Source organism: Xenorhabdus santafensis (assembly GCF_033949405.1).
Taxonomy (GTDB): domain Bacteria; phylum Pseudomonadota; class Gammaproteobacteria; order Enterobacterales; family Enterobacteriaceae; genus Xenorhabdus; species Xenorhabdus santafensis.
This window is the reverse complement of the sequence record NZ_VCDN01000014.1, coordinates 57672-173014: the sequence shown is the minus strand read 5'-3', so window position 1 is coordinate 173014 and position 115343 is coordinate 57672. Positions and strand designations below refer to the sequence as shown.

Here is a 115343-nt window from a genome sequence, read left to right as displayed (position 1 = left end):
ATGCTCAATATATCGATTCAAAAATTGCTTTCCTCCATCAAAATGGAATTTTTGCTCGTTCAGCAAACAGGGATTGACCGAGTCGATCATACCCAGAAATGCAACTTCTTCCGCATCATTGATTAACTGCTGGGCAATTTCATAGGCAATAACACCTCCCATAGACCACCCCGCCAAATGATAAGGCCCGTGGGGCTGAACACGACGAATTGCCTTAATATGATAAGCGGCCAGCGCTTCAATGGAGGCAGGCGGCTTGGGAAGAGCATGAAGGCCAAGCGCCTGTAAGGCGTAAACAGGCAGCTCAGAAGGAAGCAAAGTCGCCAAAGAAGAGTAAACCAGCGGATCACCGGAAGGTTCATGGACGAGAAACAGCGGCGGTAAGTCCCCGGACGGGCTTAATGGCACGAGGCTAGTATCAAGAAGCGCGGAAGGTGAAAATGACGCTTTACTCACGGCGAGAGCCAGCTCATGCAGAGTGGGATGAGCTAACAAGGTTGCCAGTGGAATTTCCATGTTCTGTTCACGCATACGTGCCAGTAATTGCATGGCTACCAACGAATGCCCGCCAAGTTCAAAGAAATTGTCATAGCGCCCCACACTGTCCATCTTCAGCAGTTTTTGCCAGATCCGCGCCAATGCCGTTTCGGTTTTTCCGCTGGGTGCTTCATAGGGCTGTATCACGCTGGCGGATTTATCCGGCATGGGCAATGCTTGGCGATCCAGTTTGCCATGCGGCGTCAGGGGAAAGGCATCAAGTACGACGAAAGCACTGGGGATCATGTAGTCAGCAAGCTGTTTGGCGAGCTGTCGACGTAAATCAGCGGGATTTAATTGAGCATTCTGTTCGGCGATTATGTAGGCGACCAGATGTTTCTGTAGCCCTTCGTTTATGCGAGCCAGCACAACTGCTTCATGCACCCCGTCGCACCGATTAAGGTAGGCTTCAATCTCTCCGGGTTCGATCCGGAAGCCACGTAGCTTAATTTGAAAATCATTGCGGCCGGCATACTCGATATTGCCGTCAGGTAGCCAGCACCCTAGATCACCCGTTTTATACATACGGACTCCGGGTTCAGAAGAGAAGGGATCGGCAATAAAGCGTTCTACCGTCAATTCAGGATGATTCAGATAGCCACGGGCAACACCGATACCGGCAATATAGATCTCGCCGGTCACCCCTATGGGTACAGGCTGTCCGTACGAATCAAGGATATAAATCCGGGTATTGGCAATGGGGCGGCCAATGGGGATCGATCGTTTAACATCAATGGGATCATTAATGGTGTAAGTGGTGGCAAATGTCGTGGTTTCCGTCGGGCCATAGCCGTTAATCAGGTGTGCAGGCTGGGAGGGCAGAGACTGCATATGCCGGATTTTGCTTGGATCAAGGGTGTCACCGCCAATAATCAAATAGCGTAATTGCGGATACAGAGGTTCGAGGTAATCAAGATATTCATTGAACAACCCAACCGTTAACCAAAGTGCGGTTGTTCCCTCTCCTCGCAGGGATTCGCAGAGACGGGCCGGATCAAGCAAAACAGATTGAGGAACCACATGCAGGTGCCCGCCGTTGAGCAGGGTTGACCAAATTTCCCAAGTCGATGCATCAAAAGCAATATTGGCACAATGTGCCACACAGTCATCCGGGCCAATATCCGCAAACCCATTATTGATAGCCAGACGAAGGACACTGCGGTGTTCAACCATCACGCCTTTGGGCTGCCCGGTTGAGCCGGAGGTGTAGATCACACAGGCGAGATTGCATGAAGTCAGTTCTGATGCATGAGGGGCAGGGTTATGGGTGGGCTGGGTTGCCAGAAACTCTGCGTCTGTATCGATATATACCACTTGAGTGGTACTTTTTATTCTACAGGCATGGATTGATTGCATCAGTATGGCAACGGGAGCGGCATCTTCTAGCATGTAGGCGAGCCGCTCGGCCGGATATGTGGGGTCGAGCGGCACATAGGCACCGCCTGCCTTGAGAATGGCGAGCAGGCCTATTATCCATTCTGGACTGCGTTCGGCGCAGATGACAACGCGGTTATCAGGGCGTACCCCCAGCGCTATCAGATGGTGAGCCAGACGGTTGGCACGGCGGTTCAGCTCAGCATAACTTAACGCGTAATCATTGAATGAGTCATCTCTAAAGCAAATGGCTGTGGCATCTGGTGTACGTTGTACCTGAGATTCGAATTGTGTGTGGATTAAATCCGCCTGTGGAATTTCACTGGGTGTGTCATTGAATGCCGTGCTGAACTCTTCCACTAATTGCTGATATTCCGCAGCAGGCAGGATAGGAATACTCATAATGGCTCTTTGTGGCGCAGTTTCCAGCGCTTCAACCAATCCAGTCAAGGCCGTGATGGCGTAAGCGTGCAGTCTCGCCGGATCAATATCTTGTACAGTCTGCATCACCAGTTGAAATGCTTCACCGAAATCATCCACGGTGAAAGTAAGAGGATAATTTGTTCTTTCCTTTGCTGCCGTTTTTATCAGGCGCATGCCTTCCCACGTCAGACGGATATTTTCCGGCTGGCTATGGCGATAGTTGAGGAGCGCACTGAAAAGCGGCAGCGGTGGAATGATGCCACTGCAACGTTGCGCCAAGACGAGCGGAGCCTGTTCGTGTTCAAGCAAGGCCGTCAAATTGCGATGGGTTGCCTGAACCGCACTGTGGACATCAAGCCCGGTCAGTGAAATCCGCAAAGGCAGGGTATTGAGAAACAAACCCAATGTGCGCCCAGTACCGACATCTCCCTGCATGCGCCCCAACAAAACAGTGCCGAAAACCACATCATCCTGTCCGCTGAGTTTGGCCAGCACTTGTGCCCAAGCAACATGAAACAGGATGCTGGGGCTGACTCCCTGACGGCGGGCTTGTGTACGGATAGCTTGTGCTAACGTTGCATCAAGTGGCTGCCTGACTTCTGATACGGCTCTTCCTTCAGTATGGATATCCACAATGCCGAAAGGTGCGGTAGGTGTTTCGACATCACTGAGTATCTGATTAAAGTAAGTTTCGTGAACGGCAGCCGGCACACTCAGGGATTGAGCAACAAAATTCCGATAGGGCAGCGCGGGAGGCAGGCGTTTTGTGGGGTGAGATTTGCAGTGATAGGGTAAAAGCGCATGAATTTCAGCCAATAGCCGTTCCATCGCCATGTGATCATTGATTAAGTGATGGAAAGATAAGGACAGCAGCCATTCTTGCTGGTGGGGATCGTGGGCAATCTCTGCCGCAAAAAGTGGAGCCTGGTTCAGATCGAGGCGGCGTTGTTGCGGATCCGTGTGAGCCAGAAGCTGTGAGCGTATATCGTTGCCGCCACTTGTTACAGTGAGGTTAGTCGGCATAAAGGTATTGATGTGCAACGGAGCCTGCCGCCAGACAACCTGTACGGGTTGGGATAATCCTTGCCAATAGAAAGCGGTACGCAAGATATCGTGGCGGTCAATCACGCACTGTAACGCGACCAGAAAAGCATCAAGGCGTTGACGGGAATCAAAAGCAAGTAAATGGCGCAGCAAATAAATATCGCCTTGTGTTTGCAATTGATGATGGAACAACATGCCTTCCTGCAACGGGGCAAGCGGGTAGATATCCTGAATATTGGCGGCTCCTTTGGGGATGGCAGCAGCAATAGTATCAATTTCATCTTGGGACAGATTTATCAGGGGCAGCATCTCGGGAGTGATCGCGGTGCAATCCTCGGGGATAAGGTTCGGGGGAACCGTGAATGATGCTGTGTCCCTTTGTTCTGTCAGGATCATTCTCGCGATGTCTGCCAACACTGGAGTAGTAAACACATCGCGGAGAGCAATGTGCCAACCGCGGGCGCGTAACTGTTCGATCAAACTCATGACCATCAAGGAGTGTCCGCCAAGTTCAAAGAAATGATCATGTCGCCCCACTTGTTCCACTCCCAGAAGTTCCCGCCAGATTTGCGCTAATGTGGCTTCTATCTCTCCGTTAGGCGCTTCATAGCCGTGTGTCACAATCGCGGCTTGATCTGGGGCCGGGAGGGCTTGCCTGTCGAGTTTGCCATTGGGTGTGAGAGGAAAGCTATCAAGGATGACAAAAGCACTGGGGATCATATAGTCAGCAAGCTGATGTGAGAGCTGTTGGCGCAATGTAGCGGGTATCGAACCTTTCTCCGGTTCTGCCGATAGATTCGTTTCCATCAGCAAATAGGCAACCAATTGTTTCTGGCCATTTTCATCGTCGCGGGCAATCACCCGCGCTTCACGCACACCGTGGCATCGGGTAAGGCAAACCTCGATTTCCCCGGGTTCAATGCGAAAACCACGCAATTTGACCTGAAAATCATTGCGTCCGGCATATTCAATATTACCGTCAGCCAGCCAGCAGCCGAGATCGCCGCTTTTGTACATGCGCGCCTCGCCGTCTTTGGAGAACGGATCAGGCAAGAAACGTTCTGCTGTCAGTTCAGGTTGATTCAAATAACCACGGGAAACTCCGCTGCCTGCAATGTGTATTTCGCCAACGACACCGAGCGGGGTTGGATGCCCTTGCGAGTCAAGGATATAAATCTGCGTGTTGGCAATCGGGCGGCCAATAGGAATTGAACGCGTCATATCAATCGGAAAGGTAATTTCATACATGGCAGCAAAAGTTGTAGTTTCTGTTGGGCCATAAGCATTAATTACATGTGTCGTTGGTGAGCCTGCGGATCGTAGTTGCTGAATTTTTCTGGGCTCAAGGACTTCGCCACCGACAATCAGGTAACGCAATTGACTAAACAGGGGCGTCAGGGTTTCAAGGTACTCATTGAACAAGCCAGTCGTCAACCAGAGCGCGCTGACTTGTCCCTTGACCAGCGATTCACAAAAATGAATCGGATCGAGCAGCACATCTTGTGGAACGATATGCAAACGTGCGCCATGAAGCAGGGCTGCCCATATTTCCCATGTGGTTGCATCGAACGAAACGTTGGCACAATGGGCAATGCAATCATTGTTACCGATGGAGGAAAAACCATTATTGGTAATGAGGCTGAGTATATTCCGGTGCTCGACCATCACCCCTTTAGGTCGTCCCGTAGAGCCAGAGGTATAAACCACATAGGCAAGATGATGGGAAGACAGGCTTACGGCCTGCGGATCGGGATTATGTTCAGGATACTGATATTCAGCAGGATGGTGATCGGAGTCATGTCCGGAGACTGATTCAGGGATATCGAGAACCAGTGTTGGAATATCAGCTATTGTGCTTGCCAGCGTGTCTGGCAAGGCTGTTTGGATCAGTATGGCAACGGGCTGTGCATCGGTAAGCATATAGGCCAGTCGTTCGACCGGATAGTTTGGCGAAAGCGGAACATAGGCACCACCGGCTTTCAGAATAGCCAGCAATCCCACGACCATTTCTGGGCTGCGTTCCGCACAGATAGCCACGCGATCATCAGGACGTACACCCAGCGCCATCAGATGGTGGGCCAGTCGATTGGCGCGGCGATTGAGTTTGTCATAGCTTATGGATTGCGTTTCAAAAACTAAGGCAATGGCATCCGGCGTGCGTTGCACTTGATCTTCAAACAGTTGGTGCACCAAGGCGTGTAGGGGATAATCGGTTTGTGTGGCATTGAAATCGACGGTTAATTGCTGATATTCCGCTGGTGGCAAAATAGAAATATCGCTGATCCATTGCTGAGGATTATTTTTCAATGCATCAACAAGTCTGGTCAGCGCCGTGATCATGTAGGTGCTCAGGCGAATCGGATCAATGTCCGGGACGGCCTGAACAACCAAACCGAAATCATCATCAAAATCATCAATGGATAAAGCGATGGGATAGTTAGTTCTCTCTTGTATCTGCAAGAGCCGTATGCCTTCCCATACTTCATGGATTTCTTTCGTCTGGCTGTGGCGATAGTTGAGCAATGTGCTGAATAGCGGCAAAGGTGGTTCCACACCGCTACAGCCCTGTGCCAGAGAGAGCGGGGCTTGCTCGTGCTCCATCAACGTTGGCAGAGTATGATAGGTCGCTTGCACAACGGTGTGTACACTATGGTTTGCCAATGAAATTCGGATAGGAAGTGTATTGATGAACAAACCCATCACATGTTCCATGTTGATATTGCCTTTCATCCGCCCCAGCAAAACGGTGCCGAAGACGACATCGTCTTGCCCGCTGGTTTTTGCCAACACTTGAGCCCATGCAACATGGAACAGCACACTGGGATTGACACCTTGACGGCGTGCCTGAGTGCGGATAGCCCGGGAAAGTGCCGCATCGAGTCGCTGCCTGTGCTCTTTCACCTGATTGTCATTGCGCACATCCATGATCCCAAAGGGAGCTGTGGGGGTCTCAACATCGGCAAGCATTTCGCGGAAATAAGCCTCATGCTCAGAAGCAGGCACGTTGAGCGTCTGGGCAATAAATTGGCGGTAGGGAAGAGGGGTAGACAATTCGGGTAAGTGGTCAGAATGCCTGTTTTTGTCATGATGTTGCAGTATTTTTCTGATTTCATGAATGAGAACTCTCAGCGTCATGTTATCGCTGATCAGGTGGTGGAAACTCAGCGCCAACAGCCATTCATTTTTCTGTGTGTCATGAGCTATGTCGGCAGCAAAAAGCGGCGCTTGGGTGATATCAAGCCGACGTTGCTGTGGGTCAGTATATGCCAGCAGTTGAGAGGGGATATCCTGCGTGCCGACTGGCTTAAAAGTATCAACCCGCAACAGGGCATGACGCCAGACAACCTGCACTGGCTGCGGCAGTTGTTGCCAGCAGAAGGCCGTACGCAAGATATCATGGCGATCAATCACCTGCTGCAAGGCGGCGAGAAAGGCTTCAAGGCGTGATTGAGAATCGAAGGCAAACAGATTGCGCAGTAAATATATATCCCCTTGTGTTTGCAGCAGATGATGGAACAAGATGCCTTCCTGCAAGGGCGCGAGCGGGTAGATATCCTGAATATTGGCGGCGTCATCAGAAAGGGTGCTGGTGATGGTATCAATTTCACTCTGGGATAAGGTGACTAAAGTCAACATCTCCGGCGTGATCTTGTTACAACGGTCAGGGATGCGATTCGGAGGTGTCGTGAATGCCCCATTCTCATGCTGTATCGCCAATAACTGCGTTGCCATATCAGCCAAGATCGGTGCCGTGAACACCGTGCGTAGATCCAGTGTCCAGCCTCTCATGCGCAATTGCTCGATCATGCTGACGATCATCAGTGAATGGCCTCCAAGCTCAAAAAAGTGATCATGGCGGCTGATTCGGGGCAATCCCAGTAAAGTTTGCCAAACTTCTGCCAGCATCGTTTCCACTTCGCCCAATGGCGCGGCGTAATCTCGTGTCGCAAAAGCAGATTGATCCGGTACTGGTAACGCCTGCCGATCGAGTTTTCCGTTGGGGGTCAAAGGGAAATGATCGAGAATGACAAAGGCGCTGGGGATCATATAATCAGCAAGCTGCTGGGACAGCCTCTGACGCACTTCGGCCGGATCGGGTTTTGTTTCTGATTCAGTGAGCAGATAAGCGATCAGGCGTTTTTGGCCGATAGAATTCTGATGTGAAATATTATCATCGGGTTTGGAAAACGTTTCGTGAACAACCACTACCGCCTTACGTACACCGGGATATTGCTGTAATCTGGCTTCGATTTCACCCAGCTCAATCCGGAAACCGCGTAGCTTGACTTGAAAATCATTGCGTCCGAGGTATTCGATCGTACCGTCAGGCAACCAACGCCCCAAATCTCCGGTTTTATACATGCGGGCAGCGGGGTTATCGGCAAAAGGATCGGGCAAGAAGCGTTCTGCCGTCAGCTCTGGTTGTTTTAAATACCCACGGGCAACACCGGCACCGCCAATGTGCAACTCGCCTGCAACCCCTAATGGCGTCGGTTCTCCATTTGCATCAAGAACATAGATTTGAGTGTTGGCGATAGGGTGACCAATCGGTATGTTATCGACAAAACGACTCGGTTGATGGGTATCAAATATCGTACAGCCAACGACTGTCTCGGTTGGCCCATATTCGTTGATAATCTGTGATTCAGGTGAAAGTTCCCGCCAAAGCGCCACCGTTGAACTGGATAATGTTTCTCCCGCCACAACAAAACAGTGTCTGGGAAGATCGTAGTCAGGAGACTTTTGTTTTATCGCTTTGAATTCCTGCCCTATTGCGGCGAGATGGCTGGGGGTGATTTTAATCAGTGCACCGGCTTTCATTGCCAGCATGGCAGGGAGCAGATCAACCAGCTCCTGCCCATCGCGGAGCAGATGTACTTTGCCGCCACTCAATAGAGGCAGATACAGGCTGGTTACGGTGGCATCAAAAGCTATCGGTGATGAAACAATGCCATCTTGTTGTTGGTCGGTCAGGCCATAATCCAGTGCCCATAATAGGTAATTGCAGACACTGTGGTGTTCCACCATCACCCCTTTGGGCTGTCCGGTTGAACCGGACGTATAAATAACATAAGCCAAATGATGTGGCGTCAGTCCCAGAGCCTGAACATCTGGATTATGAAATGCGTGTCCGAGTTCAGAGGCGGGTAACGTTTCAATCAAGTCATCCAGCAAGATGGTGGGAATGGGGGTATCCCACGTTTCAATCAGTGAACTTTGAGTCAGCAACACGATCGGTTCAGCATCATTGAGCATATAAGCCAAACGTTCTTTGGGGTAGCTTGGATCAAGTGGAACATAGGCACTTCCGGCCTTGAGGATCGCTAATAATCCCACCATCATGATTAAACTGCGTTCAACACAAATAGCTACGCAATCATCAGGGCGTATTCCCAATCCGATTAAATGGTGAGCCAGATAATTGGCGCGGCGGTTAAGCTCGCTATAGCTTATTGATTGATCTTCAAAAGTGGCGGCAATGGCATCGGGGGTGCGCTGTACCTGTTCTTCAAAAAGTCGGTTAATCAGTAAGTGTTGCTGTAAACCAGCTTGTTGAAAATCATGCTGCTCGAAATAATGGGATGAAAAATCGGTCTGGTTGGCATTGAAATCGACCAATAATTGCTGGCGCTCAGTTGCGGGCAAGATCGGCAAATGAGCGATAAGCTGCATTTCATCGCGGGTCATTGCTGTCAGCACTTGCGTGAAATAACCCGCGATACGCTCAACCGTTGCCCGTTCAAACAGATCCAATGCATATTCCAGCGTACCGTGAAGCCCGTCTGCACTTTCTGTCAGTGATAGTTTTAAATCAAAGTGAATACTGTGATATGTCTGCTCAACTAATGAAACCGATAAATCCGGCAATTCAGGAGGTTGAATGGAGATATTGCCCAAATCCAGCATGACCTGAAAAATAGGGCTATAACTCAAACTGCGCTCAGGTTGCAATGCATCAACGAGCTGTTCAAAGGGCAAGTCCTGATGTGCAAACGCTGACAATACCCGTTCACGGACGTGGGTAAGCAATTCGGCTACCGTTTTGCCATGTTCCAGTTCAACACGCAGTGGCAAGGTATTGATGAAAAAGCCAATCAATTCTTCCAATTCACGCCGCGGGCGGTTGGCGACAGGCGTGCCAATAACAATATCGTTCTGACCACTGAGGCGAGCCAGCACGATGCTCCAAGCGGCCAGCAAGGTCATAAATAACGTCGCCTTTTGGCGCTGACCAAGTGTTTTGAGGGCAGCCAATGTGTTGGCATTGATGAAGATGGGGACATGGCTGCCGATATAGTGCTGTTCCGGCGAACGCGGTCGATCAGTTGTCAATGTCAGTAATGCAGGAGCACCCTGAAGCTGTTTTTGCCAAAAATCCCGCTGTGCCATCAGGATGTCATCCTGCAACCATTCACGTTGCCAGATAGCGTAGTGGGCGTACTGAACGGGCAAAGGTGACAGGGGATCAGCGTGTCCGGCAAGTTCAGCCCGATAGAGTGTACTTAGATCGCGGAGCAGTACCCTGACTGACCAGCCATCAGCGATAATATGGTGCTGAGTCAGGTTCAAGATATACTCTTCATCCGCCAATCTCAGCAATTGACCTCGGATTAGGGGCGCTTGGGCAAAATCAAACGGGGTTTGTGCATCGCGTTTTAGCTGTTCATTGAGGCGGTTCAGACGGGAAACATCGTCCAATTCCCTTAAGTCATGGTAAAGCAGGGGAAAATTGCTACATTCTGGGTCAATGTGCAGACAAGGCTGAGATCCATCCAGCACAAAATGGGTACGCAGACTTTCCTGTCGGGCGACAAGACGGTTCAGGGCGCAGGAAAGCGCAGGGAGATTTAATTTCCCATTGAGGCGCAGCACAAGCGGTATATGGTAAGCCAGACTGGCTGCGGGATTGAATTGCGCGAGGAACCACAGGCGCTGCTGGGCAAATGAGAGCGGCAAGGGTGGATGGTAGTCGGCAGTGGGAATAGCAATGGGGGGAACTATCGCTTCATCGGCCAGTATGCTGGCTAAACCTGCCAGAACCGGATGATCAAAAACCTGTTGTAAGGTTAGTTTCCGTGCCAACCTTTGGTTGACACGTGCCGCAAGCTGGACGGCTGATAAGGAATGACCACCTAATTCAAAGAAATGGTCATTGCGGCCCACTTTCTCTATGCCGAATAAGGTTTGCCAGATTTCCGCCAAAATAACTTCTATTTCATTGACTGGTGCGGCATAACTGCGTGTTACGGTGGCGCTTTGATCCGGTGCTGGCAGCGCCTGACGGTTAAGCTTGCCATTGGGAGTTAAAGGAAAGCGCTCAAGAATGACAAAAGCGCTCGGCAGCATGTATTCAACTAAATTCTGTGCGAGTTGTTGGTGTAATTCTATGGGATTCAGTGTTGCATGGGGTTGGGCGATCACATAAGCGACCAAGCGTTTTTGACCTGATATTCCTTCATCCGTGCTATCTTCTCGGGCAATAACTACGGCTTCATTGACACCGGAACACTGTACTAATCTCGCTTCAATTTCCCCCAATTCAATCCGGAATCCCCGCAATTTGACCTGAAAATCATCCCGGCCAAGGTATTCGATAGTACCATTTGGCAACCAGCGCCCCAAATCACCGGTTTTGTACATGCGCACTTCTGGCTTATCGGAGAATGGATCAGGCAGAAAGCGCAATGATGTGAGTTCGGGGCGGTTCAGGTAACCGCGACCGACACTCTCGCCGGCAAGATAAATTTCGCCGATGACGCCAATTGGGACAGGTTGATTTTGGCCGTGAAGAGGATCGCGGCGGTCAAGAATGTAGATTTGTGTATTGTCCAGTGGGTGACCAATATTGGGGATCGTCTGCGAGTTATCAATTAGGCAGGCACTGGAATTGACCGCACATTCAGTCAAGCCGTACATATTGATAAAACGGGGACGTTCTGAGCGTTGCAAGAGAGCCCAGATTGCCGGCGGGATGGCTTCTCCCCCGATCAGCGCCAGTCGGGGTTGATAGTCAGGATCAGAGATTAACCCCTCTCGCAGCAATCCGGTTAGCTGAGCTGGCGTGGAATCAAAAATATCAACAGCATGGTGAGCAAAATAGTGCCAGAGTGCTTTGCTGTCCTTACGCACAAACTCCGGCACAATGACCAAGGTATGGCCCGACAGCAATTGCAGCCAACATTCCACCGAGGCATCAAACACGATGCTGGCATTCAGGGTAATGCGGCAGGGATGTGCAGTGGCAAGGAGAGTTTTTAATGCCGTATGTAAGTTCATAGCATGGCGATGTTCAACCATGGCTCCTTTGGGCTGACCCGTAGAGCCTGACGTGTAGATGACATAGCATAAATGGTGTGAATTCAGACCTAAAACCTGAGGGGATGGATTGCTCTCAACACGGCTGTCATCAGCTTGGAAGGCGGGAGATGTAAGCACGTTTTCAATCTCTATAACCGCGAGGTGACAGGCTATGGGGATTTCACGGAACAAGTGATTGTGCAAATGTGTTTGAGTGAGCAATATCACGGGTGAGGCATCATCAAGAATATAGGCCAATCGTTCGGCCGGATAGTTCGGATCAAGCGGAACATAGGCACCGCCGGCTTTTAATATCCCAAATAACCCTGTGATCATATCCAGACTGCGCTCAACGCAAATTGCCACACGATCGTCAGGGTGTACTCCCTTGGCTATCAGCTCATGGGCCAGCCGATTGGCTCGCTGGTTGAGTTCACGATAACTGATAGTTTGCTCTTCAAAGATAAGCGCAGTGGCATCAGGGGTGCGTTGTACCTGCGCTTCAAACAATGAATGAATTAACGTGTCGTGCGGCAATTTCTGGTGTGTTGCTTTCAAATCACGGTGTGTTGTATTGAAACCCCACTGTGCCGCATTGAAATCGACCAGAATTCGTTGGCGTTCTTCTTGCGGTAAAATAGGCAGTTTGGCAACTGGCGTCTCCAGATCGAGCATGGCGGAATCTATCAGAACAGCAAATCGGGATTGGATAGCCCTGATTTCATCTTCGCTAAAGTAATCGGTGGAAAAACTGAACTCGACTGTTACAGGCTGATTGTCGGTATCACCATAGACTGTGTATTGGTTGATAATGACCGACAAAGGATAGGTAACCCCATGATGCACCTTGAATTCGTTGACGTATGTACCTTCTTTGTCCAGATGTAGATTAGGTTTGAATGGCTCAAATGACAGTACAACGTCAAATAATTGAGAGCGCCCTGTTTTTTGCTGAACACAAGTTTGTTGATTAATTTCAGCGATGGACACACGTTGGTGTTTATAACACTGGTGCAACTCTTCCGCCGCTTTGTGCATAACATCAAGGAATGTGTCTTCTGATGAAAGGGTTACGCCAATAGGAATAACAGACGCAAACATTCCCATGGTTATTTTTTGTCGCGCATTTTTACGGTTGTGTATCGGAGTGCCGATAACGATGTCATTCAGCCCTGTTGTCTTGCTGAAATAACAAGCTATTACCGCATACATAAAATGCAGAGTGGATAATCCCCGCTGAGCGACTGTTTTTTCGATAAGTTGAAAATATTGTTGATCTACTTGCCATATAATCGGTTTGGCTTGTATTGAATCTTTTGTTTTGTTGGATTTTATGGGCGTAAGTAAAGGAGGAGGAAGGATTTCATAACGTTTTAGCCAGAATTGTAAATCCTGTAGATAACGTTGGGATGTCAGGTAAGTTTGGTTATCCGCAATAAAATCAAGATAGGCAGGGGCAGTTTTATCCGGTTTTTCTTCCCTCAGCAAATGATTATAAGTATCTAATACTTCCTCTATAAGTTGCGACAGACTTGTACCATCCAGAATGATATGGTGGCAATAAAATAGCCAATAGTGGCGTTCGGGGTTCACATGTAATAATTCAGAGCACCACAAATTCTTATATAAGTTGAATTGGCGAATGAAACTGGCTTCAATATATTGTTTTGCTTGATATTCTGCATCGACATACTGTGAAAAATCATGAATATTAATGGTTGCAGGAAGTGAATGACTTACTGCCTGAACAGGGAAAGGTTGAGAATGCGTTAAATATAAACGCAGAGCCTCATGGCGATAAGCGACAATTTCAAAGGCTTGTATAAATAGAGATTGATTAAATTCACCATCAATACCGATAAAAAAACCAAGATTGTAATTGATGGCATCTGGATGGATGATTTGATCAAGCCAAATGATTTGCTGGGGTGAACTAAGCAAATGAGAATTCAAGGGAGATAGATTGTTGTCATTATCAATAATTGATGAAGTCTTTAGAGGGTGGTTATTGCTGCTATTGTATAACATTACCTATTATTCCTGTGTTTTCTGCATAGTATTTCAAAGGCGTATAGTATTTCAAAGTCAATCCATTAATTAATATTAATGAGTTGTCGACGACTTTCTTTGATTTTTATTTTTGATTTAAACTAAAAATAAATACCTGCGGTGTGTGTGGATTTATATGTAAATAAACATGGCGATGGTTATGAATTATCTTAATCAGGTTGCTTTATTATGTCGTATAATAAATTTTCATTAAAATGGCAGGATGAAATAATGTTTCATTTTGAGTGAAATATATCTTCCTGATTGTAGGTTGTAATTATGAAAGTAAATTTTTGTTATTCTTTTTGGTTATAATCGTTTTGTTTTTCACTGGTTGAATTAATTCAATATTGGCTATTTTATTTTGAATTGTAAATATTCCTATGTAATCAGAAATTTTAAGGAAAGAAATATTCATTAATTCGGAAAGTTAGATAAAGGCATGTTTAGACAACGAGAGTAAAGGGAATAATCGCAGCCAACAAGACTGCGATTTGAATGGTGGCAATAATAATTATAACGAAAACCTTTATCTAATAATTGGTTATTTTTTAATTAAATGAATACTCCCTTTTTTCACCGCACTGCGGGGTTATTTTTCTGGTGTATTCAAAAAATATTCATTCAGATCAAATGTGCTAAATGCATCATCTTGAGGTGAATAACCCAATACTTTTCGGGTTTGAGTGAGATCGAAACGTTTGAACCGATTGTTAGAAATACCGTGGGCGATAAAAAACGTAATTCCTTCCGCCTCAATGGCACAAGTGATCAAGTGAACCGCGTCTTCATAGCTTAGCCAGGCACTCAGGTCACGGGTGCTTTTCAACTCGTGATTTTCTTTGGGTTCGAAAGGCCCTATACGCAACGCTACGGAAGATAATCCTTGTTGAGTCGCTAAGTAAGAACACAGGGCTTCGCCATAACACTTTGTCACACCATACAGATTGGCAGGTGAAACAGCTATCCCATCGGGGATCTGTTTATCGACAGGATATCCTTCAATTGTTTGTGCGCTGCTGGCAAAGACAACGCGGCGGCATTGCGATTTGGCGGCGGCTTGCAGAAGGTAAGTTGTCGTTAAGATATTGGCTGGCAATAACTGCTCAAATTCTGCGTCCTGATGCGGAATACCCGCGAGATGAACAATATTCTCCATGCCAATGACGAGTTGCTCTGAAACAGACGGATCGGATAAATCAGCAGGGATAAAACGGTGGGGAGGCAAAACCGGATAATCAGGCGTCCTTTGATCGACAAGCGTAAAAACATAATGCTCTTGCATAGCGAGAAAAAAAACTCGCCCTATACGCCCGCTTGCACCGGTCAACAAAATAGTACGTTTTGACATTATTTTTCCCCAATTCTCTTTATGAACAAGGTTGAAGGTTGGATGTAATGCGCTCGATTAATCTTATGGGATTAAAAGATATTTTGATAGAGGAATTATTTATTATAAATTAAGTCAACGAACTGAATTAGAGGGTAGTATCTTGAATCTTCTCGTCTTATGCTTAGTTTTTATTACCGCAGCGTTATTACATGGAATTAGTGGCATAGGCTTCCCAATTGCCAGTACAACTTCATTAAGTCTGTTTATGCCATTGAAAGAGGCTGTGGTATTAGCCTTGTGGCCGACGTTATTAGTCAACGTTTTGAGTGTAATATCAGGCGGAAAGATAGGTAACATACTCTATAAATATGGTTTGTTGGCGTTATTCTCATTAATTGGCAGTTTTATCGGTGCCAAACTTTTATTTTTAATAAATCCCGCCTACTTACAGATCTTGCTGAGTGGTGTTATTGCATTTTACATTTTCACCAATATTCGCAGCAGCAATTTCCGCTTACCAGAAAATCCGATTGTTTTAGCATTTTTCGGTTTGGCGGCTGGTGTGATTGGTGGTGCAACCAATGCGATGTCACCTATCCTGATTATGTGTTTATTGACAATGAGCAATGATCGCCATGAAATTGCCCGCGCGGCAAATTTGTGTTTTTTGCTCGGGAAAATCAGTCAATTAATTGTATTGCGCAATGAAGCCTTCGAACTGTTCTCCTCGGATTATTTATGGCCGGTATTGATATTAACGGTGTTATCCCTGTTCTCTCTCTTTATTGGCACTCGCCTGAGAAAGCGCATCAGCCCACAACATTTCCGCTGGCTGGTGCTGATCCTGCTTGGGGTATTGGCTGTGATGTCGGCGGTTCAGGCGTTACGGGCTTTGGTGTGAGTTGTTTTCCAGACGTCGCGGATAGCCCGGTTACGGCGTCTGGAAAGATAAGGATTATCTCAGTTTTTCGAAGCGATGTGCTGCGGCTTCAACAGTACGATGGGTATTTTCATTAGCGTGAGTGATGGATATAAAATTCGTCCCAAACGTTAAATATCATGCTTTATACCATTTTGATAGCAGATAGCATATTTCTGCTGCGCTACAATCCATCATCTGTTGCATATGAAATTATGATAGATGAGAAATTAGTTATTTTTATTTAACTGAACTTTGATGGAATTGTTTTTTATTTTATTTTGTCATTTTTTATATTAAACCCGAGAGGGTTTACTATGTTATTCATTGTAATGAAACCTGCTTTCAAAGTGAAAATGATAACTGATGGATTCAAAATAGAGCACTATTTTGAATGGATTATAATTCATTTTCTTGAAGGCAAAATATCAAGCCTGACTGATAATGTTACGTTTTTATATATTATCGTAGCTTTAATGACGTTATGGTCAATTAAAAAGAATAGATGTTAAGGATTTCATTATGCTCTATGAAAAAAAAGGCTCTGGCCACCCCATTATATTTCTTCCTGGTTTGTTTGCTGGAGGATGGATATGGGATTTAATTATTGAAAGTGTGAATGAAAGAGGGTATTCAGCCATTGTATTTAAAGAACCTATTCCAGTTACTTTTGAAAAAAATCAAAAAACAATAATAAATGTGCTAGATGAAGTTATTGATACATGTGATGAACAGCCTTATTTAGTCGGCAATTCTCTTGGTGCACTTATTGCATTGCATTATTCTTCATTGAATATCTCTCGGGTAAAAGGGATCGTTATGAGCGGAGCACCTGGCCAGATTGAAAGTGAGGCAGGTGTATCTTTGAGTGAGCTGCGCACAGGGAATATTAAATATGCAAGCATGTTAATGGGAAATGTTTATTTTGATAAGAGTAAAGTTCCACAACGTGGAATAGATGAAATCTCACGTATTTTTAGCGATGACGAAATATTTAAAAGCATTGTGCGCTGGTTATCATTCAGTAGAAAATATGATGTGCCAAAAATACTCAGCGAAACAACCATTCCTATCCATTTTATCTGGGGTAAAGAAGATATCATCACACCTGTTGCACCTTGGCAGGGGCTGGCAAGCCAATTAAATCATGTTTCAATGTCTATTATTGATAATTGCGGGCATAGTCCAATGCTGGAAATGCCACAAGTCTTTGTGGAAACACTTTTCTCCCATATTGAACCCAACATTATGGGGGAGGAAAATTATCCATTATCTCAGAGTGCTTAACCCTAGCTTGGGAACATCAGCCAATTAATTGCATTGCGCAATGAAGCCTTCGAACTGTTCTCCTCAGACTATTTATGGCCGGTATTGATATTAACGGTGTTATCCCTGTTCTCTCTCTTTATCGGCACTCGCCTGAGAAAGCGCATCAGCCCACAACATTTCTGCTAGCTGGTGCTGATCCTGCTTAGAATCATTGGCTGTGATGCCGATTGTTCAGGCGCTACGGGCTTTGGTGTGAATGGTTTTCCAGACGTCGCGGGTAACCCGGTGGGACGTCTGGAAAAGTCAGGCCGGTTATTTCAGTTTTGCGAAGCTGCGTGCTGCGGCATCAACGGTACGCTGGATATCTTCATCAGTATGGGCGATGGACATAAAACCAGCTTCAAATGCGGAAGGTGCCAGATAAACACCTTCTTCCAGCATCAAATGGAAGAATTGCTTGAAACGTTCCACGTCGCATTGCATGACATCCTGATAACAGGTAACGCTTTCTGAATCAGTGAAGAAAATACCAAACATACCGCCAACATGATTGACAACCAGCGGAATGTCCGCGTTTGAAGCGGCATTTTTCAGGCCAGCGGCCAGCTTGTCTGTCAGTTCAGTCAGACGCTGATGGACACCAACTTGGGCAACTTCGTTCAGGCAAGCCAGACCCGCCGCCATGGCGATTGGGTTACCGGAAAGGGTTCCGGCCTGATACACCGGGCCGGTTGGTGCCAGTTTTTCCATGATTTCCAGACGGCCGCCGAAGGCACCGACAGGCATACCGCCACCAATGATTTTGCCCAGGGAAGTGAGGTCTGGTTCAACACCGTAATATTCTTGTGCGCCACCCAGAGCAACACGGAAGCCAGTCATGACTTCATCAATAATCAACAGGGCACCGAATTCATCACACAGCTTGCGCAGACCCGGCAAGAATTCTGGCAGTGGCGGAATGCAGTTCATGTTACCCGCGACAGGTTCGACGATGATACACGCAATCTCTTCCGGATATTTTTCGAACGCTTCACGGACGGAATTCAGGTCATTGTAAATGCACGTCAGGGTATGTTTGGCAAAATCCGCAGGAACTCCCGGAGAATTGGGCTGACCAATGGTTAATGCACCTGAGCCGGCTTTGACCAGCAAGCAATCTGCGTGACCGTGATAGCAGCCTTCAAATTTAATGATTTTGTCGCGTTGGGTATAACCACGAGCCAGACGAATGGCACTCATGGTAGCTTCTGTGCCGGAATTCACCATACGAACCATATCCATGGACGGCACCAAATCGGTGACCAGCTTTGCCATTTCCACTTCAGCAGCCGTCGGCGCGCCAAAACTCAGGCCACGTTCCGCTGCTTCAATGACGGCATTGCGGATGGCAGGATGATTGTGCCCAAGAACCATTGGCCCCCATGAACCGACATAATCAATATAAGCATTGCCATCAACATCATAAAGATAGGCACCATCGGCACGCTGGATAAAGACCGGCGTTCCGCCTACGCCATTAAAAGCACGTACAGGGGAGTTAACACCGCCCGGGATCACATGTTTTGCCTGAGAGTAAAGCGTTTCGGACTGGCTCATTGATAAAAGCTCCTGAAAGATATAAAGACTGGTAGAGATACAATGGTGCCATTCTATACCCAATGGATTTCAAGTTACATCGTGGCGGCAAGGGAATGATAGATAACCGTATGTTTATAAAAACGGTGGCTGGGGTGAATGCGTGCAGCCAACAAAGAGGCAACTTGAAAGACGAAGGGGATAAAGCCCCCCCAATAGCTAAGCCAAATAATCAAGAAAGGTGATATTGTTGCATTCGTGTGGCAAAACTTGAACGAATTAGTCAGGTATTGGATAATCCCGATAACTGATCAGAAAGCGTAAAATAACCTTTCGAGAATTCTTACCGGAAAACCGGACTGGAGTAAAAATATGAGCGATGATGCTGCACTGCCTTTGCAGTTTACTGATGCCGCAGCCAATAAAGTCAAAGTACTGGTTGCTGATGAAGATAACCCGAATCTGCGCCTGCGGGTTTATATTACAGGTGGTGGTTGTAGCGGATTCCAGTATGGTTTCACTTTCGACGATCAAATTAACGAAGGTGACATGACTATTCAGAAGCAAGGGGTTGAGCTGGTTGTTGACCCAATGAGCCTGCAATATCTGGTTGGTGGATGTGTGGATTACACGGAAGGGCTGGAAGGTTCCCGTTTTATTGTCACCAATCCGAATGCAAAAACGACCTGCGGCTGTGGTTCCTCTTTTAGCGTCTAATTGGCATAGGGACAGTGATTGCAAATAACGCCCTTTTCCAAAAAGTTCGCATACTGACAAACCCCGTTTAAAATAACGGGGTTTTTTCTAATAATAAGCACTGCTAAAAATCAACAAACTCTCCGGGCACAAGGCGTGTGATTAGAATAGGTCATTTCAGACAAATTTTTGCCTTTTTATCGCAGCACCTTTTTTATTGGAGTGTCGTTCGTGCATCAAAATAATACTGCGGCTGTTCGTATTTCAGCAAAAGCCATCATTATTTACAAAGACCAGATTTTACTTGTCAGATATCAATCGGATTCAGACGAATGGTATACCCTTCCCGGTGGAGGGCAGCTATTTGGAGAAACATTGGCTCAAACATTGATGAGAGAATGCCTTGAAGAGACGTTATACAAGATTGAACCTGAGCGTCTGGTATTTGTCAGGGAATATATAGGGCGTAACCATGAATTTGCTGAATTTGATAAAGATGTCCATCAAATTGAATTGATGTTTCTTGCTTCGCTTGCCGATAAGAATCCCGATATTCACAATCTGGATATTAACGCGGACAGGGATCAAATAACGGCTCAATGGGTCAATTTGAGCGATGTGATAAACCTGCCTTTATTTCCTGCGGTATTGCGCCCCTTAATTGCAGAAAAACGTTTTTCATTTGATTTTCCTGCCTATTTAGGCGATGTGAATTGAGACTGCGCGGAGAGAATTTGAATCCTCGATCCATTGGGGAGAAAGACGAAAGCGAACAAACGTCATTTTGCCCGCTTTCGCCCAGCCTTATTTAAAAGCGGTAGCCTACGCCAACATTGAAGCCGTTAATCGAATGTTTGCCATGAATGCTCGCCCTGCTGCCTTCATAGCCAACATTAACCGATAGGTTTTCCATTGGATTGATGATAAGCCCGGTGGCATAGGCAAAATTAGTCGATTTTCCGGACACACTGCCGCGTTCATGCCCGCTGGGTTTATCTGCACCAACGCTGTTTCGCCATTCATATCCACCGTCAGCTTTCGTGTGAGAAATACCCATTAAACCATAGAGGCTGACATAGTCATTAATGCGGTAGGCCGGGCCAGCCAGAAATGAATAATACTTCACATCGGCATGCTGTTTATAAAAATCGCCCGCTTCATCATGATAGCTTTTTGCGTGATCGCCCTTCATATAGCTGAATGAACCGATAACACTGATCGGGGAATCCCATTCATAACGATATTGAGCATTCACGCCGCGGATATCTTTAAGACCCTGCACCTTGCTCTGCGCGTACCCCACGGATACGGTATGGTTATCTGCCAACGCATAGGTGTTTCCCAAAAGACCGCCGAACGCAATGATTACTGTCGCTATTCTTTTCATGTCAACCCTCATCATGTTATCTATTGAATGTGTTAAAAATACTTTTTAAATGACGCCATGATTACCATTCTTTGTTCCCAGCCTGCATGCCACGGTCAATCTCCGCCAGTGCTGAACCGACCTGTTATGCAATAGCTTGAAGAGAAAAGGGAACCGCATCACTTAGCACTCTTATTTGGAATGCATATATACACTTCGTCTTTCAAACTGCCTTTTAAGCGATATCTTTTTATTTAAGATAGGAAAAAGGCTTCATTCGTAATTAGAGAATTGCCGCTAAACAAAACATCAAAACCTGAATGAAGCCCGCGATAATTATTGCTATAAAAGGTTGTCTAAAGCAAATTATTAATTATTTTCTTCTGTTAAATTATTTTTGTTTATTATTTTATAAGTTAATTTGTTGTTGGTTTATTAATCTCTGAGAAGAAATCAATTGAGGTAGATGTTGGCGGGATTTTTTCAACATGATGATAACTCAACCTGACATAATGACAAACGAGCTCAGTGTTTCCATCGATTGCTGCTCTTTTTTCTGTTTAAGTTTGCCGATAATTGCCATAAAAGCCTCCTTTTAGGCGGTTGTTTCACAAGGGAAATTTGGGGCCAGGCAATTAGCAGAAATAGCTAAGACGAAATGAGTTGTTGTTGATGAGGTTTTTTAAGAATGCTGATCACCAAGCCTGACATAATGAAAAACGCGCCCAGTGTTCCCATCCATCCTAACGTTTCCCCGATAAAGATAAATGCGAATAACGTTGAAAACAGAGGTTCACTGGTTTCGGTGATTTGCACGCTGCTTGCTTCGCCTTTTTCCACGGCCTTGGTTGTAAAGTAAAATCCACCAATTGACGGGAGCAGCACCAGCCCCAAAATCATCAACAATGCGATGCCGGAAGGCAGTTGCAATCCTTCATATATTGCCGGTACAGCAAGAAAAATAGTGCCGAAGCCAAATAGCCAGAGCAATACGGATATTCCGCTGCCGATATTCATCAGTTTTGAAAGAAAGATGAAGAGGGCATATCCCAACCCGCCCAGCAATGCCAGTACGATGCCTTTATAGCTGCCGGAAGTTTGCCCGGCAAAATTAAACAGGCAGTAAACACCAATGAGAATGAGCCCGAACGATAACCACTTATTGATACCCATTTTTTCACCCAAAAACAGAGAGGAAAGAATGAGCGTAATGCCACCAGCGGCATAAACCAGAAACGAGACGAGAGGAATTGGCGCTTCATTGAATGCCCAAGTTTCGAAGAAATACAGGCAAAAGATCCCGAAGAAGGCAAGCAAGGCAAATTGCCGGCTTTTATGCCGCAATTGCAAAAATGTCCGGCGCTCAGCAGGTTTTGACAAGCAATATACCAGCAGTATCAGAAAGGCAATAAAACACTTCCAGAATGCAACCTGATGATGGCTGATCCCTGAATTAAGCCCGAAATGGGTTAACACGCCAATGGTGCCGTTGAGAGCGGCGGCCGTGAGAGCGTAAAATTCAGCTCTCTGGTAAAAAGCATTATTCATATTCTGTGGTTATCCAAATAAAAATTGAGCGCAATAAAGAATTAAAACAAAACATTATTATTTTAAATTTAATCTGTGTCAGTAATGTTATTTGATAATTGCAGTCTATTAAGAATAAGAACACACGATTATTTTCACTATAATTTCATGTTGATCAGTCTGTTAAATTCAGTTTAAACCCTGACCAATGTGAACGGGGAAATATAACGGGAATTATTCAGGGACTTTCTGTGTTTCAATTGTTACCCGCTTGCACTACAGGCGAAATAGGTGTGTGAATAGTCACTTATGAGGATAGTGAATAAGGTTATGGAGAACGACAACGTCATCTCCTGAATTAGTATAGGCATGATGGCAATCAGCATGAAAACGTATGGATTCACCGGCTGAAATTTTATGCCAAGTCTCATTGATACGCAGATCTAATACTCCACTAAGCACGACAATATGCTCGATCACCCCAAATTCATGTGGAGAAGATTCACTTGAGGCGCCTGGTATCAACTCTATTTTCAATAAATCGATGAAGAGTTCATCATCAAAGGGGACGAGTGGTATTACCCGCATACCTGAATCGTTTTGTTCAAAGGTAGGTAATTCATTGAATCGGTGTAATACAGGTTGAGGCTGAGGGGTGGCACCTTCTAAAAAAGTTGAAAAAGCAATATTAAAGCCGGTTGCTATTTTCCATAGTGTCGAAACTGTTGGGCATGATTGGCCTCGTTCAATTTGCCCAAGCATGGCTTTGCTGACGCCTGTCAGTTTAGCCACTTGGCTGAGGCTTAATTCACGAGAGGTTCTTAATGATTTAAATGTTTCAGCAATTTTCGATGTGATATCACTCATTGGTGCTGTCTCAAAAGTCAATGCATGATTGAGCGTTATAATGCGCGATGATACTATCGTCCGTTATAACGTCCAATAGGTCATGCAAGATGTTTAATTTATCATTTTTTAAGGATTTTTCACCGGCAGCTTTTATTACAGGATTTGTTGCCGTATTAGTTTCATATGCTAGTTCAATTGCGATAATTCTCCAAGCGATGACCGCCATCGGTGTTGAACCTTCACAAATAGGTGCTTGGTTAAGTATGCTTGGCTTCGGAATGGGGATCACGACAATTGCATTATCGCTTTATTATCGCACTCCTATTTTGACGGCTTGGTCAACACCGGGAATTGCATTGCTGGCGACAAATGTTTCGGGTATTTCCGTTAATGAAGCCATTGGTGTTTTTATTTTTGCTTCGGCATTAATGTTGATATGCGGTATCACTGGGTTATTTGCCAGATTGATGAATTATATTCCACACTCCATAGCCGCAGCGATGTTGGCCGGAATATTACTCCGTTTCTGCTTGGATGCATTTGTAGTATTACCAATCAATTTTTGGCTGTGCGGTGCAATGCTATTTGTTTACTTAATTGCCCGTCGCTATTTCCCGTTATATGCAGTCATCTCGACACTGATGGTTGGATTGATTGTTTGTATTATAAGTGGTGATTTAAACTTGGCGGGTGAAAGCATCGCGTTTTCCATGCCGGAACTGGTTATGCCACAATTTAATGCAACCGCACTCATTAGTATTGGGATTCCATTTTTTATCGTCACCATGGTTTCACAAAATGCCCCGGGAACCGCGACATTACAAGCAGCGGGATATCCTCCCCGTGCATCTAAATTACTGACTTGGACATCGTTAACTGCCATCATTCTGGCTCCTCTGGGAGGGTTCAGTATTTGTATTTCTGCAATTACCGCTGCAATTTGTATGGGAAGTGATGTCCATCCAGATAAGCAGAAACGGTATGTTGCTGCTGTCAGCGCGGGTTTTTGCTATTTATTGGCGGGTGTTTTGGGTGGGGCAATTTTCTATTTGTTCAGCGCTTTTCCAAGCACGTTAATAAAAAGTTTGGCCGGATTAGCGCTGATTGGCACTTTTGCCAATAGTTTGAATCTGGCCATCAAAGATGAAAGAACCAGAGATGCTGCCATAATCTGTTTTCTGACCACCGCTTCCGGCGCAAATTTACTGGGCGTCAGTTCAGTATTCTGGGGCTTAGTCGTTGGCATTGTCGCGCACAGCCTGCTAAAAAAACGCACGAAGATAAAATAGCGTTTGTTTTTATAGTTATTTTAATAGCGGACAAAGTTGTTCTGCGGCGAGAACTATTCTCGGCCCGGCCCGACTGAACCAGTCATCATTCAGGGCGATAATTTCAATATTCAACTGGGGTTTCCAAAAATCAGCGACTTGCTGTTTTTGTTCTTCCGTTCCGCCCATGACAATGACTTCCGGTTTACGGACAATGACCTGCTCACGATTAACTTGCGGCCAAGGAACAGGGCTGTCAGCAAAAATATTCCTGCCGCCACACAGGGAGACAATTTCACTTTGGATAGTGTGATCGGATGAGGTAAAAATAGGATTCATGCCAAACTGCAAAAATACAGGCTTGGGTTGTGGATTGGCATAGTCCTGTTTGAGCTGGTTCAACTTCTGGAGAAAATCTGCGGCCGATTTTTTAGCCACGTCAGGATTGGGGCTATAGTTGGCGAGTTTTTCCAGCTCTGTTGCCACATCTTCTATTTTTTTTACATCAGAATAAAAAATCGGAATGCCCAAGGCGGCAAGTTGTTCCAGAGGGCGTTGGGGGTTTCCGCCGCGCCATGCCAAAACCAAATCAGGTTTCAGTGCGATAATCCGCTCGACATTGATTCCTTGCCAATCTGCGACTTGCTCCAGTTTTTTTGCTGCCTCGGGATAATCGGAGTAAGCACTAACTGCGACAAGTTTATCTCCCAATCCCGCAGCGTAGGCCAATTCTGTTGTTGAGGGTGCCAGACTGATAACACGGGATGCAGCCGCATAAAGCGGAGCACTGAAAGTACATACAAAGCTATACACAAAACCATATAAAAGGAATGAGAATGCCAGCCAAACAGAACGATGAAGGGCAGTTTTCACACATGATTTCATTATCGGTGCTCCACTTTAAGAGGGGATTATTGTTTGCTTAGTTCGGTCAGCATGGCATTGACCATGCGTGTGGATTCACGGGCAGCAACAACTAAAAACTCATCAAAGCTGATATGGGATTCTTGATCGGCAATGTCAGAAATGGCACGAACAACAACAAACGGCACTTTATATTGATGGCAAACATGGCCAATGGCAGCCGCTTCCATTTCAACCGCCGCGACTTTCGGGAAGATGGCTCGAATGCGGGCCAATGGTTCAGAGCCATTGATAAAGGCATCACCGCTGCAAACTAGGCCACGTACTGCATTGAGGTCGAGGGATTGGATGCATTTTTCTGCCAAAGCTACCAATGCGGCATCAGCAATGAATGCTGCCGGGCACTGCGCCATCTGTCCGGCTTCATAGCCAAACGCAGTAAGATCAGCATCGTGGTAGCGAACTTCTTCGGAAACGACGATATCGCCCACTTTTAATTTAGGGTCAAGGCCGCCGGCGGAACCGGTATTAATCACGAAATCTGGCTGGCAATGTTCTATCAATAATGTGGTTCCAAGCGCGGCAGAAACTTTACCAATACCGGATTTCAGCAAAGCGATGTCAACGCCATTCAATTTTCCGGTATAAATCTCGCATCCGCCTCGTGACAATGTTTGCAGACCTTCAATCTGGTCACGCAAGAAAGTCACCTCTTGTTCCATTGCACCTATTACGCCTATTTTCATTGTGTCATACTCACTTTTTATTAACCGGTTGATTTAGTCGGAAAGTGTATCATTGAATGGGCATTTACCGGAGAGCTCAATTCTAAATCATCGTTTCATTTAGTATGGGGGACTGATGTCTAAGATTGATTTCAAACAGAAGTTGAATTACCAGCGTAAGTTCAGTAAATCTTCTATCCATTCTGATGATGAAGATTATGTGACACGCCAATTTGAGAGTGACCGTGGACGGATCATTAACTCGGCCGCCATTCGCCGATTGCAGCAGAAAACGCAGGTATTCCCTTTGGAACGCAATGCTGCTGTGCGCAGCCGATTGACACATTCGCTCGAAGTGCAGCAAATCGGTCGCTACATCTCAAAAACGATTATTTCGGAACTGACAAAGCAAGGTTTGCTACAGGAATATGGCCTAGGTGAGCGCTTACTCGCTTTTGAAAGCCTGATTGAAATGGCCTGTTTAATGCATGATATCGGCAATCCTCCGTTCGGTCATTTTGGGGAAGCCGCGATTAAAGATTGGTTTTCCCGCCGGCTGGATCCTGATTATTCGCTCACAACAGAAAACCGGCAGGATGGCTGTAATGTGCCAGCATTGCGGCTGACAGGGGAAGAAAAGAAAGATCTCTTCCGCCGACAATTGCGCAAGGATTTATGCCAGTTTGAAGGCAATGCCCAGGCTATCCGTCTGGCGCATAATTTACTGCGGTTGAATCTCACCTATGCCCAGATAGGCTGTATCTTGAAATATACCTGCCCGGCTTATCGCCTTGACCCGCCTCTTCCTGAATTCAGTTACTTGATGAAGAAAAAGGGTTATTACTGGTCAGAAAACAGTTTTATCCATGAGTTGAGAAAAGAGCTGCAAATGGGGGAGTTTTGCCGCTTTCCGCTGACATACATTATGGAAGCTGCCGACGATATTTCGTATTGCATTGCTGACTTGGACGATGCCGTTGAAAAAGGCATTTTTAATGTCGAACAATTGGTGGAATACCTAAAGGCAGAGTGGGAGAAAAATGGCGGTCACAGGAAAGGGGATTTATTTGAATCCACGGTGATACAAGCCCATAAGAAAACACTCCATAATGAAGTTCGCCGCAATATCCATGAACAGTTTTTTATGTATCTGCGGGTATTTATCACGGGAAAATTGGTGCCTTATACTTCCCGTTTGTTCATTGAGAATTTGCCGGAAATCTATGCAGGCACATATAACCATGCCTTGCTGGAAGGGGATAGCGAAGAGCATCGTTTATTGAAAACATTGAAGAGCGTGACGCGTACCCGTGTTTTCAATCATCCCGAAGTGGAAGAGCTGGAATTACAGGGCTACCGGATTATCAACGGATTGCTGGATGTTTATAGCCCTTTGCTGGAGATGTCCAGACAGGATTTCATGGAGCTGAACCAGAATAATTTTCACACTAAATTCTTTATTGAAACCCGTCTGTTGCACAAACTTTCCACCAAGCATCGTCTGGCGTATAACGAAGCCGTGGAGGGAATAGTTGCCACTGATGAAGCTGATAAAGATGTTATCGAATTTTATTATCGGGCACGTCTCATTCAGGATTATATCAGTGGCATGACTGACCATTATGCTTACGAGGAATACCGCAAGTTTATGGTGACGAAATAAGGGGCTTGGTTGCTCTGAGAATATCGGGGGCAGCCTCAATGACATGATTGATTTCATCTATGAATTCCAGTAGTTCCGGCTCCAAATCGAGTAAATCAATGTTTTGTTGCAGCTGTTTTTCGACCACTTCGCAAATCGCTTTCAGCTTTGGAACACCGTTATAGCAGCAACAGCCGTGCAATTGGTGGATATAATGCTGAAAGTGTTTGCGAGCCACCCCGCCATCAGGGAGCAAGGCAAGTTCAATCATGTTTTTCATTTCAGGCAATGTCTGGAGCAGCATTTCCAGCATCTCCCTTGCCAGTGGCTCTTTACCCGCAGTTTGCTTCAGAGCCATGTCCCAATCGATGGCTTGGTTTTTTTCCGACTGGCCTTTTTTTTCCGGCGGGCAAAATTGATTCAGCAATGTTTTCAGACGATTTTCATCCAAGGGCTTTGTAAGGCAATCGATAAATGGCGTGTTTTTGGCTTCATTGCAGGCAAAAGCCGTGACAGCCACAATCGGTGTTGTTTTATGGCGGGATAGTTGATGGATCTGCTTGGACGTCTGTATTCCGTCCATATCTGCCATCTGGATATCCATCAAAATCAGATCCAGAGCATGTTTTTCTGCCATCTCCAAGGCTTCCATGCCACTGCTACACAGCAAGGTGCTTTCAACTTGCTCACCCAACAATGTGCCGATTAATTTAAGGTTAGCGGGATTGTCGTCTACGGCCATGACAGTCATTGGCAAGCGTGCTGCCGCAGAAAAGGCAGGCAAGTGTTTTGATAGTGAATCCAGCAAAAACTCTTCTTTTTCCAGCCAGATGTCAAAATAGAACACGGTGCCTTTGGCCAGTTCGCTGGTGAAATCAATTTCACCTTTCATTTCATTGACTAATCTTTTGGTGATGCTCAAACCAAGCCCGGTTCCGCCGTAATGGCGGGTTATACTGGCATCAGCCTGATTGAAGGCCTGAAACAGTATCGGGCGATATTCGGGCTTAATGCCGATACCGGTATCGGTTACAGCAAAATCGATTTGCACAAGGTGATGTTGGTGCTGGCGTAATTTGATATCCAGCGTTACACACCCTTTATCCGTAAATTTAATTGCGTTGCCAATCAAGTTAGTGAGTATTTGCTGCAAACGAATGGGATCGCCAATCATCAGGTTCGGCAATTCTTCGTCAATATGGTGATACAGCGGCAGGTTTTTCACGCTGGCAGCAGGAGTAAGCAGCTCAATCACTTCATTGACGGTATCCCGCAGCAGAAAAGGGACTTGATCCAAAACCAACTTGTTGGATTCCAGCCGGGAGAAATCCAGAATGTCATTGATGATTTTAAGTAGATTATTGGCTGAACGATCAATGACATAAAGATATTCCATCTGTTGGGATGTGATGGGGGTTTTTAACATTTGGCGAGTAAAGCCAATAACGCCATTCAGCGGTGTGCGCAATTCGTGGGACATATTGGCGAGAAATTCCGTTTTGATCCTGACGGCTTCCTGCGCCCGCTTTTTGGCGAGGGTCAGCTCAACATTTTGAATTTCCAGCTGCTCCATAGTGATTTGTAAATCAGACGTGGCCTGATCAATGTGAAGCTGCATTTCATCCTTGTATTTAGAAAGCGAGCCTGCCACGGTATTAATGCCATTTTGGAGGGCAGCCAGTTCACCGGGCATGGCACCGGTTACGCGGCTATCCAGATGCCCCTGCCGGATACGATCCACCACTTCAACCATACAGTTCAGCGGCTGTGTCACTTTGCGCACCAATGCGTAGGCAAACAAAGCGGTTCCCCCCAAACACAGAATCAATAAGATAATTGAGGTGGCAATTTCTTTGTATTGCTGGAGTTGGGCGGCGCGCAAATCCAGATCAATCGCAATATAACCGATGGGCTGCGTACTGTTGGCAGCATTTTGCCATGATTGAGAAGAGGGGCTTTCTGAGATAATGGGCATCTTCAGGATAATGCTATTCCCATACTCAGTTTTAGTTAATGTGGTCGGAATAGGCTCGTCAGGCGTCAATCTCAGGCGATTGACATCATATTTATTGTTCGAAATATCGAATAATTGATGATGCTCATCGAAAATGGCAATTGCCCTGACAATTTCAGAGTTTCGTCGATGCAGGCTGTTTATCAATGACTTAACCCGCTTGCGGTTATCTAAGTTAATGCCCACTTCGCTGGCGATGGATAACGGCTCAATAATACTGATCCCACTGCGGACTATCAGGCTCTTCAACTCATAATAGCGGTATGAGATAAATGATATACTCACAAGCGTTCCGACCAGTAAAACAGGAACCAATATCAGGCTCATCATACGGGTGCGTAGGCTATATTTGGTCATAGGCGTCCATTGTGGGAAAATCAAAACTAAATTTCTTAAAGTCAGTCAGAATCATGGTGCAATTTTACTCCCCAAATCGTCGTTCCGTAAACCAAGGCATTATTTCAGTTACCGCAGATAACCTTGATGCCCAAGGGCAAGGCATTGCCCGCCATAAGGGAAAAACTATTTTTATTTCAGGGTTATTGCCGGGTGAGCAGGCCCAGATACAACTGACAGAAGAAAAACGCCAGTTCGCGAAGGCCAGGGTGGTGAAGCGGCTATCGGACAGCCCGCACCGTGTTACCCCCCGCTGCCCGCATTTCAAGGCATGTGGCGGATGCCAGCAACAACACGTTGTCATCGGGTTGCAGGCCGACACAAAAGCCAGTGTGTTGGAACATCTGATCCAGCGGGAGACAGGCGCTAACATCAGTGCACATCCCATTATTCATGGCCCGGAATATGGCTATCGGCGCCGGGCCAGACTCGGCCTGCAATATCATGCCAAGCAGCGCACCCTGCTGATGGGGTTTCGCCAGAGCCAGAGCAATGATTTGGTCAACATTAAGCAGTGTTCCGTCATGCATCCAGATCTGGAACGGTTATTGCAACCGTTGTCTCAGTGCCTGAACCAACTGAATGCCGCCAAACGGCTGGGGCATGTTGAATTGGTGCTGGCTGATAATGGCCCATTGCTGGTTTTGCGTCACCTTGATCTTTTAAAGCACGAAGACCGGGAGACGTTACGCACTTTCTCAGTGCAGAATAAGGTGAAGATTTATCTGGCAGGGGATGAGAAAACACTTGAGCCTTTAATTGAGGCACAAGAAGAGCCGTGGTATCAGGTAAATGGTTTAAAATTAGTATTCAGCCCGCAGGATTTTATTCAGGTTAATGATGAAGTTAACCAGCAAATGGTCGCTCAGGCGCTGTCATGGCTGGATTTGCAGCCAACAGACCGGGTATTGGATCTGTTTTGCGGGATGGGCAATTTTACGCTGCCGATTGCAACTAAAGTGCAGTCGGTGGTTGGCGTAGAAGGAGTTGCCGCGCTGGTCGCGAGTGGGCAATATAATGCGCAGCTAAATAAACTCCGGAATGTCGAATTTTTCCATGAAAATCTGGAATCGAATATTCATCAGCAGCCTTGGGCTGCGTTAGGATTCAATAAGGTGTTGTTGGATCCCGCCCGCGCAGGTGCTGCGGGTGTCATGTCACACTTAGTAAAACTGGCCCCTGAAAAAGTGGTTTACGTTTCCTGTAACCCCACAACTCTGGCACGGGACAGCAAAGTTATGCTGGAGGCTGGTTATCATCTTGTTAGTGTGCGGATGCTGGATATGTTTCCGCACACCGGCCATCTGGAGTCCATGGCGCTGTTTGTTCGTGAACCGTTTGTCAACGAAGCATTTGTTCATGAAACAAATAGCCGCAAATAATGGTCAGCCATGAGCCAATGGTTATCGAGTAGGGAGAAATTATGGTTGCGGTAAGAAGTGCGCACCTTACGCCAGCGGGGGAATTCGCTGTCGATAAGTGGATCGCGAGTTTAAATATCACCAATCCACAATCCAGTGAGAAATTGGTTGAAACCTGGCATTACTGTCACGAAAAAGTTCAAGATCACCCCAATGCGGAATTATTGCTGTGGCGCGGTGTGGAAATGGTGGAGATCTTGTCTACATTGAGCATGGACAATGACAGTATGCGTGCTGCGCTACTTTTCCCCATCCTTGATTCTAAACTGCTCGACAATGAAACAGTGACAGAAAAGTTTGGTAAGGAGATTACAAATCTGGTGACCGGCGTGCTGGAAATGGATGCCATTCGCCAGTTGAAAGCGACTCACACTGATTCAACTTGTTCTACGCAAGTCGATAATGTTCGCCGGATGCTATTGTCAATGGTGGAAGATTTCCGCTGCGTGATCATTAAGCTGGCAGAACGTATTGCCCATTTGCGGGAAGTGAAAGATGCTACTGAGGATGAGCGGGTACTGGCGGCCAAAGAGTGCTCCAATATCTATGCTCCCCTTGCCAACCGTTTGGGAATTGGGCAATTAAAATGGGAGCTGGAAGATTTCTGCTTCCGTTATCTGCATCCCGATGAGTATAAAAAAATTGCCAAGCTGCTGCATGAACGCCGAATTGATCGTGAGCAATATATCGAGAAATTCATTACCACGTTGCGTAAGTACATGCTGAAAGAAGGGATCAGTGGTGAAATATACGGGCGTCCCAAACATATTTACAGCATTTGGCGCAAAATGCAGAAAAAATCTTTGGCGTTTGATGAGTTGTTTGACGTGCGCGCTGTGCGAATTGTTGTCGATCGTTTGCAGGATTGCTACGCCGCATTAGGAATAGTGCATACTCACTATCGCCATCTGCCCGATGAATTTGACGATTATGTTGCAAACCCAAAACCGAACGGCTATCAATCCATTCATACCGTTGTCTTGGGGCCCAATGGCAAAACTCTTGAGATTCAGATCCGCACCCGCCAGATGCATGATGATGCGGAGCTTGGGGTTGCCGCACATTGGAAATATAAAGAAGGCACTGCTATTGGCGGCGGCAAATCCGGCAGTTATGAAAGCCGCATTGCATGGCTGCGCAAATTGATAGCATGGCAGGAAGAGATGGCGGATACCGGCGAAATGCTGGATGAAGTGCGCAGTCAGGTGTTTGATGATCGCGTTTATGTCTTTACGCCAAAAGGGGATGTCATTGACCTGCCAACGGGGTCTACACCGCTGGACTTTGCCTATCATATTCACAGTGATGTCGGGCATCGTTGCATTGGGGCAAAAATAGGCGGGCGAATCGTCCCTTTCAGCTACCAACTTCAAATGGGCGATCAGATTGAAATCATCACCCAGAAGCAGCCTAATCCAAGCCGGGACTGGTTGAATCCAAACCTTGGCTATGTCACCACCAGCCGTGGTCGGGCGAAAATCCATAACTGGTTCCGCAAGCAAGATCGTGACAAAAATATCATTGCTGGCCGCCAGATGCTGGATAACGAATTGGCACATTTGGGTATTACGCTTAAAGAGGCCGAAAAAGAACTGATTGCCCGTTATAACGTCCATTCATTGGAAGAAGTATTGGCGGGGATCGGTGTTGGTGACATTCGCATCCATCAGTTGGTGAATTTCCTGCAAAGTAAATTCAACAAAACCACGGCGGAAGAAGAAGATCGCAAAGCGCTTCGCACCTTGGAAAACAAAGCCCATACCGCTCGCAGTACCCCGAAAGATAATGGCCGTGTTGTTGTCGAAGGCGTTGGCAACCTGATGCATCACATTGCCCGTTGCTGCCAGCCAATTCCGGGCGATGAAATTATCGGGTTTATTACCCGTGGGCGGGGGATCTCCATTCACCGTGCTGACTGTGACCAATTGGTCGAACTGGAAGCCAGTTCACCGGAGCGGATTGTCGATGCCGTTTGGGGCGAAAGCTACTCTAGCGGCTACTCCCTTGTGGTGCGGGTACTTGCTAATGATCGCAGTGGATTATTGCGGGACATCACCACTATCCTTGCCAATGAAAAAGTCAACGTGCTCGGGGTCAGCAGCAGGAGCGATGTTAAGCAGCAACTTGCCACCATTGATATGAATATTGAGATCTACAACTTACAAGTGCTCGGGCGGGTATTGGCGAAACTCAATCAATTGCCTGATGTTATTGAAGCCAGACGTTTACACGGTAACTGACCAAAACATGGATAAAATGAAACCTATTTCTATTGAAAGACTGAAGGGGATTATGGCGCAGTTGCGCCATCCCCAGAATGGTTGTTCTTGGGACAAAGTACAGACTTCTGCCTCAATTGCCCCTTATACGCTGGAAGAAACCTATGAAGTCCTTGATGCGATTGAACGCAATGATGCCGATGCCTTGAAAGAAGAGTTGGGGGATTTGCTGTTTCATATCGTGTTTTACGCTCAAATGGCGCAAGAACAGCAACAATTTGATTTTGATGATATCTGTGAGGCGGTGTGTGATAAATTGGAGCGCCGCCATCCCCATATTTTCAACCAACAAGCCGGAACCCGCAGCGAAGAAGTGGCCGGGAGCTGGGAACAGCGCAAGGCCGCAGAAAGGGCAGAAAAAAACCAACATTCAGTCTTGGATGATATTCCCGCCAGCCTGCCCGCATTAATGAAAGCGTATAAAATTCAAAGGCGCTGTGCTGCTGTCGGTTTTGATTGGGATACCCTTGGCCCGGTGTTGGATAAAGTCTATGAAGAAATTGATGAAGTCATGGATGAAGCACAGCAGGCCGTTGTTGATGAAGCCCGATTGGAAGAAGAATTAGGTGATTTATTGTTTGCGGTTGTGAATTTGTCCCGTCATCTGGGGAATGATCCTGAAATGGCGCTGCAAAAAGGCTGCAATAAATTTGAAAATCGCTTCCGTAACGTCGAAAAACTGATCCTCGACAAAGGCCTGTCACTGGAAACTGCTACACTGGATGAGATGGAAGAAATGTGGCAGCGGGTTAAAAAGCAGCAGCCATAGCGTTGTCATCACGACAAATTGTCTAGAAATAGCCAAATGGAAGTTGCATGAAAGGCTGAATAACCTGAATCAGGTGAAAAATTTTTACACTAATAACTTGATGAATTTAAAAGGAAAGCAGAAGGTTTGTTTCGCTGTGTTACTGATTGTTGGGTAGGTTAACCTGCTCAGATGGTTTGTAGCGAAATTAAGGTTAGGGTATACTGCTTTCCCGTCCTGTTATATTCATCATTCTTTTAAACCTAAACTTTCAGGTTCAGCATGAAAACTAATTATATTTTTGTGACCGGCGGGGTCGTATCCTCTCTGGGTAAAGGCATTGCCGCAGCCTCTTTGGCGGCTATACTCGAAGCCCGTGGACTCAATGTCACTATTATGAAACTGGACCCGTACATCAACGTCGATCCAGGCACAATGAGCCCAACCCAACACGGGGAAGTTTTCGTTACCGAAGACGGCGCTGAAACTGATCTTGATTTAGGTCACTACGAACGTTTCATCCGAACCAAAATGACACGCCGCAATAACTTCACGACCGGCCGTGTTTACTCCGAAGTGTTGCGCAAAGAACGCCGTGGCGATTATTTGGGCGCAACCATTCAGGTTATTCCTCACATCACCAACGAAATTAAAGACCGCATTATTCGTGGCGCAGAAGGCCATGATGTTGTATTGGTAGAAATCGGCGGCACTGTTGGTGATATCGAATCCCTGCCATTCCTTGAAGCCATTCGTCAGATGGCGGTTGAAGTCGGTCGCGAAAATACCCTGTTCATGCATCTGACTTTGGTGCCTTACATGGCCGCAGCGGGCGAAGTGAAAACTAAGCCGACCCAACATTCCGTGAAAGAATTGCTCTCCATTGGTATCCAGCCGGACGTACTGATCTGCCGTTCAGATCGCATCATCCCAGCCAATGAGCGGGCAAAAATTGCGCTTTTCTGTAACGTTCCAGAGAAAGCGGTTATCTCTTTAAAAGATGTTGATTCCATTTATAAAATCCCAGCCCTCTTGAAATCTCAAGGCTTAGATGATTATATTTGTAAACGATTCAGCATCGAATGCCGGGAAGCTAATCTGTCCGAATGGGAGCAGGTCATTTATGAAGAAGCCAATCCATCAGGTGAAGTTACCATCGGGATGGTCGGTAAATACGTTGAGCTGCCAGATGCTTATAAATCAGTGATTGAAGCACTGAAGCACGGTGGGCTGAAAAATCGCCTGACGGTCAACATCAAGTTGATTGATTCACAGGACGTTGAAACCCGTGGCGTTGAAATACTGAAAGGCCTGGATGCGATTCTGGTGCCGGGTGGCTTTGGCGGCCGTGGTGTCGAAGGCAAGATTATGACTGCACGTTATGCCCGTGAGAACAAAGTCCCTTATTTGGGCATTTGTCTGGGTATGCAGGTAGCTCTGATTGAGTTTGCCCGTAACGTTGCAGGTCTGGAAGGTGCTAACTCCACTGAGTTTGAACCTGAATGTAAGTTACCGGTTGTTGGTCTGATCACCGAATGGCGTGATGAGAATGGCAACCTCGAAGTTCGCAGCGAAGAGAGCGATCTCGGTGGAACGATGCGTGTTGGTGGTCAACTGTGTCATCTGACCGAAGGTAGCTTGGTGCGTAAACTTTATGGTCAGGATGACATCACTGAGCGTCACCGCCACCGTTATGAAGTGAACAATTTGTTGTTGAAGCGCCTTGAAGATGCAGGTTTGTGTGTTGCAGGTCGTTCAATTGACAACAAACTGGTGGAAATTATTGAGAACCCGGCCCACCCTTGGTTTGTGGCATGCCAGTTCCACCCTGAATTCACTTCGACGCCTCGCGATGGTCATCCGCTATTTGCCGGCTTTGTTGAAGCAGCAGGCAAATATCAGAAAGGCCAGTTGAAATAAGATATGGGGCAATGGGTTGGTTTTAGTCTGATAACCTTAAAAGAAGTTATTTTTATTGTTGTTAGATTCGACCTGTTGTCCGAAATTTAACTTGTGATTTGAGGAAAACCGAATGTCCAAAATCGTTAAAGTACTTGGCCGTGAAATCATCGACTCCCGTGGTAATCCAACTGTAGAAGCAGAAGTGCATCTGGAAGGTGGCTTTGTTGGTTTAGCTGCTGCACCATCAGGCGCATCTACCGGTTCCCGTGAAGCACTGGAACTGCGTGATGGCGACAAATCTCGCTTCATGGGCAAAGGTGTACTGAAAGCAATTTCTGCGGTCAATGGCCCGATTGCACAGGCTCTGGTTGGTCAGGATGCGAAAGATCAGGCTAACATCGACAAAATCATGATCGAACTGGATGGCACTGAAAACAAATCTAACTTCGGTGCTAACGCGATTTTGGCTGTTTCCCTTGCGAATGCCAAAGCAGCGGCTGCAGCAAAAGGTATGCCTCTGTATGAGCACATCGCTGAGCTGAACGGTACTCCGGGTAAATTCTCCATGCCTCTGCCAATGATGAACATCATCAACGGTGGTGAGCACGCAGATAACAACGTAGATATTCAGGAATTCATGATCCAGCCAGTTGGCGCAAGCACTTTGAAAGAAGCTGTGCGCATCGGCTCTGAAGTATTCCATAATCTGGCAAAAGTACTGAAAGCAAAAGGCATGAGTACTGCGGTAGGTGATGAAGGTGGCTATGCGCCAAACCTGGAATCCAACGCAGCGGCACTGGCAGCAATCAAAGAAGCTGTTGAACAGGCAGGTTACGTACTGGGTAAAGATATTACTCTGGCTATGGACTGTGCCGCTTCTGAGTTCTATAACGAAGCCACCGGGAATTACGAACTGAAAGGCGAAGGCAAAACTTTCACTTCTCAGGAATTCACCCACTATCTGGAAGGCTTGACCAAAGAGTACCCAATCGTTTCCATCGAAGATGGCTTGAACGAATCTGACTGGGACGGTTTTGCTTATCAAACTAAAGTACTGGGCGACAAAATCCAGTTGGTTGGTGACGATCTGTTCGTAACCAACACCAAAATCCTGAAAGAAGGTATCGAAAAAGGCATCGCGAACTCCATCCTGATCAAGTTCAACCAGATCGGTTCTTTGACTGAAACTCTGGCTGCAATCAAGATGGCAAAAGACGCGGGTTATACTGCGGTTATCTCACACCGCTCTGGTGAAACTGAAGATGCAACCATTGCTGATCTGGCAGTAGGTACTGCGGCAGGCCAAATCAAAACGGGTTCCATGAGCCGTTCTGATCGTGTTGCTAAATATAACCAGCTGATCCGTATCGAAGAAGCACTGGGTAATCGTGCACCTTTCAACGGATTGAAAGAAGTAAAAGGTCAGGCGTAATCTGACTCATCTTTAATAAAAAATAAATATTTTTTATGTATTGGCGGAAGAGTTAACTCTTTTCCGCCTTTTTAATAAGAGAAAATTTTATTTTATTAGTATGATTATTTATCTTAATATTTAACTAATTTGTGAATTTATTGGAAATTTTTGGTTAATTTTAGAATAATTATTCACAAATAAAACAAATCCCGCGCGGTAGATCCCAAAATCATTCACCTAGTATTTTCTTTGTCGTTAAGACACCTTATTATTTCACATGTAATGTAATTCTTTAACATTTACGGCAATGATTCATTAATTATTCTTTTTACATTACAGGGTTATGTTTCATTGTTTTACGGAGTCTTCATGGACGCTTCTGAATCTTTAGCGCCAGCGGTTGGGCCGATGCCCTCAAGTAAAAGAGGTTTAATTATCCTCGCGCTGGACATCATCTTGCTTGTGGCTCTGCTTAAGTTTTTACCTTATGGGGAAAAAGCAAATGCAGGCTTGGCATTGATGGCATTTGTTGGTGTTTTATGGCTCACGGAAGCCATTCATGTCACAATTACCGCACTGTGTGTTCCAATTCTGGCTGTTTTGATGGGGTTGATGAATACAGGTGACGCGCTGAAATCTTTTGCAAATCCGATTATATTTTTATTCTTCGGTGGTTTTGCATTGGCTACAGCGCTACATATCCAAGGTCTGGACAGGTTGATTGCTAACCGTTTGCTGATGATTGCCCGTGGGCGTTTGTCGGTGGCGGTATTATTGATTTTTGGCATTACCGCAGTGCTTTCCATGTGGATAAGCAATACAGCAACTGCGGCAATGATGTTGCCATTGATCCTCGGCATTCTGGCTAATTTGGATGTGCGTACTGAACGCAACACATTCGTATTTGTTCTGTTGGGGGTTGCATACAGCGCCAGTATTGGTGGCTTGGGGACATTAGTTGGTAGTCCACCCAATGCCATTGCTGCTGCACAATTAGGTATGGATTTCGTCACATGGATGAAATATGGCGTACCGATGGTGCTTATTCTGTTGCCTGTTATGGTGGCATTGATGTATTTCATGCTGCGCCCGAACCTGAATCACAAATTTGATCTGGAGCTGGAACATCTGGAGTGGAATGGTAAGCGCTTAATTGCCATGGGCATTTTCTCGCTGACAGTTGTATGCTGGATTTTTAGTTCTGTTATTAGTGATGCTCTGGGCGGTGTAAAAGATCTGGATACCATCATTGCAGTCAGTGCGGCAATTTTGATTGGCGTGACTGGCGTATCATCATGGTCACAGATTCAAAACAACACTGAATGGGGCGTCCTGATGCTATTCGGTGGCGGTCTGACACTGAGCGCTGTTTTGAAAATTTCAGGCGCCAGCGAAGTCATGGCGAATGGTATGGCATCAACGTTTGGCACCAGCCCGTGGTTTGTCATCATCGTTGCGATAGCTGCCTTTATCATCTTCCTGACCGAATTTACCAGTAACACTGCAAGTGCGGCACTGCTTGTACCTATCTTCGCGACCGTTGCCGAAGCACTGGGTATGCCGGTTATCGTTCTGACCATGATTATTGGTATCGGTGCATCTTGTGCATTTATGTTGCCAGTAGCAACACCGCCTAATGCAATTGTTTATGGCTCCGGCTATATCAAACAATCGGAAATGGTGAGAGTGGGCATTGTATTGAATCTGGCATGTATAGCCATTATTTCCGTTGTTGCTTGGTTTTTCTGGATCTAATGACTAAATAGACTATGATGAAAAATGGCTGCCTTAAAGGTGGCCATTTTTTTATTGAAAAAATACTCAAAAGTATTCTCAATAAATCAATATTATTTATTGCATGGGTTTTATTCATTTAGAGAGAAATTATAACATGATTAAATATATTATTACTTTATCTATTATAATGAACTATACCATAGGAAACAGTATGGGTATTTTTCTTTCATTCTCTTTCCAGTAAGGCCGGTTAATTATCGGCTGTAAAATCTTGGAGACACTGTTAAGTCATGTGATAAAAATGAGTATTATTCCTGTGATATATTTTGATAATTGATAGATAGATCAAATTATCTATCAAATAATATTCTTAGCTATCTCAAATGATATTACACTCGCTTCAGTCTCTATTTCTATAAACATACGCTTATCTATTTTGAGTTCTTGGTTATATGGTCTTTTGTGTGCCGTTCTATCTCTTTAAATCCATTGTGCATCTGCCATTTTCTATATTTAAGATAATTATTTTTTGAATAATATTAACTTTAAGGAAATAACTATGTTTATTGCAATTTATCAATTTAAAATTTATCCCGGGATGGAAGAGGCTTTTGTTAAAGCTTGGAAAAAGAGAACGGAAGGGATCTATTTACTTTCGGGATCGTTAGGCTCCAGATTGCATAAAGATAAATCAGGCGATTATATTGGGTATGCCCAGTGGCCAACAAAAGAACAGTGGCAAAACACAGATCGAAAAGTCATTGATAGTGGGGCTTATCCTGAATATCAAGATGCCGGAAAAGAGATGAGAAAGTGCATCGAAAAATCAGAAACACTGTTTGAATTGGAAGTAGAAGCGGATTATTTGCATAGCCTTCCTTTTTCTTTTGAATAATATTTCCTTGCGATTATTAAAATCGCCATCTTTAGCGATGGCGATTTTTTATTGATTTATTATTCTTCTTTCATACTGATATAGATATTTTTCACTTCAGAATAAGCATCCAATATCATCTTGTGAGTTTCACGTCCAAGCCCTGATTTTTTATAACCGCCGAAAGGAGTATGAGCAGGTAGCTCGTGATAGGTATTAATCCACATACGGCCTGTTTTTACAGCTTTGGCTACGCGAATGGCCCGGTTAATATCCTGTGTCCATACCGCGCCAGCCAGCCCATATTCGGAGTCATTGGCCATTTCGATAACTTCGCTTTCGTTGTCGAATGGAATGACACACAACACAGGCCCGAAAATTTCTTCCTGTGCGACCTGCATATCATTGGTGACATTAGTAAGAATAGTTGGGTGAATAAAGAAACCATCATCATACCCTTCACCCGCCATACGTTTTCCGCCAGTCAGGACAGTGGCTCCTTCTCGTTTTCCCAGTTCAATGTAATCTAAAATGGAGTTCATCTGATCTTCACTAACCTGACAGCCCATTTCAGTTTCTGAGTCCATAGGATCACCAACCCGAACGGATTCAAAAACCACTTTCAGCTCTTTCAGGAATTCATCGTGGATATCTTTATGCAGGAACAGACGGGCACCTGATTCACATGCCTGACCTTGATTCAACAAAATAGCGTTGGCTGCATACTTGACGGCCTTTTTCATGTTGGCATCAGGGAAGACGATATTGGCAGATTTACCGCCCAATTCCAGAGTGGCAGGAATAAGCCTTTTTGCTGCGGCAGCGGCAACGTTGTAACCAACCTCTGTCGAACCGGTAAAAGCGACCTTGTTAATACCTTCATGATCGAGGATTGCTTGGCCGACAACAGAGCCACGCCCCGTGACAATATTGACAACGCCCGCTGGCAGAACCTGATTCAGGATGCGGCCCAATTCAAGCAGTGTTATTGGTGTCAGGCTCGCAGGGTTGATAACAATGGTATTGCCGGCTGCAAGGGCAGGGGCTATTTTCCAGGCTGCCATCAATAATGGGAAATTCCATGGAATAATCTGTCCGACCACGCCGATTGGCTCTCTGATCACCAAGCTCAATGTATCACTATCGATAACATCACTTGCATCAGAATGGGCACGGATAACACCGGCAAAATAGCGGAAATGATCAATGGAAAAAGGAATGTCAAAATGGCGGCACAGAGCTTGGGTTTTACCGCCATCCAATGTTTCGAGGACAATGAAACGTTCTGCTTCCGCTTCCAGTAGATCGGCGATTTTCAATAATAGAGATTGCCTTTCTGCGGCAGAAGTTTTGCTCCATGCCGGAAGAGCCTGCTGAGCGGCCTTGACGGCAAGTTCAACATCTTCGGCATTACCGGCTGCATATTCTGTCAGCAATTCCCCTGTTGCAGGGTTGTAGCTTTTCATTGTATTTTTTGAAACGCTATCGACCCATTCTCCATTAATCAACATCTTATAATATTTTGTGGGCAACAGTTCTTTGGCAATATCATGTAGCTTTTTCATTATATTCTCCGGGTACTGTGTTTGCTGTATATGCTAGGTCATATATTCAGGTGTGATTATCGGACAAAGTCTTAATTTTAATAAAGCATGCATTAAAATTTAAAAGATCTGCATCAATAAATAAAAAACAAAAAATCTGATTTATCATTGTGATAATAAAAAAAGAAATAAATTCTTACTTGTAAGAAACATTATTTATGATAATTGTTATGCAATATTTATTATGGGAATTGTCGATGGGATATATTGGCTAATAAAATTTGTATGAGAAATGATGCCCACTTGCGAAACAAGCGGGCATTAATCAATAAGGCATTATTTTGCTGTTATCCAGAAAACACCGCTGCCATCAAGGGCGGTAAATGTTTTATGGGCGTAAATATTATCGGCGTGGGGATCGATATCCCGGAACAGATCGGGATGCAGCCATTTTGCAATAGCTTCTACGGCAATAATATTAAATGGCGTATCATAGTATTGGTGATAAACAGCCATAACGTTTTTTTCACGATACGATTTCAATATGCTTAATTTCGGGCGAGCGAGTAATTTTTGGAAACGTTTCTCTGCTGTTGCCAATTCGCCAGTGTAGCCTAATGGAACAGATTGGCTATTATCATGAACAGTATCCCAATTAGCGACTGTCATCAGATAATAATCAGGATTGGTCGTTAATAGCTGTTCTTCATTAATTTTACCTCCCATACCAGAAAACCACTGGTTACCCATATTATTGGCACCAGCCGCTGCAACAAACTCCCCAAAACTATTGGTCGCAAAGGTATTGCAGCAATCTTCAGTTCCTCGCATGCCAGCATGGCGCTCAATAAAAATGGTGGGGAACTGTTTAGGGGATAAAGTCGCAATACGCTTATTGATCAAAGATAAGCGGCTTTCATAAAACTGGATAAATTTATCCGCGTTTTCTTCTTGCCCGAAAACTGTTCCCAGCAATTTCATGCTTGGCACAGTATTGGACAAAGGATGTTGGCGGAAATCAATGAAGATGACAGGGATACCGCTCTTTGCCAATAACTCAACGGTGTTGCTACTGTCTAGTTTCGATTTTAAACCGATATCGAAAATCACCAGATCGGGTTTATAGGTTAAGGCTTTTTCAATACTGAAATCACTGGTGTAGGGATTAGGAAATACAGGGATTTTCTTTAACTGAGGAAAGTCTTTTTCATAGGCGGTGGCAAGGTCAGGCGCTTTTTTTTCCAGCGCATTATCCCATGCGACAATTCCCTTTAGTGGCTCTGAGGGGTGCAAAATATTGAGTGCAATCAAAACACGGCTATCTGCCAGCATGGCCCGTTCAACGGGGGCGTTGATAGTCACTGTTCGGCCGGCAATATCTTTAACGGTGATTTTTTCTGCCTGAGCGTATATCGGTGATAAAACGAATACTGCTGACAGTACGTATTTCATTAGATAATGAATGACAGACATATTGATCCTTTTATCTTTCAGTTATATTCATAGAGAAAAAATATAACTTTATGATATTAAATAAAAATTAATTCATTAATCTGTAAAGCGGAACTCATCATGCCTTTTGTTCATATAGCGTTCAAACAAGCTATGCTATGTTTGGAAGTATTTTAAAAGTAATGGCGATGCTTTTAAAAGATCAAGGTTTTCAAAGGTAATACGAAGTTTAAAAAAATAACATTATGTTTCAAAAGGCATAATATATTTTGTGGACGTCATTTTCTTCCAAATGGAATGTTGCCAACGTATTTTAACCTATCTCAAAATAGATGATAACGGTTATTATTCAAACTAATCAATAAATTTTGCAATTTGATCAATTAAGTTTTCGTTACATCGGTATGATTCTGCCAAATCAGGAGCAAAAGGGCGTACATGCCAGCATGGCAAAGGTATAAATGATTTAGTCATAAATATTCAAAATTTAATAAGAAAAATAGTTATTAAGGCGACTCATTTATTTTTGTTCTGCTATTATTATCACCATCGGTAATGGATGGGGTGGATTATGAAAAAATTGTTAGTATTTTGTTTGCTTGGTTTTGCATTAACGGGGTGTGACAATCAACTTAAGATTGATGGCGCAAATGAAATAGCCCTGAAAACGTCCATTGAAAACATCAGGGATACCTTATCCGAAGATAAGAAATTGAAATTTGATGAATCATTGTATATTACGATGGTTAATAGTATTAATTTCGATGATTTATTCAAAGACAATAAGAATGGCAATATTAATCATAAAGATATAGAGCAATTGGAACAAAATTTTTTCCATTATCTTAATGGCAAAACGGCTGATCAAATCATTGCGGAAGCTGAGCAAATCAAAGCAACCAAGGTGGATACCCAATAAATGTTGTTAACTAATAAGTATTACCTGGGTGGATATTCGTTGAACTAAATTATCAAGTCGTTAATTTCCAGAAAGCCAGTTTTCAAACGTTAAATTTTCAAACAAGAAATTGCTAAACAAGATAACAAGATGTTTCTGGCATTGGAGCATCTTGTTGGTTCCTGTGTTATTTAGCTGGTTGCAACTTTTCCCCACATTGCCGACAAATGTAACAGCTTTTCCCCCTGAGAATTTTATTGTGTTGTCTGATTGTCAGCTCATGTTGCTGGCAGCGGCAGCAGTAATTGAATATTTGACTACGGACAGAATGAACCGCGAACTGATGCGTTCGATTCGCCGGCGTTTTAAGCACTGTCTCCATGATAAAACGCCACTCTTTTCCATGTGGCGCAACTTTGCCAAATTGATGATACGCCAGTAAATGAGCCAGTTCGTGCGGGATGACTTCATCAATGAATGCTTGCTGGTTTTCTATCAATAAAACAGGATTTAAACGAATTTCCCACGCCTGCAACCGGGCACTGCCCGCGATTGTACCTCGTTGCCGATAGCTGATCTCAGGTTCAGGAATGTTTATGTGCAGAAAGTTACTTGCTTGCTCCAGTTTTTGTCGCATTGTGCGCATAACTGCTTGCTGTAAGGAAAGCGGAACTCTGACGGATTTCATCACGGTTACATACTTTATTTAGGACGGGTTACTTTGATTAAAAAAGCCCGCAGTGCATAGGACAGTGCGGGCTACAGGATTTAGCAAAGGATTATTTTAATCCTGCTGCTGAACGCAGAATTTCAGCTTTGTCTGTTGCTTCCCAAGGGAATTGCTCACGACCGAAATGGCCGTATGCCGCAGTTTCACGATAGATTGGTTGCAGCAGGTTCAACATTTTAATCAGGCCGTAAGGGCGCAGGTCAAAGAACTCACGTACCAATTGAATCAGTGTTGAAGTGGATACTTTTTCAGTGCCAAAAGTTTCAACCATGATAGACGTTGGCTCTGCAACACCGATCGCGTAGGAAACCTGAATTTCGCAGCGATCTGCCAGGCCTGCCGCAACGATGTTTTTAGCAACGTAACGGGCAGCATAGGCAGCTGAACGGTCAACTTTAGAAGGATCTTTACCTGAGAATGCCCCGCCGCCGTGACGCGCCATACCGCCGTAGGTATCTACAATGATTTTACGGCCAGTCAGGCCACAGTCACCCATTGGGCCACCGATAACGAAACGGCCAGTTGGGTTGATGAAATATTTAGTCATCGGCGTCAGCCATTCTGTTGGCAGGACTGGCTTGATGATTTCATCCATTACCGCTTCTTGCAGCGCTTTTTGGTCAATGTCTTCTGAGTGCTGGGTTGAAAGCACAACGGCATCAATACCAACAATTTTGCCATTATCGTACTGGAATGTTACTTGGCTTTTTGCATCCGGGCGCAACCACGGTAATGTGCCGTTTTTACGGACTTCAGCCTGACGCTCAACCAAGCGGTGTGCATAAGTGATAGGTGCTGGCATCAACACATCAGTTTCATTGGTTGCATAGCCAAACATCAACCCCTGATCACCAGCCCCTTGTTCCAGAGGATCTAATCGGTCGACACCTTGATTGATATCAGGGGATTGTTTACCGATGGCACTGATAACAGCACATGAATTGGCATCAAAGCCCATATCTGAACTGGTATAGCCAATTTCACGCACTGTGCGGCGAGTGATCTCTTCAATATCAACCCAAGCACTGGTAGTGATTTCGCCACCAACCATGACCATGCCAGTTTTAACATAAGTTTCGCAGGCAACACGAGCCTTGGGGTCTTGTTCTAAGATCGCATCAAGAACAGCATCAGAAATCTGATCAGCAATTTTATCTGGATGTCCTTCTGAAACAGACTCAGAAGTGAAAAGGTGTGTAGTCATTATATTTCATTACCTTAAATATAATTTGGTTTAAGGGTGGATGGTAGTATAAGGGGGGATGTTTTACCATCTAGATGGCTAATTTTAATTGACTCTGACTAAGGATACCAGTTTTTTTCATTTTAAATATCTTTCTGTATATAAGCATTTTGGTTTTTCACCCTAAAACGGATAGAAAAATGACGCAATTTAGATAAATTTCATTTTGCATTTTTATTGGATTACAGGTATAAACTGCGCGCGTAACATTAAGTTAGTTTTGTACTTGAAGTTACGGCGCTTGCAGGAGATTTGCATATGTCCTGCTTCTCAAATGAGAAACGGCTTGCGTCAGGTAAGCCATGTGGGGGTGAATGGGGTTATGAACCATTATCTGCTGATTGCCAACGGCCAACAGCCACATTATGCTATTGATGTATCCACATCTTGTTCCTTCCTTTTAAACATGAATTCATTTCGATGTTACCCGTGTATATCTACCCTATGATGCAACTTGAAAGGCGATGGGTGTAAATACGCTGGCAATATCGAGTTGGCATCATACTGTCACACAGTAAATATATTGTTTAGTTCCCTCTAAACGTACCTATAATTTAAGAGCATGCTGTTCCCTGACATTTTTTAATGCGCAAGATACGCACGATAAAACAGTGCCTTGGGTTATTGACTTTACAGGTGAAGGCAAACCTCGACTCCATGAAGGAGACTGCCATGAATGATAATATCGCTCGCAAAATGCGACAGACTTACAATATCGCATACTGGGGCGGCAGCTATTACTATGTCAATGATCTGGGTAATGTCAGTGTTTGCCCAAACCCTGATTTACCGGGAGCTCAAATTGAACTCGCTGATTTGGTGAAAAGAGTTCAAGTAGAAAAGGAACAGTTACGTTTACCTGCTTTGTTTTGCTTTCCCCAGATTTTGCAACATCGCCTGCGTTCCATCAATGCGGCGTTTAAGCGTGCACGCGAATCTTATGGCTATAAAGGGGATTACTTTCTGGTTTATCCGATCAAGGTTAACCAGCAGCGCCGCGTGATTGAAACGCTGGCAAATGCTGATGAACCTGTCGGGCTGGAAGCAGGTTCCAAAGCGGAATTAATGGCAGTATTGGCTCATGCAGGTATGACCGGTACGGTCATTGTGTGTAATGGCTACAAAGATCGTGAATACATCCGTTTAGCATTGATCGGTGAGAAACTGGGGCACAAAGTGTATCTGGTCATCGAAAAAATGTCTGAAATTGAGATGGTATTGGAAGAAGCAGAACGCATCAATGTGATCCCGCGTCTGGGTGTTCGGGCACGTCTTGCATCTCAAGGCTCTGGCAAATGGCAAGCCAGTGGCGGTGAAAAATCCAAATTTGGTCTGGCGGCTGCACAGGTATTGCAACTGATTGAGACTCTGCGCTCTGCTGGGCGATTGGATAGCCTGCAACTGCTGCATTTCCATTTGGGTTCCCAGTTGGCAAATATTCGTGATGTGGCAACCGGGGTGCGCGAATCTGCCCGTTTTTATGTCGAATTAGCTAAATTGGGCGTTAAAATCCAGTGCTTTGACGTCGGTGGAGGATTGGGGGTTGATTATGAAGGTACTCGCTCCCAGTCAGAATGCTCAGTCAACTACGGTTTAAATGAGTATGCGAATAACGTGATTTGGGGCATCGGTGACGCATGTGAAGAACACGGTTTGCCTCATCCAACCGTCATCACTGAATCCGGCCGTGCACTGACCGCTCACCATACAGTATTGGTTTCCAATGTGATTGGGGTTGAGCGTAACGAATTCACTGAAACAAGCGCGCCGGCAGATGATGCAACACGCCCCCTGACCAGCTTGTGGGAGACTTGGCAGGAGATGCAATCTGACGGCAGCCGCCGTTCCCTGCGTGAATGGTTGCATGACAGTCAGTTTGATCTGCATGATGTACATACCCAATATGCCCACGGCATGTTGACTCTGACAGAGCGGGCATGGGCTGAAGAACTGTACCTGAACATTTGTCGTCATATCCAGCAGGATCTTGATCCAAGCAATCGTGCGCATCGTCCAATCATTGATGAACTGCAAGAACGCATGGCAGACAAATTCTATGTGAATTTCTCATTATTCCAGTCAATGCCAGATGCATGGGGGATTGATCAGTTATTCCCGGTTCTTCCGATTGAAGGGTTGGATAAGCCGCTGGATCGCCGTGCTGTCTTATTGGATATTACCTGCGATTCAGATGGCACCATTGATCATTATGTTGATGGTGACGGTGTGGCGACAACCATGCCAATGCCGGCTTATGATCCAAATAACCCGCCATTGATTGGTTTCTTTATGGTCGGCGCATATCAGGAAATCTTGGGCAATATGCATAACTTGTTCGGGGATACCGCTGCCATTGATGTTTATGTATCAGAAGATGGCGAAGCTACTTATCAGCAGAGCGAAGAAGGTGATTCCGTCGCCAATATGCTCCAATACGTCAAACTGGAGCCACAGGTACTGCTCACCCGCTTCCATGATCAGGTTAAATCAACGGATTTGGATCAAAGTTTACAGGAACAATTCCTGCAAGAATTTGAAAGCGGCCTATATGGTTACACCTATTTGGAAGATGAATAATCTTTTTGCATAAACAAGTCGCGTGCCACTGTTGTTACTCATAATTGGACAAAATTAACGTGTGGCACGGACTTTTGAGGATACATCATGAGTATTAGCTCCTTAGGAAACCAAATTGATAATTCTTTGGTTTCGAATGCCTTTGGTTTTCTGCGTTTTCCATTGAATTTTCAGCCTCATAGCAGTGATGCTGAATGGGTAATTACCGGTATCCCATTCGATATGGCGACGTCGGGGCGCGCGGGCAGCAGACACGGGCCAGCTGCAATTCGTCAGGTATCAACCAACTTGGCATGGGAAAGCAGCCGCTGGCCGTGGAATTTTAGCTTGCGCAAACGGCTGAATGTGGTGGATTGCGGTGATCTGGTATTTAACTTCGGCGATGCTCAGGACATGAGCGATAAGTTGCAGGCGCATGCTGAAAAAGTATTGGCATCGGGTAAACGGATGTTATCTTTCGGTGGCGATCATTTTGTCACTTTGCCGCTTCTGCGTGCCCATGCTAAGCATTTTGGCAAAATGGCGCTGATTCATTTTGATGCCCATACGGATACTTATCCCAATGGCAGTAAATTTGACCACGGTACAATGTTTTACCATGCACCAAATGAGGGGCTTATTGATCCCCATCATTCCGTGCAAATTGGTATTCGTACTGAACACGATACAGATAATGGCTTCACGGTGCTGGATGCCGGTCAGGTTAATGATCGCGGCGTTGATGATGTTGTGGAACAGATTAAATCCATCGTGGGTGATTTACCGATTTATCTGACATTCGATATTGATTGTCTCGATCCGGCATTTGCTCCGGGAACAGGAACGCCGGTCATTGGGGGATTGACATCCGATCGCGCATTGAAAATTTTGCGTGCTCTGCAACCGCTGAATATTGTCGGCATGGATGTCGTGGAAGTGGCGCCGGCTTATGACCAATCTGAAATTACTGCGTTGGCTGCGGCAACAATTGGCTTGGAATTGCTGTATTTGCAGGCGTCAAAGAAAATTGTTTAACACGCATGCAGTAAACAGATAGCTATTTTCGTTTGAGAATTAAAGGCCCACTTTTTAAGTGGGCCTTTATTGTTTTTAGAGTTTATTATTTCCATTTTTAATAATATTAAAAGATGGATTGTTCTTAATTGTAAACAAATAAAAAAAAGAATCATTTTTTATATTCAATAAAATCAAAGATATATAAAAACAGCAGTGCACGATTTTGATTTTGCAACTATATAAATATTGTAAAAAACATAAGTTCCAATATTGGTCAGTAAAAACTCAATGTTTTGTTTCAACAACAGCGTACTAAGGCATAAGACACATGAAACTAAAAAGAGTCTGTATGATAACCAGTTTTATATTTGGAATGAGTGTTTTTGGTTCTTTGGCGGATACTGCGCCGCCGATACAAGATCAAGTTACGATTAATTTTACAGGAGAAATTATTGCGCCACCCTGCACAGTTGACACAACTAAGGTAAAACAGCCAATTACTTTTGATATTGTCAGCCCTGAATTTTTAAATAATGGTTATTCTAAAGATAAACCAGTAGAAATTGATTTTACTTGTTCAACAAATGGCTATAAAAATATTACCTTACAATTTATGGGTAATACAGTTGCATCTAATAGTGAATTGCTTACGGATACTGGCACTAATGTCGTAGTCAAATTGAAGGAGAAGCAAGGTAAAGACATTACCTTCAATAAAGATATGGATTCTACGCAATTCACGAATGGTAAATTTAAATTAGAATTTATAGCGAGCATCCATAAATCGACTGATAGTAGTGTAGGCGCAGTTCAAGCTGGAACATTTAAGGGGATAACAAATGTAGTGATAAAATATAGTTAAATATTATTGTAAATAACAACGATAATTTCATTAAACCAAAAACTATACCCTATGGATTTCGAATTGCATCGCGGCGGCAAAGGAGAGAACCTCGGGAGAATAGATAACTATGTGACAGGGGTGAGCGAGTGCAGCCAACAAAGAGGCAACTCGAAAGACGACGGGTATAATTAGTTTAGCGCTAAACATATTTACGTACAATATTTGCTTTTATTATATAGCGCTCACAGCAATTAAAGCCTAATTAATGCTAAGGAAGGGTTATGGATAAAATAAATAAAAAAAGAATTCTTTATTTATTTTTGTTTTGTTTGCTGTTAGCTATAAATAATGGAAATTCAAGAGCAGAAGAGAGTATAGAGTTTTATACCGATCTGTTGGACACTGAAGATAAACAACATATCGATCTATCACGCTTCTCTCAAGCTGATTATGTTATGCCGGGAAGGTATCAATTAACTTTTAGGGTTAATGGGCAAAATATTTCGCAGGACACCGCGATTCCTTTCTACTCGCGACAAGTGGGGGAAAAAATAACATCAGAAGCCTGCATTTCTCCCTTGTTGCTGGATAAGGTGGGGCTAACGGAACGTATTCAGAATCGTATTAATTTATGGCATGACGGGCAGTGCGTCGATTTTTCTGCCTTGGGTGGTGTGAAAGCATTCGCGGACATGCCTGAACTGCAATTCAATCTTATTATTCCTCAAGCTTATTTAGAATATACCGATCCTTCCTGGACACCGCCATCACGCTGGGATAACGGCATTCCGGGCTTAATGTTGGACTATAGTGCGGATGCAACGCTAAGTAAGCTTGAACATGGAGGGCATTCTCAGTCTGCATGGGTTAATGGAACTGTGGGGGCAAATTATGGTGTCTGGCGTTTACGGAGTAATTATCGGGGGAATTACAGCTATACCGCAGGGCAATTCAGACAAAAGAGTACCTCGTTGGACTGGAATCAGATTTATCTGTACCGCGCATTACCTGCGTGGCGTGCAAAGCTGACGATTGGTGAGTCGTCTTTTAGTTCTGATTTATTGCAGAGTTGGAGTTATACAGGGCTGGCGCTTACCAGTGATGAACGCCAATTACCGCCTAAATTGCGAGAATATTCTCCTGAAATTAATGGCATTGCGGATACTAATGCCAGAGTGACGGTTTCACAGCAGGGGCGAATACTCTATGACAGCACAGTGCCAGCCGGGCCGTTTTCCATTAAGGAGCTCAGTAGCTCAGTGCGTGGGGAACTGGAGGTCACAGTCGCTGAACAAGACGGTCAGGTAAAAACGTTTCAGGTCAATGCGACCTATGTACCATTTTTATCTCGTCCTGGTCAATTTCGCTATAAATTTTTCTTGGGCCGCTCAAGGTATCAGTCTCATCAAACAGAAGGGCCAATATTCGGGGCTGGAGAAATAAGTTATGGCGTATCCAATTATTGGTCAGTTTATGGCGGAAGTATTATTGCGGGAAAATATAATGCGGCAGCGTTAGGGGTTGGGATTGATTTAATGCGATTGGGAACGTTATCTCTGGATGCGACTCAGTCAATGGTTAAAACTCTTCGGAATGAAGGAACTCAAACCGGGCGCTCATGGCGATTTAATTACTCTAAAAGTTTTGACGATATTGGTGCGAATATTTCTTTTACCGGATACCGTTTTAGTGAACGTGATTATATGACAATGCAACAATATCTTGATGAGCGCTATCGGAATTATACCTATAAAAATAATAATAAAGAGACATATACATTATCTTTAAGTCAGTATTTTTCTGAACATAAATTATCAATTGGCGGCTCTTATAATCGGCAATCTTATTGGAACAAAAGTGATACAACCAATTACAACCTGCGGGCTGATAAATATTTTTCAGCGTTTGGCGTAAATAATATTGCAGTGGGCATATCTGCAGCCCGAAACCGTTATTCTGATACCAATAAAGTTAATGATGAAATTTTTTTGCGTCTGTCAATCCCTTTATCATCGGGAAGTGTGAGTTATAACGGTTCTTATAATAACCAGCAATTTTCCCATACTGCCAGTTACTACAATCAAACAGAAAAAAATAATAGCTATAGCCTGACTGCGGGGGTAACCCATAGCAAAGAAGGGCAAACGGATGCCCAACTCAGTGGCTACTACAGTCATGAAGGTGGTATAGCAAATACATCAGTCAATATGTCGGCCACCCAAGGGCGTTATTTTTCTGTCGGTGGTTCGGTTTATGGTGGCGTGACGATAACCGCAAAAGGAGCTGCATTGCATTCAGGTGGATTTTATGGGGGAACCCGTTTGCTAGTGGATACAGAAGGTGTCGCCAATGTTCCTGTTGATGGTGGCCGTGTGATAACTAATAGTCAGGGAGTTGGGGTTGTCACAGATATCAATAGTTATTATCGGAATATCACCACCATTGATGTTGATGAGCTCACTGCTGATATGGAAGCTCGGAATGCTGTTGTGGAATCGTTCTTAACCGAAGGTGCTATTGGGTATCGTAAATTTGATGTCGTGAAAGGTAAGCGTTTATTCGTGGTATTGAAATTGCAAAATAATAGTTCTCCGCCGTTTGGTGCCAGTGTGCGTAATGAAAAAGGTCATGAACTGGGAATTGTCAGCGATGGAGGAGTGGCATGGATCAGTGGAGTTCAACCAAAAGAAAAATTGAAAGTGAATTGGAATAGGAAAATATGTACGGCGGAATTACCGGAGGATATTGACTCTCTGTCACAAATTTTATTGCCCTGTACTGAGCAAGAACAGTTGATAAATATAAATGGATAAGGAAAAACTGAAATGCTGAAAGCAAAATATTTGATAAATACAGTAATTAATCGTTTTATTGTGTGTATGTTTTCATTGTTCGTATGTACCTTTGCAGTACAGGCTTCAATTTCACTGGACAGAACGAGAATTGTATTCCCCGGAGATAAGCAGTCCATTGCATTGAATATTGTAAATGAGAATCAAGAGTTGCCTTATTTGGCTCAGGCTTGGTTAGAAGATGAAAATCAACAGAAAATAACCACAGGGCCACTGGTTGCTACTCCGCCGGTACAACGTTTACAGCCGGGAAAACGAGGATTGGTTAGGTTGGAAGCGACTTCTGCGGCCAATTTATTGGCACAGGATCGTGAATCATTGTTTTATTTCAATTTGCGGGAAATTCCCCCTAAAAGCGAGCAGGACAATGTATTGCAAATTGCTTTGCAAACTAAAATTAAACTGTTTTACCGTCCGAAAGCGATACAAAAAGAGCCTAATGCTGTTTGGCAGGATCAATTGATCTTACATAAAATATCTGGCGGATATCGCATCGAGAATCCAACACCTTATTACATCACGATGATTGGTATGGGAAATAATCAGGAGCAATCTGAGAAAGGGAAGTTTGATACGGTGATGTTGGCTCTGTTTGGCAGTGAAGGTGTGAAAAGAGGGCAATATATTACACCTCATCTGACTTTTATTAATGATTACGGCGGACAGACTATGCTGCAATTTCGGTGTGATGCAGAGAGATGCATTACGGATAAAAATAAAAAAGTAGATGAAAATAAAAAGTAGGATATAACATTATGAACCGTTATATATACATTACTTTATTTTTTCTTGTGTTCTGGAGCCGATGGGGGGATGCCAAAGATATTCATATTACGATACAAGGAACCTTACGGGCACCAGCGTGTACAGTAACGGGGACTGATGGAAAGAAGTCAATCACTGTTTCATTTGGAGCGGTGAAAATTTCAGAAATTGATTCAGCAGAAAAAGATATTCAATTGCAAGTCGATTGCGATAGCCCTTTACCGGAAAATAAATTATTGAAAATAAAAATCAATGCAGAACCTTATTATAAAAACAGCATGGATTATAAGAATTTGTTTAAAACTTCAATGGATGGTTTGGCTATTGGGTTTATGAAAGATGGTCAGCCTATTTCTTTGAATGCTTGGATTGATATTAATAATATTAATATCAAAGAAGATAAACCAAAAGGTACAGTAACGCTAACAACCAGATTATTTAACAGGGGGTCTAATACATTGAAAACGGGAGTATTTAATTCGTCAGCTAATATAGTTTTAAAATATGAATGATTAAATGTGATTAAACACAATTCGATATCAATTTTACTTTGTGGTAAAGGTGTCTTTCTAGGGGGGATTGTGAGTAAATTTAATTTTATATTTGTTTTTTGTTTTTTCATTATTGGCTGTGAATATGTTTATTGTCAGGAAGGAGATTGGGTTTATTATCTTGAGTCAGGTAATACTAATTCTAATGCTAATGCTAGTTATACAGGAGTGATGTCTAGAAATGGATTGTTAGAATTAAAAGTTAAACTCCCTACTAAGGTAACTGGTACTGTTGGTATAGTTAATGAAAATGCTTATGCTAACAGTTCTTATACAAATAATTTAACCTATTTGAACTTGCTTAATAAAATAAATTTTTCAATAAATGGTTCTATGTTTAATGCTGATTTGGAGTTTAGTGATGAATATAAGGAGATGTTGACGCATACTTATAATTATTTTATTTATGATAAACTAAATGGTTTTATTTCAATTTGGAGTGAGAATGATAGGTATGAGTTTAAGCGTTTGGAAAATAATAAAATTTATTCATTTGATAATAAAATTAAAACTGAAATGGTATTATACTATAAATTAAATGAAGATATTCCACATGGAAGCTATAATGGAAGTGTAAATATAGGGAAGTTTGGCGTCTATGGAGAACGCTCCAAACAATTCTATGTGGAAAGTTATGGGCTGAATATAAACTATGGTGCAAATTTAAACCTAAATTACATCATCAACATCACTAATTCATGTACTTCAAAACTACCTAATGAAGTAGTTTTAAAACATGAAGATTTAACAACGACGAATTTTTCTGGAAAAATTAAGAAACTCCCCTTGTATATTCAATGTGATAGTCCTGTGCCAGTTAATTTTTACCTATATGATAATAAAAATAAAAATAATTTTGGAAAGTTAGACGATGGTAAAATAAAGTTAACGATTCCGACAAATATACGAAGTGTTGAGAGTTCGTTAGTTTTAGAAGGGAATGAACCAATGTCGAAAGGCAAGGGCAATGAAGTCAGAATAAATGTGGGTTCAGGGGGCGAGATTTTAACCTTAAGTAGTAAGTTAATAAAAACATCGGATGATGTAATCCCCGGAAATTATTCAGCGAAAGCAACATTAGAAGTATGGATAGATTAACTGTATTCACAGCAAAATCAGCCAGTTATTCAATGGTGATTTTGCTGAACAGTTTACTCCACAATATACGTCAATACCTGCTGTTGCGGCATGAATACAAACGTTCCGTGAAGCAGAGAGCCAACCTGATACTGCTCGGATAGTGTTTTCAGCAATTTGATGCTTACAGTGTGGGAGCTGCAATCAATAGAAGTAATTTCAGCCGCGTGAAAATCAAAAAAGCATTTTACATGGGGATAAAGCGCTTTAAACAGACTTTCCTTAATGGAAAAGGCAAGCGTGAAGGCCTGCCCAAAAGGCAATGAACATGCTGCCAATAACGCTTTTTCGGTATCATTAATAATGCTGGCGGAAACATTTTCGATCGTATCGGTTTTGATTTCCTGCTCAATATCGATACCGATAATCCGGTAATGCTCACAAGAAGCGGCAAAGGCAATGGCACAATTGGTTGAATGTGAAATAGAACCGCAAATATTGTCAGGCCAGATGGGAGAGCGATCCTTGGCATTGGCTACCTGAAAATGCGGATAATTCAGGTGATTCAATACTTGTTGTGTACAGTAGCGAGCAGCCAGATATTCAGAACGCCGTTTGTTGACGGCGTTCTGTAAGTTGACTGGAAACGCAATGCCATGTTCATCAAATAATGTATCTCGATAGAAAGTCTGAGAAAAATAAGCCAGCATGACCTGAACGTCAGGATATTCAGGCAGTGAGCCTGTTTGTAGATCTGTGAAAAAAGGATCATTTGCAGAAGAAGTTTGAACAGAGGTAAAGGTAATTTTTTTCATCTCAGTTTCGATTGCCGGATAACAGATTGCTAAAAATGATTACCCACATTCTGCCACACTTTAATTTCGGTTCACTAATGTGCAGACTCTTTTTATACTCTTGTTGCTATCATTTTTAAAAAGGGCTTAATGTGGAAATATTAGTGACAGGCGGAATGGGGTATATCGGCAGCCATACCTGTGTTCAAATGATGGAAGCAGGCATTACGCCAATCATCATTGATAATCTGTGCAATGCCAATCGTGAAGTGCTGGCTCGCATTGAAGCGTTAACAGGGGCTAAGCCACTATTTTATGAAGGGGATATTCGTGATGAATCATTCCTTGATGCCATTTTTTCCCGCCATAACATTCAGTCAGTGATCCATTTTGCTGGTTTGAAAGCGGTTGGCGAATCGGTTGACAAGCCTATCGAATATTATGATAACAATGTCAACGGAACGCTGGTGCTGGTGCGCAGCATGCATAAAGCGGGTGTAAAAAGTATTATTTTCAGTTCATCTGCAACGGTATATGGCGATCCTGATGTCGTCCCCATTACGGAAAACTCCACAGTCGGCAATACCACCAATCCTTACGGCACCAGTAAATATATGGTCGAACGTTGCCTGTCTGATCTTTATCATGCAGAAAGTGATTGGTCTGTCGTGCTGTTGCGCTATTTTAATCCGGTTGGTGCGCATCCTTCAGGAACAATGGGCGAAGACCCACAAGGCATTCCCAATAATTTGATGCCTTATATTGCTCAAGTCGCGGTAGGTCGTCGGGAAAAACTGTCTGTCTATGGCAATGATTACCCGACATCCGATGGTACAGGGGTTCGCGATTATATCCATGTCATGGATTTGGCTGATGGGCATATCGCAGCATTGAATGCAGTCGGCAAGAAATCGGGCTTGCATATCTACAATTTGGGTACAGGAAAGGGCACCAGCGTGTTGGAAATGGTGGAAGCCTTCGGTCAGGCTTGTGGCAAACCTGTTCCGTATGAAATATGTCCCCGCCGTCCGGGAGATATTGCTGAATGTTGGTCAAGTCCGGAGAAAGCCGAACGTGAACTGGGTTGGAAGGCTCATCGCACCGTTGTTGAAATGACCGCAGATGCGTGGCGTTGGCAGTCCCAGAACCCGAATGGCTATAAGTTGAAGTAGTAAGTTGAAATAGAGACTTTTTAATCGTCTGTGGGGTGTGGTGCAAATAGAGAGGCTTCCATGATGCCAAAGATGCATTTCAATTCAGTTGATTACCCACATCGACGGTATAACCCTTTGACGGGTAAATGGGTTATTGTGTCACCACATCGAACCAAACGTCCGTGGAGCGGAATTGATGAAAAACCGCTCCACAATTCGTTGGAAAGTTACGATGAACACTGTTTTTTGTGCCCGGGAAATCCCCGCGCTTCCGGTGATATCAATCCAAACTATCCAGATGTCTATGTGTTCCAGAATGATTATTCAGCTTTGTTGCCTGAGCGTTTTGAGCTACTTCCGGCAGATAATCCGTTATTTAAAATTGAACCAGTAAGTGGAGTTTGCCGGGTGCTCTGTTTTTCTCCCGATCACAGTAAGACCTTGCCAGAGCTACCGTTGGTGCAGATCCGTCGGGTTATTGATGAATGGAATGCGCAGATTGAAGAACTGGGCCAGCGTTATATTTGGGTACAGGTTTTTGAGAATAAGGGGGAATTAATGGGATGCTCGCAGCCTCATCCTCACGGGCAGATTTGGGCCAGTGACTTCCTGCCTGATGAATTACTCCGTAAAGATGAATTATTGCGGCAATATTATCGCCAGCACGGCACGAATTTATTGCTGGATTATGTTGGGGCTGAGCGGAAAGATGGCTCACGAACGGTTGTGGAAACAGAACATTGGTTGGCTGTTGTCCCTTATTGGGCAATGTGGCCGTTTGAAACGATGTTACTGCCAAAGGCGCATATTCGTCGAATGAGTGAACTGACGGCAGCGCAGCGTGATGATCTGGCCGTCGCTCTGCAAAAATTGACCAGCCGATACGATAATCTTTTCCAGTGTGCATTTCCTTATTCAATGGGCTGGCATTTTGCCCCTTTCGCAAACCAAGAATGTAATATTGATCATTGGCAATTACACGCGCTGTTCTATCCGCCGCTATTGCGTTCAGCCACGGTGCGCAAGTTTATGGTGGGTTATGAAATGCTGGCAGAGGCGCAACGTGATTTGACGCCAGAACAAGCTGCCGAGCGGTTGCGTGAAGTCAGTGATATTCATTTTAAAATGCGTGATGCAGGATAAAGGTGTATTCATATAAAAAAGTGTGTAGAGAGAGGAAGGCACAGTAATGAATCGTTTAATCCAGAAAGTCACTGAATCATTTAATGCAGAATTTCTTTATTCACCGACGCATCTTTTTCAGGCTCCGGGACGAGTAAATTTGATTGGCGAACACACAGATTATAACGAAGGTTTCGTTTTGCCCTGTGCTATCAATTATCACACCGTCGTTGCCGCGGCCAAGCGCGACGATACCAAAATTCGGGTTATTGCGGTTGATTACCATCACGAGCGCGATGAGTTTGATCTGGCTGAGCCAATACTTTTTCAACAAAAGAAAATGTGGGCAAATTATATCCGGGGCGTGGTGAAGTTTCTGGCGGAACGTGGTTATGTATTTGGTGGCGCGGATATCGCAGTCAGTGGCAATATTCCGCAAGGTGCGGGCCTGAGTTCTTCTGCATCGCTGGAAGTCGTGATTGCGCAAACCATCAAATCGCTTTATCAGCTTGATATCAGCCCCGAAATAATCGCATTAAATGGGCAACAGGCGGAAAACCAGTTTGTCGGCTGCAAATCCGGCATCATGGATCAACTAATCTCGGCTTGTGGAATAGAGCGTCATGCTTTGCTGATTGACTGCCGCACATTGGAAACTCAAACGGTAACCATGCCGGATGAAATGGTGTTGATGATCATCAATTCGAATAAGCGGAGAGGGTTGGTAGGTAGCGAATACAATATCCGTCGGCAGCAATGTGAAGATGCTGCGCGTTTTTTCGGTGTAAAGGCATTACGTGATGTATCTCTTGAAGATTTCAATGCCAGACAAGCGCTGCTTAACCCATTACTCGCTAAACGTGCCCGTCATGTGATTACAGAAAATTTACGTACTCTGGCAGCAGCAGATGCTTTAAGGGCTGGGGACTTACCACGTCTGGGGCAACTTATGGCTGAATCACATATTTCTATGAGGGATGATTTTGACATTACTGTTGGTGAAATTAATGTATTGGTGACGATTGTAAAAAATGTGATTGGTGAGTATGGCGGGGTGCGGATGACAGGCGGTGGTTTTGGTGGTTGCGTTGTCGCATTGTTTGCCCCTGACTTAGTGGAAAGTGTGAAAAAGGCGATTGAGCTTCAATATGAAGCTAAAACAGGCCTGAGTGCGTCAATTTATTATTGCCGCGCAGTCAATGGAATGAGTCTTATCTCCCCTCCTCTTTTTTAAATTTTGTCTTTTCAATGTAACACCTGATCAATGTAATACCTGAAATTAAAAATAATGAAAGGAGTATGTTGTGAATACAGAGCTACAGCAAACAGCATTGCAGCAACAATGGACAAATGTTGATGATTATCTAAAGAAAGCACTGCTACATCCATCCCTTGATCTTGATAACACCCTTGAATACAGCAGAAGTCAGGGATTGCCTGCCATCGATGTTTCCCCATTGCAAGGGAAGTTTCTGCAAATGATGGTTCAAATTAGCGGAGCAAAACGCATTCTGGAATTCGGTACATTGGGCGGGTACAGCTCTCAATGTATGGCAATGGCATTGCCTGACGATGGCGCGTTAATCACTTTGGAAAAAAATCCCGATACGGCCAAGGTAGCCCAGCATAATATTGAAAGAGCACAACTTGGCCACAAGATCAAAATTATCGTAGGCGATGCGAGAGAAACGTTGCCAACACTGGTTAAAGAAGAACCTTTTGATTTGATTTTTATTGATGCGGATAAGCAAAGCAGCTTGCTCTATCTGGATTGGTCCATCAAGCTGGGACGTCCGGGAAGCATCATCATCATGGATAATGTGATCCGTGAAGGTGCTATTGTGCATGAGCAGCGCGACCTGCCTACTGACGGGGTGCGTCAGGCGTTGGACTCTATGCTTAATCGCCCTGAAATTACTGTGACGGCCATACAGACTGTAGGTGAAAAAGGGTGGGACGGTTTTGCTTTAATGCGGATAAATACAACTCAATAATCTGCAAATGAATGTTTAATTTCAGCAAAGAGTCGCTCGCAAACTGGATGGTTTATTTTTCATAAACCATCCTGAGATGAGCCAGGCAACGTCAGTATTATTATTTTTTGGCTTCGGTTTTGCTGGTGGGAGTCGCTTTTCGTGCGTTTTGGCACGCTTTGCGTTCATCCGGCTCACGCTTTTTGATGATCTTAGCGGTTTCATCCGTGGTAGAAAGAGGGAAGCCCATATCATCATAAGCGCCCATTCCAATTAAGCGATAACCGCTGAGCGGGCCATCGACCGGAATGCGAAACTCTTTTTTCTCCCCTGCCGCCAGTGAGTCAAATGGATGCACGACCAATTTACTCGGTTCACATGTACCATTCAGAGGCAAAACAGCGATATATCCTCCAGCCACAGGTTGATCACCTTTATTTTGCAGTGTGCCACCCACGAAAAATTGGCCATTGGCCCCGAGTCCCATGTGGAACAACAAATGTGCTTCTCCTTTTGCCCACAAAGCAGGTGTAAATAAGCTGCTTGCCAGCAATATTGCACTATACACGCAATGACGTAATGCATTGCCACGTGATAAATAACCACGTCTTTTCATTAGGATTCTCCTGTTTGTAAATGTATAACGTTTCCCAGCATGAATAGGTATTACAGCGGTCGGCAAAAAAATCAAGTGGTGTGGTTAAAGGTGCACGCAAGGATCCTTTATCTTGGTATTTTTGCTGGACATAATTTTTTTATATTTGTCTAAATGTAACCTAGCGATGTAACTCATTAAGATATGATTGCATGTCAGCCCAGAGGTAATATTCACGCCATTCGGCGTATTGATATTGGTAATGTTCTGCAATGAAGAGTAGCCGCTGATTTCCAGAGGAAGGTGCGGAATCAGATCATCAATGTAATTGAATACCTCGTAATTGACTGCACCGTGGCAAAAATTTTCCTGAATGCTGAGAGAAAATGCCTGATTTCCTGGGCGTGGGCAGGCAAATAAACACGCGTAGTGATGCGGGATCAGCGGTGCAATATTGTACATAAGGTAAGATGCCAGCGCAGAGCCAAGGCTGTGTCCCATTATTGTTATGTTAGAGCCACCTCTCAATTTAATGAAATCGGCGAGCCCATCAGCCAAATCTAACTGATTATAATTATTGGAACTGCCATTACGGTAAGGCATAAGCTCCCGAGGCTGGAACCTCAATGAGTTATATATGCGGAAAAAGCCTTCATGCACTTGTTGTTCCAGCGCATTGTGCCACGGTGAGATTAACTGGGTATCGATATCACGCAAAATCTCCATTAGATTGCTTGCATCTGTCCCACGGATAGCAACCGCATACTTTCCGCTAGCACCTTTCATCTCTGCAAGATATCCATAGCAGACCGTGGTAGGCAATTGGAATAGCTTTTTTTTATTCGTATCCGGATCTGTCGAAACAGACAGGTCATTTCCCCAAATATAGCCGACAAGTTCCCATCCATCTTCTTCAATCCGTGGATCAGGAACCGGCGTTGGGTTGTCGTAATATTGGCTATTCATATCCGATGCATACAGGATTAACGCAGCAAAATCAGCAGCTTCTTGATATGTATACATAATAACCTCTTTTTATTATTCTGATTTTATTATTCATATTATGTAATTTTATTGTAGCTTATTTGTTTTATTTTGGTTGTCAGGCGAGATGAGAAGATCGGGCGCAGGAACACAAAAATAAGGAAGTGAATGAAGCCAGCAAAAAGGTAATTTTGAATACGACAAGTTTCGAATTAATTACCTTTTGTTATATGTAGTTTTTATTTGTTCTTTCAAATTGATTGCTGCACAGCGTTATCCTCTCTCAATCTATATTCTCTTTATATTCTTTTTTAATCTAAAAATTTTATTTGTGAATCTTACCGATAATCAAGAGGCTAATATGGCAGCACCGCGTTCGGTTCTTGAACTGATAGGAAATACACCGTTACTGGAACTCACACATTTGGACACGGGGCCTTGTCAGCTGTTTATTAAGCTCGAGAACCAAAATCCGGGCGGGTCGATTAAAGATCGTGTTGCACTTTCAATGATTGAGCAGGCAGAAAAACAGGGAATCTTGAAGCCGGGTGGAACGATCATTGAAGCGACGGCGGGCAATACAGGCATCGGGCTGGCATTGGTTGCTGCGATGAAAGGCTATAAATTGATTTTGGTTGTGCCAGATAAAATGAGTAGGGAAAAAATTTATCATTTGCGTGCTCTGGGAACCGATGTGCGCCTGACGCGCTCCGATGTCGGGAAAGGGCATCCAGAATACTATCAAGATTACGCACTGCGTTTATCGAAAGAAATCAGCGGCGCATATTATATTGATCAATTCAACAATCCCGCGAACTCCATTGCCCATGCGACAACCACCGGCCCGGAGATTTGGCAGCAAATGGAACAAAACGTGGATGCCATCGTAGTCGGTGTCGGGTCTGGTGGCACGCTCGGCGGACTTAGCCAATACTTTAAGGAAGTTTCGCCTGAGACTGAATTTATCTTGGCTGATCCAAAGGGGTCGATTCTCGCCGATTATGTTGAACACGGTCATTATGATGATGCGGGAAGCTGGTTTGTTGAAGGTATTGGGGAAGACTTTATTCCACCCCTTGGAGATTTTTCTCAAGTACACCATGCTTACCGCATTACAGACGCGGAGGCTTTTTCCAACGCCCGCAATTTATTGCTGACAGAAGGCATATTGGCGGGCTCCTCTTCGGGAACCCTGCTGGCCGCCGCATTACGTTATTGCCGGGCACAAACGACGCCTAAACGCGTTGTGACATTTGCCTGTGATAGCGGCAACAAATATCTGTCGAAAATGTTTAATGACTATTGGCTGCTGGAACAAGGCCTGTGTTCTCAGCCACAGGAAAACAATTTAAGCGATTACATCACTTACCGTTATCGTGATGGTGCAACGGTTTTTGTTGCTCCGCAAGATACGCTGCAAATCGCGTATGGCCGCATGCGTTTGTATGATATTTCACAATTACCCGTGATCGAAAATGATCAAGTCGTCGGCATTATTGATGAATGGGATCTTATGCATAATATTCAGGCTAATTCCCGTAATTTTTCTCTATCCGTTACTGAGGCAATGACCAGCCAAATACAGACTCTTAATAAAAAAGCACCATTAGCGCAGTTGATTGCGACCTTTGATGCTGGTCATGTGGCGCTGATTGTTGATGACAACAATCAATTCCTTGGCCTTGTTACCCGTACCGACGTGTTGAACGCATGGCGTCAACAACTCAATTGATCTCTTTCAGGAATAACTTAATGACTAAGTTTGATAAAACTAATACGCATCATATTAAATTTGACACCAAGAGCGTTCATGCAGGCTATGTTCCTGATCATACTGGTGCTGTCATGCCGGCAATCTATGCGACATCCACGTATGCCCAACCTGCACCGGGGCAGCATACCGGATACGAATATTCCCGCAGTGGGAATCCGACACGTGATGTGCTGGAAAAGGCCATTGCGGAGTTGGAAAATGGAACGCGTGGTTATGCGTTTGGTTCTGGTCTGGCAGCCAGTTCCACCATTTTGGAGTTATTGGATAAAGACAGCCATATCATTGCGGTGGATGATCTGTACGGTGGCACTTACCGTTTGTTGGAAAAAGTGCGCCGCCGCACTGCGGGGCTGCGGGTTACTTATGTTGAAGCCGGGGATATTGCAGCTTTGGAAGCCGCCATTCAGCCTGACACCAAAATGATTTGGGTGGAAACCCCGACTAACCCACTGCTGAAATTGGCGGATTTAGCGGCTATTGCGCAGGTTGCTCAGCGCAACAATATCATTAGCGTTGCGGACAATACATTTGCTTCACCTTATATTCATCGCCCACTTGATTTGGGCTTTGATATCGTTGTTCACTCTGCAACTAAGTACCTGAATGGCCATTCCGATGTTGTTGCTGGTCTGGCCGTTGTGGGCAACAATGCTGAATTGGCGGAACAAGTTGCTTTTCTGCAAAATTCCATTGGCGGTATTTTAGATCCATTCAGTAGCTTTCTGGTACTGCGTGGTATCCGGACATTGGCACTGCGAATGGAACGCCATATTGCCAGCGCAGAGAAAATTGCCCATTGGCTGGAACAGCAACCGCAAATTGAGAAAGTGTATTATCCCGGCCTGGCTTCTCACCCGCAGCATGAATTGGCAAAGCGTCAGATGCAGGGTTTTGGCGGTATGATTTCCATCACGCTGAAAGGCGATGAAGATTACACGCGCAGGTTCATCCAAGAATTGCAATTATTCACTTTGGCAGAAAGTTTAGGCGGTGTTGAAAGCCTTGTTGGTCAACCATTTACCATGACCCATGCGTCCATTCCTCTGGAAAAACGCTTGGCTGCTGGGATCACGCCGCAATTAGTCCGCATTTCTGTCGGTATTGAAAATGTAGATGATTTGATTGCTGATTTGGCTCAGGCGTTTGAAAAAGCGGCCATTTGAAGCAGCGATATCGTAATAAACAATCAATAAGCAAAAAATACTCAAGAAGTACGCCAGCCGATTTTTTCCCGGTTGGCGTTTTTATATGTTCCCGAATGGATTTCAATTTGCAGTATTGACCACAAAACGATAATTTTAAGATGGCAGTTTATATATACTCTAGGGCATATAATTGGCCATATTAAAAAGAGGGTATTGATTATGGCAATTTTAGACATACTCACAATTCCAGATGAAAGACTGAGACAAAAATGTGTTGATGTCACTGATTTTGACAAAACTCAAACATTGATTGATGACATGCTGGAAACTATGTATCACACTGATAATGGTATAGGTTTGGCAGCACCACAGGTTGGTCGGAAAGAAGCTGTATTAGTTATTGATCTTTCTCCAAATCGTGATCAGCCCATGGTCTTGGTCAATCCGAAAATTGTTGAAAAAGAACGTAGTGTCGTGAATCAGGAAGGTTGCTTATCGATACCTGGATATTACGCGGATGTTGAACGGTTTGAAAAAGTGAAAGTAGATGCTTTGGATAGGTATGGTCAGCCGTTAACGATTGAAAGCGAAGATTTTTTATCGATTGTGATGCAGCATGAAATTGATCACTTGCAAGGCATTCTTTTTATTGATTACTTATCACCACTTAAAAGGCAAATGGCACTTAAAAAAGTTAAAAAATATATCAGTAGTACAAAGTAGCAAAGAATGTGATTTTTTATGATGTGATTTTATGTGATTATCTTTTGAATAAATTGTAACATGTAAAAATATTAAGTTTTTATATGTTACTGTTATCTAAATTATTAATGATGGCTATGAATAATAAAGATTAACATTACATCATTGAAGAAAGTAAGTTTTTGAAAGGCGAAAAATATATCTGATGGGGTTTAAATGATTTGGTGGTAATCTTACAAACAGAGGAAATATTGTGAGCGTGACAAGTGATACAGCGAATTATCAACAACCTAATTTTTCCATTGATTTTAATCTGATAGATACAACTGATGCGAAAGCAGGTACTTATTTAATGATACTGGATGCTGAGGGGCTCAGAAATGCTCATATTCCCTCGGTGAAAATCGGCAATAAAATGGAATATGCCCAGATTTCATCAACAGCCAGCAGCAATGAGCTGGCGTGCGCCATTTATATCAGAAATCAAAACAATCACAGTTACCCGTTGGTTGGCACCATGTACATTAACTACCACCCACTATCCGGAATTGTGGATATTACCTCAGTAAAAGTCTCTCCAGAATCTCAGCTGGACATAGATATCGATAGGGTGGGTAATGCAAAGTTTGATTTTAAACTAACAGCAAAACAAAGTGATTATGCCTTGTGTAATTCGGCTTCCACCGAGACGGCAAGAGAATGAATTTCCAATAAACTGCAAATCACAGTAGGTGGCCATTTGGTAGGCCACCAAATTTATTATCTCATAATAATCAATTATATATTAATAAAATATATGCTTTTTAAAGTTCATTGAGTATACGTTTAAAAACGTACGTTATTATTTATTTAGTTATTCAAAATAACTAAACAGTGCGGAGCTTAATGATTGGTATAGTGTTTATAACTATATATCAACATTGGTAAATTTGCAGTGAAAGCTAATTTATTAAAATGCTAAAGGTAAATACCATGGCATGCAAATATGCAAAAATTAACTATAATAGTGAAATAAACGCAACCGTATTTATTGAATATCCATCTGATCACAATCCCAAAGGAAACGTTGGGATGTATATTGGTAGGATTATGAATGAAAATGGGAGATTTGAGGAAACTCTTCCTAATAGAGAGCTAAGAATTGTGGATTATCAACTTCCTGAAATTCCAGCAGGATATGGTGGGAAAGTCGATACTAGCGCAGCAAAGCTATTGTATATATATAAAAATTATGGTCGGGGCACTCAAAATAATCGTTATGATAATTCTGTCATGAATTTATTCGGAGAAGATTTAAATCGCATGTGGAATAATTCACATGTAGTCTACGAAATAACAAATCTAGATGAAGAAGAAATGATGTTATCATTCAAATATATAAGGCAGAATTCTCTAACTGTGAATAAAAGCCAGGCAACGGTAATACTTAATCTCCTGGCTGTGGGAGGTGTGATGGAATTATTATCATCTTTTGATAAAATGTTTGTCAAGGCCAAGCCTACAGCGAAAGGTGTTGCAAGTTTATGCGATGCACTGTGTGGTAATAAATATGCACGAAAATTTCAAACTTCTCAAGGAACAAGAAATCGTGGCAATATTTTAAGTATGCTGTCTAAGTTAGTGAATTAGTCATTATAGGCAAAGTGCATGCTATATGGATTTTAACATTAATCCATATTATTAAATGTATCATGGTGTGTTTACACTATTTTAATTTTAGCTTGGGCTAAATTAGGCATATTATTATGGAATTATTTTTCATGATAAATTTTTGTGAGCTTATAAATATTAAACTACAGTAATGTAAGGCGTAACCGTTTTAATCTACAAAAAGAAATGGCGTGCCAGTAACGGGGCTGTAAAATTTTTCTTCAAATAAAACCCTCTGGGCAGTGTCATTATTGGTTGACCATATTCTCCAATAGCTTCTGTCAGCGCTTTGCTGTTGGCCGCTTTGGGGCGTATTTGCAGTACTTCACCATGACGGGCTGTGATGCTTTCTATTTTTCCCAAGACAATAAGATCCATCAGTTCTTCCCAATCACGCCTCAGTAACTCTTCTTCAATGGCGTTAGGGCTCCAAAGCAGCGGAGAACCAATCCGTCGCTCAGAAAGTGGAATGTTTCTTTCTCCTTCAACGGGGATCCACAAGACGCGGGATAATTTGCGTCTGACATGACAGTTTTCCCATGTAATACCACTATTGCCAGTGAGAGGGGCGACACAAACAAAAGTTGTTTCCAATGGTGTGCCTTGATTGTCTACAGGGATCGTTTTCAACTCAATGCCGAGATGCTCAAAATCTTGCTCAGGTTTGCTTCCTGCGCTTGCGCCTAAATAGTACTCAAGCAGCATGCCTACCCAGCCTTTGTCACGTTTTAAATTGGGAGGGATAGGAAGGTTAGCGAATGCGGCAAGTTCTCCCATGGATAGGCCTGCCAAAGCGTGGGCGCGTTCGAGTAATTGTTGTTCGTTTTCAGGTGATGCTGGTGGTGTAAAGTTCATGTGGTTGAGTATATTTTCATCTGGTTAAAAAATGCTCACAAGAATAATTAAAAGTCATTATTAACTTATCATTACCATGATTGCTTTGATAATAGCATGATATAAAAGATTTTTTCATTTATGTTCCCTACATTGGAATGAAAGTTATTATGATTGTTCACCTATTTACAGAGATAATAAACAGGATCTTACACCATGTTATCCACAGATTTATGGGATAAGTGATAAAAAGTGAGAGCACTGGTTTGATTTACAGCCCTAATGGATCTTGTTTTCTACAAAAATAGGCGATTTTTGTTTAACTAAAAGGCATATCCTGTGGATAAAATCATCACTGGTCGATATTTGCTCAGTATGAGCAGCGATAAAAATTTTGAGGAGTGATCTGTATTGTAAAAAGGGGTATAAAATGTATTAACGGTATGAAAAATAATAACTATTTGTTTTTCGTTATATGTGAACATAAAATACATAATAAAAGTATACCCGTTTTACCCCTCACTTTTTCACATACATATCCACAGAAAAAGTGAATAAAATGGTTGTTATCAGACAATAAATGTTTATAACTTTAGCTTTTTCTGTGAATTAACCTTCCGAAGGGGTGAACCAAGCAGATTTGAAATCGAACCATCCGAAGGTGTTCATTTTTACTCCTTTCATGCTACGTTGGCCCTGTAATTCCAGCCAATGATGAAATAATGGGTGCAATAAATGCTGATCAATGATGTTTTTGCACCATGTTTCGACGGATAGATTGTTTTTTCTCCATAGAGAAACTTCCTTGGTTAAGTCGCTCCCCAAACATTTTTTCAGTAATGGCATCTCATAAAGAGTGGCAAACAACGAAAAATCCAACGGCTTGTAAAAATTAGCCGTTGCCAGCCAAATATCACTTTCTGCATCGCCATTGAACCAAGTGTCGTAATCGACAATTTTTATGACTAAATCGACACCATATTCCGCCAGAATAATTTTCAGGATCTGGCTTATCGTGTGGTATTCATGGTGTTGGTGATACAGAGCCACCGTCAGCGTTGTGATATCAGACGGTTTTGGGTGAGTTGGAACTAATTTACTGTGATGCCAGCGCAATAATAATCCATAGGCTGGTGACCAATGGCGTTGGTAGAAGGGGTCACAGTGTGCCAATAAATTAATGGGAGTAAGCAGACTACACAGCCAGCTACGGACATCCTCCCGTGCACATTTGGGAGAGCGTTGGTCATTAAGCAGAAAATAACAGCCTTCTTCCATTCTGCTGTCCAATGAGTTGTTGCTGCTGCCGTCACTTTCCAAATGCAGCGTGGTACAAACCAATTTCTCCGTCAATTCAGGATGTATCCAGATATTCACTTCATCAAGAAGCGCCCTGAAACCAAAATAGTGATCAAATGCCTTAATTTTGAGTTTTTGCGCATCGTTGGCAATGACCTGATAAGGCCCCGTTCCTATAGGAAAACGAGAAAAATTGGGCAGCGTCTTCCACTCCTGCGGCAAAATCATGGCATGAGGACTTCCCATCAAAAAATCAAACCGTGAATCAGCTTCATGAAGGAAAATGTCTACAACATGTGGGGTATTGGACGTAACTTCTTTAATATGGGAGAAAAGTGGGAGAGTTTTCAGATGTTCCAGAGAGCTGATGATATCCGTCATTTGCAGCTCCCGGCCGTGATGAAAATGAATGGCGGGGCGAAGATAAAAACGCCAGTGAGTATCCGTTATTTTTTGCCAATGATGGGCAAGATCACCTTCTATTTCCTCTTTTTCCTCATTTACTCGAAGCAATCCATTAAATATTTGGCGGATAAGATGAACTTCAGAGCGGCGAAGAGGAGTGCTGGGCAGTAAATTGAGAAATGGTCGATAATAAATGATGCGCAGTGTGTTTTTCCCTTGGCGAAAGTTACGCTCAAGTTGGGATAACACCATTTGGCGCACGGTATCTTTCTCTCCCATCATATGGACAAGCTGCTCTATGTCCTCTTGTTCAAACAGTTTTTCTGCCTGTTGTTGCTGGAGTTCTAATCCGCTGCGCAGGAAGTGCAACTGAGAACGCTTTCCCCGCCCGGCTTCAGCATCCCACTGTAACCAACCAACATGCTGCATATTATTGAGCAGAGAACGGACATGGCGGCGTGAACAATGCAGGATATCAGCCAGAGATTGCAGGGTGGTTTCAGTTTTTTGGCCTTGATAGTGTTGCCATAATCGAATGAACTGTTGTTGTAAACGAGGGCTCGACATAAAAGAGGAACTCCACTGGTTTTTTCATCAATTTTTGTTTTCTTATTTAAGCGGATAATGGAGCGGAATTAAAGTAGTTCAGGAGAGAGACGGTTTCTCTCTGGCTCCCGATTTTTTTTGAGTAATGGTATCTTGCCAGCCAGTAAGTCATCTTACTGGCCTTTTTCGTTAGGAATGAAGTTCAGCAATCAGGCGTGATATTCCACAATATAACGGGCGATGATATCCCCCATTTCATCGGTAGTCACAGCTTTACCAGCGCCCGCCAGATCTGCGGTGCGATAGCCGTTTTCCAAAGCGTGATTGATGGCCTGCTCAATAGCATCAGCGGCATCACTGCGCTCAAAACTGTAACGCAGCAAAAGAGCCACGGATAGAATCTGCGCTATCGGATTGGCAATGTTCTTGCCTGCAATATCAGGTGCTGATCCCCCCGCAGGTTCGTACAAACCGAAACCTTTTTCATTCAGGCTGGCCGAAGGCAGCATTCCCATTGAACCTGTGATCATGGCACATTCATCAGACAGAATATCGCCGAAGATATTGGAACACAGCAAGACATCAAATTGAGCCGGATCTTTGATCAACTGCATGGTCGCATTGTCGATGTACATGTGATTAAGCTCAACATCAGGATAATCGTTGGCAATTTCACTGACAACTTCTCGCCATAATATTGAGCTTTGCAAGACGTTTGCCTTGTCAATTGATGTTACTTTATTCCGGCGTTTGCGGGCAGATTCAAAGGCAATGCGTGCGATTCGTTCTATTTCAAAGCGGTGGTAAATTTCAGTATCAAAGGCACGCTCGTATTTCCCTTCGCCTTCACGTCCCTTGGGTTGCCCAAAGTAGATACCCCCAGTCAGTTCACGAACGCATAAAATATCGAAACCTTTCTCAGCAATATCTTGGCGAAGCGGGCAAAAAGATTCCAATCCGGTATACAAACGTGCCGGGCGTAAGTTACTGAACAGTTTGAAATGCTTGCGCAGTGGCAGTAACGCCCCACGCTCCGGCTGTTCCGCAGCGGGTAAATGTTCCCATTTGGGGCCACCCACGGAACCAAATAAAATAGCATCAGCTTTTTGGCAACCTGCGATGGTTTCCTGAGGCAGCGGGCTGCCATGACGATCAATGGCAATCCCGCCGATGTCGTATTCACTGGTTGTGATACGAATATTGAAACGATGGCGAATGGCTTCCAGCACTTTATAAGCCTGTTTCATGATTTCTGGCCCGATGCCATCCCCCGGTAAGACAGCAATGTGATACTGGCGGGTTTCCGGCTTGCCTGATGTTATATTATTTGAAGGCATAATTAGGCACGCTCCTCAGTGTTGTTCTGATGACCAGTCTGGTGTTTGGAGATACGTTGCTTTTCTTTTTCTACTTGCTCTGCCTGCCAAATACTATTCAATACGTGGATCATGGCTTTGGCGGACGACTCGATGATATCTGTTTCCAGCCCCATGCCGTGGAAACGGCGACCCAGGTATTCCACGATAATATTCACTTGTCCGAGAGCATCTTCCCCATGTCCTTTGCCGGATAACTGGTAAGAGAGCAATTTGAGCTGATACCCCGTAATGCGGCTGATAGCCTGATAGATGGCATCAACCGTACCATTTCCTGTAGAGGCTTCGGATTTGACTTCATCCCCGCAGGCCAAGCGGACAGTGGCTGTAGGCACGACATTGGTTCCGGATTGGATGCTGAAATAATCCAGACGGTAGTGCTCATTTTCTTGTTGCTGCTGATTGATGAATACCAAGGCTTCCAAATCGTAATCGAAGACTTGACCTTTTTTGTCCGCCAATTTTAAGAAGGACTGGTATAAGGTATCCAAATCGTAATCATGATCCTTGTAACCCATTTCAGACATGCGATGTTTTACGGCGGCACGTCCAGAACGTGAAGTCAGGTTTAACTGAGTATCTTTCAGGCCGATGGATTCCGGTGTCATGATTTCGTAGGTTTCACGGTGTTTCAGCACGCCATCCTGATGAATGCCGGAAGAATGGGCAAAGGCATTGCTACCCACAACTGCTTTATGGGCCGGGATTGGAGTATTGCAGATTTGGCTGACTAACTGGCTGGTACGGTAGATTTCCTGATGGTTGATATTGGTATGCACATCCAACATTTGCTGGCGTGTCTTGATAGTCATGATCACTTCTTCCAGTGAACAGTTGCCAGCACGCTCTCCCAACCCATTGATTGTCCCTTCAACTTGGCGTGCACCTGCCTGAATGGCGGTAATGGAGTTCGCAACAGACATGCCCAAATCATCATGGCAATGAACAGAAATAATTGCTTTATCAATATTGGGGACGCGATTAAATAAGGTACTGATAATACCGCCGAACTGGTAAGGCGTTGTATAACCAACGGTATCAGGGATATTGACGGTCGTTGCACCGGCTTTGATTGCTTGTTCAACTATTCTGCATAAATTGTCAATATCTGTACGGCCTGCGTCTTCACAGGAAAACTCAACATCATCGGTGTACCGGCGCGCCCGTTTAATAGAGCGGACAGCCATTTCAACGACATCATCAAATGTTCTTCTTAATTTATGGCTGACATGCAAATTAGAGGTTGCCAACACCATGTGCAGGCGGAAAGCTTCAGCAACTTTCAAGGCTTCTGCGGAAACGTCAATATCATTATCAACACAACGGGATAAGGCGCAGATCCGGCTATTTTTAATTTCTCGGGCAATGGTTTGAACTGATTCAAAGTCGCCAGGAGAAGAAACGGGGAAGCCCGCTTCAATGACATCGACTCCCAGTCTTTCCAATGCATAAGCGATTTGCAGTTTTTCTTTTACAGTCAGACTGGCTTGCAATGCCTGTTCACCGTCACGCAATGTAGTATCGAAAATAATAACTTGCTGGCTCATGTTGTTGTGCTCCTGTCAATTGGCAATGATATTTTGTTTTTAAGCGCCGAACAGGCAAAAAAAACCCGCGCAGTGCGCGGGTTTTTTTTGCTTTCTGTGGGGGTTAGCCTAACTTTGCTTTTCACCCACAAGCATACCGCGCACATTAAAGGCGATGAGTAGTAGACTTAGTAGGTGAGTAGGGTAGAACATGTAAGCTAACCTTTATTAATTTGTTAAATGAGTTTTAACTATCAGTGTGTTTTTTTATAAATACGCCATTTGAAAAATAATGTCAAGTTACTCGGGAAGAAATTTAGAGTGAATCATGCTCATAATTGGTTATTTTTTGTGCTGTTTTTGGTGCGGGTGACTATTTTTTACATTTTTAGTGATGTTTTTATCTATTTTTCATATCTATATATGAAGTAGAATCAGACCCTGATGGATGATAAATACAATGTCTGTTACTTTGCTAAAGCTGTTTGATGCGATTGTTTTAATCAGATTGCCTTGGATTTGAACACTCAAATGTGATTAGCTTTTAATAAGGACAGGTAATAAGGATAGTAAGTTTTAAAGGACAAAGATTAAGATGGATGTTAATCATGATATGACAGGGTTAAGTAAAACATAACCATATAGAATATTAATAAATTGTATCTCGATATATTGGAAGAACTAATTACTAATTAATACTTTGAATCATTTTCCTGATAGATAATATTAATAGAAAGTTCTGATAATTAGTTGGAATATAGTCATTTTATTATGAATTGTTTCTACTCCTCATTTTGCCATTATGAACTGATCGCCTTTAGGCATAAGTTGTTAATGTAAATCGAGTCATTCTATTCATATATAACGCATTAATATTCATGCTTATAAAAATATTACGACTAAGTAAATGAGATTGCATTGGTTATGCATAATTATTTTTGTACAAAAACGGAGCTCAATTTACTTTTCAAGAAATTGGAATAAATGATCTTATTAACGAATCAGACTATTTATGGTGTCTAAATGTTGCATTTGGACTCCCTCAATGATCCATTAATTAATAAGAGCGATGCTATAAGTTTAGTGGAGTGAAATAATGACTGAATACAACTCAGTAACTACAGGAAAAAAAGAATCGTGCGATGTTCATCTGCGCAGTGTTGACCTGAATCTGCTTACCGTATTTGATGCTGTAATGCAAATGCAGAATATCACTCGCGCAGCCCAAGCATTAGGGATGTCACAGCCGGCTGTAAGTAATGCGGTGGCACGTTTGAAGACGATGTTTGATGATGAATTATTTGTCCGTTATGGCCGGGGAATTCAGCCGACAGCAAGAGCAAAACAGCTCTTCGGGCCACTTAGACAGGCACTTCAAATTGTTCATAATGAATTGCCGGGGGTGGGATTTGATCCCGATAATAGTACAAGAGTATTCAACCTTTCTATTTGTAGCCCGCTTGATATTCGCCTTGCCGCTCAAATTGTTGGGCAAATTAAAAAACATTCTTCTAATATTGAAGTTGTCATTAAAACACAAATTAGTGATGACATTGAGAAGCAATTAAAATACCAGGAAGTAGAATTTGTCATCAGCTATAACCAATTAGAACAGCCTAATTTTCATAATTACCCGTTGTTTAATGACGAATTGGTTCTGGCAGTTTCTAAAAATCATCCGAGAATTGGCAAGCGAATTACCCAACAACAATTGCAAGAAGAAAGACATGCTATTGTTGCTTTGGATAATGCATATTCATTCAGTAAACCGTACTATGAAAGTAACGAACTTTTGCGTTCTGTTTCTTATCAGGGAACGGATTTAAACAGTGTTCTTAATATTGTTTCCCAGACTTATTTAGTTGCTATTGTGCCAAAATGGATGGTCGAACATTATTCTGATCAATTAAATATCTGTTCAGTACCTTTACCGCATGGTCTGGTTTATCGTCCTTGCTATTTAATATGGCATGGTTCAACTGATAGGGATAAAGGCCATCAGTGGATGAAATCCTTGCTGAGCCACTTAGGTGAGCAAGAGTAAAAAAGTATAGGGCCTATTCCAACATATTTATTGGGTAGGCTCTGAATCAAACTGTAAGCGGTGTCATTCAACGACGATGTATCCGGTTGCTGGTCGCTTTTATTGTTCTTATTTCTTTTGCATTGACCTGGTTTCTTTGGGAATGGCCTTGCTTCTTTTGAAATTGAGCACCGTCACAACACACAAGCGTTCCCATAACAGGAATTTCATCGCGTTTGACACGACGTTTATCTCCTTTTATCTATCATCATCTCCTCCCTAAGAGGGAGGAGATTTTGAAAATACACTTCCCCCTTTTACCAGTAATGGGTAGACTGCGCCAAAATAGCTAACATCTGTAAGCTGAAAAGTAGGCGTTATGCTTGCTGACTATGCTGACGAAAAATATTTATACAGGAATATATTGTGATAACAGATTCTCTGCATGCCTATCACTTGGTGAACAGATTGAAAAAGCAGCAGGTTGAACAACCAGAGAAAATTGCTTTTCAGCAATGGGCGCCATCCAAATCAGACCAGCTTGAAATGAACTGGCAGGAAGTTGGGCGCACAACGGAATCTTTGGCGAAGGCATTGCTGGCACTGGGCGTGGAAGTGCAGGGAAAAGTCGGCATATTTGCACAAAATTGCATGGCATGGTCATTGGTTGATTTGGCGATTCTTCAGATCCGGGCAGTGACCGTACCGCTTTATGCTACCAGTACCCGTGATCAGCTGGCATTTATTCTTAATGATGCGGAAGCACGCATACTGTTTGTCGGCGGGCAGGAGCAATACGATATTGCGGTGACGCTGGCTGAGTTGTATCCGGGGCTTGAACACCTCATTGTAATGGACGAATCTGTGGATTTGAAAAATTATCCGCAGGCACAATATTTATCTGCTTTTATTTCCAATGCCAACAATCATTCTGGCGACAATGCACAATATCAGTCGGAATTTGATCGCCGTATTGCAGCTCAAGATCTGGATGATCTTTTTACTCTAATCTATACCTCCGGTACGACGGGAGAGCCAAAAGGAGTCATGCTGGATTACCGCAATATCGCGGCACAACTTTATCTGCATGACCGACGATTGACCTTGACGAAGCAGGACGTTTCACTCTGTTTCCTGCCGCTATCGCATATTTTCGAACGTGCCTGGAGCTATTATGTTATGCATACCGGTGCGTTGAATGTCTATCTGACTGACACAAACCTTGTACGCGAAGCGATGAATGATGTGCGTCCAACGGTGATGTGTTCTGTTCCCCGCCTGTACGAAAAAATGCACGGTGCGATTTTGGATAAAGTCTCTCAAGCTCCTCTCTTGCGCAGAATTATCTTTAATTGGGCATTAAAGCGGGGCGAAAAGCATTGGATACGCCAGAAACAGAATAAAAAAGGCTGCCCTTTCACGCGCTTTGGTTATCGGTTGGCTGATAAGCTGGTATTGAGCAAACTTCGTGGTTTATTGGGCGGAAAAACGCGCTTCCTGCCTGTGGCAGGTGCCCGCCTTGATGATGCCATTGCTCGTTTTTTCCTGTCCATCGGCCTGAATATTAAATATGGCTATGGCATGACGGAGACCTGTGCCACCGTCTCTTGTTGGGAAGAGCAGGGATATCGTTTAGGTTCTATCGGCACACCATTACCGAATATTGATATTCGCATCAGCACAGAGGGTGAGATTCAGGTGCGTGGCCCTATTGTGATGAAAGGCTACTTTAACCGCCCAGAAGAAACGGTTCATGCTTTTACCGAAGATGGATGGTTGCGTACCGGGGATGCCGGAGGATTGGATGATAATGGCAATCTGTTCATTACTGAGCGTCTGAAAGACTTGATGAAAACATCAACAGGTAAATATATCGCCCCACAAATGATTGAAGGAACGCTGGGACAAGATCGCTTTATTGAACATATTGCCGTCATTGCGGACGCGCGCCAGTTTGTTTCTGCACTGATTGTTCCCAGCTATGAAGCCTTGGAAGAGTACGCGAAATCAATCCAACTGCATTATCGAGACCGCCTTGAATTGCTGCGCAATAACCAAATCATTGAAATGTTCGAAAAGCGTTTGAAAGAGCGGCAACAAAACATTGCCAAGTTTCATCAAGTTAAGCGATTCATTCTTTTACCGGAAACATTTTCCATGGAAAAAGGAGAACTGACGCCAACCCTGAAATTGCGCCGCAAAGTTATTTCTCAGCGCTATCAGAGTGAAATTGAATCAATGTATCAACGCTAAATGTAGATACATGGCTCCTCTCTTCATTAGAAAAATGTTTCCAATGTGTAAATTGGTGTTTGCTAAGGATTGTATCTAACGTTATGTTAGTTAACCTGACGTTATCAAAGTTCGTCAGGAAATATTCATTTATACCTGTCGCCTTTCAAGTTGCAGCTTTTTTGGCCGCGCTCGTTCACCTAGGTTACACTCGGACGCATAGTTAACTATGCTGGCTATGCTTCTGGGGATAAAACGGGAGGCTCCTGCCTCTCGGCCTCTGGTCAGCCTTTGGCTGGGCAAATTTGTCTCTGACGGATTTGTCGTTCTCTTGCCGTCGCGCTGCATCTTGAAATCCATTGGGTATATAAAATTGGGTATATATAAATAAGAAATGGAATAAATAAGGCTGTTTTTAGTTATAGCTTTATTAAATTCCGACGATTAACTTGCAAACAGAGCCTGGAGGCAAACTCAATGGAGATGTTGTCAGGAGCCGAAATGGTCGTCAGATCGTTAATCGATCAGGGCGTCGAACATGTGTTCGGTTATCCGGGCGGGGCTGTATTGGATATTTATGATGCCCTGCATACGGTTGGAGGAATTGAGCATATCCTGGTTCGCCATGAGCAGGGTGCTGTTCATATGGCGGATGGTTATGCCCGTTGTACGGGAAAAGCTGGGGTGGTTTTGGTGACTTCCGGGCCGGGAGCAACGAATGCCATTACAGGGATTGCAACGGCATACATGGATTCAATTCCGATGGTGGTACTGTCTGGTCAGGTTGCCAGCAATCTGATTGGCAATGATGCTTTTCAAGAATGCGACATGGTCGGGATTTCCCGTCCTATCGTGAAACACAGTTTTCTGGTGAAAAAAACAGAAGACATCCCGGCTATGATTAAAAAGGCTTTTTATCTGGCGGTCAGTGGTCGACCGGGGCCTGTTGTTATCGATTTTCCCAAAGATACCGTTAGTCCCGCATTGAAATTTCCTTATGTTTATCCTGAAAAAATTAATATGCGTTCTTACAATCCTACTGTTCAGGGGCATAAGGGGCAGATTAAGCGTGTATTGAAGACCTTGATGGGCGCGAAAAAACCCGTGATTTACGTAGGGGGAGGCGCTATCAGCTCGGAATGTTCAGGGGAGTTGTTAAAGCTGGCTGAACAGCTACATATTCCGGTCGTCAGTTCATTGATGGGACTGGGGGCATTCCCTGCAACGCATAAGCAAAGTTTGGGCATGTTGGGAATGCATGGCACTTTTGAAGCCAATAAAGCCATACACAATTCTGATGTGATTTTTGCAGTGGGTGTACGCTTTGATGATCGTACGACCAATAATCTGGAAAAATACTGCCCGGGCGCGAAAGTGTTGCACATTGATATCGACCCGACCTCAATTTCTAAGACGGTGGTATCAGATATTCCTATCGTTGGCGATGCCAAAAATGTACTGGGCCAGATACTCGAAGTTCTGGACTCGATAGAAGATACCCAAGACCCGGATGCTTTGAAAGATTGGTGGCTTGTTATCGAACAGTGGCGTAGCCGCAAGTGCCTTGATTATGACCATACGACGGTGAAGATTAAACCACAGGCGGTCATTGAAGCACTTTATCGTTTAACCAAAGGTCAGGCATACGTTGCGTCAGATGTCGGTCAGCATCAGATGTTTGCCGCCTTGCATTATCCATTTGATAAACCAAGGCGTTGGATCAATTCTGGTGGTTTGGGAACCATGGGATTTGGTTTGCCTGCGGCACTCGGCGTGAAGCTGGCAAAACCGGATGCTACCGTAGTGTGTGTCACCGGTGACGGTAGTATCCAGATGAATATTCAGGAATTATCTACGGCCTTGCAATATGGCTTGCCTGTTTTGGTATTGAACCTAAATAACCGTTTCCTGGGAATGGTAAAACAGTTGCAAGACATAATATACGCGGGTCGCCATTCTCAATCTTATATGGAATCCTTGCCTGATTTTGTCAAATTGGCTGAGGCTTATGGCCATATTGGTATCTCCATCGAAACTTACGAAGAATTAGAACCTAAATTGTCTCTGGCTCTGAAAGAAGTCACAGAAAATCAGCGTCTGGTTTTCGTGGATGTTACCGTTGATGAAACAGAACATGTTTATCCAATGCAAATCCGCGGGGGCGCAATGGATGAAATGTGGTTAAGCAAAACTGAGAGGACTTGATCATGCGTCGGATTTTGTCTGTATTACTTGAAAACGAATCGGGTGCATTGTCCCGCGTAGTTGGCTTGTTTTCTCAACGGGGTTATAACATTGAAAGCCTGACAGTGGCGCCGACTGAAGATCCTTCGCTGTCACGCATGACCATCCAGACCAAGGGGGATGCCAAGGTACTGGAGCAGATAGAGAAACAATTGCATAAACTGGTAGATGTGCTGCGGGTGAGTGAATTGACGGCCGGGCCTCACGTTGAACGTGAAATCATGCTGGTGAAATTGCAAGCCAGCGGCTATGGCCGGGAAGAAATTAAGCGCAGTGCGGATATCTTTCGCGGGCAAATTGTTGATGTGACCTCAACGCTGTATACCGTCCAGCTAGCGGGTACGAGCGAAAAGCTGGATGCGTTCCTTGATGCTGTGAGGGACGTGGCTGAGATCATGGAAGTTGCTCGTTCAGGCATCGTTGGCGTTTCCCGCGGGGATAAAATTATGCGATGAAAAATCGCAATCTGAGGATTAAAATACAGATATTTGGTGGGCCCTACTGTAAAGTAGGGCTTTTTAATCATATTACTGAGGGGTTAATGTGAAACTGGATGAGATCGCCCGCTTAGCAGGTGTTTCACGTACTACGGCCAGTTATGTTATCAATGGTAAAGCCAAACAGTATCGGGTCAGTGATAAAACAGTAGAAAAAGTGATGGCTGTGGTCAGGGAGCATAATTACCATCCTAATGCTGTAGCCGCCGGCCTTCGTGCAGGGCGCACTCGCTCGATTGGTTTAGTCATACCCGATTTGGAAAATACGAGTTACACCCGGATCGCCAATTATCTTGAACGTCAGGCGCGCCAACGTGGATACCAGCTCTTGATTGCATGTTCTGAAGATCAGCCTGACAATGAAATGCGCTGTGTTGAGCATCTTTTGCAACGTCAGGTTGACGCGATTATTGTTTCCACAGCCTTGCCTCCTGAACATCCTTTCTACCAACGTTGGGCAAATCGTTCATTACCGATTGTTGCACTCGATCGTGCGCTGGACAGTGAGCACTTTATCAGTGTCGTCGGCGATGATCTTGAAGATGCCAAAATGCTGGCACAAGAATTGCGCCAGTTTCCGGCAGAATCAGTGCTCTATTTAGGGGCATTGCCTGAGTTGTCAGTCAGTTTCTTGCGTGAACAAGGTTTTCGTGAAGCATGGCAGCATGATCCACGGGAAGTGAATTATCTGTATGCAAATAGCTATGAACGTGAGGCTGCGGCAGAAGCATTTGCGTCATGGCTGGAATCAAACCCGGTTCCCCAAGCGTTGTATACCACTTCGTTTGCCTTGCTCCAGGGCGTCATGGATACCCTCCTGAAACGCAGCGGTCGCTTGCCTGACCAGTTGGTTATTGCCACATTTGGTGATCATGAATTACTCGATTTTCTTGAATGCCCGGTTTTGTCTGTGGCACAGCGCCATCGTGATGTGGCAGAGAGATCCCTTGAGTTAGTATTAGCCAGCCTGAATGAAAAACAACGACCCGCCCCCGGAATCACTCGGATACGCCGTCATTTATGTCGTCGTGGCAAGTTGAGCCGCAAAGCTTGATTGAGTGCCCTCATTAAAGATGAGGGTGCTGTCATTTCATCTAAAATCATAAAAATTTGTTAATTTAAATAACTTTAAGATTATTCTTACTAAAATCGTCTTAAACAGAAATTTTTGACCATTATAACTGATTGCATGATGTAATAATGATATTAATTAATAATTTCTTATATTATATTGCATCTATTATATAATTTATCTTTGTTTGGAATATAATATCTATTAATTTGATATATATGATCTTTTTGCTTTCTGGTTGCCATTGATTTCCATGAGTTATCATTTATTGTGCTATTATGATGTTGATGTAATTTTATTATTGATATGTTTTATCTGATTAACAGTTGGACAACAATGAGACATGAGCGACATAAATTAATTTAAGTGGTAATTATTTTCTCCAAATTGCTCTTCTGGTAAGTCTTTCTCCAACTTTATTAAATTATTCAAAATTATCATAGTGTTATCTATTCTTGTTATAGCCAGAATTGGAAATTCTCCCTTTTTCTCTACTGAAACTTTCTGTAAATCTAGCTAAAGCGCACTGGCTCTGGCTTGACAAGGTTTTCATACCATCCGTAAACTCTTAATTGTGGTGATTTGTGGGATAATGTGGAGATTTGAGCCATCAAGGGGTAACCTGAGTATGTTTCGTGGAGCAACGCTGGTTAATCTCGATAGTAAAGGGCGGCTCACCGTACCTGCCCGATATAGAGAAACGTTGAATGAAGAATCAATGGGTCAAATGGTTTGCACAATTGATCTCCATCAGCCGTGCCTGTTGCTTTATACATTACCCGAATGGGAAATCATCGAAGAAAAATTATCTCGCTTATCCAGCATGAATCCAGCCGAGCGTCGCGTTCAACGTTTGTTATTGGGACACGCCAGTGAATGTCAAATGGACAATGCAGGGCGTCTTTTATTAGCTAATACGCTGCGTCAACACGCAGGGCTAACAAAAGAGGTCATGCTGGTTGGGCAATTTAATAAATTTGAATTGTGGGATGAGCGAGTTTGGTATCAGCAAGTGCAAGATGACATCGCGGCTGAACAGTCCACACAAGAACCTTTATCAGCACGGCTACAGGATTTATCACTATAACTATGGAAAATAGTCATTTTAAGCATACCAGTGTATTGCTGGATGAAGCTGTCAATGGCCTGAATATTCAGGAAAATGGAATTTATATTGATGGAACATTTGGGCGTGGAGGGCATTCTCGCCTGATTTTATCTAAATTGGGGCCTCATGGGCGCTTAATAGCAATAGATCGTGACCCAGAAGCTATTGAGGCGTCAAAGGCGATTACCGACACGCGTTTTTCTATCACTCATGGGCCATTTTCTGAATTGGCAGCTTATGTAGAAGAAGCGGGTTTAGTTGGGAAAATTGATGGTGTATTGCTGGATTTAGGGGTTTCTTCCCCACAACTGGATGATCCTGAGCGCGGTTTTTCATTTATGCGTGATGGGCCACTGGATATGCGAATGGATCCGACCCGTGGTCAGTCTGCCTCTGAATGGTTGATGAAAGCCGAAGCAGAAGACATTGCATGGGTATTGAAGACATTCGGTGAAGAGCGTTTTGCCAAACGAATCGCGAAAGCCATTGTTACCCGGAATCAGGAACAGCCAATGACGCGAACCCGCGAACTGGCTGAACTCATTGCCAAAGTAAGTCCAGTTAAGGAAAGACATAAACATCCGGCAACACGCAGCTTTCAAGCTATTAGGATTTACATTAACAGTGAACTGGAAGAGATTGAGCGTGCATTGAATGGTGCATTGCGCGTTCTGGCACCACAGGGGCGATTATCAGTCATTAGTTTCCACTCGTTGGAAGATCGCATAGTGAAACACTTTATCCGACAACATAGCCAAGGGCCACAGGTTCCAAAAGGTCTGCCTCTGACTGAAGCGCAATTAAAAATGCTGGGAGGAAAGAGTTTGAAATCCATCGGTAAAATGAAGCCTTCAGAAGATGAAGTGGCGATAAACCCAAGGGCGCGTAGTTCGGTTTTGCGATTTGCTGAAAAGGTGGATGAGTAATGGCTGGTGAGCGTCACGGATTAGTCGGGGTGATTGGCAAGGATTTAATCCGCAATGCCAAACTTCCACTGATTTTGCTGGTGTCTGTTGTGGTTTCAGCCATCGGTGTTGTGACGGTCGCACATCAGACCCGCTTATTGACCGCGGAAAAAGAGCGCCAAGTGATTCAGCTTGATGCTCAGGATATTGAATGGCGTAACCTGCTCCTTGAAGAGAATGCTCTGGGTGATCACAGTCGGGTTGAACGGATCGCAACTCAAAACTTGCAGATGCAACACGTTGATCCGACAAAAGAAAATATTGTGATTACCCATTGAGTCCAGTTGACAACCAAAAGGTAGGCGATGAAAGCTGCACGCTCTTTAAAGTTGAAAAAGCAAGAAGATAAAGCAAGTTTTGTAAGCTGGCGTTTTGCCTTGCTGTGTGGAGGCATTGGGTTTGCTTTAATCGGGCTTTTGATTCGCGTTGCTTATTTGCAGATCATCAATCCGGATCGTTTGGTAAAAGAAGGTGACTCGCGTTCACTGCGAGTTCAATCTATTCCAACCGCCCGTGGCATGATAAACGATCGCAATGGGCGTCCGCTGGCTGTCAGCGTGCCCGTTGATGCTATCTGGGCAGACCCCAAAGAAGTGTTCGAAAAAGGGGGTATCACAGAGGATACCCGGTGGAAGGCGTTAGCTGATGCTCTGTCCATGCCAGTTGAACAACTCAGTAAAAAAATCAGCGAATACCCCAATGGGCGCTTTGTTTACCTTGCCCGTCAGGTCAATACCTCCATCGGCGATTATGTCCAGAAGTTAAAATTACCCGGCATCTATTTGCGTCAAGAATCCCGTCGTTATTATCCGGCAGGTCAGGTAACGGCTCACATTATTGGTGTAACCAATATTGATGGCTCGGGAATCGAAGGGGTTGAAAAAAGTTTTGATAACTGGTTAACGGGAATGCCGGGCAGCCGGACAGTTCGTAAAGATCGCATAGGGCGGGTCATTGAGGATATTTCATCCACGGACAGCAAAGCTGCCCATGATTTGACGCTCAGTATTGATGAACGTCTCCAGATGCTGGTATACCGCGAGCTGACCAAAGCGGTTTCGCTGAATAAGGCGGAATCAGGTACGGCGGTATTGGTTGATGTCAATACCGGCGAAGTCTTGGCGATGGCTAACAGCCCATCCTATAACCCGAATAACCTAGCGGGAACGCCGAAAGATGCCATGCGTAACCGCGCCATCACTGATATTTTTGAACCGGGTTCTACCGTAAAACCACTGGTGGTGATGAGTGCACTGAACAGTGGGATCGTCAAAGAAAATACGGTGCTGGATACCCGACCATATCGATTGACCTACGGTTCCAGAGGGCACGAAATCAAAGACGTTGCCCCTCGTAAGGAATTGACCATCACCGGAATTTTACAGAAGTCGAGTAACGTTGGTGTTTCTAAACTGGCGTTAGCGATGCCCGCCTCAGAGCTGGTGGATGTGTATTTGCGCTTTGGGATGGGAAGGCCAACCAATTTGGGGCTGGTCGGAGAAAGTAGTGGCTTATTTCCAAAAAATAAACAACGGTGGTCTGATCTTGACAGGGCCACCTTTTCTTTCGGCTACGGGCTGATGGTAACACCGTTACAGTTAGCGCGAGTCTATGCAACGATAGGCAGTTTGGGCATTTATCGCCCACTGTCAATTACCAAAGTTGATCCCCCCGTACCAGGAACCCGGGTGTTTCCTGAACCGGTTATGCGGACAGTCGTGCATATGATGGAGAGCGTGGCATTACCGGGAGGTGGTGGTGTACGGGCTGCGATAAAGGGCTATCGCATAGCGATTAAAACCGGTACAGCCAAAAAAGTTGGGCCGGATGGTAAGTACGTCAATAAATATATTTCCTACACGGCAGGGGTTGCGCCTGCAAGCAATCCACGGTTTGCACTGGTTGTGATCATTAATGATCCACAAGCAGGTAAATATTATGGCGGTGCGGTTTCTGCGCCCATCTTTGGCACCATTATGAGTGGTGTGCTACGCACGATGAACGTTGAACCGGATGCACTGCCTGTGGACGATAAAAACGAATTTGTGATTAATAATTAAAGAGGATAAAAGTGGCAGATCGTAATTTACGCGATTTATTGGCTCCTTGGGGTGTTGATACTCAGGAGCTTCCACTACGCGAAATGACATTGGACAGCCGTAAGGCGGCTGCCGGAGATCTGTTTGTTGCTGTTCAAGGGCATCAGACCGATGGTCGAAAATATATTCCTCAAGCCATCGCTCAGGGTGTCGCAGCGGTGATTGCAGAAGCGAAAGGAAAAGCTGATAACGGTACGATGCAGGTAATGCATGGAGTGCCTGTTATCTATTTAGATGATTTAAATAACAAATTATCCAAACTGGCTGGTGAATTTTATCAACATCCCGGCAATAAACTGAAGTTGGTGGGTGTGACCGGAACCAACGGAAAAACAACAACAACCCAGTTGTTGGCGCAATGGAGCCAAGGGCTTGGGGAAACAAGCGCCGTGATGGGTACGGTAGGAAATGGTCTGCTGGGCATGGTCGTGCCAAGCGAAAATACGACCGGCTCTGCCGTTGATATTCAGCTTGATTTGCAACAACTGGTTAATCAAAACGCGACTTTTGCTGCAATGGAAGTCTCGTCACATGGCTTGGTTCAGGGAAGGGTAGCGGCGTTACCCTTCCAGGCTGCCGTGTTTACTAATTTAAGCCGTGATCACCTTGATTATCATGGTGATATGGAAAATTACGAAGATGCAAAATGGTTACTGTTCAGTACCCATGTAGCAAAACAAAAAATCATTAATGCCGATGATGAAATCGGGCAAAAATGGTTATCCCGCCTGCCTGAAGCCATTGCTGTGACGATGGAGAACAACCTGCCGAAAAATTGGCAAGGGCGCTGGTTATCGGCCAATGAAGTCCATTACCACGACAAGGGTGCAACCATCGTGTTTACTTCCAGTTGGGGCAACGGCACATTGAACAGCCCTCTGCTGGGAGCATTCAATGTCAGTAATTTGTTGTTGGCACTGACGACGTTGTTGGCGCTGGAATACCCTCTGGATAAATTGCTGGCAACCGCGTCTTGTCTGGAGCCAGTTTGTGGGCGCATGGAGGTTTTTGCGGCCACTGGACGTCCTACCGTGGTTGTAGATTACGCCCACACCCCTGATGCCCTGGAAAAAGCCTTGTCTGCTGCACGACTGCACTGCAAAGGGCAGCTCTGGTGCGTCTTTGGCTGCGGCGGCGATCGTGATAAAGGTAAGCGCCCACTGATGGGCGGGGTTGCAGAACACGGCGCTGACCGCGTGGTTGTGACAGATGATAATCCCCGCGGTGAAGAACCACAGGCAATTGTGGCAGATATTCTGGCTGGGTTCATCGATCCCGGCCGTGCGATGGCAATTCATGGTCGCGTTGAGGCTGTAACCAGCACCATTATGCAGGCAAATGAAGATGATGTTGTTTTGGTAGCAGGTAAGGGCCATGAGGATTACCAACTGGTCGGCAATCGTCGTCTGGATTATTCAGACCGCTTGACCGTTGCCCGCTTACTGGGGGTGATAGCATGATCCCATTAACACTCCAGCAACTGGCACAATTAACGGATGGAAAACTCCATCATGTTACTGAGCCGCAGTCTGAATCGCTCCAACTTAATGCGGTGGAAACTGATAGCCGCAAAGTAGTACGTGGCAGCCTGTTCATTGCCTTGAAAGGGGAGAAATTTGATGCCCATGATTTTGCTGCCGATGTAGCAAAAATGGGAGCCGGTGCTTTATTGGTCAGCCGTCCCCTGGATGTGGATTGTCCGCAGGTGGTCGTGGAAGACACTCATTTGGCGATGGGAAAATTGGCGGCTTGGGTTCGTCAGAAGAGCAAGGCAAGAGTCGTGGCGTTGACCGGTTCATCCGGGAAAACATCGGTAAAAGAGATGGCGGCGGCTATTTTGCGCCAATGTGGTAATACGCTTTATACCTCTGGCAACTTCAATAATGACATAGGCGTGCCGTTAACGTTGTTCAGGCTCACTGATGAACACCAATTTGCTGTGATTGAACTGGGCGCCAATCATATCGGTGAAATTGCCTATACCACCGAAATAACACGCCCGGAAAGTGCGCTGGTTAATAATCTATTTTCTGCCCACTTAGAAGGGTTCGGGTCGTTAGCTGGGGTCGCAAAAGCCAAGGGTGAAATTTTTGAAGGGTTGGCACCGAACGGAACCGCGATTATCAATATGGATAGCCATGATTGGGACAACTGGCAGCACAGTATCAACAATCAACAGACAGTATGGCGTTTTTCCATTTCTCCGGCATCCGGTGCTGATTTTTATGCGACAAATATCGCAGAACAACCACTGGCAACGCACTTTTGCCTCCACACTCCCATTGGGGAAGTGGAACTAACCTTGCCGTTGCCGGGCAAACATAATATTGCCAATGCGTTGGCGGCCAGCGCCCTTGCGATATCAGTTGGCGCATCGCTGGAGAATGTTCGTACCGGACTATCGCAATTGAGTGCTGTATCAGGGCGTCTGTTTCCCGTTCATCTGGCTGCGGGAAAGATGGTGCTGGATGACACTTATAACGCCAATACCGGCTCTATGATTGCCGCAGCAAATGTGCTGGCGCAAATGTCCGGTTACAAAGTCATGGTTGTTGGCGATATGGGCGAATTGGGGGAACACGCAATTGAATGCCACCGTGAAGTGGGCAGCGCAGTGGCCTCAACAAGCATAGATAAAGTACTTAGCGTTGGTGCCTTAAGTGCCCATATTAGTGACGCAAGTGGCAAGGGGCAGCATTTTTCGAACAAAGCTGAATTAGTTTCAACGCTGCTTTCATTATTGGAACAACACAAAATGATTTCCATATTAATTAAAGGTTCACGCAGTGCCGCGATGGAAGAGGTTGTGAACGCACTGAAGGAGAATTTCCAATGTTAGTTTGGCTGGCCGAATATTTGGTTCAATATCACACCGGTTTTAACGTCTTCTCTTACTTGACGTTCAGGGCTATTGTCGGCTTGCTTACCGCATTGTTCATCGCGTTATGGATGGGGCCAACCTTGATTGCTTACCTGCAAAAATTGCAGATTGGTCAAGTCGTGCGCAATCACGGGCCTGAATCTCACTTCAGTAAACGTGGGACACCAACGATGGGCGGGTTGTTGATCCTGTTTTCCATTACCATTTCTGTTTTATTGTGGGCGCGTTTGGATAACCCATACGTTTGGTGCGTGCTGGTGGTATTGATTGGTTATGGCATCGTGGGATTTGTGGATGATTACCTCAAAGTCGTGCGCAAAGACACCAAGGGCCTGATCGCCCGTTGGAAATATTTCTGGCAGTCAGTGCTGGCGTTGGGCGTTGCATTCTCTATGTACAGCATTGGCAAAGATACACCTGCAACACAACTGGTTGTGCCATTTTTCAAAGAAGTCATGCCGCAGCTGGGGCTGCTTTATGTCTTGCTGGCCTATTTTGTGATTGTCGGAACCAGTAATGCGGTGAATTTAACCGATGGACTGGACGGCTTGGCAATCATGCCAACAGTATTTGTTGCCGCAGGGTTTGCATTAGTGGCATGGGCAACCGGAAACGTGAATTTTGCCAATTACCTGCACATTCCTTATCTGAGCCATGCGGGTGAATTGGTCATTGTCTGTACCGCAATTGTCGGTGCCGGTCTGGGCTTCCTATGGTTTAACACTTATCCAGCTCAAGTCTTCATGGGTGATGTGGGTTCACTGGCCTTGGGCGGGGCATTGGGAACCATCGCAGTACTGCTGCGCCAGGAATTCCTGCTGGTCATTATGGGGGGCGTGTTCGTCGTGGAAACCTTGTCTGTCATTTTGCAGGTTGGTTCATTCAAACTGCGTGGACAGCGCATTTTCCGCATGGCACCGATCCACCACCACTATGAATTAAAAGGTTGGCCGGAACCTCGCGTTATTGTGCGCTTCTGGATTATTTCTTTGATGCTGGTACTGATTGGTCTGGCAACGCTGAAGGTACGTTAATCATGACTGAGCAACTCATGACTGAATATGGGGATAAAAAAGTCGTTATTGTTGGATTGGGCCTGACGGGCCTTTCCTGCGTTGACTTCTTTATTGCACGCGGCGTGACTCCCCGTGTGATGGATACCCGTATCGTGCCGCCGGGCAGCGATAAGTTGCCTGCCAGTGTCGAATGCCATACCGGCAGTTTGAATCAACAATGGTTGGCAGACGCTGATTTAATTGTTGCAAGCCCGGGAATTGCGTTGGCGACACCTGAATTGCAGGCAGCGGCTGATGCCGGTGTTGAACTCATTGGTGACATTGAATTGTTTTGCCGTGAGGCCACAGCACCCATCGTTGCTATTACAGGCTCGAACGGTAAGAGCACGGTAACGACTCTTGTCGGGGAGATGGCGAAAGAAGCCGGTTGGCAAGTGGGCGTGGGCGGCAATATCGGCATTCCTGCTTTGGAATTGCTGAAACAGCCTTGCCAGTTGTACGTGCTGGAACTTTCCAGTTTCCAGCTTGAGACAACTCACAGCCTGAAAGCGGCAGCAGCGACTGTACTGAATGTCACTGAAGATCATATGGTTCGTTATCCAGAAGGGGTAGAACAATATCGTGCGGCAAAATTGCGTATTTATGATGGAGCAAAAGTTTGCATCGTGAATGCACAGGATGAACTGACGTTGCCCGCCGCAGGTAAAGATAGCCGTTGCATTAGCTTTGGCGTGGATGATGGCGATTACCTGCTTGACAGTGAGCATCAACAACTGATGGCCAACCACTCTTTTGTACTGTCAACCCGTGAAATGCAATTGGCGGGGCAGCATAACTACACCAACGGGCTTGCGGCACTGGCTCTGGCGGACACTGTCGGGATCCCGCGTGAAGCCAGTCTTCAAGTCTTACGGACATATTCAGGCTTGGAACACCGTTTTCAGGTGGTTCACATGAGAAATAACGTTCGTTGGGTTAATGACTCCAAGGCTACAAATGTTGGCAGTACCCAAGCGGCACTCAGTGGCCTGAAAGTGGAAGGGACGCTTTATCTTTTAATGGGGGGAGACGGGAAAGCCGCGAATTTTACCCCGCTGAAACCTTATATCTCGGCTCAGAATATTCATCTCTACTGCTTTGGCCGTGATGGGGGACAGATTGCTGAATTGCGTCCAGAAGACTCCACGCAGACTGAAACAATGGAACAGGCAATGCGGGACATTGCCCCCAAATTAATAGCCGGCGATATGGTGTTACTTTCTCCGGCATGTGCGAGCTTTGATCAATTCAATGGGTTTGAGCATCGTGGTCATGAATTTGCCCGTTTGGCAGAGGAGCTAGGCTGATGACCATTCCAGGCTTCGGTAAGTTTAAAAATTGGTTGGCGGGAAATGTGGAAAGTGATGCCACAGATATCGTCATGTATGATCGTACCCTAGTCTGGATGATATTGGGGTTGGCTGTGATCGGTTTTGTCATGGTGACATCAGCCTCAATGCCTGTTGGTCAGCGTCTTACTCAAAATCCATTTATCTTTGCACAACGCGATGCGATTTACTTGGGCCTGAGTTTCTTCTTGTCATTGATTACACTGCGCATTCCGATGGATTTCTGGCAGCGCTACAGCTATGTCATGTTGTTGGGAACAATAATGATGCTGGTTGTTGTGCTGTTTGTCGGTAGTTCGGTCAACGGCGCATCGCGTTGGGTTGCGATTGGCCCATTGCGTATTCAGCCTGCGGAATTATCGAAGCTATCGCTGTTTTGCTACCTTTCCGGCTATCTGGTCAGAAAAGTTGAGGAAGTGAGAAATAATTTTTGGGGATTTTGCAAACCAATGGGCGTCATGATTGCTTTGGCTATCTTGTTGCTGGCCCAGCCGGATTTAGGAACAGTGGTTGTGTTGTTTGTGACAACCTTGGCCTTATTATTCCTAGCGGGGGCGAAATTGTGGCAATTCCTTGCCATTATTGGTTGCGGGATCTTCGCTGTGTGTGTACTGATTATCGCTGAACCGTACCGAGTACGCAGGGTAACTTCCTTCCTGAATCCTTGGGAAGATCCCTTTGGCAGCGGCTATCAATTAACCCAATCATTAATGGCGTTTGGTCGCGGAGATTTCTTTGGTCAGGGGTTGGGTAACTCAGTCCAGAAATTAGAATATCTTCCGGAAGCTCACACAGACTTTATTTTCTCAATTATTGCAGAGGAATTAGGTTATTTCGGTGTGGTTTTGGTGTTGGCAATGGTATTCTTCGTCGCTTTCCGCGCAATGATGATTGGCCGACGGGCATTACAGCTTAATCAACGATTTGCTGGCTTTTTAGCGTGTGCCATCGGTATTTGGTTTAGCTTTCAGGCATTCATTAATGTAGGTGCAGCGGCAGGTATGCTGCCAACAAAGGGATTGACCCTGCCTCTGGTCAGTTATGGCGGCTCAAGCCTGATTGTGATGTCGACAGCAATTGTACTGCTATTGCGAATTGATTATGAAGTGCGCTTGGCGAAAGCACAGGCGTTTGTAAGGAGCCCTAAATGAGTGGCAAAAACCGGCGTTTAATGGTGATGGCAGGTGGCACGGGAGGTCATGTATTCCCGGGGCTGGCCGTTGCTCATCATTTAAAAGAGCAGGGTTGGGAGATTCGCTGGTTGGGAACTTCTGATCGCATGGAAGCTGAGTTGGTACCAAAACATGGTATCGATATTGAATTTATCCAAATTTCAGGGTTGCGAGGCAAAGGAATCAAAGCCTTGCTTGCTGCCCCGATAAGAATTTTTAAAGCAATTCGTCAGGCAAAGGCCATCATGCGCCGTTATCAGCCGGATGTCGTACTGGGAATGGGCGGATATGTTTCCGGGCCGGGTGGTATTGCGGCATGGTTATGTGGCATCCCGGTAGTACTGCATGAGCAAAATGGCATTGCAGGATTGACGAATCGCTGGTTGGCAAAAATTGCAAAAACGGTTTTGCAGGCATTTCCGGGCGCTTTTCCCAACGCGCCGGTTGTCGGCAATCCAGTCCGGGAAGATGTATTGGCACTTCCTGCGCCAGAACAGCGTCTGACAGGGCGTGAAGGGCCTGTCCGGGTGCTGGTTGTTGGCGGAAGCCAAGGCGCAAGGATCCTGAACCAAATTATGCCGGAAGTGGCTGCCCGCTTGGGAGATAAAATCACTTTATGGCACCAGGCTGGTAAAGGTGCGCAGGAAGAGACGCAAAAAAAATATGAAAATTCAGTCAACTCTGAGTTTAAAGTAACTGAATTTATTGATGATATGGCACAGGCATATGCATGGGCAGATATTGTCGTATGTCGTTCCGGTGCCTTGACGGTCAGTGAAATATCCGCAGCGGGTTTACCTGCGATCTTTGTGCCATTTCTGCATAAAGATCGCCAGCAATATTGGAATGCTTTGCCGCTGGAAAAAGCCGGGGCGGCTAAGATACTTGAGCAGCCTGAGTTTACGGCTGATGCAGTGGCTGAATTGTTAACACAATGGCAGCGGCCACAATTGCTGGAAATGGCAGAAAAATCACGCTCAGTGGCGATTGTCAATGCAACCGAACGTGTGGCAGCCGCGTTGATCGATGCTGTCAAAGATCATTCAGACCGTTCTAAGTAGAGCGGTGATGTAAACATAACGAGTGAAGATTACAACGTGAATACACAACAGTTGGCGAAATTAAGAGCATCAGTGCCTGAAATGAGAAAAGTCAGGCATATCCACTTTGTCGGCATTGGTGGTGCTGGCATGGGTGGTATCGCCGAAGTGTTGGCTAATGAAGGTTATCAGATAAGTGGTTCTGATCTGGCACCCAACCCAGTCACACAACAGCTAATTACACTGGGTGCAACCATTTATTTTAATCACCGCCCGGAAAATATCCGGAATGCCAATGTGGTAGTCGCATCTACCGCTATTTCTGCGGACAACCCTGAGATTATCGCAGCTCGCGAGGCACGCATTCCGGTTATCCGTCGTGCGGAGATGCTGGCAGAATTAATGCGTTATCGCCACGGTATCGCCATTGCCGGGACACATGGAAAAACAACGACAACGGCGATGATTGCCGGCATTTATGCACAGGCTGGCCTCGATCCGACATTCGTTAACGGTGGGTTGGTAAAAGCGGCCGGTACACATGCGCGTTTGGGCACGAGCCGTTACCTGATAGCAGAAGCTGATGAAAGTGATGCATCATTCCTGCATTTGCAACCAATGATGGCGGTCGTCACCAATATTGAAGCTGACCACATGGAAACTTATCAGGGCGATTTCGAAAATCTCAAACAGACGTTTGTTAATTTTCTGCATAATTTACCCTTTTATGGCCGGGCAGTGATGTGCATTGATGATCCCGTTGTGGAAGAGTTGATTCCTCGCATTGGGCGCTATGTCACGACTTACGGCTTCAGTGAAAAAGCGGATATCCGTATCACCCATTACGAACAAAAAGGGGCGCAGGGCTTTTTCACTATCAGCCGGCATGATTTGCCAGAGCTGCATGTAGTGCTTAACGCCCCGGGGCGACATAACGCACTGAATGCGACGGCTGCGGTAGCGGTGGCAACAGAAGAAGGCATTGACGATTCTGCGATTCTGGCATCACTGGCAGAGTTTCAGGGAACAGGGCGCCGGTTTGATTTCCTGGGGGAATTTTCCCTTAAGCATGTCAACAACAAAGAAGGCAGTGTGATGTTGGTGGATGATTATGGCCACCATCCAACAGAAGTTGATGCCACAATTAAAGCAGCACGCGCAGGCTGGGCTGATAAACGTATCGTGATGGTATTTCAGCCACATCGTTATACCAGAACCCGTGATTTATATGATGATTTTGCCAACGTGCTAAGTCAGGTTGATGTTCTATTAATGCTGGATGTATATGCCGCTGGTGAAACACCGATTCCGGGAGCAGATAGCCGTTCTTTATGCCGGACTATCCGTAGCCGTGGCAAATTAGAGCCGATTTTTGTGTCAGATCCCGAGCAAATTTCTGCGGCCTTGTCCCAAGTCATAGAAAACAACGACTTAATATTGGTACAGGGTGCCGGTAATATCGGTAAAATAGCGCGCAATTTGGCTGAAACAAAATTGCAACCACCTTTTAGTGAGGGGGAGCATCATGGTTGATAAAGTCGCAGTTCTGTTGGGAGGAACCTCTGCTGAGCGCGAAGTTTCGCTGCAATCAGGACTGGCGGTTGTGGCTGGGTTGAAAGAAGCGGGAATTAATGCTTATCCAGTTGATACTAAAGACTTTGATGTGACTCGACTCAAAGAGGAAGGTTTTAGTAAAGTCTTTATCGCCCTGCATGGCCGTGGTGGTGAAGATGGCACAGTGCAAGGTGTTTTGGAGTTTTTGCAACTTCCTTACACCGGCAGTGGCGTAATGGCATGTGCGTTATCAATGGATAAATTACGTACTAAACAACTATGGTTGGGGGCAGAACTGCCTATTTCTCCCTATGTTGTATTTAATTTTCAAAATTTTGAACAAGTTAGTGATTTTCAACTCAAAGAAGATGTTCGAGAATTAGGACTGCCATTAATGGTCAAGCCGAATCTGGAGGGTTCCAGTGTAGGGATGACCAAAGTGAATGATTACTCTGAATTGCGCGGCGCATTGGAACTGGCATTTAAATATGACACCGATGTGTTAGTTGAAAAATGGATGTTTGGCCCCGAATATACTGTGGCCTTTTTAGGAGACGAGGCGCTTCCATCCATTCGCATTCAGGCTCCGGATGTATTCTATGACTACGATGCGAAATATATCTCCAATGAAACTCAATATTTCTGCCCAAGCGGTTTGAGCGAGGAAAAAGAGCGGGAACTGCTAGATATCGCATCAAAAGCATATCAGGTGCTGGGATGTAAAGGCTGGGGGCGGGTTGATATCATGGATGACGGTAGCGGTAATTTCTATTTGCTGGAAGCAAATACTTCGCCGGGCATGACCAGCCATAGTCTGGTGCCAATGGCAGCTCGTCAGTCTGGGCTTGGTTTTTCTCAACTCGTAGCGAGAATTTTGGAATTGGCTGATTGATATGTCACAGGCAGCCCGGAATACCCGGGAGCGGGAGAACGAAATTCAAGGAACTCGCCCCAGCAATGGATCTTATTTGATGGGGATGATCTTCTTCCTGATGGTGATTGGCACTATCACATGGGGAGGTTGGATGACGTTGGATTGGATGAAGGACGCCAATAGGCTACCGCTCTCGAAACTGGTGTTAACTGGTGAACGCCATTACACCAAAAATGACGATGTCAGGCAGGCTATTTTGTCTCTGGGAACGCCGGGGACATTTATGACACAGGACGTCAACGTCATTCAGGAGAAAATAGAACAACTGCCATGGATTAGGCAAGTCACTGTGCGTAAACAATGGCCTGATGAACTGAAAATACATCTGGTAGAATATGTGCCTTATGCGCGTTGGAATGACACGCAGATGCTGGATGCAGAAGGTCGGGTGTTCAGTTTACCCGTAGCACGCAGCGTTAATGGGAAATATCCGATGCTGTATGGCCCTGAGGGTAAAGAAAAAGATGTATTAGAAGGATATCGCACAATGGCGGCCCTGCTTTCAGAACACCAAATGAAATTGAAAGCGGCGATCATGACAGCGCGTAATTCCTGGCAACTGATATTGGATAACGACATCCGGTTGGAGTTGGGAAATCGAGATAAGGTAGAACGAATAAAGCGTTTTATTGAGCTGTATCCAGTGTTGCTGAAAAACACGGAAAAGCGCGTAGATTATGTCGATTTGCGCTATGACAGCGGTGCTGCGGTAGGTTGGGCTCCTTTATTAACTGATGCGTCGGTTTCAGTGAACGGGCAAGAAAACAAACAGTGACTGGGAATAATACAGAGACAGGCAGAATAACGATGATCAAATCAACGGACAGAAAATTGGTAGTTGGCCTTGAAATCGGGACAGCAAAAGTATCTGCCCTGGTTGGTGAAATTCTGCCCGATGGTATGGTTAATATTATCGGAGTAGGAAGTTGCCCATCTCGTGGCATGGATAAAGGTGGTGTCAACGATCTGGAATCGGTCGTTAAATGTGTACAGCGTGCCATTGATCAAGCTGAACTTATGGCAGATTGCCAGATTTCCTCAGTCTACTTGGCACTTTCCGGCAAGCATATCAGCTGCCAGAACGAGATAGGCATGGTGCCGATTTCAGAAGAAGAAGTCACGCAGGATGATGTAGACAGCGTTGTCCATACAGCTAAATCGGTTCGTGTTCGTGATGAACACCGTATTTTGCATGTGATCCCACAGGAATACGCGATTGATTATCAGGAAGGGATTAAAAATCCAGTTGGGCTTTCTGGCGTGCGTATGCAGGCAAAAGTTCACTTGATTACCTGCCATAACGATATGGCGAAAAATATCGTAAAAGCTGTTGAGCGTTGTGGGCTGAAAGTAGACCAACTTATTTTTGCCGGGCTGGCAGCAAGTTATGCGGTATTGACGGAAGACGAACGTGAATTGGGTGTGTGTGTTGTGGATATCGGCGGAGGCACGATGGATATCGCGGTATACACCGGAGGTGCATTGCGCCATACCAAGGTTATCCCGTATGCAGGAAACGTTGTGACCAGTGATATCGCCTATGCGTTTGGTACTCCTCCAAGTGATGCTGAAACCATCAAGGTTCGTCATGGATGTGCATTGGGTTCTATTGTCAGCAAGGATGAGAGTGTAGAAGTACCAAGCGTAGGAGGTCGTCCTCCCCGGAGTCTGCAGCGTCAGACACTGGCTGAGGTCATTGAACCTCGTTATACCGAACTGCTGAATTTAGTGAATGAAGAAATCTTGCGGTTGCAGGAGCAATTACGTCAGCAGGGGGTAAAACACCACTTGGCAGCAGGGATTGTCCTGACAGGTGGCGGAGCTCAAATTGATGGTTTGGCCGATTGTGCCCAGCGGGTGTTTCATACCCAGGTACGCATCGGTCGCCCTCTGAACATTACTGGGCTGACAGATTACGTGCAGGAGCCTTGCTATTCAACAGCAGTCGGGCTTCTGCATTATGGCAAAGAATCCCACCTTGGCGGAGATTCTGATGCCGATAAAAGAACGTCAGTCGGTGGCTGGTTTAAGAAAGTCAGCTCCTGGCTGAAAAAAGAATTTTGATTTTTTATACAGAGGCTACGACAATATCGCCGGCCTCGATATAAAGGCACAAAACGGAGAGAAATTATGTTTGAACCACTGGAATTAACCAACGACGCGGTGATTAAAGTCATCGGCGTCGGCGGCGGCGGCGGTAATGCTGTTGAGCATATGGTGCGTGAGCGCATTGAAGGTGTCGATTTCTTTGCGATTAATACAGATGCTCAAGCGCTGCGTAAGACAGCTGTTGGTCAGACTATCCAGATTGGCAACGGCATTACAAAAGGATTAGGCGCGGGCGCAAACCCTGAAGTTGGCCGTACAGCTGCGGAAGAAGACCGTGAATCGCTGCGTACTGCACTGGAAGGGGCTGACATGGTATTCATCGCTGCAGGTATGGGCGGTGGTACAGGAACTGGTGCCGCACCAGTTGTCGCTGAAATTGCCAAAGAACTTGGGATCCTGACCGTAGCTGTCGTTACCAAGCCATTCAATTTTGAAGGCAAAAAACGTATGGCATTTGCGGAACAGGGGATCACTGAACTGTCCAAGCATGTGGACTCATTGATCACTATTCCAAATGACAAATTATTGAAAGTTCTGGGACGTGGTATCTCCTTGCTGGATGCATTCGGTGCTGCGAATGATGTACTGAAAGGGGCAGTTCAGGGTATCGCTGAATTGATCACTCGCCCAGGCCTGATGAATGTTGACTTTGCTGACGTTCGTACCGTAATGTCTGAAATGGGTTATGCCATGATGGGCTCCGGTATTGCGCAAGGCGAAGATCGCGCGGAAGAGGCAGCAGAAATGGCTATCTCCAGCCCATTGTTGGAAGATATCGATCTTTCTGGTGCGCGTGGTGTTCTGGTTAACATTACGGCAGGCTTTGACCTGCGTCTGGATGAATTTGAAACGGTTGGTAACACAATCCGTGCATTCGCTTCTGACAATGCAACGGTTGTTATCGGTACGTCACTGGATCCAGATATGAACGACGAACTGCGCGTGACTGTTGTGGCAACTGGCATCGGGATGGACAAGCGTCCAGAAATTACGCTGGTAACCAACAACAAGGCACCTCAGGCAAATACAATGGAACGCCGTTACCAGCAGATGCCTGGCGGGCTTTCTTCATTGCCTGATGAGAGCAAAACAGCAGCAGCTAAAGTCGTAAACGACCAAAGTGCACATGCAAGCAAAGAGCCTGATTATCTCGACATTCCTGCTTTTTTGCGTAAGCAGGCTGACTAATTATCAAAAAATTGGTTTCTCCGCTTTTTGTGCTAAAATATCCTGCCAGTCATGTTTTATAGTGATTGGTAGGATAAGTAACGTTGCGAGATAAAGACGATGATCAAACAAAGGACACTAAAACGTATTGTTCAAGCGACCGGCGTCGGTTTGCACACCGGTAAAAAAGTCACGCTGACAATGCGTCCAGCGCCGGCTAATACCGGGGTCATCTATCGTCGTACTGACTTGAATCCTCCGGTAGATTTCCCGGCAGATGCCAAATCTGTGCGTGATACTATGCTCTGTACTTGTTTAGTTAATGAGCATAACGTACGAATTTCAACGGTTGAGCACTTGAACGCTGCTTTAGCAGGTTTGGGAATCGATAACATTGTTATTGAAGTTGATGCACCTGAAATCCCGATTATGGACGGCAGTGCCAGTCCATTTGTTTTCCTGCTATTGGATGCGGGCATTGAAGAACTGAATGTAGCGAAAAAATTCGTACGTATTAAAGACGTTGTTCGCGTGGAAGATGGGGATAAATGGGCTGAATTGGCACCATACAACGGTTTCAGTCTGGACTTTACTATTGACTTTAACCACCCAGCAATTGACTCCCGCTCGCAGCGTTATAGTTTGGATTTCTCTGCCGATTCATTTGTTCGCCAAATTAGCCGTGCGCGCACTTTTGGTTTCATGCGCGATATTGAGTACTTACAATCTCAAGGTTTGTGCCTTGGTGGCAGCTTTGATTGTGCGATTGTGGTGGATGATTACCGCGTACTCAATGAAGATGGCCTGCGTTTCGAAGACGAATTTGTCCGTCATAAAATGCTCGATGCCATTGGCGATCTGTTTATGTGTGGCTATAACATCATTGGCGCTTTCACCGCGTACAAGTCTGGTCATGCATTGAACAACAAGCTGCTGCAAGCTGTTTTGGCGCATGAAAGTGCTTGGGAATTTGTCACATTCGAAGATGAAGCTGAAATGCCTTTGGCTTTCCGTGCTCCGTCATTGGTGTTGGCATAATAAAAGCTAACGTGTGTCTTTACTGGCACGTGTATTGATAAACATGTGTCTTGGTAAAAGACGTTGAGAGCATTCTTATGATACATCAGTGGATTATGTTATCTATTACGCTCCTTTCGCTGATGTGTTTCATGCAGCGTTAGCGCTTCTTCTTGGCTGTACTGGTACCCTCTCCGGCCAGCGCAGCCAATCGTTCTAGCCTCTTTTTCAGCTTCTCTGGGCTACGTTCAGCTAGCATAATTAATGTTTCTGCACTTTCATGTGTCAGTTGGCGCTTTGGCAATTCCTTATTATCATTATCGGAAGTGCTGCTTGAAGATTTTGTGAAACCCTGCGCATTATTATTACACTTAACCATTAATGATGGATTTATCTTTATGTCGATCGAAGATAAAGATGGTAGAATTTCGCTCCTTAAGGTTGAAAGCAAAACAGGTATTTCATAACGGAGCCGGGTCATCCAACTGGCATTTCCTGCTTCCAGTACCAGAATTTGTTTGCGATAATTGGCGACTCTGCACCACGGGTGCAACTGCGCAGGGAGTAAGCTGAGAACAGCTCGATTGAGTTTCAATAGCGCGATGGCATGTTTCTGAATGGCTTGAAGAGGGGTTTTCCCAACAGATGCTGCATCTTCAAACAGCGCATCCAGTGATTGTGGGCGGCTATCTCGCATAATAAAGGCAGTTCCAGTATTTATTAATGAAGGATTAATGAGTATTTTAAATCTTTGGCGACAATTTGGTAGGCGTTATTTTTGGTCTCACCTTTTACTGGGCATGGTTGCTACAGGTATTGGTGTTCCTACCGTTTTTGCTGGAGTCGTGGAAAGCCTTTCTCACACGAATACTTCATCCAGCCAAGAGAACCAAAATCAGGCGATCCCTTCATTTGAGCAATTGTTTCAATTACACCTATTCCAACTAAAAAGTGTTCAACGTCAACCCGCCACTTATTTAAATTATTGGCATCAACACGCAGTCCGCAATGTCATCCGTCAGCTTTCTTTTGCTTTTTCTATCACAGAACCTGTGAGATGCGAAGAAGCAAAAGAAAGCTCGCAGATTTCCTCTCCATCCATGCAACAACTTATGTTGGATACGTTGCATGCCATGTTGACCCATACATCAACATCATTCAATAACATTATTTCTGATGTTTCTCTGGTGGCTGATGTTATTCCTGAAACCCATAATACAGCTCTTTGGGTCGCCCAAATTCAAGGGATCAGGGCAGGGCCTGTAACCAATCATTTATTTCAACTTTAATGCTTTTGTCTTAGTCGAATAAGACATTTAAAAAATGAGTGGTTGGCTATCCCAATGGATTTCAAATTGCATCTCGGCGGCAAAGGAATGACAAATTCGTCGGGAACGAATTTGTCCAGCCAACAAAGAAGCAATGTGAAAGACGAAGGGTATACATACAACTGTGGCCCTATCTGAGAAATACTAATTATGCTGATTAAATTATTGACCAAAATTTTTGGTAGCCGTAATGACCGAACCTTGCGCCGTTTGCGCAAAGTGGTTGATGTTATCAACCGCATGGAGCCGGATTTTGAAAAGCTCTCTGATGATGAACTGAAAGCAAAAACAGATCAATTTCGCGCACGCCTGAAAGAAGGTGAAGCACTGGAAAAAATTCTGCCAGAAGCTTTTGCTACTGTGCGTGAAGCCAGTAAGCGTGTATTTGGCATGCGTCACTTTGATGTACAGTTATTGGGTGGGATGGTACTGAATGAACGCTGTATCGCAGAGATGCGTACAGGTGAAGGTAAAACGCTGACAGCAACGCTGCCTGCATATCTGAACGCTTTAAGTGGGCGTGGAGTTCATGTGGTTACCGTGAACGACTATCTGGCTCAACGTGATGCTGAAAATAACCGACCACTGTTTGAATTTCTTGGCATGAGTGTAGGGATTAACCTGCCGGGCATGCCAGCACCGGCAAAACGTGAAGCCTATGCCGCAGATATTACATACGGAACCAATAATGAGTATGGCTTCGATTATCTGCGCGATAACATGGCATTCAGCCCGGAAGAGCGAGTACAGCGCAAACTGCATTATGCGTTAGTGGATGAGGTTGACTCCATTCTTATCGATGAAGCTCGTACCCCTTTGATCATTTCAGGGCCTGCGGAAGACAGCTCTGAGTTGTATATCAAAGTCAATAAACTGATCCCTAAATTGGTGCGCCAAGAAAAAGAGGATTCAGACACATTCCAAGGTGAAGGGCATTTCTCCGTTGATGAAAAAACGCGTCAAGTTAACCTGACCGAGCGTGGCTTAATACTGGTTGAAGAATTGCTGGTAGAAGCCAATCTCATGGAAGAAGGTGAATCTTTATACTCACCGACCAATATCATGCTGATGCACCATGTAACAGCGGCTCTGCGTGCTCATGCCCTGTTTACTCGCGATGTAGATTATATTGTCAAAGATGGCGAAGTCATCATTGTTGATGAACACACCGGGCGTACCATGCAAGGGCGTCGCTGGTCTGATGGCTTGCATCAGGCAGTCGAAGCCAAAGAAGGTGTTGAGATCCAAAATGAAAACCAGACATTGGCATCAATTACATTCCAGAACTATTTCCGCATATATGAAAAACTGGCGGGCATGACGGGAACAGCGGACACTGAAGCCTTTGAGTTCAGCTCCATCTATAAATTGGATACCATCGTTGTTCCGACAAACCGCCCGATGATCCGTAAAGATTTATCCGATCTGGTATACATGACAGAAGCGGAAAAAATTGATGCCATCATTGAAGACATTAAAGAGCGTACCATTGGCGGTCAACCTGTGTTGGTGGGCACGATCTCGATTGAGAAATCGGAACTCGTTTCTAACGCACTAACTAAAGCAGGCATTGCGCATAATGTCTTGAACGCAAAATTCCACGCAATGGAAGCCGACATTATTGCCCAGGCTGGTCAGGCAGGGACAGTTACCATTGCAACCAACATGGCGGGGCGTGGTACGGATATTATGTTGGGCGGAAGCTGGCAGTCTGAAATTGCCAAGCTGCAAGAGCCTAACGAAGAACAGATCGAAAAAATCAAAGCCGCATGGCAAGAGCGCCATGATGCTGTATTGGCAGCAGGTGGCTTACATATTATTGGTACGGAACGTCATGAATCACGCCGTATTGATAACCAATTACGCGGCCGTGCAGGTCGTCAGGGGGATGCGGGTTCTTCACGCTTCTATCTCTCAATGGAAGACTCCCTGATGCGCATATTTGCGTCTGATCGTGTGGCAGGCATGATGCGTAAATTGGGTATGAAGCCGGGTGAAGCGATTGAACATCCATGGGTAACCAAAGCGATTGCCAATGCCCAGCGTAAGGTAGAGAGCCGTAACTTTGATATTCGTAAGCAACTGCTGGAATATGATGATGTTGCCAATGATCAGCGTCGTGCGATTTATGCTCAACGTAACGACTTGCTTGATGTCAGCGACGTTAGCGAAACCATTTCCAGCATTCGTGAAGATGTCTTTAAGACAACGATAGATGCTTATATTCCACCACAATCTCTGGAAGAAATGTGGGATGTTGAAGGGTTGCAGGAAAGATTGGTCAACGATTTCGATCTGGATCTGCCGATTAAAGAATGGCTGGATAAAGAACCAGAACTGCATGAAGAAACGCTGCGTGAGCGTATTCTTGAGCAAGCCATTGCGGTTTATAACCAGAAAGAAGAAGTTGTCAGTGCCGAAATGATGCGTAACTTTGAAAAAGGCATCATGCTGCAAACTTTGGACACGCTGTGGAAAGAACATCTGGCAGCAATGGATTATCTGCGTCAGGGTATTCACCTGCGTGGCTATGCACAAAAAGATCCGAAACAGGAATACAAACGTGAATCTTTCGCCATGTTTGCCAACATGCTGGAATCACTGAAATATGAAGTCATTAGCACCTTGAGTAAAGTTCAAGTCCGGATGCCGGAAGAAGTTGAAGCACTTGAACAACAACGCCGTGAAGAAGCTGAACGTCTGGCCAAAAAGCAGCATCTGAGCCATGAAGTTGAACAAGGCGCATTGATGTCAGAAGCGGAAGCTCAGGTAGCTACGGGAGAACGCAAGGTTGGCCGTAACGATCCTTGCCCATGTGGCTCTGGTAAAAAATATAAGCATTGCCACGGTCGCTTATAATTAAAACCTGAAGCATAACGCCAGTGGTGGATGAAATAACGAGATATAGTTGTTTCTCTTACCACTGGCACTATTCAATCAATCAATCAATCATTCATTCATTCATTCACACTCATGGTATGCGGAATATAACTGCTGTGCCTTCATTTAACTATTATCCAGGCAACCAAAAAATAAATTATCGGTAGGGTAATAATTAATCGTGATATTCGATGTTTTTATTTTCTATCGTGAAAATAATTAACATTTACCGATATAGATTGATGTTATCCCTAATTTCTTTAGCTGCCAGTCTGGCTTTTTCTGCGAAATTGAATTCATCCTGTGAAGCATAAATAATAGCGCGAGAGGTACTTATTATTAATCCCTTCCCGGCTTCATTCTTTCCATTAATAACTAAATCCTTAATTGATCCGCCTTGTGTACCTACTCCCGGAACTAAGAAAAAAATATCTTTTGCTATTTCTCTGATCTCTTTCATTTGATTGGGCCACGTTGCGCCGACGACAGCAAGACAATTGTTATTGTAGTTCCATTCATTCACTATTAAGGAAGCAACCTTTTTATATAATGGTTCACCATCAACCAGTAAATCCTGGATATTTACTGCGCCCGGGTTTGACGTCCTGCACAATAATATAATGCCTTTATCTTTATAATCTAAAAAAGGTTTTAAGGAATCGAAACCAAGATAAGGATTAATTGTAACAGCATCAACTTCATATCTTTCGAAACTTTCCTTCGCATATTGTTCTGCTGTACTGCCGATATCACCACGCTTTGCATCAAGGATAACAGGGATATCAGGGTAAGTGGATTTTATATAGTCGATGATTTTTTCGAGTTCATGCTCTTTGCTAACTGATGAAAAATGGGCAATCTGCGGCTTGTATGCGCATACTAAATCATGAGTAGAATCAATTATTTTCTTGCTGAACTCATAATATCCATTTTCGCTGTTTCTATAATGCTTGGGTAATTTATCGTTTATGGGATCTATGCCGATGCAAAGTAGGGAGTTATTTTTATCGGATGAGTAATTTATCTTGTCAACAAAATTCATAATTCCTCAACTATAAATATAAAAGAATTTACCAATAATTAATGGTGGGATTCTATGTTAGACAGTTAATAATAAAATTATTTTTTTCGGAAAATGTATTGTAAGAAACTAATAATGTAATTTGTTTTTTCATTGTCTTTTCAGGAAATGATAATATATTGGTTTTGTCTTTATTTCTAGTAAAATGAAAAGTTTGAATAATAATGTTCAGTCTTACGTGATTTTAAGCATAGAAAAGCCAACGAAATTGACGTTGGCGATAGTTGATAAGGCTATCTGGCGATAGCGCTTATTCTATTTTTAGTTCGAAGGCTTTAAGGTTAATTCCTGCATATTGCCTACATTTTTAATAAATTGGTCATCATGGGAAATGAGTACCATAGCTCCGGTATAATCATGCAATGCTTTTTGTAACAATTCTCGCGATTCAATATCCAGATGGTTGTCTGGTTCATCCAGAAGCAGCAAAGCCGGTGCATATGGCCCACAGAATAGGCAAGCCAATGCAACCTTAAGTTGCTCGCCTCCACTTAGATAGCCGACAGGTTTTAGGGCTTCTTCACCGCGAATACGCAATTGTGCCAAACGAGTGCGATAGAGATCTTCTGTCCAGCCCGGGGACTGCAATTGAAAGTTGTACAACGCAGACTGGTTTTTATCAAGGAATGAAAAATGCTGATCCATAAGGCGATGTGACGATGTTATACGGCAAGTTCCTTGCTTGGGAGAAAGAAAACCTGCCATCACTTTGAGTAACGTTGATTTTCCGCTGCCGTTTTTACCAACAATAGCAAAACGCTCACCATTATTGAGGGTCAGGCTAATTGGATCGTTTGAACCAAAAGGTAAGATAACATCTTGTAGGTAAAGTAGAGGTGGCGTAGCAGTTTGTGGGGTGGCGACAGCAATTGACAAAGGATCGATAATTTCCAGCTTTGTCCTGGCATCTGTGGCCTGTGAAGTTTTTCTTTGTATACGCTCTTCGTGCAGTTTGGCTTGTCGCGATAACGTAGCACCTGAACGCTCCAATTCGCGATCGAGAAGCAATTTGGCTTGATTGGCATTTTCCCGTCGATGCTTACCTTGGCTCAACCGTTTACTGGTCTTTTCATGATCTTTTTGTTTATCTCGCAGGGCTTGTTTCAGATTTTTTTGGGTTTGATCCACTTCGCGCTGGATACCCAAGCGAAGCTGCTCTCTACTTTCTAACCACGTTTCCCAACCCCCGGTGCTGCGTGATAAACCCAATCCACTGAGTTCATAAACCACGGAGACATGCTGCAATAGCTGGGTATCATGGGTCACCAGCAATATTCCCCCATTAAATGTACCGAGCCAGTTAGCCAACCAAAGGCGCCCTTGCCGGTCGAGGTGATTGCTTGGCTCATCCAGAATCATAAAACCGGCACCTTGTTGTTTTAGTGCCAATAATCTGATTCGGGTTTGTTCTCCACCGCTGAGAGAATCAAAAGGCTGATGCAATATATTTGAATTAAGTTCTCCCTCTGCCAGCAACGAATCTACCTGAAATTGCCAATCCCAATGACCTTCCATAGTGTCAAAATCTTCGGTATCACCAATACCTGCAAGAACGCGTTCATTGGCATGAATGATCTTGGTCAAGCCAAGCATGTCTGAAACATTACCTGTAAAAGAGGCCAAACCTTGTGATAAATAGCCAACATCACAAAAATGTTTCACACTGCCTTCCGTGGGAAGCATCTGTTGCGCCAATATTGATGCCAACCAAGATTTACCAATTCCATTACGCCCGATCAGGGCGTGTTGCTCTGCGCTTAAAAACATATCAATGCCAGAAAATAAGGGAGTGGCTTCGCCAGAAAATTGATAGGTTATTTGCCTTGCTTCAATTAATGCTTGAGTATCATATTGCATCAGTTGTGCATCCTTCCTTTTCGATATAGTTATTTTGTTGCAACTATTTATAAATCAATAAAAATATTTACAAATTAATATATTGCATTATTCTCTGTTTTTTCTTGCAAAGTATGTTGGTGTATTACATGGAAAAGTTCCGTATGAAGTGGGATAATTACATATTAAATAAAATACATGTTTGCGATTTAAGCTAATTTTAATGTAACCTTCAAGATATAATCACATAGATTGAATAATAAACAGCAAGATAAATCATTATGGAAAAAAAACATCTGCGCATTGCAGCGGGCGTTATTAGAAATAGCAATAATGCGATTTTTATTACTCAGCGCAGTGCTGATTCACATATGGGCGGTTTTTGGGAGTTTCCCGGTGGGAAACTTGAACAGGGGGAAAATCCTGAGCAGGCTTTGATTAGAGAGTTAAAGGAAGAGGTCGGAATTGAGGTAACTCACAGTGAGTTATTGGATACCATCACACATGAATTCCCGGACAGAAATATCACACTTTACTTTTTCCTCGTTGATGAATGGAAAAATGAACCATTTGGCAGGGAAGGGCAGCCTTATCGCTGGGTTTTGCAATCAGAATTAATTGCGGATGAATTTCCACCTGCAAACCGTAGTATTGTGTCTTTTTTGACTAAAGACCCCATCGGTTAAAAGGCCGGTATTCTTTCCAATTCATTGCCCCAATCGGGGTGTTCACATCGCAGCTACACCAAATAAATTCCGTGTTGCTGCGGTGTGGATTAAGCGATATTACAGCTCAGGTTCTTCACTCCAACTGTCATTTTCTGCACTATCGCTTTGGCTCGGTATTTTCTTTTCTTCGCTGGCCCATTCACCTAAGTCGATCAATTGGCAACGTTTGCTACAAAATGGGCGGTGTGGGCTGATTTCACCCCATACCACAGTGTTGCCGCATGTTGGGCATTCGACAGTCAATACTTCAGGCATCTTATTTTCCTTCCCATGCTTACTTCAGGGGCTATATTAGCAGTTGGCTAATTCAAATTCCAAATGGGCGGGCACAATGCCATGTTCACTATCCATAGGTAAGAAGCGGATAGCAAAACGTGTTTTATAACCGGAAACTTGTGGGTAAACCAATGTGTTCATATCAACATTTAACTTTAATCTCAGCAGATCTGCTTCATCGGCATTTCCCTGATAAAAACCATTGTGGCTGATTTTAGGGGCGAATACTGCCGAGTGGCGTATTAGCTCCAGAATGCTTTCCAGTGCCTGCTGCAATGGGTGCAAGCTATCTAACCAAACCTTGACGGAATCATCTCTGACGGATTGTGGCAGATGTAACCACAGGTGCAATGTCGGCAAATCAAAGCTACAGCAACCACCAGGAATGCTGAGTCTTTGGCGTACCATGCTGATAATGCGATCATCTTTGATATATTGGCTGAGTCTGGGAGCTTGGTGCAAAGCGATGCTGCGCTCTTTGAGTTGCTGTGTCAAATTGTGAATCATGGCGGTATCAGCATTGGGGGCGCCGAGCCACAATTTTAGTTTTGCTTGTTGGCGATCCAGTTCTTTCAATAATTCAGAACGAACTTCCCCACGTTCAAGGATCTCAATTAATTCAGCTATTGTACGGAAAAATGCCAGACTGCTTGCCTGAGAATCCAGATGGCGTTGTTTTTCCAATTGTTGCAGTGAAGACTCAATTCTTAACCATGAACGCATTTTTTCATTGAGCGGATGTTCAAAAATAATAGTAGAGGCTACATCACTCATTATGATTTTCCTGTCTGACTGATTTTGCTTGTTTTAAATATTGCTGATGTAACTCAACCACACGGGAGGCAATATCTTGTTCGCTGTGCTGATTAAAAATGACATCATCCGCTTTTTCCAGCCGGGCGCGTCGACTGGCCTGTGCGGCCAGAATATTTTCGACTTGCTGACGACTGACACTATCGCGGGCCATTGTTCGATTAATTTGCTCTTCTGGTGAAACATCAACGACTAAAATACGATCCGCCTGATTTGTTAGATTATTCTCAATCAACAGGGGAACCACCCAAATGACGTAAGGTGCGGTGATTTGCTTTAGTTGTCGCTGTGTTTCTGCCTGTATCAGTGGGTGCAACAAGGCGTTGAGCCACTGCTTTTCTTCCGGGGATGTAAAAACTTTTTGGCGCAATTGTGCGCGATTGAGATTGCCATCGAGCAATAATATGTCAGAGCCGAAGTGCTCTGAGATCGCTTGCAATGCTGGGGTGCCGGGAGCAACAACGTCTCTGGCGATGATATCTGCATCCACGATAGGGACACCAAGGGATGAAAATGCATTAGAGATAGTCGTTTTACCGCTACCAATTCCACCTGTAAGCGCAACAATATAAGTCATTCTATCCCTTAAAATATTTCGATAGCATAATTAAATTGTAACTCAAGGGAGGCTGATGGGCTATAAACAAACACATATAATCCCGGCTTTTATATCCATGACAAAGTGTTAATGAAATATGGGAATCATTTGTTTATGCCAGTATTGTGCCCAATTGGAAAATAGGCAAATACATAGCCAGCAATAATAAGCCGACCACTAATGCCATTATCAACATCAATAAGGGTTCAAGTAATTGAACTAAATTATCAGCAAGGTTAATGGATTTTTCCTGATACCATTTTGCAAGATTAAATAAAAACAATTCTAACTCCCCTGACTCTTCACCAATGGCGACAAATTGCTGGCATAACACAGGAAAGCATGCCACCTTTTTTAAGGTATCACTCATTGGTATTCCTTGTTGTAGCTCTGTATGCAACATTTTGATCCCGGTCATAAAAGCAGGATGATTTGTGGCACTTAGAGCACATTTCAACCCTGTTGTAAGAGGTAACCCCGCTTTCTGTGTCATGAATAGAATGTGAAAGATCTGATTAGTTTGCTGATAAATTGTAAGTTGTTTGAAAAGAGGCAATTTCAGCAGAAGTATTTTTTCTTTTATTTGCAATACAGGAAAGCGTCTGCGTAGCCATAGATAATTCATTAGGCATATAAATATAAGTATTGATATTAGTGCGCCATAGTTAACAAAAAGATCAGAGCCTGACAAAACCCACTGAGTTAACAAAGGCAAAGTGGCATTAAATGAAGAATAAACTTGCTGAAATTCGGGCAGAACAAAAACCAACATCAAAATAACCACCAATAAGGTGATAAAAGCAACGATTAAAGGATAGCGGTAGGCTTTTTGTATTTTCTTTTGTAACGTACTTTGCTGTTGTAGTTGGTCAATAATTAATTGGCAGCAGCTTTCGAGTTGCCCAGTTTGTTCCCCTACGGCGATTATCTGACAGAGTAAGGGGGAAAATAACTTTGGATAATTCCCCAATGCTGTTGAAAATGGCTCCCCTTGGCTAATTCTTTGAATGATATCTGTTAATACACAACGCCAGAGATCAAGCTTGCAATCTTGTAACAAGATAGACAACCCCCGCAAAAGGGGGATGCCCGATGTCAGCAATGTGCTTAATTGGTGAATGAAGTGCAGGCGATAAGCTATTTCTTTTTCACTGTATTGAATAATTTTGTGGCATTTAATGGCATAAGGCTGCAGTTCAAGATGACTTAATTGCCTGAATACGCTTTTTTTGCTGTGGCCGATACTCTCACCGGTTATCACTTTTCCTTTATTGTTAATGGCTTGCCATCGATAAATAAATTCTATGTTCATACAGATTCAGAACCCGTGATCTGATAAATCTCTTCAAGTGTGGTTATTCCTTTCTCCACTAATGCCAGACCTGCCGAAAACAGGGTTGAATCTTGTTGTGGTGCAAATAAATGTGAGAGATTAGCAGATAAATTCCCTGCCAGTATTTGTTGCGATTCCGGTTTGATTTCGAGGAATTCATAGATGGCTGTTCTGCCGTAATATCCTGAAAAACAGTGATCACAGCCAATCGCAATCCATTTTTTTATTGCTAAAGTAGAAGAGGTTTTTGTGGCAGAGGTGCCGGCATTATCAAAAGCATCAGGAATTATCGTCGGAGAATTATCTTGCTGGCGGCAATGGGGGCAGAGCTTGCGAACCAATCTTTGGGCAATAATCAATTTCACGCACGAGGATAGGGTATAGCCAGAAATTCCTAAATTCTGCAAACGGGACAAGGTATCGACGGTGGAATTAGTATGTAGTGTTGATAACACTAAATGCCCGGTTTGTGCTGCTTTCATTGAGATATCGGCAGTTTCATTGTCACGAATTTCACCAACCATGATAATGTCCGGATCTTGCCGTAATAATGCCCTGAGTACTTTAGCAAAATCGAGCCCAATCTTGTTATTTACCGGTGTCTGGTTAATGCCATTGAGCGGAATTTCAACGGGATCTTCGACACTGCAAATGTTCTTTTGGGTTTGGTTTAAATATTTCAGACAGCTATAAAGAGTGACTGTTTTCCCGCTACCGGTTGGGCCTGTGACTAAAATCATGCCTTGTGGCAAATGGATCTTTTGTTTTAATAAATTCAATTGTGAATCAGACAGCCCCAATTGTTCCAAGGATAATTGGTGTATGGTGCTTAGAATACGCAGAACGACTTTTTCTCCATGTAATGTCGATAGTGTTGATATGCGTATGGCATAGTTGCTTTTGCTGTCATGCCAATCAAATTGCCCATCTTGAGGCTGCCGTTTTTCAGCAATGTTAAGTTTTGCCATGATTTTTAATCGGGCAGGGATACTGGTATTCATTTGAGGAGGTGGTGTTTGCATAATATGCAATATTCCATCAACACGAATACGTATTTGGTAACCATGCTGAAAAGGTTCAAAGTGAATATCAGACGCTCTTTTCTGGATTGCGGTTGATATTGTTTGGTTGATTAACTGAATGACGGGCGTATCTATATCTTCTTCTTGGATGTTGTTGAGCCTAATTGCATTATGGTCAGGTGAACTGACTGTCAGTTTTTCGATACGATAGGGCTCCTCGTTATCATTTTCCGCACAATAACTCCCTTCCAAGTTCAATGAGCTTTCTTTTGGTTGCTCAGATTGTGTCAAAACGGCTTTCGTTAACATAGATTGCGTTAACATGGATTCTATTTTTGCCTGAGGCCAAATAGTGATATTTACAATTAAACCAGAAATAAAGCGCAGTGCAGCTATAAAATCTTCATTGGGTGTCTTGCTACAGGCAATAGTAATTGTGTGGTGGTCTTTTTTTACAATAATTGATTGATATCTCTGGCAGAGTTCTTTTATTTCTTTTTCCATTTAAATATCTTCCTTGTTTATCATTACATTTTCTCTTTGCTCATTTAGTAGTTGTTATTTATCATCCCCATTACTGTTAAAATTTTAAGGCTTCCTGGCATTTCAGTTTTAATGATTCATTTTTAGACTCACAAGTAATTTCCCATTGAGTGAATCCCGTTTTAGTCTTCTGGGATGGTTTTAAAATAGTAGTGAGCCCGCTAAGATTTTGTTTGCCAGTGATGGTTATTTCACCATCTTTTACGGATATTGAGTCGATATATCGGCTGTTGTGATCAGACGGAATGGAGAATTGGCCTGAATCACAATCCTTATAACTTTCATTTTCAAAGCGACAAAGTTCGATGCCCGATTTATAAGGCACAATAGCTTGCAGCATATCCGTTAATGCCGCTTTTTGAATATATCCTTGGTAACTCGGAATGCCTATTGCGCCAAGAATAGCTACAATTGCCATTACAACCATCACTTCTATTAATGTAAATCCTTGCTGATTCATCATTCCTTTTCCTTTATACACAGTTTCCATTGCTTAATTTCATTAAACTGAATTGGGTGTCATTAACGATAAAGTGCCGATGTAAACAAGCATGAAGGAAATAGAGAAAAATAAAATAGTATTAGTGATTTTTATGGAACAGTTTCAAGGAAATAATCTTGTGTTACATTTTTTGCAAAAGACTTTTCGAGCTTGTTTGCAAATAAAAAACAGTGGAAGATATTTTTCGAATGGAAGTGTTAAGCTGTTACACTGTAAAAAGTGATATTTCACAGGGTAAAGCCTATCGGCATCGATATGAAAATCGTGATATTAACAGAATTAATGATATTGTCAGGTAAGGGGGGATAGATGAAGTTGCATGATGGTTGGATTGATGTCGCAAGGAAAGTCATTTCTCCACATTGTGACTTGCGCCCGGAAGGTGAGATTCCATCACTACTGATTATTCATAATATCAGCTTGCCTCCCGGAAAGTTTGGTGGCCCTTATATTGATCAATTATTTATGGGTACCTTAAACCCGAACGATGACCCCTTCTTTGATGAGATCAAACACTTGCGTGTTTCTGCACATTGCTTAATCCGTCGTAATGGAGAAGTTGTGCAGTATGTTCCTTTCAATAAAAGAGCATGGCATGCCGGAGTTTCTTCTTACTGTGGCCGTGAGAAATGTAACGATTTTTCGATAGGCATTGAACTGGAAGGCACTGATTATGTGGCATTCACGGAAACTCAGTACATAACCTTAGTCAAAGTGACTCAACTGCTTATTAGCCAATATCCTGATATACAGGGCAACATTACGGGGCACAGTGATATTGCGCCGGGCAGAAAAACGGATCCCGGGCCTTATTTTTATTGGGAACATTATCAGCAACTATTGAAGGAGTTAACTAAATGACTCTCTTTATTTTATTGTTAATATTGGCATGGGAACGCGTCTTTAAGATGGGAAACCATTGGCAGTTGGAGCGTTATTTAGCACCACTTTTTACCAGAGTAAAAACTTATTCATTATGGAGTAGTTTGGGCGTGACCTTTTTGATCATGTTCTTAACGTGGGAACTCATGGCGTTTTTCTACTCTGTAGCTTTTGGCATTCCGGCCATTTTGCTCGGTATTATCATCAGCTTGTTATGTATAGGTGCTGGTGCGTTGCGTAATAACTACCGCGGCTATCTTCAGGCCGTGCGCCATGAAGATCCCGAACAGCAAAAATATCACCTGTTTCACTTAACACTGATACAGGGAACAACGCCTGACAATACAAAAGATGAACAACTGCGCGAAATCCAGAATTCTTTAATCTGGATAAATTTTCGTTATTATCTCGCGCCGATTTTTTGGTTAGTGGTATTAGGAAAATTTGGTCCTGCTATTTTAATGGGATACAGCTGCCTCAGAGCTTATCAGGGATGGCTGGCACAACATGCGACTGCGGTGCAGAGGGCGCAATCTGGTGTTGATGGTATATTGCATTGGCTGGATTGGCTTCCTGCGCGTCTGGCTGGTATTGCTTATGCATTATTAGGGCATGGTGAAAAAGCTTTACCAGCTTGGATCGCTTCACTCACTGATTTTCGCACGTCACAATATAAAGTGGTCAGCCAACTGGCTCAATTCGCATTAAGTAAATCGCCTCATCTTAATTTGTTGGAAACACCTGCCGTTGCTGTAAGTCTAGCTAAAAAAGCGACATTTACGATTGTTATCATTGTTGCGTTATTAACAATTTATGGGGCGCTGATTTAACCTGTCTTGTGGGTTTCAAGATACTGCCAGCAAAGGCACAACCTAAAAGATGGCAGGTATATTAAATTCATAAATGTTATGAATTTAATAATCATTTAAACTAAAAATAAAAAGGGGTTTGATTTTCAAATCCCTTTTTAGCCACAGCTTCGAAGTAGAGTAGGCCGGATATTCATTCTTATATATCCAATGGATTTCAAATTGCATCGCAGTGGCAAAGGA

86 protein-coding genes and 1 pseudogene (1 of these 87 only partly in view) are annotated in these 115343 nt (G+C 44.2%); 58 read left to right on the top strand and 29 right to left on the bottom strand.

Annotated elements, in window-relative coordinates; all coding sequences use genetic code 11:
• A protein-coding gene (locus FE392_RS04850) for a non-ribosomal peptide synthetase (RefSeq protein ID WP_319929101.1) crosses the window boundary here: on the bottom strand, positions 1-13704 show its 5' portion. The gene continues 309 nt to the left of window position 1, outside the view; the window shows 13704 of its 14013 coding nt (coding positions 1-13704); the start codon lies at positions 13702-13704; the stop codon falls past the left edge of the window.
• Positions 13705-14317: 613 nt separating this feature from the next.
• Entirely contained in the window at positions 14318-15076 is a 759-nt protein-coding gene (locus FE392_RS04845) for an NAD-dependent epimerase/dehydratase family protein (RefSeq protein ID WP_319929100.1), read from the bottom strand.
• A gap of 142 nt (positions 15077-15218) precedes the next feature.
• Here FE392_RS04845 and FE392_RS04840 point away from each other — a divergent pair, with 142 nt between their 5' ends.
• Positions 15219-15959 (top strand): sulfite exporter TauE/SafE family protein, encoded by a 741-nt coding sequence (locus FE392_RS04840; protein ID WP_319929099.1) that lies wholly within the window; start codon positions 15219-15221, stop codon positions 15957-15959.
• A 540-nt stretch (positions 15960-16499) separates the two neighbouring features.
• Complete coding sequence (locus tag FE392_RS04835) at positions 16500-17264, top strand: alpha/beta fold hydrolase (protein WP_319929098.1); 765 nt, start codon at positions 16500-16502, stop codon at positions 17262-17264.
• A 294-nt stretch (positions 17265-17558) separates the two neighbouring features.
• On the opposite strand, the gene hemL is transcribed toward FE392_RS04835, so the two are convergent.
• Positions 17559-18842 (bottom strand): glutamate-1-semialdehyde 2,1-aminomutase, encoded by a 1284-nt coding sequence (gene hemL / locus FE392_RS04830; protein WP_319929097.1) that lies wholly within the window; start codon positions 18840-18842, stop codon positions 17559-17561.
• A 62-nt stretch (positions 18843-18904) separates the two neighbouring features.
• On the opposite strand from hemL, the gene FE392_RS04825 reads away from it, so the two are divergent.
• The 3 genes from FE392_RS04825 to FE392_RS04815 all read left to right on the top strand — a co-directional run bounded on the left by FE392_RS04825 (position 18905) and on the right by FE392_RS04815 (position 20234).
• On the top strand, positions 18905-19066 hold the full coding sequence (locus FE392_RS04825; protein WP_319929096.1) for a hypothetical protein: 162 nt from the start codon (positions 18905-18907) through the stop codon (positions 19064-19066).
• Between the two features lie 127 nt (positions 19067-19193).
• Complete coding sequence (gene erpA / locus FE392_RS04820; RefSeq protein WP_319929095.1) at positions 19194-19538, top strand: iron-sulfur cluster insertion protein ErpA; 345 nt, start codon at positions 19194-19196, stop codon at positions 19536-19538.
• 210 nt (positions 19539-19748) lie between these two features.
• Positions 19749-20234 carry an NUDIX domain-containing protein gene (locus tag FE392_RS04815; protein ID WP_319929094.1) on the top strand — a complete coding sequence of 162 codons (486 nt, stop codon included), beginning with the start codon at positions 19749-19751 and terminating at the stop codon, positions 20232-20234.
• A gap of 91 nt (positions 20235-20325) precedes the next feature.
• Here the strand turns inward: FE392_RS04815 and FE392_RS04810 are convergent, their stop codons facing one another.
• From FE392_RS04810 to FE392_RS04800, 3 genes are all read right to left on the bottom strand, one after another.
• Positions 20326-20904, bottom strand: a complete 579-nt coding sequence (locus FE392_RS04810; RefSeq protein WP_319929093.1) for an Ail/Lom family outer membrane beta-barrel protein — start codon at positions 20902-20904, stop codon at positions 20326-20328.
• Positions 20905-21531: 627 nt separating this feature from the next.
• On the bottom strand, positions 21532-22431 hold the full coding sequence (locus tag FE392_RS04805) for a DMT family transporter (protein ID WP_319929092.1): 900 nt from the start codon (positions 22429-22431) through the stop codon (positions 21532-21534).
• A 282-nt stretch (positions 22432-22713) separates the two neighbouring features.
• Positions 22714-23277, bottom strand: a complete 564-nt coding sequence (locus FE392_RS04800; protein WP_319929091.1) for a helix-turn-helix domain-containing protein — start codon at positions 23275-23277, stop codon at positions 22714-22716.
• A gap of 89 nt (positions 23278-23366) precedes the next feature.
• On the opposite strand from FE392_RS04800, the gene FE392_RS04795 reads away from it, so the two are divergent.
• A complete protein-coding gene (locus tag FE392_RS04795) occupies positions 23367-24548 on the top strand; it encodes a benzoate/H(+) symporter BenE family transporter (protein ID WP_319929090.1) in 1182 nt (393 codons plus the stop codon).
• 15 nt (positions 24549-24563) lie between these two features.
• On the opposite strand, the gene btuF is transcribed toward FE392_RS04795, so the two are convergent.
• Positions 24564-25412 (bottom strand): vitamin B12 ABC transporter substrate-binding protein BtuF, encoded by an 849-nt coding sequence (gene btuF / locus FE392_RS04790; protein ID WP_319929089.1) that lies wholly within the window; start codon positions 25410-25412, stop codon positions 24564-24566.
• 26 nt (positions 25413-25438) lie between these two features.
• Positions 25439-26137 carry a 5'-methylthioadenosine/S-adenosylhomocysteine nucleosidase gene (gene mtnN, locus FE392_RS04785; protein WP_319929088.1) on the bottom strand — a complete coding sequence of 233 codons (699 nt, stop codon included), beginning with the start codon at positions 26135-26137 and terminating at the stop codon, positions 25439-25441.
• 115 nt (positions 26138-26252) lie between these two features.
• Here mtnN and dgt point away from each other — a divergent pair, with 115 nt between their 5' ends.
• Positions 26253-27779 (top strand): dGTPase, encoded by a 1527-nt coding sequence (gene dgt, locus FE392_RS04780; RefSeq protein ID WP_319929087.1) that lies wholly within the window; start codon positions 26253-26255, stop codon positions 27777-27779.
• Here dgt and FE392_RS04775 read toward each other — a convergent pair.
• Entirely contained in the window at positions 27763-30129 is a 2367-nt protein-coding gene (locus FE392_RS04775) for an ATP-binding protein (protein ID WP_319929086.1), read from the bottom strand. The two genes, dgt and FE392_RS04775, sit on opposite strands and share 17 nt — an antisense overlap.
• Positions 30130-30182: 53 nt before the next feature.
• Between FE392_RS04775 and rlmD the strand changes: the two genes are divergently transcribed.
• From rlmD to FE392_RS04740, 7 genes are all read left to right on the top strand, one after another.
• Positions 30183-31550 carry a 23S rRNA (uracil(1939)-C(5))-methyltransferase RlmD gene (gene rlmD, locus FE392_RS04770; RefSeq protein WP_319929122.1) on the top strand — a complete coding sequence of 456 codons (1368 nt, stop codon included), beginning with the start codon at positions 30183-30185 and terminating at the stop codon, positions 31548-31550.
• A 41-nt stretch (positions 31551-31591) separates the two neighbouring features.
• Positions 31592-33829 carry a GTP diphosphokinase gene (relA, locus tag FE392_RS04765; protein WP_319929085.1) on the top strand — a complete coding sequence of 746 codons (2238 nt, stop codon included), beginning with the start codon at positions 31592-31594 and terminating at the stop codon, positions 33827-33829.
• A 7-nt stretch (positions 33830-33836) separates the two neighbouring features.
• On the top strand, positions 33837-34637 hold the full coding sequence (mazG, locus tag FE392_RS04760) for a nucleoside triphosphate pyrophosphohydrolase (RefSeq protein ID WP_319929084.1): 801 nt from the start codon (positions 33837-33839) through the stop codon (positions 34635-34637).
• A gap of 261 nt (positions 34638-34898) precedes the next feature.
• Positions 34899-36536, top strand: coding sequence for a glutamine hydrolyzing CTP synthase (gene pyrG / locus FE392_RS04755; protein ID WP_319929083.1), 1638 nt, complete (start codon positions 34899-34901; stop codon positions 36534-36536).
• A gap of 112 nt (positions 36537-36648) precedes the next feature.
• A complete protein-coding gene (gene eno / locus FE392_RS04750; RefSeq protein WP_319929082.1) occupies positions 36649-37950 on the top strand; it encodes a phosphopyruvate hydratase in 1302 nt (433 codons plus the stop codon).
• Between the two features lie 351 nt (positions 37951-38301).
• Positions 38302-39687: an SLC13 family permease gene (locus FE392_RS04745; protein WP_319929081.1), complete on the top strand. Its 1386-nt coding sequence runs from the start codon at positions 38302-38304 to the stop codon at positions 39685-39687.
• A 541-nt stretch (positions 39688-40228) separates the two neighbouring features.
• Positions 40229-40564, top strand: coding sequence for an antibiotic biosynthesis monooxygenase family protein (locus FE392_RS04740; RefSeq protein WP_319929080.1), 336 nt, complete (start codon positions 40229-40231; stop codon positions 40562-40564).
• A gap of 59 nt (positions 40565-40623) precedes the next feature.
• Here FE392_RS04740 and FE392_RS04735 read toward each other — a convergent pair whose 3' ends face one another.
• Entirely contained in the window at positions 40624-42108 is a 1485-nt protein-coding gene (locus FE392_RS04735) for an aldehyde dehydrogenase family protein (RefSeq protein ID WP_319929079.1), read from the bottom strand.
• Positions 42109-42423: 315 nt separating this feature from the next.
• Positions 42424-43560: an ABC transporter substrate-binding protein gene (locus FE392_RS04730; RefSeq protein WP_319929078.1), complete on the bottom strand. Its 1137-nt coding sequence runs from the start codon at positions 43558-43560 to the stop codon at positions 42424-42426.
• A gap of 550 nt (positions 43561-44110) precedes the next feature.
• Here FE392_RS04730 and FE392_RS04725 point away from each other — a divergent pair.
• Entirely contained in the window at positions 44111-44458 is a 348-nt protein-coding gene (locus tag FE392_RS04725) for a DUF6694 family lipoprotein (RefSeq protein ID WP_319929077.1), read from the top strand.
• Positions 44459-44624: 166 nt separating this feature from the next.
• Here the strand turns inward: FE392_RS04725 and FE392_RS04720 are convergent, their stop codons facing one another.
• Both FE392_RS04720 and metK read right to left on the bottom strand, forming a co-directional pair.
• Positions 44625-45125: a SprT family zinc-dependent metalloprotease gene (locus FE392_RS04720; protein ID WP_319929076.1), complete on the bottom strand. Its 501-nt coding sequence runs from the start codon at positions 45123-45125 to the stop codon at positions 44625-44627.
• Positions 45126-45216: 91 nt separating this feature from the next.
• Positions 45217-46371, bottom strand: a complete 1155-nt coding sequence (metK, locus tag FE392_RS04715; protein ID WP_319929075.1) for a methionine adenosyltransferase — start codon at positions 46369-46371, stop codon at positions 45217-45219.
• A gap of 711 nt (positions 46372-47082) precedes the next feature.
• Here metK and speA point away from each other — a divergent pair.
• The 7 genes from speA to FE392_RS04680 all read left to right on the top strand — a co-directional run bounded on the left by speA (position 47083) and on the right by FE392_RS04680 (position 56093).
• On the top strand, positions 47083-48987 hold the full coding sequence (gene speA, locus FE392_RS04710; RefSeq protein ID WP_319929074.1) for a biosynthetic arginine decarboxylase: 1905 nt from the start codon (positions 47083-47085) through the stop codon (positions 48985-48987).
• An 87-nt stretch (positions 48988-49074) separates the two neighbouring features.
• The gene (gene speB / locus FE392_RS04705) at positions 49075-50001 is read left to right on the top strand and encodes an agmatinase (protein WP_319929073.1); all 927 of its coding nucleotides are present in this window, start codon (positions 49075-49077) and stop codon (positions 49999-50001) included.
• Between the two features lie 331 nt (positions 50002-50332).
• Positions 50333-50845, top strand: a complete 513-nt coding sequence (locus FE392_RS04700; RefSeq protein WP_319929072.1) for a fimbrial protein — start codon at positions 50333-50335, stop codon at positions 50843-50845.
• A gap of 263 nt (positions 50846-51108) precedes the next feature.
• Entirely contained in the window at positions 51109-53640 is a 2532-nt protein-coding gene (locus FE392_RS04695; RefSeq protein WP_319929071.1) for a fimbria/pilus outer membrane usher protein, read from the top strand.
• Between the two features lie 66 nt (positions 53641-53706).
• On the top strand, positions 53707-54423 hold the full coding sequence (locus tag FE392_RS04690) for a fimbrial biogenesis chaperone (RefSeq protein ID WP_319929121.1): 717 nt from the start codon (positions 53707-53709) through the stop codon (positions 54421-54423).
• Positions 54424-54434: 11 nt separating this feature from the next.
• A complete protein-coding gene (locus FE392_RS04685; protein WP_319929070.1) occupies positions 54435-54956 on the top strand; it encodes a fimbrial protein in 522 nt (173 codons plus the stop codon).
• Positions 54957-55025: 69 nt separating this feature from the next.
• Positions 55026-56093, top strand: coding sequence for an MrpH family fimbial adhesin (locus FE392_RS04680; RefSeq protein ID WP_319929069.1), 1068 nt, complete (start codon positions 55026-55028; stop codon positions 56091-56093).
• A gap of 53 nt (positions 56094-56146) precedes the next feature.
• On the opposite strand, the gene FE392_RS04675 is transcribed toward FE392_RS04680, so the two are convergent.
• Positions 56147-56887 carry a 4'-phosphopantetheinyl transferase family protein gene (locus tag FE392_RS04675; RefSeq protein ID WP_319929068.1) on the bottom strand — a complete coding sequence of 247 codons (741 nt, stop codon included), beginning with the start codon at positions 56885-56887 and terminating at the stop codon, positions 56147-56149.
• A 131-nt stretch (positions 56888-57018) separates the two neighbouring features.
• On the opposite strand from FE392_RS04675, the gene galE reads away from it, so the two are divergent.
• From galE to FE392_RS04655, 4 genes are all read left to right on the top strand, one after another.
• Positions 57019-58038 (top strand): UDP-glucose 4-epimerase GalE, encoded by a 1020-nt coding sequence (gene galE / locus FE392_RS04670; protein WP_319929067.1) that lies wholly within the window; start codon positions 57019-57021, stop codon positions 58036-58038.
• Between the two features lie 63 nt (positions 58039-58101).
• Positions 58102-59163 carry a UDP-glucose--hexose-1-phosphate uridylyltransferase gene (locus tag FE392_RS04665; protein WP_319929120.1) on the top strand — a complete coding sequence of 354 codons (1062 nt, stop codon included), beginning with the start codon at positions 58102-58104 and terminating at the stop codon, positions 59161-59163.
• Positions 59164-59209: 46 nt separating this feature from the next.
• Positions 59210-60376: a galactokinase gene (gene galK / locus FE392_RS04660; protein ID WP_319929066.1), complete on the top strand. Its 1167-nt coding sequence runs from the start codon at positions 59210-59212 to the stop codon at positions 60374-60376.
• A gap of 70 nt (positions 60377-60446) precedes the next feature.
• The gene (locus FE392_RS04655; RefSeq protein ID WP_319929065.1) at positions 60447-61136 is read left to right on the top strand and encodes an O-methyltransferase; all 690 of its coding nucleotides are present in this window, start codon (positions 60447-60449) and stop codon (positions 61134-61136) included.
• A 100-nt stretch (positions 61137-61236) separates the two neighbouring features.
• Here the strand turns inward: FE392_RS04655 and FE392_RS04650 are convergent, their stop codons facing one another.
• Together FE392_RS04650 and FE392_RS04645 are read right to left on the bottom strand one after the other, a co-directional pair.
• The gene (locus FE392_RS04650) at positions 61237-61731 is read right to left on the bottom strand and encodes a membrane-associated Zn-dependent protease 1 (RefSeq protein ID WP_319929064.1); all 495 of its coding nucleotides are present in this window, start codon (positions 61729-61731) and stop codon (positions 61237-61239) included.
• A gap of 84 nt (positions 61732-61815) precedes the next feature.
• Positions 61816-62733: a lipase family protein gene (locus FE392_RS04645; RefSeq protein WP_319929063.1), complete on the bottom strand. Its 918-nt coding sequence runs from the start codon at positions 62731-62733 to the stop codon at positions 61816-61818.
• A gap of 322 nt (positions 62734-63055) precedes the next feature.
• Here FE392_RS04645 and FE392_RS04640 point away from each other — a divergent pair, with 322 nt between their 5' ends.
• From FE392_RS04640 to FE392_RS04620, 5 genes are all read left to right on the top strand, one after another.
• Positions 63056-64426 (top strand): pyridoxal-phosphate dependent enzyme, encoded by a 1371-nt coding sequence (locus FE392_RS04640; RefSeq protein WP_319929062.1) that lies wholly within the window; start codon positions 63056-63058, stop codon positions 64424-64426.
• A gap of 20 nt (positions 64427-64446) precedes the next feature.
• On the top strand, positions 64447-65631 hold the full coding sequence (locus FE392_RS04635) for a trans-sulfuration enzyme family protein (protein WP_319929061.1): 1185 nt from the start codon (positions 64447-64449) through the stop codon (positions 65629-65631).
• 201 nt (positions 65632-65832) lie between these two features.
• The gene (def, locus tag FE392_RS04630; RefSeq protein ID WP_319929060.1) at positions 65833-66336 is read left to right on the top strand and encodes a peptide deformylase; all 504 of its coding nucleotides are present in this window, start codon (positions 65833-65835) and stop codon (positions 66334-66336) included.
• A 232-nt stretch (positions 66337-66568) separates the two neighbouring features.
• On the top strand, positions 66569-67018 hold the full coding sequence (locus FE392_RS04625; protein ID WP_319929059.1) for a hypothetical protein: 450 nt from the start codon (positions 66569-66571) through the stop codon (positions 67016-67018).
• A gap of 269 nt (positions 67019-67287) precedes the next feature.
• Positions 67288-67944, top strand: coding sequence for a hypothetical protein (locus tag FE392_RS04620; RefSeq protein ID WP_319929058.1), 657 nt, complete (start codon positions 67288-67290; stop codon positions 67942-67944).
• A 195-nt stretch (positions 67945-68139) separates the two neighbouring features.
• Here the strand turns inward: FE392_RS04620 and mutH are convergent, their stop codons facing one another.
• The 4 genes from mutH to leuA form a co-directional block, all read right to left on the bottom strand.
• Positions 68140-68820 carry a DNA mismatch repair endonuclease MutH gene (gene mutH / locus FE392_RS04615; RefSeq protein ID WP_319929057.1) on the bottom strand — a complete coding sequence of 227 codons (681 nt, stop codon included), beginning with the start codon at positions 68818-68820 and terminating at the stop codon, positions 68140-68142.
• A 588-nt stretch (positions 68821-69408) separates the two neighbouring features.
• Positions 69409-71070, bottom strand: coding sequence for an HTH-type transcriptional regulator SgrR (gene sgrR / locus FE392_RS04610; protein ID WP_319929056.1), 1662 nt, complete (start codon positions 71068-71070; stop codon positions 69409-69411).
• 188 nt (positions 71071-71258) lie between these two features.
• Positions 71259-72386, bottom strand: a complete 1128-nt coding sequence (gene leuB / locus FE392_RS04605) for a 3-isopropylmalate dehydrogenase (RefSeq protein WP_319929055.1) — start codon at positions 72384-72386, stop codon at positions 71259-71261.
• 2 nt (positions 72387-72388) lie between these two features.
• A complete protein-coding gene (gene leuA, locus FE392_RS04600) occupies positions 72389-73972 on the bottom strand; it encodes a 2-isopropylmalate synthase (protein WP_319929054.1) in 1584 nt (527 codons plus the stop codon).
• Between the two features lie 1075 nt (positions 73973-75047).
• Between leuA and leuO the strand changes: the two genes are divergently transcribed.
• From leuO to lpxC, 21 genes and pseudogenes are all read left to right on the top strand, one after another.
• On the top strand, positions 75048-75995 hold the full coding sequence (leuO, locus tag FE392_RS04595) for a transcriptional regulator LeuO (RefSeq protein WP_319929053.1): 948 nt from the start codon (positions 75048-75050) through the stop codon (positions 75993-75995).
• 408 nt (positions 75996-76403) lie between these two features.
• A complete protein-coding gene (locus FE392_RS04590) occupies positions 76404-78227 on the top strand; it encodes an AMP-dependent synthetase/ligase (RefSeq protein ID WP_319929119.1) in 1824 nt (607 codons plus the stop codon).
• A 456-nt stretch (positions 78228-78683) separates the two neighbouring features.
• Positions 78684-80411, top strand: a complete 1728-nt coding sequence (ilvI, locus tag FE392_RS04585) for an acetolactate synthase 3 large subunit (protein WP_319929052.1) — start codon at positions 78684-78686, stop codon at positions 80409-80411.
• Between the two features lie 2 nt (positions 80412-80413).
• Complete coding sequence (gene ilvN, locus FE392_RS04580) at positions 80414-80905, top strand: acetolactate synthase small subunit (protein ID WP_319929051.1); 492 nt, start codon at positions 80414-80416, stop codon at positions 80903-80905.
• Positions 80906-80993: 88 nt separating this feature from the next.
• Positions 80994-82001, top strand: coding sequence for a catabolite repressor/activator (cra, locus tag FE392_RS04575; protein WP_319929050.1), 1008 nt, complete (start codon positions 80994-80996; stop codon positions 81999-82001).
• 646 nt (positions 82002-82647) lie between these two features.
• Positions 82648-83106 (top strand): division/cell wall cluster transcriptional repressor MraZ, encoded by a 459-nt coding sequence (gene mraZ, locus FE392_RS04570; RefSeq protein WP_092510961.1) that lies wholly within the window; start codon positions 82648-82650, stop codon positions 83104-83106.
• A gap of 2 nt (positions 83107-83108) precedes the next feature.
• Positions 83109-84053 carry a 16S rRNA (cytosine(1402)-N(4))-methyltransferase RsmH gene (rsmH, locus tag FE392_RS04565; RefSeq protein WP_319929049.1) on the top strand — a complete coding sequence of 315 codons (945 nt, stop codon included), beginning with the start codon at positions 83109-83111 and terminating at the stop codon, positions 84051-84053.
• Positions 84053-84370 (top strand): cell division protein FtsL, encoded by a 318-nt coding sequence (gene ftsL, locus FE392_RS04560; protein ID WP_319929048.1) that lies wholly within the window; start codon positions 84053-84055, stop codon positions 84368-84370. The genes rsmH and ftsL overlap by 1 nt, the downstream gene beginning before the upstream one ends.
• A 27-nt stretch (positions 84371-84397) precedes the next feature.
• Positions 84398-86177, top strand: a pseudogene (locus tag FE392_RS04555) (peptidoglycan glycosyltransferase FtsI).
• Entirely contained in the window at positions 86164-87651 is a 1488-nt protein-coding gene (gene murE / locus FE392_RS04550; RefSeq protein ID WP_319929046.1) for a UDP-N-acetylmuramoyl-L-alanyl-D-glutamate--2,6-diaminopimelate ligase, read from the top strand. Before FE392_RS04555 ends, murE begins: the two are co-directional and overlap by 14 nt.
• Positions 87648-89030, top strand: a complete 1383-nt coding sequence (murF, locus tag FE392_RS04545) for a UDP-N-acetylmuramoyl-tripeptide--D-alanyl-D-alanine ligase (RefSeq protein WP_319929045.1) — start codon at positions 87648-87650, stop codon at positions 89028-89030. The genes murE and murF overlap by 4 nt, the downstream gene beginning before the upstream one ends.
• Positions 89024-90106 carry a phospho-N-acetylmuramoyl-pentapeptide-transferase gene (gene mraY, locus FE392_RS04540; protein WP_319929044.1) on the top strand — a complete coding sequence of 361 codons (1083 nt, stop codon included), beginning with the start codon at positions 89024-89026 and terminating at the stop codon, positions 90104-90106. Before murF ends, mraY begins: the two co-directional genes overlap by 7 nt.
• Before the next feature lie 17 nt (positions 90107-90123).
• Entirely contained in the window at positions 90124-91434 is a 1311-nt protein-coding gene (gene murD, locus FE392_RS04535) for a UDP-N-acetylmuramoyl-L-alanine--D-glutamate ligase (RefSeq protein ID WP_319929118.1), read from the top strand.
• A complete protein-coding gene (ftsW, locus tag FE392_RS04530) occupies positions 91434-92627 on the top strand; it encodes a cell division protein FtsW (RefSeq protein WP_319929043.1) in 1194 nt (397 codons plus the stop codon). The genes murD and ftsW overlap by 1 nt, the downstream gene beginning before the upstream one ends.
• Positions 92624-93709, top strand: coding sequence for an undecaprenyldiphospho-muramoylpentapeptide beta-N-acetylglucosaminyltransferase (gene murG, locus FE392_RS04525; RefSeq protein WP_319929042.1), 1086 nt, complete (start codon positions 92624-92626; stop codon positions 93707-93709). The genes ftsW and murG overlap by 4 nt, the downstream gene beginning before the upstream one ends.
• A 36-nt stretch (positions 93710-93745) precedes the next feature.
• Positions 93746-95221 carry a UDP-N-acetylmuramate--L-alanine ligase gene (gene murC, locus FE392_RS04520; protein WP_319929041.1) on the top strand — a complete coding sequence of 492 codons (1476 nt, stop codon included), beginning with the start codon at positions 93746-93748 and terminating at the stop codon, positions 95219-95221.
• Positions 95214-96134, top strand: a complete 921-nt coding sequence (locus FE392_RS04515) for a D-alanine--D-alanine ligase (RefSeq protein ID WP_319929040.1) — start codon at positions 95214-95216, stop codon at positions 96132-96134. The genes murC and FE392_RS04515 overlap by 8 nt, the downstream gene beginning before the upstream one ends.
• Before the next feature lies 1 nt (position 96135).
• Complete coding sequence (gene ftsQ, locus FE392_RS04510) at positions 96136-96951, top strand: cell division protein FtsQ (RefSeq protein ID WP_319929039.1); 816 nt, start codon at positions 96136-96138, stop codon at positions 96949-96951.
• Positions 96952-96983: 32 nt separating this feature from the next.
• Positions 96984-98240, top strand: coding sequence for a cell division protein FtsA (gene ftsA / locus FE392_RS04505; RefSeq protein WP_092510986.1), 1257 nt, complete (start codon positions 96984-96986; stop codon positions 98238-98240).
• Between the two features lie 66 nt (positions 98241-98306).
• On the top strand, positions 98307-99473 hold the full coding sequence (ftsZ, locus tag FE392_RS04500; protein ID WP_319929038.1) for a cell division protein FtsZ: 1167 nt from the start codon (positions 98307-98309) through the stop codon (positions 99471-99473).
• 99 nt (positions 99474-99572) lie between these two features.
• Positions 99573-100490 (top strand): UDP-3-O-acyl-N-acetylglucosamine deacetylase, encoded by a 918-nt coding sequence (gene lpxC / locus FE392_RS04495; RefSeq protein ID WP_319929037.1) that lies wholly within the window; start codon positions 99573-99575, stop codon positions 100488-100490.
• 139 nt (positions 100491-100629) lie between these two features.
• On the opposite strand, the gene FE392_RS04490 is transcribed toward lpxC, so the two are convergent.
• The gene (locus FE392_RS04490) at positions 100630-101166 is read right to left on the bottom strand and encodes a DUF721 domain-containing protein (RefSeq protein WP_319929036.1); all 537 of its coding nucleotides are present in this window, start codon (positions 101164-101166) and stop codon (positions 100630-100632) included.
• A gap of 37 nt (positions 101167-101203) precedes the next feature.
• Here FE392_RS04490 and secM point away from each other — a divergent pair, with 37 nt between their 5' ends.
• The 3 genes from secM to secA are packed head-to-tail and all read left to right on the top strand — an operon-like array spanning position 101204 to position 104656.
• Positions 101204-101758 carry a secA translation cis-regulator SecM gene (gene secM / locus FE392_RS04485; RefSeq protein ID WP_319929035.1) on the top strand — a complete coding sequence of 185 codons (555 nt, stop codon included), beginning with the start codon at positions 101204-101206 and terminating at the stop codon, positions 101756-101758.
• Positions 101759-101812: 54 nt separating this feature from the next.
• Positions 101813-101935 (top strand): hypothetical protein, encoded by a 123-nt coding sequence (locus FE392_RS04480; RefSeq protein ID WP_319929034.1) that lies wholly within the window; start codon positions 101813-101815, stop codon positions 101933-101935.
• 12 nt (positions 101936-101947) lie between these two features.
• A complete protein-coding gene (secA, locus tag FE392_RS04475) occupies positions 101948-104656 on the top strand; it encodes a preprotein translocase subunit SecA (protein WP_319929033.1) in 2709 nt (902 codons plus the stop codon).
• Positions 104657-104903: 247 nt separating this feature from the next.
• On the opposite strand, the gene pyrF is transcribed toward secA, so the two are convergent.
• Together pyrF and FE392_RS04465 are read right to left on the bottom strand one after the other, a co-directional pair.
• Entirely contained in the window at positions 104904-105719 is an 816-nt protein-coding gene (gene pyrF / locus FE392_RS04470; protein WP_319929032.1) for an orotidine-5'-phosphate decarboxylase, read from the bottom strand.
• 300 nt (positions 105720-106019) lie between these two features.
• The gene (locus FE392_RS04465; protein ID WP_319929031.1) at positions 106020-107615 is read right to left on the bottom strand and encodes an ATP-binding cassette domain-containing protein; all 1596 of its coding nucleotides are present in this window, start codon (positions 107613-107615) and stop codon (positions 106020-106022) included.
• Positions 107616-107875: 260 nt separating this feature from the next.
• Between FE392_RS04465 and mutT the strand changes: the two genes are divergently transcribed.
• Positions 107876-108280: an 8-oxo-dGTP diphosphatase MutT gene (gene mutT, locus FE392_RS04460; RefSeq protein ID WP_319929030.1), complete on the top strand. Its 405-nt coding sequence runs from the start codon at positions 107876-107878 to the stop codon at positions 108278-108280.
• Between the two features lie 99 nt (positions 108281-108379).
• Here the strand turns inward: mutT and yacG are convergent, their stop codons facing one another.
• From yacG to ppdD, 6 genes are all read right to left on the bottom strand, one after another.
• Complete coding sequence (yacG, locus tag FE392_RS04455) at positions 108380-108577, bottom strand: DNA gyrase inhibitor YacG (RefSeq protein WP_092511004.1); 198 nt, start codon at positions 108575-108577, stop codon at positions 108380-108382.
• Between the two features lie 36 nt (positions 108578-108613).
• The gene (zapD, locus tag FE392_RS04450) at positions 108614-109372 is read right to left on the bottom strand and encodes a cell division protein ZapD (RefSeq protein WP_319929029.1); all 759 of its coding nucleotides are present in this window, start codon (positions 109370-109372) and stop codon (positions 108614-108616) included.
• Entirely contained in the window at positions 109365-109988 is a 624-nt protein-coding gene (gene coaE / locus FE392_RS04445) for a dephospho-CoA kinase (protein ID WP_319929028.1), read from the bottom strand. The genes zapD and coaE overlap by 8 nt, the downstream gene beginning before the upstream one ends.
• Positions 109989-110121: 133 nt before the next feature.
• Positions 110122-111321, bottom strand: coding sequence for a protein transport protein HofC (gene hofC, locus FE392_RS04440; RefSeq protein WP_319929027.1), 1200 nt, complete (start codon positions 111319-111321; stop codon positions 110122-110124).
• Positions 111318-112868 carry a type II secretion system protein GspE gene (gspE, locus tag FE392_RS04435; RefSeq protein ID WP_319929026.1) on the bottom strand — a complete coding sequence of 517 codons (1551 nt, stop codon included), beginning with the start codon at positions 112866-112868 and terminating at the stop codon, positions 111318-111320. Before gspE ends, hofC begins: the two co-directional genes overlap by 4 nt.
• Before the next feature lie 76 nt (positions 112869-112944).
• The gene (ppdD, locus tag FE392_RS04430) at positions 112945-113367 is read right to left on the bottom strand and encodes a prepilin peptidase-dependent pilin (protein ID WP_319929117.1); all 423 of its coding nucleotides are present in this window, start codon (positions 113365-113367) and stop codon (positions 112945-112947) included.
• Positions 113368-113718: 351 nt separating this feature from the next.
• Here ppdD and ampD point away from each other — a divergent pair, with 351 nt between their 5' ends.
• Positions 113719-114270, top strand: coding sequence for a 1,6-anhydro-N-acetylmuramyl-L-alanine amidase AmpD (gene ampD, locus FE392_RS04425; RefSeq protein ID WP_319929025.1), 552 nt, complete (start codon positions 113719-113721; stop codon positions 114268-114270).
• The gene (gene ampE, locus FE392_RS04420; RefSeq protein ID WP_319929024.1) at positions 114267-115121 is read left to right on the top strand and encodes a beta-lactamase regulator AmpE; all 855 of its coding nucleotides are present in this window, start codon (positions 114267-114269) and stop codon (positions 115119-115121) included. The genes ampD and ampE overlap by 4 nt, the downstream gene beginning before the upstream one ends.
• The last annotated feature ends 222 nt before the right edge of the window (positions 115122-115343 follow it).

Excerpts from the sequence above, each read along its gene's own strand:
- lpxC (WP_319929037.1), top strand. The coding sequence starts at position 99,573 with ATGATCAAACAAAGGACACTAAAACGTATTGTTCAAGCGACCGGCGTC.
- murD (WP_319929118.1), top strand. The coding sequence starts at position 90,124 with ATGACTGAATATGGGGATAAAAAAGTCGTTATTGTTGGATTGGGCCTG.
- ilvI (WP_319929052.1), top strand. The coding sequence starts at position 78,684 with ATGGAGATGTTGTCAGGAGCCGAAATGGTCGTCAGATCGTTAATCGAT.
- FE392_RS04635 (WP_319929061.1), top strand. The coding sequence starts at position 64,447 with ATGACTAAGTTTGATAAAACTAATACGCATCATATTAAATTTGACACC.
- btuF (WP_319929089.1), bottom strand. The coding sequence starts at position 25,412 with ATGAAATCATGTGTGAAAACTGCCCTTCATCGTTCTGTTTGGCTGGCA.
- ftsW (WP_319929043.1), top strand. The coding sequence starts at position 91,434 with ATGACCATTCCAGGCTTCGGTAAGTTTAAAAATTGGTTGGCGGGAAAT.
- leuA (WP_319929054.1), bottom strand. The coding sequence starts at position 73,972 with ATGAGCCAGCAAGTTATTATTTTCGATACTACATTGCGTGACGGTGAA.
- hemL (WP_319929097.1), bottom strand. The coding sequence starts at position 18,842 with ATGAGCCAGTCCGAAACGCTTTACTCTCAGGCAAAACATGTGATCCCG.
- FE392_RS04810 (WP_319929093.1), bottom strand. The coding sequence starts at position 20,904 with ATGAAAAGAATAGCGACAGTAATCATTGCGTTCGGCGGTCTTTTGGGA.
- ftsA (WP_092510986.1), top strand. The coding sequence starts at position 96,984 with ATGATCAAATCAACGGACAGAAAATTGGTAGTTGGCCTTGAAATCGGG.
- mraZ (WP_092510961.1), top strand. The coding sequence starts at position 82,648 with ATGTTTCGTGGAGCAACGCTGGTTAATCTCGATAGTAAAGGGCGGCTC.
- FE392_RS04730 (WP_319929078.1), bottom strand. The coding sequence starts at position 43,560 with ATGTCTGTCATTCATTATCTAATGAAATACGTACTGTCAGCAGTATTC.
- FE392_RS04720 (WP_319929076.1), bottom strand. The coding sequence starts at position 45,125 with ATGAAATCCGTCAGAGTTCCGCTTTCCTTACAGCAAGCAGTTATGCGC.
- ilvN (WP_319929051.1), top strand. The coding sequence starts at position 80,414 with ATGCGTCGGATTTTGTCTGTATTACTTGAAAACGAATCGGGTGCATTG.
- leuB (WP_319929055.1), bottom strand. The coding sequence starts at position 72,386 with ATGCCTTCAAATAATATAACATCAGGCAAGCCGGAAACCCGCCAGTAT.
- mtnN (WP_319929088.1), bottom strand. The coding sequence starts at position 26,137 with ATGAAAATAGGCGTAATAGGTGCAATGGAACAAGAGGTGACTTTCTTG.
- mazG (WP_319929084.1), top strand. The coding sequence starts at position 33,837 with ATGGATAAAATGAAACCTATTTCTATTGAAAGACTGAAGGGGATTATG.
- pyrG (WP_319929083.1), top strand. The coding sequence starts at position 34,899 with ATGAAAACTAATTATATTTTTGTGACCGGCGGGGTCGTATCCTCTCTG.
- FE392_RS04645 (WP_319929063.1), bottom strand. The coding sequence starts at position 62,733 with ATGTATACATATCAAGAAGCTGCTGATTTTGCTGCGTTAATCCTGTAT.
- sgrR (WP_319929056.1), bottom strand. The coding sequence starts at position 71,070 with ATGTCGAGCCCTCGTTTACAACAACAGTTCATTCGATTATGGCAACAC.
- murG (WP_319929042.1), top strand. The coding sequence starts at position 92,624 with ATGAGTGGCAAAAACCGGCGTTTAATGGTGATGGCAGGTGGCACGGGA.
- metK (WP_319929075.1), bottom strand. The coding sequence starts at position 46,371 with ATGACTACACACCTTTTCACTTCTGAGTCTGTTTCAGAAGGACATCCA.
- mutT (WP_319929030.1), top strand. The coding sequence starts at position 107,876 with ATGGAAAAAAAACATCTGCGCATTGCAGCGGGCGTTATTAGAAATAGC.
- FE392_RS04480 (WP_319929034.1), top strand. The coding sequence starts at position 101,813 with ATGGATTTCAAATTGCATCTCGGCGGCAAAGGAATGACAAATTCGTCG.
- FE392_RS04685 (WP_319929070.1), top strand. The coding sequence starts at position 54,435 with ATGAACCGTTATATATACATTACTTTATTTTTTCTTGTGTTCTGGAGC.
- FE392_RS04835 (WP_319929098.1), top strand. The coding sequence starts at position 16,500 with ATGCTCTATGAAAAAAAAGGCTCTGGCCACCCCATTATATTTCTTCCT.
- erpA (WP_319929095.1), top strand. The coding sequence starts at position 19,194 with ATGAGCGATGATGCTGCACTGCCTTTGCAGTTTACTGATGCCGCAGCC.
- ppdD (WP_319929117.1), bottom strand. The coding sequence starts at position 113,367 with ATGAATCAGCAAGGATTTACATTAATAGAAGTGATGGTTGTAATGGCA.
- mutH (WP_319929057.1), bottom strand. The coding sequence starts at position 68,820 with ATGAACTTTACACCACCAGCATCACCTGAAAACGAACAACAATTACTC.
- FE392_RS04515 (WP_319929040.1), top strand. The coding sequence starts at position 95,214 with ATGGTTGATAAAGTCGCAGTTCTGTTGGGAGGAACCTCTGCTGAGCGC.
- FE392_RS04650 (WP_319929064.1), bottom strand. The coding sequence starts at position 61,731 with ATGAAAAGACGTGGTTATTTATCACGTGGCAATGCATTACGTCATTGC.
- def (WP_319929060.1), top strand. The coding sequence starts at position 65,833 with ATGGCAATTTTAGACATACTCACAATTCCAGATGAAAGACTGAGACAA.
- FE392_RS04845 (WP_319929100.1), bottom strand. The coding sequence starts at position 15,076 with ATGTCAAAACGTACTATTTTGTTGACCGGTGCAAGCGGGCGTATAGGG.
- FE392_RS04775 (WP_319929086.1), bottom strand. The coding sequence starts at position 30,129 with ATGACCAAATATAGCCTACGCACCCGTATGATGAGCCTGATATTGGTT.
- FE392_RS04490 (WP_319929036.1), bottom strand. The coding sequence starts at position 101,166 with ATGCGAGATAGCCGCCCACAATCACTGGATGCGCTGTTTGAAGATGCA.
- eno (WP_319929082.1), top strand. The coding sequence starts at position 36,649 with ATGTCCAAAATCGTTAAAGTACTTGGCCGTGAAATCATCGACTCCCGT.
- rlmD (WP_319929122.1), top strand. The coding sequence starts at position 30,183 with ATGGTGCAATTTTACTCCCCAAATCGTCGTTCCGTAAACCAAGGCATT.
- FE392_RS04640 (WP_319929062.1), top strand. The coding sequence starts at position 63,056 with ATGGCAGCACCGCGTTCGGTTCTTGAACTGATAGGAAATACACCGTTA.
- ftsL (WP_319929048.1), top strand. The coding sequence starts at position 84,053 with ATGGCTGGTGAGCGTCACGGATTAGTCGGGGTGATTGGCAAGGATTTA.
- FE392_RS04690 (WP_319929121.1), top strand. The coding sequence starts at position 53,707 with ATGTTTTCATTGTTCGTATGTACCTTTGCAGTACAGGCTTCAATTTCA.
- galK (WP_319929066.1), top strand. The coding sequence starts at position 59,210 with ATGAATCGTTTAATCCAGAAAGTCACTGAATCATTTAATGCAGAATTT.
- FE392_RS04465 (WP_319929031.1), bottom strand. The coding sequence starts at position 107,615 with ATGCAATATGATACTCAAGCATTAATTGAAGCAAGGCAAATAACCTAT.
- murF (WP_319929045.1), top strand. The coding sequence starts at position 87,648 with ATGATCCCATTAACACTCCAGCAACTGGCACAATTAACGGATGGAAAA.
- FE392_RS04620 (WP_319929058.1), top strand. The coding sequence starts at position 67,288 with ATGGCATGCAAATATGCAAAAATTAACTATAATAGTGAAATAAACGCA.
- FE392_RS04700 (WP_319929072.1), top strand. The coding sequence starts at position 50,333 with ATGATAACCAGTTTTATATTTGGAATGAGTGTTTTTGGTTCTTTGGCG.
- speB (WP_319929073.1), top strand. The coding sequence starts at position 49,075 with ATGAGTATTAGCTCCTTAGGAAACCAAATTGATAATTCTTTGGTTTCG.
- FE392_RS04795 (WP_319929090.1), top strand. The coding sequence starts at position 23,367 with ATGTTTAATTTATCATTTTTTAAGGATTTTTCACCGGCAGCTTTTATT.
- speA (WP_319929074.1), top strand. The coding sequence starts at position 47,083 with ATGAATGATAATATCGCTCGCAAAATGCGACAGACTTACAATATCGCA.
- rsmH (WP_319929049.1), top strand. The coding sequence starts at position 83,109 with ATGGAAAATAGTCATTTTAAGCATACCAGTGTATTGCTGGATGAAGCT.
- FE392_RS04665 (WP_319929120.1), top strand. The coding sequence starts at position 58,102 with ATGCCAAAGATGCATTTCAATTCAGTTGATTACCCACATCGACGGTAT.
- FE392_RS04725 (WP_319929077.1), top strand. The coding sequence starts at position 44,111 with ATGAAAAAATTGTTAGTATTTTGTTTGCTTGGTTTTGCATTAACGGGG.
- yacG (WP_092511004.1), bottom strand. The coding sequence starts at position 108,577 with ATGCCTGAAGTATTGACTGTCGAATGCCCAACATGCGGCAACACTGTG.
- relA (WP_319929085.1), top strand. The coding sequence starts at position 31,592 with ATGGTTGCGGTAAGAAGTGCGCACCTTACGCCAGCGGGGGAATTCGCT.
- pyrF (WP_319929032.1), bottom strand. The coding sequence starts at position 105,719 with ATGAATTTTGTTGACAAGATAAATTACTCATCCGATAAAAATAACTCC.
- FE392_RS04825 (WP_319929096.1), top strand. The coding sequence starts at position 18,905 with ATGGATTTCAAGTTACATCGTGGCGGCAAGGGAATGATAGATAACCGT.
- ftsZ (WP_319929038.1), top strand. The coding sequence starts at position 98,307 with ATGTTTGAACCACTGGAATTAACCAACGACGCGGTGATTAAAGTCATC.
- FE392_RS04740 (WP_319929080.1), top strand. The coding sequence starts at position 40,229 with ATGTTTATTGCAATTTATCAATTTAAAATTTATCCCGGGATGGAAGAG.
- FE392_RS04800 (WP_319929091.1), bottom strand. The coding sequence starts at position 23,277 with ATGAGTGATATCACATCGAAAATTGCTGAAACATTTAAATCATTAAGA.
- mraY (WP_319929044.1), top strand. The coding sequence starts at position 89,024 with ATGTTAGTTTGGCTGGCCGAATATTTGGTTCAATATCACACCGGTTTT.
- coaE (WP_319929028.1), bottom strand. The coding sequence starts at position 109,988 with ATGACTTATATTGTTGCGCTTACAGGTGGAATTGGTAGCGGTAAAACG.
- FE392_RS04805 (WP_319929092.1), bottom strand. The coding sequence starts at position 22,431 with ATGAATAATGCTTTTTACCAGAGAGCTGAATTTTACGCTCTCACGGCC.
- ampD (WP_319929025.1), top strand. The coding sequence starts at position 113,719 with ATGAAGTTGCATGATGGTTGGATTGATGTCGCAAGGAAAGTCATTTCT.
- secM (WP_319929035.1), top strand. The coding sequence starts at position 101,204 with ATGAGTATTTTAAATCTTTGGCGACAATTTGGTAGGCGTTATTTTTGG.
- secA (WP_319929033.1), top strand. The coding sequence starts at position 101,948 with ATGCTGATTAAATTATTGACCAAAATTTTTGGTAGCCGTAATGACCGA.
- FE392_RS04695 (WP_319929071.1), top strand. The coding sequence starts at position 51,109 with ATGGATAAAATAAATAAAAAAAGAATTCTTTATTTATTTTTGTTTTGT.
- FE392_RS04735 (WP_319929079.1), bottom strand. The coding sequence starts at position 42,108 with ATGAAAAAGCTACATGATATTGCCAAAGAACTGTTGCCCACAAAATAT.
- ftsQ (WP_319929039.1), top strand. The coding sequence starts at position 96,136 with ATGTCACAGGCAGCCCGGAATACCCGGGAGCGGGAGAACGAAATTCAA.
- ampE (WP_319929024.1), top strand. The coding sequence starts at position 114,267 with ATGACTCTCTTTATTTTATTGTTAATATTGGCATGGGAACGCGTCTTT.
- FE392_RS04745 (WP_319929081.1), top strand. The coding sequence starts at position 38,302 with ATGGACGCTTCTGAATCTTTAGCGCCAGCGGTTGGGCCGATGCCCTCA.
- hofC (WP_319929027.1), bottom strand. The coding sequence starts at position 111,321 with ATGAACATAGAATTTATTTATCGATGGCAAGCCATTAACAATAAAGGA.
- FE392_RS04675 (WP_319929068.1), bottom strand. The coding sequence starts at position 56,887 with ATGAAAAAAATTACCTTTACCTCTGTTCAAACTTCTTCTGCAAATGAT.
- gspE (WP_319929026.1), bottom strand. The coding sequence starts at position 112,868 with ATGGAAAAAGAAATAAAAGAACTCTGCCAGAGATATCAATCAATTATT.
- zapD (WP_319929029.1), bottom strand. The coding sequence starts at position 109,372 with ATGAGTGATGTAGCCTCTACTATTATTTTTGAACATCCGCTCAATGAA.
- dgt (WP_319929087.1), top strand. The coding sequence starts at position 26,253 with ATGTCTAAGATTGATTTCAAACAGAAGTTGAATTACCAGCGTAAGTTC.
- leuO (WP_319929053.1), top strand. The coding sequence starts at position 75,048 with ATGACTGAATACAACTCAGTAACTACAGGAAAAAAAGAATCGTGCGAT.